The organism is Streptomyces sp. NPDC031379, assembly GCF_055569615.1.
Map to the genome: position 1 here is coordinate 55809 of NZ_JBVIIT010000007.1, position 112611 is coordinate 168419.

General features: G+C 71.8%; 103 protein-coding genes (2 of these 103 running past the window's edge). 33 read left to right on the forward strand and 70 right to left on the reverse strand.

Features of this window, described 5'->3' with window-relative positions; genetic code table 11:
* Window positions 1-1417: the 5' portion of a sensor histidine kinase gene (locus ACZ5CW_RS12075; RefSeq protein WP_468600201.1), read on the reverse strand. 125 nt of this gene lie to the left of the window's left edge; only the first 1417 of its 1542 coding nucleotides appear in the window; it begins with the start codon at window positions 1415-1417; its stop codon lies beyond the left edge, outside the window.
* On the reverse strand, window positions 1414-2154 hold the full coding sequence (locus ACZ5CW_RS12080) for a response regulator transcription factor (RefSeq protein ID WP_468600202.1): 741 nt from the start codon (window positions 2152-2154) through the stop codon (window positions 1414-1416). Before ACZ5CW_RS12080 ends, ACZ5CW_RS12075 begins: the two co-directional genes overlap by 4 nt.
* Window positions 2155-2423: 269 nt before the next feature.
* On the opposite strand from ACZ5CW_RS12080, the gene ACZ5CW_RS12085 reads away from it, so the two are divergent.
* The 8 genes from ACZ5CW_RS12085 to ACZ5CW_RS12120 all read left to right on the forward strand — a co-directional run bounded on the left by ACZ5CW_RS12085 (window position 2424) and on the right by ACZ5CW_RS12120 (window position 10429).
* Window positions 2424-3776 (forward strand): ferredoxin reductase family protein, encoded by a 1353-nt coding sequence (locus tag ACZ5CW_RS12085; protein ID WP_468600203.1) that lies wholly within the window; start codon window positions 2424-2426, stop codon window positions 3774-3776.
* Between the two features lie 8 nt (window positions 3777-3784).
* Entirely contained in the window at window positions 3785-4237 is a 453-nt protein-coding gene (locus tag ACZ5CW_RS12090) for an FMN-binding protein (protein WP_468600204.1), read from the forward strand.
* 59 nt (window positions 4238-4296) lie between these two features.
* Complete coding sequence (locus ACZ5CW_RS12095) at window positions 4297-5679, forward strand: ferredoxin reductase family protein (RefSeq protein ID WP_468600205.1); 1383 nt, start codon at window positions 4297-4299, stop codon at window positions 5677-5679.
* A 43-nt stretch (window positions 5680-5722) separates the two neighbouring features.
* Window positions 5723-6523, forward strand: coding sequence for an FMN-binding protein (locus ACZ5CW_RS12100; protein ID WP_468600206.1), 801 nt, complete (start codon window positions 5723-5725; stop codon window positions 6521-6523).
* 4 nt (window positions 6524-6527) lie between these two features.
* Window positions 6528-7319: an FAD:protein FMN transferase gene (locus tag ACZ5CW_RS12105; protein ID WP_468600600.1), complete on the forward strand. Its 792-nt coding sequence runs from the start codon at window positions 6528-6530 to the stop codon at window positions 7317-7319.
* Between the two features lie 120 nt (window positions 7320-7439).
* A complete protein-coding gene (locus ACZ5CW_RS12110; protein WP_468600207.1) occupies window positions 7440-7634 on the forward strand; it encodes a hypothetical protein in 195 nt (64 codons plus the stop codon).
* Window positions 7635-7709: 75 nt separating this feature from the next.
* A complete protein-coding gene (locus ACZ5CW_RS12115; protein WP_468600208.1) occupies window positions 7710-9524 on the forward strand; it encodes an ABC transporter ATP-binding protein in 1815 nt (604 codons plus the stop codon).
* Window positions 9521-10429 carry a serine/threonine-protein kinase gene (locus tag ACZ5CW_RS12120; protein WP_468600209.1) on the forward strand — a complete coding sequence of 303 codons (909 nt, stop codon included), beginning with the start codon at window positions 9521-9523 and terminating at the stop codon, window positions 10427-10429. The genes ACZ5CW_RS12115 and ACZ5CW_RS12120 overlap by 4 nt, the downstream gene beginning before the upstream one ends.
* A gap of 12 nt (window positions 10430-10441) precedes the next feature.
* On the opposite strand, the gene ACZ5CW_RS12125 is transcribed toward ACZ5CW_RS12120, so the two are convergent.
* The 11 genes from ACZ5CW_RS12125 to ACZ5CW_RS12175 form a co-directional block, all read right to left on the reverse strand.
* Window positions 10442-11215 (reverse strand): hypothetical protein, encoded by a 774-nt coding sequence (locus ACZ5CW_RS12125; RefSeq protein ID WP_468600210.1) that lies wholly within the window; start codon window positions 11213-11215, stop codon window positions 10442-10444.
* Window positions 11205-11792, reverse strand: a complete 588-nt coding sequence (locus tag ACZ5CW_RS12130) for an RNA polymerase sigma factor (protein ID WP_468600211.1) — start codon at window positions 11790-11792, stop codon at window positions 11205-11207. Before ACZ5CW_RS12130 ends, ACZ5CW_RS12125 begins: the two co-directional genes overlap by 11 nt.
* 108 nt (window positions 11793-11900) lie before the next feature.
* A complete protein-coding gene (locus tag ACZ5CW_RS12135; RefSeq protein ID WP_468600212.1) occupies window positions 11901-12446 on the reverse strand; it encodes an arginine repressor in 546 nt (181 codons plus the stop codon).
* Between the two features lie 7 nt (window positions 12447-12453).
* On the reverse strand, window positions 12454-13662 hold the full coding sequence (locus tag ACZ5CW_RS12140; RefSeq protein ID WP_468600213.1) for an acetylornithine transaminase: 1209 nt from the start codon (window positions 13660-13662) through the stop codon (window positions 12454-12456).
* Entirely contained in the window at window positions 13659-14564 is a 906-nt protein-coding gene (gene argB / locus ACZ5CW_RS12145; protein WP_468600214.1) for an acetylglutamate kinase, read from the reverse strand. Before argB ends, ACZ5CW_RS12140 begins: the two co-directional genes overlap by 4 nt.
* Window positions 14561-15712, reverse strand: coding sequence for a bifunctional glutamate N-acetyltransferase/amino-acid acetyltransferase ArgJ (gene argJ / locus ACZ5CW_RS12150; RefSeq protein WP_468600215.1), 1152 nt, complete (start codon window positions 15710-15712; stop codon window positions 14561-14563). The genes argB and argJ overlap by 4 nt, the downstream gene beginning before the upstream one ends.
* On the reverse strand, window positions 15709-16737 hold the full coding sequence (argC, locus tag ACZ5CW_RS12155; protein ID WP_468600216.1) for an N-acetyl-gamma-glutamyl-phosphate reductase: 1029 nt from the start codon (window positions 16735-16737) through the stop codon (window positions 15709-15711). Before argC ends, argJ begins: the two co-directional genes overlap by 4 nt.
* Before the next feature lie 133 nt (window positions 16738-16870).
* On the reverse strand, window positions 16871-17257 hold the full coding sequence (locus ACZ5CW_RS12160; protein WP_468600217.1) for a GtrA family protein: 387 nt from the start codon (window positions 17255-17257) through the stop codon (window positions 16871-16873).
* Window positions 17257-18207 (reverse strand): glycosyltransferase family 2 protein, encoded by a 951-nt coding sequence (locus ACZ5CW_RS12165; RefSeq protein ID WP_468600218.1) that lies wholly within the window; start codon window positions 18205-18207, stop codon window positions 17257-17259. The genes ACZ5CW_RS12160 and ACZ5CW_RS12165 overlap by 1 nt, the downstream gene beginning before the upstream one ends.
* Before the next feature lie 21 nt (window positions 18208-18228).
* Complete coding sequence (locus ACZ5CW_RS12170; RefSeq protein ID WP_468600219.1) at window positions 18229-20802, reverse strand: YfhO family protein; 2574 nt, start codon at window positions 20800-20802, stop codon at window positions 18229-18231.
* A gap of 171 nt (window positions 20803-20973) precedes the next feature.
* A complete protein-coding gene (locus ACZ5CW_RS12175; RefSeq protein WP_468600220.1) occupies window positions 20974-21576 on the reverse strand; it encodes an ABATE domain-containing protein in 603 nt (200 codons plus the stop codon).
* An 81-nt stretch (window positions 21577-21657) separates the two neighbouring features.
* Between ACZ5CW_RS12175 and ACZ5CW_RS12180 the strand changes: the two genes are divergently transcribed.
* Window positions 21658-22890, forward strand: coding sequence for a cysteine desulfurase (locus tag ACZ5CW_RS12180; RefSeq protein ID WP_468600221.1), 1233 nt, complete (start codon window positions 21658-21660; stop codon window positions 22888-22890).
* 138 nt (window positions 22891-23028) lie between these two features.
* Window positions 23029-23469 carry a carboxymuconolactone decarboxylase family protein gene (locus ACZ5CW_RS12185; protein ID WP_468600222.1) on the forward strand — a complete coding sequence of 147 codons (441 nt, stop codon included), beginning with the start codon at window positions 23029-23031 and terminating at the stop codon, window positions 23467-23469.
* Here the strand turns inward: ACZ5CW_RS12185 and ACZ5CW_RS12190 are convergent.
* On the reverse strand, window positions 23456-25942 hold the full coding sequence (locus ACZ5CW_RS12190; RefSeq protein ID WP_468600223.1) for an alpha-L-arabinofuranosidase C-terminal domain-containing protein: 2487 nt from the start codon (window positions 25940-25942) through the stop codon (window positions 23456-23458). The genes ACZ5CW_RS12185 and ACZ5CW_RS12190 overlap by 14 nt on opposite strands.
* 125 nt (window positions 25943-26067) lie before the next feature.
* On the opposite strand from ACZ5CW_RS12190, the gene ACZ5CW_RS12195 reads away from it, so the two are divergent.
* Entirely contained in the window at window positions 26068-26550 is a 483-nt protein-coding gene (locus ACZ5CW_RS12195) for a DUF6314 family protein (protein ID WP_468600224.1), read from the forward strand.
* 215 nt (window positions 26551-26765) lie between these two features.
* Here the strand turns inward: ACZ5CW_RS12195 and ACZ5CW_RS12200 are convergent, their stop codons facing one another.
* The 3 genes from ACZ5CW_RS12200 to ACZ5CW_RS12210 all read right to left on the reverse strand — a co-directional run bounded on the left by ACZ5CW_RS12200 (window position 26766) and on the right by ACZ5CW_RS12210 (window position 29365).
* Window positions 26766-27359, reverse strand: coding sequence for a histidine phosphatase family protein (locus ACZ5CW_RS12200; protein WP_468600225.1), 594 nt, complete (start codon window positions 27357-27359; stop codon window positions 26766-26768).
* Window positions 27360-27432: 73 nt separating this feature from the next.
* The gene (locus ACZ5CW_RS12205; protein WP_468600226.1) at window positions 27433-27870 is read right to left on the reverse strand and encodes a GNAT family N-acetyltransferase; all 438 of its coding nucleotides are present in this window, start codon (window positions 27868-27870) and stop codon (window positions 27433-27435) included.
* Between the two features lie 61 nt (window positions 27871-27931).
* Window positions 27932-29365 (reverse strand): aminotransferase-like domain-containing protein, encoded by a 1434-nt coding sequence (locus ACZ5CW_RS12210; protein WP_468600227.1) that lies wholly within the window; start codon window positions 29363-29365, stop codon window positions 27932-27934.
* Between ACZ5CW_RS12210 and ACZ5CW_RS12215 the strand changes: the two genes are divergently transcribed.
* Window positions 29364-30275 carry a DMT family transporter gene (locus ACZ5CW_RS12215; protein WP_468600228.1) on the forward strand — a complete coding sequence of 304 codons (912 nt, stop codon included), beginning with the start codon at window positions 29364-29366 and terminating at the stop codon, window positions 30273-30275. The genes ACZ5CW_RS12210 and ACZ5CW_RS12215 overlap by 2 nt on opposite strands.
* Before the next feature lie 19 nt (window positions 30276-30294).
* The gene (locus ACZ5CW_RS12220) at window positions 30295-30492 is read left to right on the forward strand and encodes a DUF1918 domain-containing protein (protein WP_468600229.1); all 198 of its coding nucleotides are present in this window, start codon (window positions 30295-30297) and stop codon (window positions 30490-30492) included.
* 1 nt (window position 30493) lies between these two features.
* Here ACZ5CW_RS12220 and ACZ5CW_RS12225 read toward each other — a convergent pair whose 3' ends face one another.
* Complete coding sequence (locus tag ACZ5CW_RS12225; RefSeq protein WP_468600231.1) at window positions 30494-31726, reverse strand: glycoside hydrolase family 10-like protein; 1233 nt, start codon at window positions 31724-31726, stop codon at window positions 30494-30496.
* A 179-nt stretch (window positions 31727-31905) separates the two neighbouring features.
* On the opposite strand from ACZ5CW_RS12225, the gene ACZ5CW_RS12230 reads away from it, so the two are divergent.
* Window positions 31906-32766, forward strand: a complete 861-nt coding sequence (locus tag ACZ5CW_RS12230; RefSeq protein ID WP_468600233.1) for a 3-hydroxybutyryl-CoA dehydrogenase — start codon at window positions 31906-31908, stop codon at window positions 32764-32766.
* A 194-nt stretch (window positions 32767-32960) separates the two neighbouring features.
* Complete coding sequence (locus tag ACZ5CW_RS12235) at window positions 32961-33221, forward strand: hypothetical protein (protein WP_468600235.1); 261 nt, start codon at window positions 32961-32963, stop codon at window positions 33219-33221.
* On the opposite strand, the gene ACZ5CW_RS12240 is transcribed toward ACZ5CW_RS12235, so the two are convergent.
* From ACZ5CW_RS12240 to infC, 10 genes are all read right to left on the reverse strand, one after another.
* Complete coding sequence (locus ACZ5CW_RS12240) at window positions 33218-33754, reverse strand: NUDIX hydrolase (RefSeq protein ID WP_468600237.1); 537 nt, start codon at window positions 33752-33754, stop codon at window positions 33218-33220. The two genes, ACZ5CW_RS12235 and ACZ5CW_RS12240, sit on opposite strands and share 4 nt — an antisense overlap.
* A gap of 65 nt (window positions 33755-33819) precedes the next feature.
* Window positions 33820-35160: a transcriptional regulator gene (locus ACZ5CW_RS12245; RefSeq protein WP_468600238.1), complete on the reverse strand. Its 1341-nt coding sequence runs from the start codon at window positions 35158-35160 to the stop codon at window positions 33820-33822.
* 215 nt (window positions 35161-35375) lie between these two features.
* Complete coding sequence (locus ACZ5CW_RS12250; protein WP_468600240.1) at window positions 35376-36473, reverse strand: PP2C family protein-serine/threonine phosphatase; 1098 nt, start codon at window positions 36471-36473, stop codon at window positions 35376-35378.
* A 249-nt stretch (window positions 36474-36722) separates the two neighbouring features.
* Complete coding sequence (pheT, locus tag ACZ5CW_RS12255; RefSeq protein WP_468600242.1) at window positions 36723-39236, reverse strand: phenylalanine--tRNA ligase subunit beta; 2514 nt, start codon at window positions 39234-39236, stop codon at window positions 36723-36725.
* Window positions 39236-40357 carry a phenylalanine--tRNA ligase subunit alpha gene (gene pheS, locus ACZ5CW_RS12260; RefSeq protein ID WP_468600244.1) on the reverse strand — a complete coding sequence of 374 codons (1122 nt, stop codon included), beginning with the start codon at window positions 40355-40357 and terminating at the stop codon, window positions 39236-39238. The genes pheT and pheS overlap by 1 nt, the downstream gene beginning before the upstream one ends.
* A gap of 128 nt (window positions 40358-40485) precedes the next feature.
* Window positions 40486-41622: a sensor histidine kinase gene (locus tag ACZ5CW_RS12265; RefSeq protein ID WP_468600246.1), complete on the reverse strand. Its 1137-nt coding sequence runs from the start codon at window positions 41620-41622 to the stop codon at window positions 40486-40488.
* Between the two features lie 50 nt (window positions 41623-41672).
* The gene (locus tag ACZ5CW_RS12270; RefSeq protein WP_468600248.1) at window positions 41673-42530 is read right to left on the reverse strand and encodes a TrmH family RNA methyltransferase; all 858 of its coding nucleotides are present in this window, start codon (window positions 42528-42530) and stop codon (window positions 41673-41675) included.
* Between the two features lie 179 nt (window positions 42531-42709).
* Complete coding sequence (gene rplT, locus ACZ5CW_RS12275) at window positions 42710-43093, reverse strand: 50S ribosomal protein L20 (RefSeq protein ID WP_006141703.1); 384 nt, start codon at window positions 43091-43093, stop codon at window positions 42710-42712.
* Window positions 43094-43199: 106 nt separating this feature from the next.
* Window positions 43200-43394 (reverse strand): 50S ribosomal protein L35, encoded by a 195-nt coding sequence (gene rpmI / locus ACZ5CW_RS12280; RefSeq protein ID WP_004933563.1) that lies wholly within the window; start codon window positions 43392-43394, stop codon window positions 43200-43202.
* Window positions 43395-43505: 111 nt separating this feature from the next.
* Entirely contained in the window at window positions 43506-44144 is a 639-nt protein-coding gene (gene infC, locus ACZ5CW_RS12285; protein ID WP_468600602.1) for a translation initiation factor IF-3, read from the reverse strand.
* A 382-nt stretch (window positions 44145-44526) separates the two neighbouring features.
* Here infC and ACZ5CW_RS12290 point away from each other — a divergent pair, with 382 nt between their 5' ends.
* Window positions 44527-44883 carry a DUF1844 domain-containing protein gene (locus ACZ5CW_RS12290; RefSeq protein ID WP_468600251.1) on the forward strand — a complete coding sequence of 119 codons (357 nt, stop codon included), beginning with the start codon at window positions 44527-44529 and terminating at the stop codon, window positions 44881-44883.
* Window positions 44884-44896: 13 nt separating this feature from the next.
* On the opposite strand, the gene ACZ5CW_RS12295 is transcribed toward ACZ5CW_RS12290, so the two are convergent.
* Window positions 44897-45628, reverse strand: a complete 732-nt coding sequence (locus ACZ5CW_RS12295; RefSeq protein WP_468600253.1) for an SseB family protein — start codon at window positions 45626-45628, stop codon at window positions 44897-44899.
* Between the two features lie 150 nt (window positions 45629-45778).
* Between ACZ5CW_RS12295 and ACZ5CW_RS12300 the strand changes: the two genes are divergently transcribed.
* Window positions 45779-46732 carry a serine hydrolase gene (locus ACZ5CW_RS12300; protein WP_468600255.1) on the forward strand — a complete coding sequence of 318 codons (954 nt, stop codon included), beginning with the start codon at window positions 45779-45781 and terminating at the stop codon, window positions 46730-46732.
* 11 nt (window positions 46733-46743) lie between these two features.
* On the opposite strand, the gene mycP is transcribed toward ACZ5CW_RS12300, so the two are convergent.
* Both mycP and ACZ5CW_RS12310 read right to left on the reverse strand, forming a co-directional pair.
* Window positions 46744-47904, reverse strand: a complete 1161-nt coding sequence (gene mycP / locus ACZ5CW_RS12305) for a type VII secretion-associated serine protease mycosin (RefSeq protein ID WP_468600257.1) — start codon at window positions 47902-47904, stop codon at window positions 46744-46746.
* Complete coding sequence (locus ACZ5CW_RS12310) at window positions 47901-48902, reverse strand: hypothetical protein (protein WP_468600258.1); 1002 nt, start codon at window positions 48900-48902, stop codon at window positions 47901-47903. Before ACZ5CW_RS12310 ends, mycP begins: the two co-directional genes overlap by 4 nt.
* A gap of 132 nt (window positions 48903-49034) precedes the next feature.
* Here ACZ5CW_RS12310 and ACZ5CW_RS12315 point away from each other — a divergent pair, with 132 nt between their 5' ends.
* The gene (locus ACZ5CW_RS12315) at window positions 49035-49229 is read left to right on the forward strand and encodes a hypothetical protein (protein WP_468600260.1); all 195 of its coding nucleotides are present in this window, start codon (window positions 49035-49037) and stop codon (window positions 49227-49229) included.
* Window positions 49230-50168: 939 nt separating this feature from the next.
* Entirely contained in the window at window positions 50169-51371 is a 1203-nt protein-coding gene (locus ACZ5CW_RS12320; RefSeq protein WP_468600262.1) for an amino acid deaminase/aldolase, read from the forward strand.
* An 8-nt stretch (window positions 51372-51379) separates the two neighbouring features.
* Here ACZ5CW_RS12320 and ACZ5CW_RS12325 read toward each other — a convergent pair whose 3' ends face one another.
* The 4 genes from ACZ5CW_RS12325 to ACZ5CW_RS12340 are packed head-to-tail and all read right to left on the reverse strand — an operon-like array spanning window position 51380 to window position 56248.
* Complete coding sequence (locus tag ACZ5CW_RS12325) at window positions 51380-52657, reverse strand: HAD family hydrolase (RefSeq protein WP_468600264.1); 1278 nt, start codon at window positions 52655-52657, stop codon at window positions 51380-51382.
* 26 nt (window positions 52658-52683) lie between these two features.
* Window positions 52684-53466, reverse strand: coding sequence for a 3-oxoacyl-ACP reductase (locus ACZ5CW_RS12330; protein WP_468600266.1), 783 nt, complete (start codon window positions 53464-53466; stop codon window positions 52684-52686).
* On the reverse strand, window positions 53463-54836 hold the full coding sequence (locus ACZ5CW_RS12335) for an aldehyde dehydrogenase family protein (RefSeq protein ID WP_468600268.1): 1374 nt from the start codon (window positions 54834-54836) through the stop codon (window positions 53463-53465). Before ACZ5CW_RS12335 ends, ACZ5CW_RS12330 begins: the two co-directional genes overlap by 4 nt.
* Before the next feature lie 47 nt (window positions 54837-54883).
* Window positions 54884-56248, reverse strand: a complete 1365-nt coding sequence (locus ACZ5CW_RS12340) for a glutamine synthetase family protein (RefSeq protein ID WP_468600270.1) — start codon at window positions 56246-56248, stop codon at window positions 54884-54886.
* A 95-nt stretch (window positions 56249-56343) separates the two neighbouring features.
* On the opposite strand from ACZ5CW_RS12340, the gene ACZ5CW_RS12345 reads away from it, so the two are divergent.
* Both ACZ5CW_RS12345 and ACZ5CW_RS12350 read left to right on the forward strand, forming a co-directional pair.
* On the forward strand, window positions 56344-57096 hold the full coding sequence (locus tag ACZ5CW_RS12345) for a FadR/GntR family transcriptional regulator (protein WP_468600272.1): 753 nt from the start codon (window positions 56344-56346) through the stop codon (window positions 57094-57096).
* 53 nt (window positions 57097-57149) lie between these two features.
* The gene (locus ACZ5CW_RS12350; RefSeq protein ID WP_468600274.1) at window positions 57150-57836 is read left to right on the forward strand and encodes a gamma-glutamyl-gamma-aminobutyrate hydrolase family protein; all 687 of its coding nucleotides are present in this window, start codon (window positions 57150-57152) and stop codon (window positions 57834-57836) included.
* Window positions 57837-58163: 327 nt separating this feature from the next.
* Here the strand turns inward: ACZ5CW_RS12350 and ACZ5CW_RS12355 are convergent, their stop codons facing one another.
* Window positions 58164-59087 (reverse strand): LysR family transcriptional regulator, encoded by a 924-nt coding sequence (locus tag ACZ5CW_RS12355; protein WP_468600276.1) that lies wholly within the window; start codon window positions 59085-59087, stop codon window positions 58164-58166.
* A 70-nt stretch (window positions 59088-59157) separates the two neighbouring features.
* Between ACZ5CW_RS12355 and ACZ5CW_RS12360 the strand changes: the two genes are divergently transcribed.
* Window positions 59158-60327: a TDT family transporter gene (locus tag ACZ5CW_RS12360; RefSeq protein ID WP_468600278.1), complete on the forward strand. Its 1170-nt coding sequence runs from the start codon at window positions 59158-59160 to the stop codon at window positions 60325-60327.
* Here the strand turns inward: ACZ5CW_RS12360 and ACZ5CW_RS12365 are convergent.
* The 4 genes from ACZ5CW_RS12365 to ACZ5CW_RS12380 all read right to left on the reverse strand — a co-directional run bounded on the left by ACZ5CW_RS12365 (window position 60239) and on the right by ACZ5CW_RS12380 (window position 64932).
* Window positions 60239-60958, reverse strand: a complete 720-nt coding sequence (locus tag ACZ5CW_RS12365; RefSeq protein ID WP_468600280.1) for a helical backbone metal receptor — start codon at window positions 60956-60958, stop codon at window positions 60239-60241. The genes ACZ5CW_RS12360 and ACZ5CW_RS12365 overlap by 89 nt on opposite strands.
* Window positions 60959-61093: 135 nt before the next feature.
* Window positions 61094-61666 (reverse strand): helix-turn-helix domain-containing protein, encoded by a 573-nt coding sequence (locus ACZ5CW_RS12370; protein ID WP_468600282.1) that lies wholly within the window; start codon window positions 61664-61666, stop codon window positions 61094-61096.
* 385 nt (window positions 61667-62051) lie between these two features.
* Entirely contained in the window at window positions 62052-63866 is a 1815-nt protein-coding gene (locus ACZ5CW_RS12375; protein WP_468600284.1) for an ABC transporter permease/substrate binding protein, read from the reverse strand.
* Complete coding sequence (locus ACZ5CW_RS12380) at window positions 63859-64932, reverse strand: quaternary amine ABC transporter ATP-binding protein (protein WP_468600286.1); 1074 nt, start codon at window positions 64930-64932, stop codon at window positions 63859-63861. Before ACZ5CW_RS12380 ends, ACZ5CW_RS12375 begins: the two co-directional genes overlap by 8 nt.
* Window positions 64933-65134: 202 nt before the next feature.
* On the opposite strand from ACZ5CW_RS12380, the gene ACZ5CW_RS12385 reads away from it, so the two are divergent.
* Together ACZ5CW_RS12385 and ACZ5CW_RS12390 are read left to right on the forward strand one after the other, a co-directional pair.
* Entirely contained in the window at window positions 65135-66055 is a 921-nt protein-coding gene (locus ACZ5CW_RS12385) for a 5'-3' exonuclease (RefSeq protein ID WP_468600288.1), read from the forward strand.
* A 112-nt stretch (window positions 66056-66167) separates the two neighbouring features.
* A complete protein-coding gene (locus ACZ5CW_RS12390) occupies window positions 66168-67013 on the forward strand; it encodes a siderophore-interacting protein (RefSeq protein WP_468600290.1) in 846 nt (281 codons plus the stop codon).
* 61 nt (window positions 67014-67074) lie between these two features.
* Here ACZ5CW_RS12390 and ACZ5CW_RS12395 read toward each other — a convergent pair whose 3' ends face one another.
* Window positions 67075-68013 (reverse strand): 5'-nucleotidase, encoded by a 939-nt coding sequence (locus ACZ5CW_RS12395; protein ID WP_468600292.1) that lies wholly within the window; start codon window positions 68011-68013, stop codon window positions 67075-67077.
* An 11-nt stretch (window positions 68014-68024) separates the two neighbouring features.
* The gene (locus ACZ5CW_RS12400) at window positions 68025-68606 is read right to left on the reverse strand and encodes a GNAT family N-acetyltransferase (protein WP_468600294.1); all 582 of its coding nucleotides are present in this window, start codon (window positions 68604-68606) and stop codon (window positions 68025-68027) included.
* Window positions 68607-68699: 93 nt separating this feature from the next.
* Here ACZ5CW_RS12400 and ACZ5CW_RS12405 point away from each other — a divergent pair, with 93 nt between their 5' ends.
* The gene (locus ACZ5CW_RS12405; RefSeq protein ID WP_468600296.1) at window positions 68700-69650 is read left to right on the forward strand and encodes an RluA family pseudouridine synthase; all 951 of its coding nucleotides are present in this window, start codon (window positions 68700-68702) and stop codon (window positions 69648-69650) included.
* A gap of 7 nt (window positions 69651-69657) precedes the next feature.
* Here the strand turns inward: ACZ5CW_RS12405 and ACZ5CW_RS12410 are convergent, their stop codons facing one another.
* The 16 genes from ACZ5CW_RS12410 to ACZ5CW_RS12485 form a co-directional block, all read right to left on the reverse strand.
* Entirely contained in the window at window positions 69658-71139 is a 1482-nt protein-coding gene (locus ACZ5CW_RS12410; protein WP_468600298.1) for a cytochrome P450, read from the reverse strand.
* A gap of 47 nt (window positions 71140-71186) precedes the next feature.
* Window positions 71187-71807 carry a GTP-binding protein gene (locus ACZ5CW_RS12415; protein ID WP_468600300.1) on the reverse strand — a complete coding sequence of 207 codons (621 nt, stop codon included), beginning with the start codon at window positions 71805-71807 and terminating at the stop codon, window positions 71187-71189.
* Window positions 71788-72204, reverse strand: a complete 417-nt coding sequence (locus tag ACZ5CW_RS12420) for a DUF742 domain-containing protein (protein ID WP_468600302.1) — start codon at window positions 72202-72204, stop codon at window positions 71788-71790. Before ACZ5CW_RS12420 ends, ACZ5CW_RS12415 begins: the two co-directional genes overlap by 20 nt.
* On the reverse strand, window positions 72201-72605 hold the full coding sequence (locus ACZ5CW_RS12425) for a roadblock/LC7 domain-containing protein (RefSeq protein WP_393740614.1): 405 nt from the start codon (window positions 72603-72605) through the stop codon (window positions 72201-72203). Before ACZ5CW_RS12425 ends, ACZ5CW_RS12420 begins: the two co-directional genes overlap by 4 nt.
* Window positions 72602-74272, reverse strand: a complete 1671-nt coding sequence (locus tag ACZ5CW_RS12430; RefSeq protein ID WP_468600305.1) for an ATP-binding protein — start codon at window positions 74270-74272, stop codon at window positions 72602-72604. The genes ACZ5CW_RS12425 and ACZ5CW_RS12430 overlap by 4 nt, the downstream gene beginning before the upstream one ends.
* A gap of 372 nt (window positions 74273-74644) precedes the next feature.
* Window positions 74645-77497 carry a DEAD/DEAH box helicase gene (locus ACZ5CW_RS12435; RefSeq protein ID WP_468600604.1) on the reverse strand — a complete coding sequence of 951 codons (2853 nt, stop codon included), beginning with the start codon at window positions 77495-77497 and terminating at the stop codon, window positions 74645-74647.
* Between the two features lie 84 nt (window positions 77498-77581).
* Window positions 77582-78532, reverse strand: coding sequence for a twin-arginine translocase subunit TatC (gene tatC / locus ACZ5CW_RS12440; protein WP_468600307.1), 951 nt, complete (start codon window positions 78530-78532; stop codon window positions 77582-77584).
* Window positions 78533-78579: 47 nt separating this feature from the next.
* Complete coding sequence (gene tatA / locus ACZ5CW_RS12445; RefSeq protein ID WP_468600309.1) at window positions 78580-78858, reverse strand: Sec-independent protein translocase subunit TatA; 279 nt, start codon at window positions 78856-78858, stop codon at window positions 78580-78582.
* Window positions 78859-79118: 260 nt separating this feature from the next.
* Window positions 79119-79313 (reverse strand): hypothetical protein, encoded by a 195-nt coding sequence (locus ACZ5CW_RS12450; RefSeq protein ID WP_225098277.1) that lies wholly within the window; start codon window positions 79311-79313, stop codon window positions 79119-79121.
* A 42-nt stretch (window positions 79314-79355) separates the two neighbouring features.
* Window positions 79356-79616 (reverse strand): hypothetical protein, encoded by a 261-nt coding sequence (locus tag ACZ5CW_RS12455; protein WP_468600606.1) that lies wholly within the window; start codon window positions 79614-79616, stop codon window positions 79356-79358.
* 90 nt (window positions 79617-79706) lie between these two features.
* Window positions 79707-80735 carry a helix-turn-helix transcriptional regulator gene (locus tag ACZ5CW_RS12460; RefSeq protein ID WP_468600311.1) on the reverse strand — a complete coding sequence of 343 codons (1029 nt, stop codon included), beginning with the start codon at window positions 80733-80735 and terminating at the stop codon, window positions 79707-79709.
* Between the two features lie 14 nt (window positions 80736-80749).
* Window positions 80750-81727, reverse strand: coding sequence for a helix-turn-helix transcriptional regulator (locus tag ACZ5CW_RS12465; protein WP_468600313.1), 978 nt, complete (start codon window positions 81725-81727; stop codon window positions 80750-80752).
* Window positions 81728-81863: 136 nt separating this feature from the next.
* Window positions 81864-82235 (reverse strand): FKBP-type peptidyl-prolyl cis-trans isomerase, encoded by a 372-nt coding sequence (locus ACZ5CW_RS12470; RefSeq protein ID WP_468600315.1) that lies wholly within the window; start codon window positions 82233-82235, stop codon window positions 81864-81866.
* 87 nt (window positions 82236-82322) lie between these two features.
* Window positions 82323-83321, reverse strand: coding sequence for an FKBP-type peptidyl-prolyl cis-trans isomerase (locus tag ACZ5CW_RS12475; protein ID WP_468600317.1), 999 nt, complete (start codon window positions 83319-83321; stop codon window positions 82323-82325).
* Window positions 83322-83464: 143 nt separating this feature from the next.
* Window positions 83465-84826, reverse strand: coding sequence for a Pup--protein ligase (gene pafA, locus ACZ5CW_RS12480; protein ID WP_393740629.1), 1362 nt, complete (start codon window positions 84824-84826; stop codon window positions 83465-83467).
* 9 nt (window positions 84827-84835) lie between these two features.
* On the reverse strand, window positions 84836-86095 hold the full coding sequence (locus ACZ5CW_RS12485; RefSeq protein ID WP_468600320.1) for an MFS transporter: 1260 nt from the start codon (window positions 86093-86095) through the stop codon (window positions 84836-84838).
* A gap of 157 nt (window positions 86096-86252) precedes the next feature.
* On the opposite strand from ACZ5CW_RS12485, the gene ACZ5CW_RS12490 reads away from it, so the two are divergent.
* Window positions 86253-87269 (forward strand): LacI family DNA-binding transcriptional regulator, encoded by a 1017-nt coding sequence (locus ACZ5CW_RS12490; RefSeq protein ID WP_468600322.1) that lies wholly within the window; start codon window positions 86253-86255, stop codon window positions 87267-87269.
* Window positions 87270-87333: 64 nt separating this feature from the next.
* Here the strand turns inward: ACZ5CW_RS12490 and prcA are convergent, their stop codons facing one another.
* The 5 genes from prcA to arc all read right to left on the reverse strand — a co-directional run bounded on the left by prcA (window position 87334) and on the right by arc (window position 93149).
* Complete coding sequence (gene prcA / locus ACZ5CW_RS12495) at window positions 87334-88071, reverse strand: proteasome subunit alpha (protein WP_468600324.1); 738 nt, start codon at window positions 88069-88071, stop codon at window positions 87334-87336.
* A gap of 59 nt (window positions 88072-88130) precedes the next feature.
* Window positions 88131-88976, reverse strand: a complete 846-nt coding sequence (prcB, locus tag ACZ5CW_RS12500) for a proteasome subunit beta (protein ID WP_468600608.1) — start codon at window positions 88974-88976, stop codon at window positions 88131-88133.
* Between the two features lie 270 nt (window positions 88977-89246).
* Entirely contained in the window at window positions 89247-89465 is a 219-nt protein-coding gene (locus ACZ5CW_RS12505; RefSeq protein WP_199893821.1) for a ubiquitin-like protein Pup, read from the reverse strand.
* A gap of 172 nt (window positions 89466-89637) precedes the next feature.
* On the reverse strand, window positions 89638-91149 hold the full coding sequence (gene dop / locus ACZ5CW_RS12510; protein WP_468600326.1) for a depupylase/deamidase Dop: 1512 nt from the start codon (window positions 91147-91149) through the stop codon (window positions 89638-89640).
* A gap of 233 nt (window positions 91150-91382) precedes the next feature.
* Window positions 91383-93149 carry a proteasome ATPase gene (gene arc, locus ACZ5CW_RS12515; RefSeq protein WP_468600327.1) on the reverse strand — a complete coding sequence of 589 codons (1767 nt, stop codon included), beginning with the start codon at window positions 93147-93149 and terminating at the stop codon, window positions 91383-91385.
* A gap of 521 nt (window positions 93150-93670) precedes the next feature.
* On the opposite strand from arc, the gene ACZ5CW_RS12520 reads away from it, so the two are divergent.
* The gene (locus tag ACZ5CW_RS12520) at window positions 93671-93973 is read left to right on the forward strand and encodes a ferredoxin (RefSeq protein WP_468600329.1); all 303 of its coding nucleotides are present in this window, start codon (window positions 93671-93673) and stop codon (window positions 93971-93973) included.
* 7 nt (window positions 93974-93980) lie between these two features.
* Here the strand turns inward: ACZ5CW_RS12520 and ACZ5CW_RS12525 are convergent, their stop codons facing one another.
* The 3 genes from ACZ5CW_RS12525 to ACZ5CW_RS12535 all read right to left on the reverse strand — a co-directional run bounded on the left by ACZ5CW_RS12525 (window position 93981) and on the right by ACZ5CW_RS12535 (window position 97265).
* Window positions 93981-94562, reverse strand: coding sequence for a hypothetical protein (locus ACZ5CW_RS12525; RefSeq protein ID WP_468600331.1), 582 nt, complete (start codon window positions 94560-94562; stop codon window positions 93981-93983).
* Between the two features lie 244 nt (window positions 94563-94806).
* Window positions 94807-95709, reverse strand: a complete 903-nt coding sequence (locus ACZ5CW_RS12530; RefSeq protein ID WP_351549202.1) for a tRNA (adenine-N1)-methyltransferase — start codon at window positions 95707-95709, stop codon at window positions 94807-94809.
* 38 nt (window positions 95710-95747) lie between these two features.
* On the reverse strand, window positions 95748-97265 hold the full coding sequence (locus ACZ5CW_RS12535) for a site-2 protease family protein (RefSeq protein WP_468600334.1): 1518 nt from the start codon (window positions 97263-97265) through the stop codon (window positions 95748-95750).
* 178 nt (window positions 97266-97443) lie between these two features.
* Here ACZ5CW_RS12535 and ACZ5CW_RS12540 point away from each other — a divergent pair, with 178 nt between their 5' ends.
* Window positions 97444-98601 (forward strand): RecB family exonuclease, encoded by a 1158-nt coding sequence (locus ACZ5CW_RS12540; protein WP_468600336.1) that lies wholly within the window; start codon window positions 97444-97446, stop codon window positions 98599-98601.
* 14 nt (window positions 98602-98615) lie between these two features.
* A complete protein-coding gene (locus ACZ5CW_RS12545) occupies window positions 98616-99287 on the forward strand; it encodes a response regulator (RefSeq protein WP_010045368.1) in 672 nt (223 codons plus the stop codon).
* 62 nt (window positions 99288-99349) lie between these two features.
* Here the strand turns inward: ACZ5CW_RS12545 and ACZ5CW_RS12550 are convergent, their stop codons facing one another.
* The 4 genes from ACZ5CW_RS12550 to metH all read right to left on the reverse strand — a co-directional run bounded on the left by ACZ5CW_RS12550 (window position 99350) and on the right by metH (window position 107494).
* On the reverse strand, window positions 99350-100930 hold the full coding sequence (locus ACZ5CW_RS12550) for an ABC transporter substrate-binding protein (RefSeq protein ID WP_468600338.1): 1581 nt from the start codon (window positions 100928-100930) through the stop codon (window positions 99350-99352).
* A gap of 99 nt (window positions 100931-101029) precedes the next feature.
* Window positions 101030-102634, reverse strand: coding sequence for an ABC transporter substrate-binding protein (locus ACZ5CW_RS12555; protein WP_468600340.1), 1605 nt, complete (start codon window positions 102632-102634; stop codon window positions 101030-101032).
* Between the two features lie 433 nt (window positions 102635-103067).
* Complete coding sequence (locus ACZ5CW_RS12560) at window positions 103068-103769, reverse strand: HAD family hydrolase (RefSeq protein WP_468600342.1); 702 nt, start codon at window positions 103767-103769, stop codon at window positions 103068-103070.
* Window positions 103770-103978: 209 nt separating this feature from the next.
* Entirely contained in the window at window positions 103979-107494 is a 3516-nt protein-coding gene (gene metH, locus ACZ5CW_RS12565; protein WP_468600344.1) for a methionine synthase, read from the reverse strand.
* 328 nt (window positions 107495-107822) lie between these two features.
* Between metH and ACZ5CW_RS12570 the strand changes: the two genes are divergently transcribed.
* The 4 genes from ACZ5CW_RS12570 to ACZ5CW_RS12585 all read left to right on the forward strand — a co-directional run.
* Window positions 107823-108587, forward strand: a complete 765-nt coding sequence (locus ACZ5CW_RS12570; protein WP_468600346.1) for an IclR family transcriptional regulator — start codon at window positions 107823-107825, stop codon at window positions 108585-108587.
* A gap of 345 nt (window positions 108588-108932) precedes the next feature.
* Window positions 108933-109727, forward strand: coding sequence for an MIP/aquaporin family protein (locus ACZ5CW_RS12575; RefSeq protein WP_468600348.1), 795 nt, complete (start codon window positions 108933-108935; stop codon window positions 109725-109727).
* A 68-nt stretch (window positions 109728-109795) separates the two neighbouring features.
* Entirely contained in the window at window positions 109796-111334 is a 1539-nt protein-coding gene (gene glpK / locus ACZ5CW_RS12580) for a glycerol kinase GlpK (RefSeq protein WP_468600350.1), read from the forward strand.
* 48 nt (window positions 111335-111382) lie between these two features.
* Window positions 111383-112611, forward strand: the 5' portion of a protein-coding gene (locus ACZ5CW_RS12585) for a glycerol-3-phosphate dehydrogenase/oxidase (protein WP_468600352.1). 388 nt of this gene lie beyond the right edge of the window; the window shows 1229 of its 1617 coding nt (coding positions 1-1229); the start codon lies at window positions 111383-111385; its stop codon lies off the right edge, out of view.

Sequence of the window (112611 nt, forward strand, 5' to 3'; positions counted from 1 at the left end):
CCGCCACGATCGACAGGCCCAGACCCGCCCCGCCGCCGGGGGCATCCGCCCGGCGGCGGTGTTCCGCCCGGGTGAAGCGTTCGAAGACGCCCGGTCGGATGTCCTCGGGGACGCCGGGACCGTCGTCGTGGACGGACAGGCACGCGCTGCCGTCCCGGTCCTCCAGAGTGACCGTCACCTCGGTGCCGGCGGGGGTGTGCACCCGCGCGTTGGCCAGCAGGTTGGCCAGCACCTGGTGGAGGCGGTGCGCGTCACCCGTCACCGTCACCGGGTCCTCGGGCAGGTCCAGCGTCCAGCGGTGCCCGGGGCCCGCGGCCCGGGCGTCGGTGACCGCGTCCAGGACCAGACGGGTGAGGTCGACGGGCCGGCGCTCCAGCGGGCGGCCCGCGTCGAGGCGGGCGAGGAGGAGCAGGTCGTCGACCATCTCGCCCATGCGGGCGGACTCGGCCGTGATGCGGCGCAGGGCGCGGGTCACCTCCGCTGGTACCGGGCCCGGGTGCAGAAGGGCCAGTTCGGCGTGGCCGCGGACCGAGGCGACGGGGGTGCGCAGTTCGTGACTGGCGTCGGCGGCGAAGCGGCGCAGCCGCTCCTCACTGGCGTGCCGTTGGGTGAACGCGTCCTCGACATGGCCGAGCATGCGGTTGAAGGCGGCGGCCATCTGTCCGACCTCGCTGTGCGGGTCGGTGTCCGGGGCGCGCGGCGGCAGCGCCACCTCGCCGCTGGCCAGCGGGAGTTCACCGACCCGGGTGGCGGTGGCGGCGACCCGGCTGAGCGGTCGCAGCGACCAGCGCACCCAGCAGGCCCCCGCCACGCCGGTCACCACGAGGGCCAGGCCGAAGACGGTCCCGGCCACCAGTTCCAGGCGGTGGACGGTGGCCTGCACCGGCTCCAGCGGAAGGCCCACGATCAGGACGTCCCCGTCCCGGCCGGAGGTCGCGACCACCCGGTAGTCGTCCAGGGCGGAGAGTTCGACGGTGTGGGCCCTGCCGTCGACCGGCACCGCGGCCAGCCGTCCGGTGTCCTGTGCGGTGAGGTCGACGTCGAGGTCGGCGGACGGATCGCCGCTGCGGATGAGGCCCTTGTGGGTGACGGTGCCGTGCAGCAGGCGGGCGCCGAAGGTGCCGGTGGCCATCCGGCGGGTGTCGCCGTGCTCGTCGCCCATCAGGGTCCCCCCGGTCGAGTCCTTCCGGGACCGGAGGAGGTCGTCCGGCATCCGGCCGTTGTGCTCCAGGCTCTCCGGGAACCGGGTGCCGACCTGGGCGAGCTGCTCGTCCAGGCGCTGGGTGAGGAAGCCGTTCAGTTCGACGACCGCGGCCAGTCCGACGGCCGCACAGCTCACCGCGAGCAGCACCACCAGTCCCACGGTGAGGCGGGCGCGCAGGGTGCGGGGTCTGGGCAGCCGGCGCGGTCGGTTCACCGGGCCACCGGCTTCAGTACGTAGCCGGCCCCGCGCACGGTGTGGATCATGGGGTCACGGCCCGCGTCGACCTTCTTGCGCAGGTAGGAGATGTACAGCTCCACCACATGGGCCCGGCCGCCGAAGTCGTAGGACCAGACGCGGTCGAGGATCTGGGCCTTGCTGAGCACGCGGCGCGGATTGCGCATGAGGAAGCGGAGGAGTTCGAACTCGGTCGGCGAGAGTTCGATCAGCTCGCCCGCCCGGGTCACCTCCCGGGCGTCCTCGTCCATGACCAGGTCGCCCACGATCAGCCGCGGCCCCTCCTCCGCCTGCCGGGCCATCCCGGCGCGGCGCAGCAGTCCCCGCAGTCGGGCCACGACCTCCTCCAGGCTGAAGGGCTTGGTGACGTAGTCGTCGCCGCCCGCGGTGATGCCCGCGATCCGGTCCTCGACCGCGTCCCGCGCCGTGAGGAAGAGCACGCACACGTCGGGCTTCACCTCGTGCAGCCGGCGCAGCACGGCGAAGCCGTCCGTGTCCGGGAGCATCACGTCCAGGACGACGGCGTCCGGCCGCAGCTCGCGCGCGCCGGTGACGGCGGAGGCGCCGTCACCGGCCGCCCGGACCTCCCAGCCCTCGTAGCGCAGGGCGCCGGTGAGCACCTCGGCGAGATCGGGGTCGTCGTCGACGACGAGGACGCGCAGCGGGGTGCCGTCGGGGCGGGTGAGGGCCGGGCGGCCCGAACGGGTGGTGTTCATCGCGTCTCCCAGCATCGCTCGTGCACGAGGCGCCCGGCCGCCCCGGGACCTGTGAGTTTCCTCTGAACGACCACCGGGGTTCCGAGACCGTCCGGGATGCATGAGATCTCTCCGAGAGTTTCCGAGGATCCGCCCGAGCGTTCTGAGAGCCGTCTGCGAAGAGCCCCCGAATCCGCCCCGGACAGGCCCGTCACGCCCGCCGCTCAGAGGTGGCTCAGAGCTTGGGCCCGCACAGTGGCCGGGCACGACGGACGAAGGGACGGCGACTGATGACCACCGTGGATGCGAGACGGGCGGCTCCGCCCCGGCCCGTGACGGCACGGCGCTCCCCCGCCGGCCCGGTCCTGGCCGTGCTGTGGGCGGGGGCGGCGGCCGTGGTCGCGCTCTGGTGGGCGGACACGGGTGCCGTGGTCGGTACGGCGGGGTGGCTGACGGGCGCCGGGCGGATCGCCGGGCTGCTGTGCGGGTACGCCTGCGCGGTGCTGGTCGGCCTGATGGCGCGGGTGCCGCTGCTGGAGACCCGGATCGGCTCGGACCGGGTGGCGCGCTGGCACGCGATGGCCGGCCGGTACACGGTCTGCCTGCTGGGCGCGCACATCGTGCTGGTCCTCGCCGGGTACGCCGCCCAGGACCGGGCCTCGCTGTGGCACGAGGCGGTCACCGTCGTCCTCGACTATCCGGAGATGCTCAAGGCCACCGCCGGCACGGTGATCCTCGTCGCGGTCGGCGTCACCTCGGCACGGGCCGTGCGCCGCCGGACCGCCTACGAGTTCTGGTACCACGTCCACCTGCTGACCTACGCGGCCGTCTTCCTCGCCTTCGGGCACCAGGTGGCGCTGGGCGAGGAGTTCGGCGGCAGGCCGGTCGCCTCCGCCGCCTGGTACGCGCTGTACCTGGGGGTGGCGGCCCTGGTGCTCTGGTACCGGGTGCTGGCTCCGGTCCGGCTCAACCGGCGGCACCGGCTGCGGGTGGAGTCGGTGCACCGGGAGGCACCGGGCGTGTACTCGGTCGTCGTACGCGGGCGGCATCTGCTCGAGCTGGGGGCGCGGCCGGGACAGTTCTTCCGCTGGCGGTTCCTCGGCGCGGGCCTCGGCCGGACGTCGACGCCGTACTCGCTGTCGGCACCGCCGCGCCCGGACCTGCTGCGGATCACCGTGAAGGCGCTCGGCGGCCACAGCGCGGCCGTCGCGCTGCTCAGGCCCGGCACCCGGGTCTGGGCGGAGGGCCCGTACGGCTCGCTCACCGCCGACCGGGCCACCGGCCCCCGCTCCCTGCTGATCGCGGCCGGGGTCGGCGTCACCCCGCTGCGGGCGCTGTTCGAGACGCTGCCCGGCGAGGTCACCCTGCTGTACCGGGCGCGCTCGGCCGAGGATCTGGCGCTGGGCGGCGAACTGGAGGCGATCGCCGGGTGGCGCGGCGGGCAGGTGCTGTACGCGCTGAACGGGCCGGGTGGCGAGCGTCCGGGCATCACCGCGGAGTCGCTGCGCGCGACCTTCCCGGGCCTGCCCGGCCACGACGTCTACCTCTGCGGCCCGCACGGCTTCGCCCAGGACGTGTACCGGGCGCTGCGGGCGGCCGGGGTCCCGGACCGCCGTATCCACCACGAGTCGTTCGAGCTGTGAGGCCTTGCGTGCACGCGTTGAACAAGAACCGTCCCTTCCGCCGCATCGTGCTGGCGAGCGCGGCCACCGTCTCCGGGATGGTGCTGCTGCTGTCGCTGAAGCCGCACACGAGTCCCGCCACGGTGGTGGCGGGCGCCCAGGCGCCTCGCGCGTCGAGCGGCTCGACGCCCGGTTCCGCCTCGGGGAGCAGGACGGTCACCGGGGACTCGGTCCAGACCCGCTGGGGGCCGGTCCGGGTGCGGGTCACGGTGCAGGACGGCAGGCTCACCGACGTGGCGGCCGTCGACTACCCGCAGGACAACCCCCGCGACCAGGAGATCAACAACTACGCGCTGCCCCAGCTCCGGCGCGAGGCGCTGGCGGCGCAGAGCGCGCGGATCGACACCGTGTCGGGAGCGACGTACACGAGCGACGGTTATCGCAGGTCACTCCAGTCCGCTCTGGACTCGGCAGGCCTCTGAACACTCGGCGGATGTGCGACGTATCTGTGGGCCAAGGGTCAAGTCCCCACGGAGGAACCGTGACCACCACGCTCGCAGGCGGACGTGCCGCCCGCCGCCAGACGATGCGCCGCATCCGCCCGCGCCGCTCCCCGGCCGTCCCGCTGCTGCTGGCGGTCTGGGCGGGCGCGGCGGCCGTGCTGTGGCTCTGGTGGCACACCACCCCGTCCATCGCCGACGACAACGGCAGGATCCTGAACGCGGGCCGGATCACCGGCCTGCTGGCCGGCTATCTGATGGCGCTGGTCGTGCTGCAGATGGCGCGCGTGCCGGCGCTGGAACGGCGGGTCGGCTCGGACCGGGTGGCCCGCTGGCACGCGATGAGCGGCCGGTACACGCTCTTCCTGATCGTCGCGCACGTCTTCCTCACCATGTGGGGGTACGCCCTCCAGGCGGGCAGGTCGCTCGGCGACATCGTCCAGCAGACCGTCGACTCCGTCGACCAGCTGCCCGACATGGGCAAGGCGGCCATCGGCACCGGTCTGTTCGTGCTCATCGGGCTGACGTCGGTCGGCGGGGTCCGCCGCCGACTGCCCTACGACACCTGGTACCACGTCCACCTGCTCACCTACGCGGCGGTGTTCCTGACGTTCTGGCACCAGATCACCACCGGCAACGACTTCGCGGTCGAGCCCACCGCCAAGACGTTCTGGTACGCGCTGTACGGCACGGTCACCGCGCTGGTGCTCTGGTACCGGATCCTCACCCCGATCCGGCTGAATCTCCGCCACCGGATGCGCGTGGAGGCGGTCGTCGAGGAGACTCCGGGCATCGTGTCGGTGCTCATCGGCGGGCGGAAGCTGCACCGGATGGGCGCCGAGGCGGGCCAGTTCTTCCGCTGGCGCTTCCTCGCCCCCGGGATGCGCTTCAGCTCGCACCCGTACTCGCTGTCGGCGGCGCCCCGGCCCGGCCTGCTGCGGATCACGGTGAAGTCGATCGGCGACCACAGTGCCCGGCTGCGCGAGCTGACGCCCGGCACGCGGGTGTGGGCCGAGGGCCCGTACGGCGCGCTGACCGCGCAGCGCCGCAGCCGGGGCAAGGTGCTGCTGGTCGCGGGCGGGGTCGGCATCACGCCGATGCGGGCGCTGTTCGAGACGCTGCCCGGGGCGGCCGGTGACATCACCCTGCTCTACCGGGCCAACACCACCCAGGACCTGGCGTTGTGGGACGAGCTGGCGGCGATCGCCGAGGAGCGGGGCGCCCGGCTGATGTACGCGGTCAACAGCCCGGAGGGCGAGCGGCCCGACATCTCCGTGGAGAACCTCCAGCGGAAGATCCCCGACATCGACCACCACGACGTCTTCATGTGCGGTCCGCCCGGGTTCGCGCAGTCGGTGTACGAGGCGCTGCGCGGCGCGGGGGTCCCCGCCCGTCGCATCCACCACGAGTCGTTCGAGATGTGAGCGTGCGCGGGAGCCACGGAGAGAGATCGGGAGCCAGGGAGCGATGAGGAAGAGCCACCCCATTCGGCGGGTCGTACTGGCCGGCGCCGCGACCGTGTCCGGCGTCGTGCTGATGCTGTCGCTGAAGCCGGCCTCGGACCCGGCCGCGCCCTCGGCCGCGGGCGCGGCCCAGCAGCAGCCGGCGGGCCAGGAGTCCCCGCAGGGCGGCGCACAGGACGCGACCGGCTCCGGCACGGTGACCGGTGACGCGGCCCGGACGGAGTACGGGGCCGTGCAGGTGCGGATCACGGTCAGCGACGGGAAGATCACCAAGGCGGAGGCGGTCCAGGCGCCCGAGGGGGGAACCAGCGACCAGAAGACCCAGCTCGCCGTCCCCAGGCTCAACCAGGAGGCCGTGGCCGCGCAGAGCGCGCAGATCGACGCGGTGTCCGGGGCGACGTACACCAGCACCGGGTACAAGAAGTCCCTGCAGTCGGCGCTGGACAAGATGAGGGCGGCGTCTGCCGGGAACCAGGGGTCCTCCGGTTCCTCGGGGTCTTCGGGGTCCGCCGGGGCTTCCGGCTCGGCGCAGGGCCGCACGGTCACCGGGAAGGTCGCACAGACCCAGTACGGCCCGGTCCAGGTGCGGATCACGGTCAGCGACGGGAAGATCACCAAGGCGGAGGCGGTCCAGGCGCCCAAGGGGGGAACCAGCGACCAGAAGACCCAGCTCGCCGTCCCCAGGCTCAACCAGGAGGCCGTGGCGGCCGGGACGGCGGACATCGACTCCGTCTCCGGTGCCACCTACACCAGCACCGGCTACCGGCAGTCGCTCCAGTCGGCGCTGGACCAGGCCGGTGGCTGAGGCGGTGGCCGATCCGGCCGAGGCTCCTGCCGCGGCGCGTCACGCGGAGGAGGTCATGGGGACCGTCTTCTCCTTCGACGTCCGCGGCGGGGAACCCGGTGCCGTACGGGCGGCGCTCGCCGAGGCCGTCGCCGGCCTGCACCGGGTGGACGCGCTGTTCAGCACGTACCGCGAGGACAGCGAGGTCTCGCGGCTGGCCCGGGGCGAACTGACCGTGGCGCGGTGCGCTCCCGAGGTGGCCGAGGTGCTGGAGCTGGCGGCCGAGGCGGAGCGGGTGAGCGACGGCTGGTTCAGCACCCGGTACCGCGGCTCCGTGGACCCCACCGGCATCGTCAAGGGCTGGGCGGCCGAGCGGGCGGCGCGGCTGCTGGCGGAGGTCGACGGGGTGCGCGGGGTCAGCGTGAACGGGGGCGGGGACGTCCAGATGCTCGGCGCGCCGGAACCGCAGCGGCCGTGGCGGGTCGGGGTGGCCGATCCGCTCCGGCCCGGCGGTCTCGCGGCGGTGATCTCGGCGGCCGGCGTGGCGGAGCTGTCCGTGGCGACGTCCGGCACGGCGGAGCGCGGGGCGCACATCGTGGACCCGCGTACGGGCAGGCCGGCGGTGACGGACCTGGTGGCGGTCACGGTGGTGGGCCCGCGGCTGACCTGGGTGGACTGCTGGGCCACGGCGGCCTTCGCGATGGGGTCACGGGCGGGTCTGGCGTGGCTGGAGGGCCTGCCGGACGTCGAGGGCCTGCTGATCACCGCGGGCGACGAGGTGCGGTGCACCGGGGGGCTGGCGGCACGCCTGGGCTGACCTGGGGGTGCGCGCCTCGTGTGCGGTATCGCCCGGTCTCGCTGCTTTTTTTGTCCGGAACGCCATCCGACTTCCGTCCTGGGACGTATCCCATGTGAGGCAAGTTTCAGGAGGAACGACATGGCCATCTTCAGCAGCCTGATGCCCGCCAGCCACCGGGACCGCGACAACGACACGTCGCGGAACTTCGGCTCGGGGCACGGGCACCGTCACGGCCACGGCTCCGGCCACGGCCACGGCCACGGCAACCGCCATGGCCACGGCTCCGGGCACGGCCACGGCAACGGCCACGGCCACGGCCACGGCGGCTACTGATCGCATCCGGAGGCGAAGCGGACCGGCGGCCGGAGGACCCGGTCCGCTCCGCCGATTCCCCTAGGAACGCATGCCATGGCGCATGTCCTGCGGCGTCTGCTCTCGGTGGGCGAGACCTCCGACGCCGTCGTCGCGGCCGCGCCCCCGGTGGCCCCGCGCGAGGTGTTCCGGCGGTTCTGGCCGTACACCCGCGGTGGCCGGCGCTGGCTCGTGCCCGTCGTCCTGTTCAGCCTGACGGGTCCCGTCGTCGACGCCGCGGAGCTGTGGCTCTTCAAGATCGTCGTGGACGAGGTCCTCGTCCCCCGGGATCTCGGGCCGTTCCTGTGGATCGCGCCCGCCTATCTGGGCCTCGTGCTCTGCTCCGGCATTCTCGGCTTCGCCGACGACGTGACGTCCACCTGGGTCGGCGAGCGCTTCCTGCTCGCTCTGCGCTCCGATGTGTTCCGGCACGTCCAGGGGCTGTCGCTCGGCTTCTTCGAGCGGCGGCGGCTCGGGGACGTGCTGTCCCGGGTCACGGGTGACGTCGACGCGGTGGAGACGTTTCTGCTCTCGGGCGTGGCGGACGCCCTGTACTACGTGATCCGCCTGGGAGTCTTCCTCGGCCTGCTGTTCTACCTGCGCTGGGATCTGACTCTGCTCGCCCTGGTCATCGTGCCCCTGTTCTGGGGGGCCGCCCGGCACTTCTCGCGGCTGATCAAGGACGCGTCGCGCGAGCGCAGGCGCCGCAGCGGCTCGCTCAGCGCGATCGCCGAGGAGTCGCTGGGCAATGTCGTCCTGGTGCAGGCGTACAACCGGCAGGGCTGGGAGGAGGGCCGGTTCGAGCGGGAGAACCTCGGCAGGTTCCGGGCGGCGATGGCCTCGGCCCGGATCCGCGCCGTGTACGGGCCCGTCGTCGAGATCATCGAGGTGGCCGGCGGCCTGGCGGTGATGGGCCTGGGCACCTGGAAGCTGGCCCAGGGACAGCTCACGCTCGGCGGGCTGCTGGTCTTCCTCGCGCTGATCGGCAAGCTGTACAGCCCGGTGCGCGGCCTGTCCCACCTCGGCACCACCTTCTACGCGGCCTCCGCCTCGGCGGAACGGATCATCGAGCTGCTGGACCAGCGTCCCCAGGTGGCCGAGGCCGCGGACGCCCGGCGGATCGGCCGCGCGCGGGGGGACCTGGAGTTCGACGGGGTGTGGTTCCGCTACCCGGGCGGCTCGTCCTGGGCGCTGTCGGACGTGACCTTCCACGTGGCGCCCGGGGAGACGCTGGCACTGGTCGGGGCCAGCGGGGCGGGCAAGTCGACAATCGCCAAGCTCCAGTTGCGCTTCTACGACCCCGACCGGGGCGCGGTCCGCCTCGACGGGACCGATCTGCGCCGGCTCGCCCTGTCCGACGTGCGGGAGAGCGTCGCGGTGGTGCTGCAGGAGACCCTCGTCTTCCACGGCACCGTGCGGGACAACATCGCCTACGGGCGGCCGGGGGCCACGGACGCGGACATCGTCGCGGCGGCACGCGCGGCGGACGCGCACGAGTTCATCGAGCGGCTCCCGGAGGGCTACGACACACTGGTCGGCCAGCGCGGCCGGACGCTCTCCGGCGGCCAGTGCCAGCGCCTGGCGATCGCGCGCGCGATGATCCGGGACGCGCCGGTGCTGCTGCTCGACGAGCCGACCGCGGGGCTCGACGTCCGCTCGGGCCGGCGGATCATGGACCCGCTGCGCCGGCTCATGGCCGGGCGCACGACCGTCGTCATCTCCCACAACCTGCTGACCGTACGCGACGCCACGCGTATCGTGGTGCTCGACCACGGCCGGGTCGTCGAGCACGGTGCCCATGACGACCTGCTCGGGCACGACGGCACGTACGCCCGGCTGCATCGGCTGAACGCGGGAGCGATGCTGTCATGAGCGTCACCGCCGTACGGAACACCCCGTCCTGGACCCCGGGCACCGAACCGGTCCCCGGCTACGAGATCCTCGCGGTTCTCACCCGCACCGGCTGGCTCGACGTCTACGACGCCTGGAGCGAGGAACGGGACTGCCGGTGTGTGATCAAGGTGGTGAGGTCCGACCGGCGGGGAGAGCCGCGGCTGGGCGAGCGGCTGCTGCGGGAGGGCCGCTGGCTGCGGGACTTCACCCACCCCCACCTGGTCCGCGGCTACGACGTCCTCGACGCGCCCGAGCCGCTGGTCGTCCTGGAGACGCTGACCGGTGAGACGCTGTCCCATCTGCTGCACCGGCTGCGGCACCGGCCGTCCGCGGCCGATGTGGCGCTCCTCGGGGTGCAGCTGTGTTCCGCCGTCCACTACCTGCACGGCCGAGGTCTGCTGCACCTGGACCTCAAGCCGTCGAACGTGGTGGTGGACCGCGGTCATGCGAAGGTGCTGGACCTGAGCGTCGCCCGGCCTCCGGGGCCCGCTCCGGCGGGAGTGGGCACCTGCTGCTATCTCGCCCCGGAGCAGGCCCGCGGCGGGACGCTGACGGCCGCCGCCGACGTGTGGGGCATCGGCATCACGTTGTTCGAAGCCGCTTGCGGTGACATGCCGTTCGACTGCGCCACGGCCGGCGCCACCGCCGAGCAGCCCTACATCGGGGACGAGCCGTGCTACGGCACCGGCGCCGGCGGCCCGGACGACTGGTATCCGCAGCTGGAGCGGAGCGCGCCGGCGATCGCGTCCCGGCGGCGGTTGCCGCCCCCGCTCGCCGCCGCCGTCGACGGCTGCCTGCGGGCCGATCCGTCGGCCCGGCCCACCGTCGCCGCGCTGGCCGCCGCCCTCGAGGCGACACTGCCCGGTTCGCGCCGCGCCGTATGAGGGCGCGGCGGTTCACGCCTCCGGGGTCACGACCTGCCCCTTCTGGAGGTCGGCGGTGGCGAGGACGCTGCCGTCCGGGGACGCCAGGCGGGCGCCGGAGTACCGGGTGAGGTCGACGGGGACCGCCACGCCCCAGTTGCCGTGCCCGTCGCGCACGGGGAAGTCACCGACGCTGACGGTCGTGCCGTCGGCGCGTTCGAGGAGGCAGGTGACCGTGCCGGTGTACGGGGTGCCGGGGCCGGTGAGGGCGACGGACACGAAGATCCAGCCGGGGCTGCCGGGGTGGGCGTAGACCTCGCCGACGGGCTCCCCGCCGCGTCCGGCCGGGGTCAGGTCGCCGACCAGCACGGGCTCGGACTCGACGGCGGCCGGCGGTGCGGCGGTGACCTCCTCCACGGCGGTCCCGATCGCCCAGCCGGCGAAACCGACGGTGGCCGCGAGCGCGGCGCCGACCGCCGCGATCCGCAGCCGGGCCCGGCGGGCGTGCCTGCGCAGGCCCTGCGGGGCACTGCCGGTGGCGCGTGCGCGCCGGCGCCCCTCGGGCGTCGGTGCCTGCCGGGCCAGCCTGCGGGCCACCCGGGTCTCGAAGCCGAGCGGCGGCTCGCTGTCCGGGAGCAGGCCGATCAGCCGGTCTCCGACCAGGGTCAGTTGCCGGACGTACTCCCGGCAGTCCGCGCACCGGTCCAGATGGGCGACCGCCTCGGCCCGCTCGCGGCCGGGCAGCACGCCCAGCGCCAGCTCGGCGCCGATCTCCCGCAGTTTCACGCAGTTCGCGTCACTGGACATGGTCTCCTCGTTTCGGAGACGCGAGTGTGGTGCGCAGTTTCGCCATGGCCGCCCTGATCCGAGTCTTGGCGGTGCCCAGCGGAATCCGCTCCATGTCCGCGACCTGCTGGGCCGTCATACCGTAGATGCCGGCCATCACCAGAGCCCGGGCCTGTTCCCGCGGCAGCCGTGCCAAGGCGGCCCGGAGCTGGGTGGAGGCCTCGTCGGCCAGCGCCCACTGCTCGGGTGTCTCGGTGACGACGCCGAGGAGCGCCTCGAGGTCCTCGGAGTTCATCGGCTCCGTCCGCCGCGCACGGACGGCGTCGATGGCGAGGTTGTGCGCGATGGTGGTCAGCCAGGTCATGACCGAGCCGCGGCGCGAGTCGTAGATCTGCGCATGCCGCCACGCGCGCTCGAACGTCTGCTGGGCGACGTCCTCGGCGAGCTGCTGGTCCCCGGTGACGGCCATCGCGACACCGAAGACCCGGTGCTGGAACCTCCGTACGAAAATCATGGCGAGTTCCGGATCTCCGGTGGCCAGCCCGGACAGCAGAGCCTCGTCCGGGAGGCGGCCGACGGGGAACCGGAAACCCGACACACCTCTGTATACGTTCGACGGCCGCCAGGGGATTGCCCACCCGCCTGCCCGCTCGCCGCGGAAGATCACACACCCATTCTCCGTCGGCGGGCCGGGCCCCGCACGCGGTCAGTGCCCGTTCTGCGCCAGCCGCAGCAGGTGGTCCGCCAGGGCCTGTCCGCCGGTCGGGTTCCGGCTGATCAGCAGCAGTGTGTCGTCACCGGCGATGGTGCCGACGATGTCGTGCAGCTCGGCCTGGTCGATGGCCGAGGCGAGGAACTGGGCGGCACCGGGCGGCGTACGCAGGACCACCAGGTTCGCCGAGGCCTCCGCGGAGATCAGCAGCTCCTGGGACAGGCGCCGCATCCGCTCCTCCTTCGCCGACCCGCCCAGCGGGGCGCGCGGGGTTCGGAAGCCGCCCTCGCTCGGGACCGCGTAGATCAGGTCGCCGTCGGTGTTGCGGATCTTCACCGCGTTCAGCTCGTCGAGGTCCCGGGAGAGCGTCGCCTGGGTGACGCTCAGCCCGTCGTCGGCGAGCAGCTTGGCCAGCTGGCTCTGCGACCGCACCGGCTGCCGGTTGAGGATGTCCACGATCCGGCGGTGCCGTGCGGTGCGGGTCTGCGGCACGGCCGGCCCGGCGCCCGCCGCCTGCTCATGGTCCTGCGCCTGGCTCATCGTCGTCTCATTCTCCGGATCGTCCGTCCCCGTTGGCCGCGTCGAGGATGCCGGGCAGCGCCTGGAGCAGCGCGCCCGTATCGTCGTCGTGGAGGTTCAGCGGCGGCATGAGCCGTACGACGTCGGCGGCGGGCGCGTTCACCAGGAACCCGGCCTCCTGGGCCGCCTGCTGCACCTGCGGCGCGCGGGGCCCGGTGAGCACGATACCCAGGAGCAGTCCCGCGCCCCGGACATGGTCGATCAGCGGGTGGTCCAGGGCCTCGATTCCGTCGCGCAGCGTGGCGCTCTGCCGCTTGACGTTGTCCAGCAGCCCTTCGCCGGCGATGGTGTCCAGTACGGCGAGTCCGGCGGCGCAGGCGACCGGGTTGCCGCCGAAGGTGGTGCCGTGGTGGCCGGGCTGGAGCAGTTCGGCGGCCCGGCCGAAGGCCACGGTGGCGCCGAGCGGCAGTCCGCCGCCGAGCTGCTTGGCGAGGGTGACGACGTCGGGCAGCACGCCCTCGTGGGCCTGGTACTCGAACCAGTTCCCGGTGCGGCCGATGCCGGTCTGCACCTCGTCGAGGACCAGCAGGGCGCCGGTGGCGGCGGTGATCGCGCGGGCCGCCTTGAGGTAGCCGGCCGGGGGTACGACGACCCCGTTCTCGCCCTGGACGGGCTCGATGATCACCAGGGCGGTCTCCTCGGTGACCGCTGCGGCCAGCGCCTGCGCGTCGCCGTAGGGCACGTGGGTGACGTCGCCCGGCAGCGGCTGGAACGGGCCCTGCTTGGCGGGCTGGCCGGTGAGCGCGAGGGCGCCCATGGTGCGCCCGTGGAAGCCGCCCTGGGTGGCGACCATGTGCGTCCGCCCGGTCAGCCGGCCGATCTTGAAGGCGGCCTCGTTGGCCTCGGCACCGGAGTTGCAGAAGAAGACCCGGCCCTCGCGGCCGAACAGCTGCAGGAGCCGTTCGGCGAGGGCCACGGTGGGCTCGGCCATGAAGAAGTTGGAGATGTGGCCGAGGGAACCGATCTGACGGCTGACGGCCTCGACGATCGCCGGGTGGGCGTGGCCGAGGGCGTTGGTGGCGATACCGCCGACGAAGTCGAGGTACTCCCGGCCGTCGGCGTCCCACACCTTGGTGCCGGCCCCGCGGACGAGGGGCAGGCGCGGGGTGCCGTAGTTGTTCATGAGCGCGCCCTGCCACCGCGTGGTCAGCTCCGCGTTGGTCGCGGTTCCCGTCATGACTGCTCCCCCTCGGCTTCGTCGGGCACGACCATGGTGCCGATGCCCTCGTCGGTGAAGATCTCCAGCAGGATCGAGTGCTGGACCCGGCCGTCGATGACGCGGGCGGTGTGCACGCCGTTGCGCACGGCGTGCAGGCAGCCCTGCATCTTCGGCACCATGCCGGAACTCAGGTCCGGCAGCAGCTTCTCCAGCTGGGACGCGGTGAGGCGGCTGATCACCTCGTCGGAGTGGGGCCAGTCCTCGTAGAGGCCCTCGACGTCGGTGAGGACCATGAGGGTTTCGGCGCCCAGTGCCGCAGCGAGTGCCGCAGCCGCCGTATCAGCATTGACGTTGTAGACATGTCCGTCGTCCTGACTGCGGGCGATCGAGGAGACGACCGGGATGCGGCCGTCGGCGAGCAGGGCCTCGATCGCGCCCGTGTCGATCGCGGTGATCTCGCCGACCCGCCCGATGTCGACCGGCTCGCCGTCGATCTCGGGCTGGTGCTTGGTGGCGGTGATGGTGTGGGCGTCCTCGCCGGTCAGGCCGACGGCGAGCGGGCCGTGCTGGTTGAGCAGGCCGACCAGTTCGCGCTGCACCTGCCCGGCGAGCACCATCCGGACGACGTCCATGGCGTCCTCGGTGGTGACGCGCAGGCCCGCCTTGAACTCGCTGACGATGCCGTGTTTGTCGAGGGCGGCGCTGATCTGCGGGCCGCCCCCGTGCACCACGACCGGCTTGAGACCGGCGTGCCGCAGGAAGACGACGTCCTGGGCGAAGGCGGCCTTCAGGTCCTCGTTCACCATGGCGTTGCCGCCGAACTTGATGACGACGATCTTTCCGTGGTGCCGGGTCAGCCAGGGCAGCGCCTCGACGAGGATCTGGGCCTTGGGCAGCGCGGTGTGCTTGCGAGTGCTCATGAGGAGTAGGCGCTGTTCTCGTGGACGTAGTCGGCGGTCAGGTCGTTGGTCCAGATCGTGGCGGTCTCGCTGCCGGCGGCGAGGTCGGCGACGATGTGCACCTCGCGGTAGCGCATGTCGACCAGCTCGCGGTCCTCGCCCACGGCGCCGTTCTTGCAGACCCAGACGCCGTTGATCGCGACGTTGAGCTGGTCCGGCTCGAAGACGGCCCGCGTGGTGCCGATCGCGGACAGGACACGGCCCCAGTTGGGGTCCTCGCCGTGGATCGCGCACTTGAGGAGGTTGTTGCGGGCGATGGAGCGGCCCACCTCGACGGCGTCCTCCTCGGTGGCGGCGTTGATCACCTCGACCTGGATGTCCTTGCTGGCGCCCTCGGCGTCACCGATGAGCTGCCGGCCGAGGTCGTCGCAGACCTGCCGTACGGCCTCGGCGAACGCGGCGTACTCCGGGGTGACGCCGGAGGCGCCGGAGGCGAGCAGCAGGACGGTGTCGTTGGTGGACATGCAGCCGTCGGAGTCGACCCGGTCGAAGGTGACCTCGGTGGCGGCGCGCAGGGCCCGGTCCAGCACGTCGTCGCCGAGGTCGGCGTCGGTGGTGAGGACGACCAGCATGGTGGCGAGGCCCGGCGCGAGCATGCCGGCGCCCTTGGCCATGCCGCCGACGGTCCAGCCGTCCCTGCTGACGACGGACGTCTTGTGGACGGTGTCGGTGGTCTTGATGGCGATGGCGGCCTTCTCGCCGCCGTGCTCGCTCAGGGCGGCGGCCGCGGTGTCCACTCCGGCGAGGAGCTTGTCCATGGGCAGCAGCACGCCGATGAGGCCGGTGGAGCAGACGGCCACCTCGATGGCGCCGCGGCCGAGGACCTCGGCGACCTTCTCGGCGGTGGCGTGGGTGTCCTGGAAGCCCTTGGGGCCCGTGCAGGCGTTGGCACCGCCGGAGTTCAGGACGACGGCCGAGACCTGGCCGCTGCTGAGGACCTGCTCGGACCAGAGCACCGGCGCGGCCTTCACACGGTTGGAGGTGAAGACGCCCGCGGCGGCACGGCGGGGCCCGTTGTTGACCACGAGGGCCAGGTCGGGGTTGCCGTTCTCCTTGATCCCGGCGGCGATGCCCGCCGCCGTGAATCCCTTGGCTGCCGTGACGCTCACGGTGCGACTCCGATCGTGGAAAGTCCCGTGGTCTCCGGGAGACCCAGGGCGAGGTTCATGCTCTGGACGGCACCACCGGCGGTGCCCTTGGTCAGGTTGTCGATGGCGCTGATCGCGATGATGCGGCCCGCGGCCGCGTCGTACGCGACCTGCACCTGAACGGCGTTGGAACCGTAGACGGACGCCGTCGCGGGCCACTGGCCCTCGGGGAGCAGACGGACGAAGGGCTCGTCGGCGTAGGCCTTCTCGTAGGCGGCGCGGACGGAGTCCCCCGTGACCCCTTCGGCGGCCTTGGCGCTGCACGTGGCGAGGATGCCGCGGGGCATCGGCGCGAGGGTCGGCGTGAAGGAGACCGAGATCCGCCGGCCGGCCACCCCGCTGAGGTTCTGGATCATCTCGGGGGTGTGCCGGTGGCCGCCGCCGACGCCGTACGGCGACATCGAGCCCATGACCTCGCTGCCGAGCAGGTGCGGCTTGGGCCCCTTGCCGGCACCGGAGGTACCGGACGCGGCGACGATCACCGCCTCGGGCTCGGCGAGGTGGGCCGCGTAGGCCGGGAACAGGGCGAGGGAGACGGCGGTCGGGTAGCAACCGGGCACCGCGATGCGCTTGGACCCCTCCAGCGCGGCGCGGGCACCCGGAAGTTCGGGAAGGCCGTAGGGCCAGGTGCCGGCGTGCGGGGAGCCGTAGAACGTCTCCCAGTCGGCCGGGTCCTTCAGCCGGAAGTCGGCGCCCATGTCGACCACGAGGACGTCCGGGCCGAGCTGCTCGGCGACGGCGGCGGACTGCCCGTGCGGCAGCGCCAGGAAGACCACGTCGTGCCCGGCGAGGGCGTCGGCGGTGGTCTCGGCGAGCACGCGGTCGGCCAGCGGCAGCAGATGCGGCTGGAGCGCGCCGAGCCGCTGCCCGGCGTTGGTGTTGCCGGTCAGGGCACCGATCTCGACCTCGGGGTGCGCGAGGAGCAGCCGCAGGACCTCTCCGCCCGCGTACCCGCTCGCTCCGGCCACCGCCACACGTACTGCCATGTCCACCCTCCTCTAGATGGCATGACTATACGTATCGCTGCACGTTTATGCAATCGGTTATGCAGGCCGGACCTCAGGGGCCCGGCTCGTCAGCCCTGCCGGCGACCGGCCCCGGCGTCACCGACACGCCGGGTCACGCGGCCTCGGCGCCGGGCAGCATCACCCATCGGGACACGACGAAGGTCACCGGGATCGCCGCCGCGGAGGCCAGGAGAGGGGCGAAGCGGCTCCCGGCGTGCAGGAGGTCGACGATCACGTACACCCCGGCGGTCGTGATCAGGAAATTGGTGACGTTCGTCAGCGGGAACAGCAGGAATTTCCGCAGGGTGGGCCGCGTCCGGTAGGTGAAGCGCGCGTTCAGGAAAAAGGAGCCGATCATGCTGAGCAGAAATGCCAGGACGTGCGCCGCGAGATAAGGAAGCCGGGTGAGGAACAACAGGTAAAGACAGTAGTAGGTGGCAGTGTTCACGACGCCGACCACGGCGAAGGTGAGGATCTGCCTGGGCATCTGTCTCGACATCAGGGAATGAGGTCTTTCGTCCGCTCTACGTTGGTCGCCTTCACCAGGAAGTGCGGGCGGCCCTTCACCTCGTAGTAGATGCGGCCGGTGTACTCCCCGATGACTCCCAGCATGACCATCTGGACACCCGCGAGGGCGGTGACGGCGGTGATGATGGTCACATAGCCGGGGGTCTCGACCCCCTGGACGAGCGCGGCGCCCACGATCCAGGCCGTGTACAGCCCGGCGCACAGCAGCAGGCCCATGCCGAGCCACAGGGCGGCGCGCAGCGGGCGGTTGTTGAAGGAAAGCAGCCCGTCGAGGCCGTAGTTGAGCAGGCTGCGGAAGGACCAGGAGCTGCGCCCGGCCTCGCGCAACGCGTTCTCGTACTCGAACGTGGTGCTCGGGAAGCCCACCCAGGCGAACAGGCCCTTGGAGAAGCGGTTGTACTCGGTGAGGCCCAGGATCGCGTCCACCACCCGGCGCGACAGCAGACGGAAGTCGCCCACGCCGTCGATGAGTTCGACGTCGACGAGGCGGTTGATCAGCCGGTAGTACAGGCGGGCGGTGAGGGTCCGGGTGAGGCGGTCGCCGGTGCGGGAGCGCTTGGCGATGACCTGGTCGTGGCCCTGTTCCCGCAGTTCCACCATGCGCTTGATCAGCGCCGGCGGGTGCTGCAGGTCGGCGTCCATCACGATGACCGCGTCGCCCGAGGCGTGCCGGAGGCCGGCGAGCAGGGCCGCCTCCTTGCCGAAGTTGCGGCTGAAGGAGACGTAGCGCACCCGCGCGTCGAGGTCGGCGAGACGGGTCAGGACGGCGAGGGTGCGGTCGCGACTGCCGTCGTCCACGTACACGAACTCCATGTCGTGGCCGAGGGGCAGCAGTTCCTCGGCGACCTTCTGAACCTCTGCGTGGAAGCGTTCTAGGACGTCTTCCTCGTTGTAGCAGGGCGCGACGATCGATATCAGCATGGCGGATCCCTCAGGGCGCGGTCAGGGAGCGGTGGTCACGCGCTCGCGCGGTGATGTGGTCGTGGGCGGCGCCGGCACACGCCGGCGCCGGACGGCGAAGAGGGTCGTGAGCAGCACCAGGACCCCGAGCGAGGCGGCCCCGACGGTCGTGCCCAGCCGCAGGCCGGGTGGATGGAAGGTGCAGGTCAGGGTGGTCGAGCTGGCGTCGAGGGGGACGGCGACGAGGCCGTGGTACGCGCCCGCCGGCCGGGCGGGCCCGTCGCCCGTGGCGCACCGCCAGCCGGCGATGCGGGGCGCGGCGAGGACCGCGATGCCCTTGCTCCCCGCCGGCAGCCGGGCCCGTACGGTGCCGCCGGAGACGGTCACCCGGGTGGCGCCGGTGGCCTTCAGCCGTGCGGCCGCGCCGTGCAGCCGGCCGGTGTCCAGGCAGCCGACGGCACCGGCCGGGATGCGGCCGGGGCGCTCCGGGGTCAGTTCGATGCGCAGCCGCCCGGAGGCCGGGGCCGGGCCCAGCGGTTCCATGGCGGCGCGGTTGCGCGGCTCCTCGAACCGGAACCGGGCGGCTGCGGTGGTGGTGCCGGTCAGGCGCGCGGTGCCGGAGTAGCGGGGCGCCCACAGGTTCACCTGGGTCCCGGCCGGGCAGCGGGCCGTGATCACCGGTTTCGCCCTGGCGGCGCCGGTGCCGACCCGGCCCGCCGGGACCGGCTGCCCGCTGTCGTCGTGCACGGCGATGCGGGGCACGGTGTAGACGCGGCTGCCGAGCAGCAGTTCCTGGTTGCGGTACGGCGAGGGCCCGAAGGGCTCGGTGGCGGGCCTGGCCCGGACCGTCACCAGGGGCGGGACGTCCTGCCGGGTCACGGTCACCGGGCCGCCGTTTCGCGGCAGGTACGTCTGGTGCGGGTCCGGCGGGGAGTGCACCCGGGCGCCGACGGAGAGGACGACGTCGGTGACGGCGTTGTCGAGGCTCTGCACGCTGCGGCCGCGCGAGGTCCAGCCGCCGCCGAGGGCGGTGAGGGTGCGGCTGAGGACGTCCGAGGTGAGGCTGCTGTAGTACTGGGCGCCCTGGCCGCCCACCAGCATCGGGTCGTTGGCCACGGTCTGCTCGCGGCCGGGGTCGGTGCGGTAGCGGGGCCAGCCGTCCGCCTCGGCGACCGCCGCCGCCTGCCGCTCCTGCCGCTGCCCCCAGGGCGCGTAGTCGTCCAGGTGCCCCCTCCGCAGGGCGGTGGCGACGGCGGAGGTGGCGGCGGTCTCCCCGAGCTGGGCGCCGAGAAGGAGGACGACGGCCAGGCCTGCGAGGCCGGCGCGCTGCCCGGTGCGGCCGAGGAGGAGCAGTCCGCCCAGCGCCCCGGCGAGGGCGAGCGCCAGCACCGTCCAGGTGTACGGCCGCACCAGCTCGCTGCGGCTCGCGACGGCGGTGATCAGGGCGAGCAGCGCGGTCGCGGCGCCGAGGGCGCGCAGGTCGGGCGGGCCGTACGCGAGAGCGTGCCAGGCGGCGATGACGAGCAGCCCGCACAGCACGAAGGCCTGCCGGTAGGCGCTGCCCTGCGGGGTGGCGAAGGCGTGCCAGACGAGGTGGGTGGGCGCCCACTGCAACGACAGGGCCACCGCGAACACCAGTGCGCTCCAGCCCGCGCGCACCCGGAGCGGGACCGCCCGGTGGAAGGGCAGGGCGAGGGCGAGCAGCAGGGCGGTGATACCGACGTAGAGCGCCGGGGAGCCGAAGCCGTACGTCGCGGGCAGCAGCCGGGCCGCCAGGTCCTCGCTCGGCACCGGCGCGAACTGCCGTACGCGGCCCGGGTAGGCGTGCTTGGTGCCGAAGTAGATCACCGTCACGAGCGGCGCGGCGAGGCCCACGCCGAGGGTGACGGTGAGGGCGGCCCGGCCGGCCGTGGCGAGCGCCTGCCGGCGCGGCGGCCGGGCCAGCACCAGGCGCAGCAGCAGCACCAGACCGGCACCCAGCGTGGCCATGTAGGCGGTGTAGAAGTTGGCGGTCCAGGCGAGAGCGACGATCAGGGTGCCGAGCACGCGCCGGCGTCCGGCGAGCGCCCACTCCCCGACCAGGCACAGCAGCGGCAGGGCGATGAGGCCGTCGAGCCACATCGGGTTGTAGGAGGCGTCGGCGACGCTCCAGCCGCACAGGGCGTAGGAGGTACCCAGCAGGCCCGCCGCCCACCAGCGGCCGGGACGCAGGGAGAGCAGCAGCCAGGCCATGGCCGCCGCGGCCGACGCGGTCTTCAGGACGGTGACGCCGTAGACCGCGAGGTCGATCTCGTCCCTGGGGAAGACGGCGACGAGCAGGGCGAACGGGCTGCCGAGGTAGGTGCCGAGGTCGGGCAGGAAGCTGGATCCGTAGCCGGACTGCCAGTTGACGAGGAGGCCGCCGTCGGCCCGGCCGTGCAGCAGGTCCCACAGGTGGGCGTGGAAGGGCACGTACTGGTTGCCCAGGTCGTTGACGCTCCGGGTGCGGGGGCCGAAGGGATAACTGCGCGCGAGGGCGTCGGCGGCGCAGAACGCCGTGACCGTGAGGGCGGCCGCGAGCAGGGCGGCGGCACGCGCGGGTGTACGGGGCCCACCGGGCGAGGTCGAGCGTTCCATTGATCGGCAGGCCCCCAGCGAATTCACTCCATGGATTTCGCCGACTTAGACGGGGCGACTTTCCGGATGGTTGTGTGATCGCCGAAAAGTGAGACGCACTCTTCCGAATCCGGTAAACGCATTATGAATTTCACGGCTTTCCGGGAAATAGAAGTTTTCCGGAGGGTGATGTCAGGGTGAATTGGTCTTGCGGGCCGCGTAGGCGCGGGCCGCGCGCACCCGGTTGCCGCACTGGGTCGTGCACCAGCGGCGGGCGCCGTGGGAGCGCAGGAACCAGCGGGCGCAGCCCTGGGCGGCGCACTCGGCGAGCTGGCCGGCGTCGGCACCGGTGAGCAGGTCGGTGGCGTCCTCGGCGAGCAGGGAGAGGGCGGCGGCGGCCGGGTTGCCGGTGTCGGGCACGTCGGCCCGGCGGGGGCCCTCGGCGGTCCAGGCGAGCCGGGGTGTGGCGGGTGCGGCGGCGAGGGCGGCGTTGAGCGTGTCGAGGGCGTCGGCGGGCGGGGGTCCTTCGCCGGCCCAGGCCGCGAACAGGGCGCGCAGTGCCTCGCGGAGGGCACGGAGCCGGCTGGACTGCCTGCCGTTCAGGGCGACCCGGTCGGGCAGCAGCTCGTGCCGGACGAGCCAGAGATGCGCGGCCTCGGTGTCGTCCAGCAGGTCGACCTGGCCGTGACTGACGACGAACCGCGTGTTGACCAGCGCCAGCGAGACGTACCGGTCCTCGCCGGGGACGGGCGGCTGATGCAGGTAGACGGGGGCCTCGTGATCCACGGGCCTCATGGTAATCCTTGCGGTTCTCCGTGAGGAAGGCTTAGCGTGCCTCACGGAGAATCGAGTACGAAACCGTGAGAGGTGACCGTCGTGGCCTTCGATGTGGACGCACTGCGCAAGGACTTCCCGATCCTGGAGCGCACGATGGAGAGCGGCGCCCCGCTCGTCTACCTGGACTCCGGGGCGACCACCCAGAAGCCCCTTCAGGTCCTCGACGCGGAGCGGGACTTCTCCCTCACGCGCAACGCGGCCGTGCACCGCGGGGCCCACCAGCTCGCGGGCGAGGCGACGGAGGCGTACGAGCAGGCCCGGCACACGCTCGCCCGGTTCATCGGCGCCGCCGAGGACGAGGTGGTCTTCACCAAGAACACCACCGAGGGCATCAACCTGGTCGCCTACGCCCTGGGCAATGCCGGCCGGCTCGGCCCCGGAGACCGGATCGTGGTGACCGAGATGGAGCACCACGCCAATCTGGTGCCCTGGCAGCAGCTCGCCGCGCGGACGGGGGCGACGCTGGACTGGTTCGGCCTCACCGACGAGGGCCGCCTGGATCTGACGCGGACGGACGAACTCCTGGACGAGCGCACCAAGGTGCTCGCCCTCACCCACCAGTCCAACGTCCTCGGCACGATCAACCCGGTGCGCGCCCTCGCCGACCGCGCCCACGCCTTCGGTGCCCTGGTCGTCGTGGACGGCGCCCAGTCCGTCCCGCACCGCCCGGTCGACGTGCATGCCCTGGGCGCGGACTTCCTCGCCTTCTCGGGGCACAAGATGCTCGGCCCGAGCGGCGTCGGCGTGCTGTGGGGCCGCGCGGACCTGCTCGCCGGACTGCCGCCGTTCCTGACCGGCGGCTCGATGATCGAGGTCGTGGAGATGGACCGCACCACCTTCCTGCCGCCGCCGCAGCGCTTCGAGGCGGGCGTGCCGATGACCGCGCAGGCGGTGGGGCTCGCGGCGGCGGTGGAGTACCTGGAGCGGCTGGGCATGGCCGAGGTGGCGGCGTACGAGGACACGCTCACCGCCCGCGCGCTGGAGCTGCTGGCCGAGGTGCCCGCAGTCCGCGTCGTCGGCCCGCGCGACCTCGTCGACCGGGGCTCGGCCGTCTCCTTCACGGTCGACGGCATCCATCCGCACGACGTGGGCCAGGTGCTGGACGAGCGGGGCGTGGCCGTGCGCGTCGGCCACCACTGCGCCCGCCCGATCGCCAGGCGCTACGGCATCCCGGCGACGACCCGGGCGAGCTTCTACGTCTACAACACCCTGGACGAGGTCGAGGCGCTGGTGGACGGGGTCCGTGCGGCCCAGAAGTACTTCGGCAGGTGACCGGCGGGGCTCGTGCGGCCACTCGACAGGTGCGCTTGACCTCGAGCGCACTCCAACTCCTAGCGTTTCGGTCATCAGCGGAAAAGGACCACGACGAGCGGCTGCCCCACGAGCGGCAGCGGGAACGGACGGACCGGCATGAGCGAGAGCACCACCCGTGACGAGCGTTTCGCCCACGGCCTGGAGGTCCTGCGGAAGGTCGACGGCGAGGCCGGGCAGCGGGTCGTCGACTCGCTCGCCGACATCAGCCCGGAGCTGGGGCACCAGGTCGTCGCCTGGGCCTTCGGGGAGATCTACGACCGGCCCGGACTCGCCCCGCGCGACCGCCAGCTGGTCACCCTGGGCATGCTCACCGCGCTCGGCGGCTGCGAGGCCCAGCTGGACGTCCACGTGAACGCGGCCCTGAACGTGGGCCTCACGCCGGAGCAGATCACCGAGGCGCTGCTGCACTCCGCCGTCTACTGCGGCATGCCGAAGGCGCTCAACGCCACCTTCACCGCGAAGAAGGTCTTCGCCGAGCGCGGGCTGCTGCCGCTCGGACAGCAGCCCGCGCAGGAGACCCCGGCTACTTCTGCCTGATCCTCAGGAAGGTGACGGAGTTCGCCGGGAAGGTGTACGTGAACTTCCTGGCGACCGCGGTGAGGGTGGACGTCTCGGGGGCGACCGCCGTGGACGTCTCGGTGTTCACCGCGTCGGGCGCGGCGGCCAGGGTGGTCACCAGGGCCTTGGACGCGACCTCGGCACCGCCCAGGTCGATCGCCGTACGGGCGTCCGAGGACTGGGCGTTGACGACCTTGACGATCAGGTCACCGGTCTTCGCGTCCCGGGTGACGACCTGACGGAACGGCTCGGCCGGCTTGTCGTCGGTGAAGCCGCCCCACTCCTCGCCGTCGAGGTACAGGGTGATCTGGCGGCCGCGCACCTTGACGTCGACGTCATAGGCACGGCCGGTCTCGACGGACCCCGCCTTGGAGAACAGCGTGGACTTGCCGCCGTCCACGGCCTGCTCGACCGCGCTCTGCGTGTTGTTCCAGCCGCCCAGGTTCCACCAGTAGTAGTTCCCGGTGTCCTTGACGCCGAAGGCGACGAGGAAGCCCTCCTTGCCGGACTTCTTGGTGGCCCTCACATGCAGGTCGTAGTCGTGCCAGGACGGGTCGCCGGCCTGCACCATGGTGTTCTCGGCGGCCGTGTCCGTCTGCACGTACCGGCCGTCCTGGATGCTCCAGGCGCCGCCTCCCGTGTGCGTCCACTTCGAGGCGTCGCCGGAGAAGTCGTCCTCGAGCAGCGTCGTGCCGTCGGCGGCGGTGACCCGCACGTCGTCGTACGCCGCGCTGGTCGCCCAGGTCGACAGGCCGACGGCGCCGGTGACCGGGCCGCTGACGTCCGGCGTGGTGGTGGCCTTCGACGGGACCACCCGGTCGCCGACATTGGTCATGAACAGCTTCTGCACCTCGTAGTTGGCCGAGCCCCAGGAGGCGTGGTTGTCGAACCAGACCAGGTCCGGCCGCCACTGCACGGAGTCCTCGTCGGCGAACAGCGGGGCGTACGAGGCGAGCTTGACGACGTCCGCGTTGCGCTCCAGGCCCGTCATGTAAGCGGCCTCGGCGAGGCCGTTCTTCCAGGCGTTGCCCTGGGAGGCGTACTCGCCGAGGAAGACCTTGGGCCCGCCCCGGTCGTAGGAGTCGTAGCGGTCGTTGTTCTGCAGGAACCACTGCGGGCTGTTGTAGTAGTGCTCGTCGACCATGTCGACCTTCGCGTCACGGTTGAGCTTCCAGGCGGTGTCGAAGGTCGTACCGGAGTCGTCCGGGCCCGCGTTGGAGATCACCTGCATGGACGGGTACTTCGCCTGGACGGCCGCGCGGAACCGCGTGAACCGGGCGAAGAACGCGTCGGGCAGGTTCTCCTCGTTGCCGACCTCGAGATGGGTGAGGTGGAAGGGCCTCGGGTGCCCCATCTGGGCGCGCACCTTGCCCCAGGGGGAGGTGGCCGGGCCGTTGGCGAACTCGATGAGGTCGAGGGTGTCCTGGATGTGGCGCTCGAGCAGGGCGTCGTCGTCCACGGCCTTGTTCTGGCCGCAGCCGGTCACCAGGGCCGGCACGACGGGCAGCGGCATGGCGCCGATGTCCTCGGCGAAGCGGAAGTACTCGTAGTAGCCGAGGCCGTAGCTCTGATTGTAGCCCCAGAAGTTGGCGTTGGTCGCCCGCTGCTCGACCGGACCGATCGTGTCCTTCCACTGGTAGGAGCGCTTGCGCTGCCAGCCGGACGCCTCGCTGTAGTCCTGCATCGAGCCGGTGTTGACCAGGCAGCCGCCGGGGAAGCGGACGAAGCCCGGGTGCAGGGCGGCGACCTTCTCCGCGAGGTCCTTGCGCAGGCCGTTGGGCTCGTGCCGGTAGGTGTCGCGGGGGAACAGCGACACCATGTCGAGGGCCGAGGCGGCGCTGGAGGCGACGGCGAGACGGCCGGTGGCGCTGGTACGGGTCGCCGTGAAGCCGGCCCTGTACTGGGCCCAGCCGCTCTTCTTCACGGCGATCCGCCGGGCGGTCGCCAGGGCGCCGCCGGCGTCCTGGAGGGTCACGGTGAGTGTGGTGCCGGCCTCCGCGCGGGCCCACACGGAGAAGTCGTACTTCTTGCCGTCCTGCACCGCGATGCCGGTGTCGTAGCCCGAGTTGGTGACCGTCGAGCCCGCGCCCAGGGAGAGGTAGTCGCGGTTGCGGTCGTTCAGCCGGCCGGAGTCGTTCACGACCTGCGCGGTGCCGGAGACCGTCCAGGCGGTCAGCGGGGTGTAGGACCTGTTGTCGTCGGTGGAGTACTCGAAGGACCGGTTCTGCACGAGTTCGGCGTACAGGCCGCCGTCGGCGGCCCGGTTGATGTCCTCGAAGAAGACGCCGTACATCGTCCTGTCGATCTTCGGCCCCGCGGCCGAGGGGTCGACGGTGATCGCGTAGTCGGTGACGCCGACGGCGTGAGCGGGGGCCGGGACGAGGGAGGCGGCCAGCAGGAAAGCGCTTGCCGTGAGGCCGAGTCTCAGCCTGGTGCGGGTGGTGCGTGACATGGATACTCCGCGGCTCTCGAGTTCGTTCGAAATATCAAACAGTGGTCAGCACTTCGAACGGCAAGATAGGGAAGGGGTATGAGCACGTCAATGGGGCGGACACCGCCGGCCTTAAGCTCGACCTCATGGATGCGCCGCCGCCCCACCCCCGCCCCCGCGCATGTCTGCCCGTGGCCGACGTGCTGGCCCATCTGGCCGGGCGGTGGAGGGTGCGCCGGACCGTGCGGGACCTGGCGAGCGGGGACGAGGGGCACTTCGCGGGGGTCACCCTCTTCAGCGCGCTCGAGGACGGCGGGCTGCTCCACGAGGAGTCCGGCACCTTCACCTGGCAGGGTGTGGCGCGGCCCGCGACCCGGACACTGCGGTTCCTGCCGGGGCGGGCACCGGGGACGGCGGACGTCCGGTTCGCCGACGGACGCCCCTTCCACGAGCTGGACCTGACCTCGGGGCGGTACGTCGCCGACCACCCCTGCGCGGCCGACCTCTACCGGGGCGAGTTCACCGTCCGGGACGCCGATCACTGGCGCACGGTGTGGCGGGTCGGCGGCCCGGCGAAGGACCTGCTCCTCACCACCGACTACGAGCGGGAGCCGCCGGACAGGGCCTGACGGCGTCGCGGGAGAGCCGGCGAAGCGCCGCCGGGCGCGCGAGGGCGGAGATACCGCCCAGGCATGGGAGGGCCGGCCGGAGACACCGCCCATGCACGAGAGACCCCGCCGCAGACACCACCCAGGCACGCGAGAACCTGCCGGATACCGCCCAGGCACGCGAGACCCCGCCGGAGACACCGCCTGGGCACGCGAGGGCCGGCCGGAGATACCGTCTAGGCGCGCGAAGGTTGGGCGGAGATACCGTCGAGGCGGAGGTTCCAGCGGCCCGGCCGGCCGGTCACGGTGGTCGTGGACAGCGGGCGGACGTCGATGTTCCAGTAGCTCGCGGGCGGCGCCTTCAGCGCGTAGACCAGGGCCGCACGGATCACGGACGGCTCGGCGACCGCCACGATCCGGCCGGCGTCACCCACCGGCCGGGTGTCGAGCCAGCCGCCGACCCGGGAGACGAAGGCCAGCAGGGACTCGCCGCCGTGCGGCATGGCGCGCGGATCGGCGAGCCACGCGTCCACCGCCTCCGGCTCGCGGGCCATCGCCTCGCCGAGCGTCAGCCCACGCCACCGTCCCATGTCGCAGTCCCGCAGGGCGAGTTGCACCAGCGGGGCATACCCCAGGGCGTCGCCGGTGGCCCGGCTGCGCGGGGTCGGCGAGCAGTAGCGCAGCTCGGCCGCGGCCAGCGGCAGCAGCTCCCCGGCGGCGCGCTGCACTTCGTCCCAGCCGGCCAAGTCCAGCGGCCGGTCGTCCTCGAAGCGCTCCGCGAGCAGCGGGGAACTGCGCGCGGCGGCGACGAACGTCACCCTCAGTGGCATGCGGTGATGGTGAGCCGATGCGGTACGCAGGTCAAGAGCCGCCGCCCAGGAGTCACCCCGGGTACACGGATGCTCACTCGAAGACGTGCGCCATCCACTGCTCGGGACGCTCCAGCGGCCGGAAGCCCAGCTTCTCGTAGACCCCGTGCGCGTCCTCCGTGGCGAGCAGGATGCGGCGCAGGCCGTACCTCGCCAGGTGGTCGCGGACGTGGCCGACGAAGGCCGTGCCGATGCCGGCGCCGCGCACCGCGGGGTCGACGTACACATCGGCGAGCCAGGCGAACAACGCCCGGTCGGTGACCACGCGCGCGTATGCCACCTGCTCCCCCGAGGCCGTGGCGTACACCCCGAAGTTGAGCGAGGACGTCATCGCGCGCTCGTGCGTCTCGCGCGGCCGGTCCTTCGCCCAGTAGGTGTCGGTCGACAACCAGCCATGGACGCGGTCGAGGTCGACACGGCCGGGGTCGGCGGAGAACTCGTAGCCTTCGGGGAGGGCGGGTGCATCGCTCATCGCGTGATGATCGCAGGCGGGCGCCGCGGAGGCGATCGGATATCCCGGCCCGCCGCCCCGGCTACCGCACCTCGTCGCAGGCCGCCCGCAGCCGCCGTACCCCCTCCGCGATCTCCCCCGTACCGGCGACCGCCGCGAAGCTCAACCGGAGGTGGGCGGCCGGGGGTTCGGCGCTGAAGTAGGGGCGGCCCGGAGCGAGGGCGACGCCCGCGCGGAGGGCGGCGGCGGCCAGCGCGGCTTCCTCGGCACCGTCGGGGAGGCGCAGCCAGAGGTGGTAGCCGCCGGACGGGACGTGCGGCAGGGCCAGTTCGGGCAGGTGCCGGGCGAGCGCGCTCGTCATGGCGTCGCGGCGGGCCTTCAACTCGGTGGCGAGCGCCCGCAGATGGCGGGGCCAGGCCGGTGAGCCGACGAGTTCCAGGGCGGCCTCCTGCAGCGGCCGGGGGACGAAGAAGCTGTCCACGACCTGGATGGCGCGCAGGCGTTCCAGCACGGGGCCGTGCGCGGCCAGGGCGCTCACCCGGAAGCTGGGCGAGGTCGCCTTGGTGAGCGAGCCGACGTGGACGACCACGCCGTCCGGGTCGTCGGCGGCCAGCGGGCGGGGCAGCGGGCCCGCGTCGGCGTGCACCAGGCGCCGGACGAAGTCGTCCTCGATGACGAACGCGCCGGCCTCGCGGGCGATGCGCAGCACCTCGGCGCGCCGCCCGGGGGCCAGTACGGCACCGGTCGGGTTCTGGAACAGCGGCTGGCAGACGAACACCCGGGCGCCGCTGACCCGGAAGGCGTCGGCGAGCAGATCGGGGCGGACCCCGTCGGGGTCGACGGGCACCGGGACCGGGCGCAGGCCGGCCGCGCGGGCGAGAGCCAGCATGCCCGGGTAGGTCGGCGACTCGACGAGGACCGGTGCGCCGGGCTGGGCGAGCGCGCGCAGGGCGGTGGCCAGCGCGGCCTGGCCGCCCGCCGCGACCAGCACCTCGGCCGCGGTGACGGCTCCGCCGATCCCGCGCGCGAACCACTCCCGCAGCTCCGGCAGCCCTTCCAGCGGAGGTCTCCCCCAGGCGCCCGGCCGCCGTCCGGCCCGGGCGAGGGCCGCAGCCATGGCCCGCTCCGGCTGCAGCGAGGGATGCAGATAGCCGCCGTTGAACTCCAGCACTCCGGGCGGCGGTGCGGCCAGCGAGACCGTGACACCGGAGGCGTCCACGGTGCGCGGTACGAGGTCGGCGGTGCCGTCGGCGCTCAGTGCGACCTCCTGCCAGGAGGTGTCCCCCGCCGGGGTCTGCGTCGCACGCGGCCGGGCCCGGAAGGCGCCGGCGCCGGGACGGGTGACCACCAGCCCCTCGGCGGACAGCTGGGCAAGGGCCCGGGAGACGGTCACCGGGCTCACCCGGAACCGCTCCACCAGCGCCCTGCTCGACGGCAGCTTTCCACCTGGCGAGTAGCGGTCGAGTTCCCGACGGAGCTGTTCTGCCAGCTCACTGACACTGCTACGCTCGTACATGAGAACACAGAGTAGCGCTACTACCGCGAGCCCGATAGCGGTCACCGCCCCCCGGGATCACCGGAGACTCGGCACCGGCCTCGCCGCCCTCGGCGTCGCCTCCTTCTCCCTGACCTTTCCGGCGACCGCCTGGGGCCTGGAGGGCTTCGGCCCCTGGTCCCTGGTGGCCGTGCGCAGCGTCCTGGCGGCCGTGGTCGCGGGCGGCTGTCTGCTGGGCCTGCGGGTACGGCTGCCCGAGCGGCGCCATCTGCCCGGGCTGGCCGTCGTGGCCCTCGGCGTGGTGCTGGGCTTCCCGCTGCTGACCACGCTCGCGCTGCAGACCTCCACCACCGCGCACGCCGCCGTGGTGGTGGGGCTGCTGCCGCTGACCACCGCCGTGTTCTCGGCCCTGCGCACCGGCAGCCGGCCCTCCCGCCGGTTCTGGCTGGCGGCCGTGGCGGGTGCCGTGGCCGTGCTCGCCTTCACCATCGGCCAGAGCGGCGGCGCGCTCACGGCCGCCGACGGCTGTCTGTTCGCGGCGCTGCTGGTGTGCGCCGCCGGGTACACCGAGGGCGGCCGGCTGGCCCGGGTCATGCCGGGCTGGCAGGTCATCGGCTGGGCGCTGGTGCTGTGCCTGCCGCTCAGCGTGCCGGCCGCCGTGGCGGCGCTGGCGTACGAGCCCGTGCATCTCACCGGGCACGGCATCGCCGGTCTGCTGTGGGTGGCGCTGGGCTCGCAGTTCCTCGGTCTGGTCGTCTGGTACCGGGGCATGGCGGCCATCGGCGTCCCCCGCGCCAGCCAGTTGCAGTTGGCCCAGCCGCTGCTCACACTGGTGTGGTCGGCGCTGCTGCTGGGCGAGCACTTCACGGCGGCCGCTCCGCTGACCGCTGTCGCCGTGCTCGTGTGCATCGCCGTCACCCAGCGGTCGTGATCATGAGGAGGGCCTGCAGATGCGCGCAGCCAAGGGCGACCGTCTAGTCCAGCACGGCAGGGTGGTCGGCCAACACGACCAGGTCTCGGAAGTCGTCGAAGTGATGGGGCAGGAGGGCAATCCGCCCTACCGGGTCCGCTTCGAGGACGGGCACGAGGCGATCATGTCCCCCGGCCCCGACTGTCAGGTCAAGCACCGGGACGAGCAACAGCAGTAGATCAACGCGGTGGTTTCGCCGGTCGCGCGTAGTGATCGGCGACCACGCGCGCCATCGCCCCGACGGGGTCCGCCGCCACGTCCTTGGCGGCGAAGAACACATGCCCGCGCACCTGCGGGTACCGGGCGGCCAGGGTGAGGTGGCGGGACAGCTCGACCGGGTCCTGCCAGGCCGAGGGCTGCTCGGCGGCGCCCGCCTTGTACAGGGCCTCGCCGAGGTACAGGTGTGTCCGGGTGCCCCGGGCGACCTCCGCCCACCAGGCGACCAGGGTCGCGTAGTCGGCGGCGGCGAAGCCGATGTGCCAGTAGAGCTGCGGCACGATGTAGTCGATCCAGTGGTTCCGGACCCACTTGCGGGTGTCCGCGTGCAGGTCGTCGTACGTCTGGACGCCCGCCCGCGTGTCGGAGCCGCGGGAGTCGGCGGTGGCGTTGCGCCACACCCCGAAGGGGCTGATCCCGAACCGGGTGCCGGGCCGGACGCGCTTGATTCCGGCGGCCATCTCCCGCACCAGCCGGTCGATGTTGTCCCGCCGCCAGGCGGCCCGGCTGGTGAACGCGCCGCCGTACCGGTCGTAGGCGTCATCGTCGTCGAAGGTGTGCCCGGCGAGGGGGTAGGGGTAGAAGTAGTCGTCGAAGTGGACGGCGTCGACCGGGTACCGGGCCACCGCGTCCAGCATCGCCTGCTGGACGAAGGCACGGACCTCGGGCAGGCCGGGGTTGTAGTAGAGCCGCCCCCCGTAGGGAACCACCCAGTCGGGGTGCCTGCGGGCGGGGTGGGAGGCGGTCAGCCGGGCGGGATCGGCGTGGGTGGCGATCCGGTACGGGTTGAACCAGGCGTGCAACTGCAGACCCCGGGCGTGGGCCTCCCGCACCGCGGTGCCGAGCGGATCCCAGCCGGGGTGCTTGCCCTGGGTACCGGTGAGGTACTGGGACCAGGGCTCGTACGGCGACGGCCACAGGGCGTCCGCGGTGGGCCTGACCTGGAGGATCACCGTGTTGAGCCGGTCACGGACCGCCCTGTCGAGGTGGGCGGTCAGCTGCTTGTGCTGTTCGCTCGCGGTGAGACCGGGCCGCGAGGGCCAGTCCCGGTTGAGGACGGTCGCGAGCCACACGCCCCGCATCTCGGCGGACGCACGCGGCGCCCGCCCGGTGGCCGTCATGGTCCCCGCCGCCGCGTCGTGGGCCGGCGTGGCCAGTGTCGCAAGCGCCGCCAGCGCGAAGGTCCGGCGTGACATCCGCCGCATCCGCACACCCCCATACGCTCCGGATCCGCTCCATCACGGATCGCTTCGCGCCCAAGGATGCCGCGACCCCGGCGATCGATCATCGATACTTGGCGGTAACGTGCACGATCGGAGCAGGCGCCGAACCCGGAGGTCTGCCAGCGAGCCGGAAATCCAGCGAAGGGAACGATGTGACCGACATCGAGCGCGTCGGAGTCGTGGGCTGCGGCCAGATGGGTGCGGGCATCGCCGAGGTGTGCGCCCGCGCGGGACTGGACGTGAAGGTCGCCGAGACCACCGGCGAGGCCCTGGAGATCGGCCGGACCCGGCTGCTCAGCTCCTTGGCCAAGGCCGCGGAGCGCGGCAAGATCACGGAGGAGGAGCGGGACGCCACGCAGGCGCGCCTGAGCTTCACCACCGACCTCGGCGAGTTCGCCGACCGCGACCTCGTCATCGAGGCCGTCGTGGAGAACGAGCAGGTCAAGACGGAGATCTTCCAGGTGCTGGACCAGGTGGTGACGCGCGCGGACGCGATCCTGGCCTCCAACACCTCCTCGATCCCGCTGGTGAAGCTGGCCGTCGCCACCTCCCGCCCCGACCATGTCGTCGGCATCCACTTCTTCAACCCGGCGCCGGTGCAGAATCTCGTCGAGCTGATCCCGGCGCTCACCACCTCCGAGGGCACCCTCAGCCGCGCCCAGGCGTTCGCCGAGAAGGCGCTGGGCAAGCACGCCATCCGCGCCCAGGACCGCTCCGGGTTCGTCGTGAACGCGCTGCTCGTGCCCTACCTGCTGTCCGCGATCCGGATGTTCGAGTCGGGCATCGCGAGCCGCGAGGACATCGACAACGGCATGGAGATGGGCTGCGCCCACCCGATGGGCCCGCTCAAGCTGTCCGACCTGATCGGCCTGGACACCATCGTCTCCATCGCCAACTCGATGTACGCCGAGTACAAGGAGCCGCTGTACGCCGCTCCCCCGCTGCTCCAGCGCATGGTCGAGGCCGGCCGGCTCGGCCGGAAGACCGGCTCGGGCTTCTACACCTACGGCTGATTACGAAGAGCGACGCTGCGCGGGCCCGGCACCCAGGTGGGTGCCGGGCCCGTCTGTTTCACACACCGTGTGCGCCCCGGGCACGCATATGCCCGTCGCACACGCTCCCCACGCGCCCACCAGGCGAGTTGACTCATCATGCGCATGCAAGGGATGCGGAACCATCCATGCCGACTACCGAAGGGAGCGGACCCGTGACCGCCGATCCGGAGCATCCCGTGGTCCACGGAGAACTCGCAGAGTTACGGCGCCGCCTCGACGTGGCCTACGCCCGCGTCGAGGGAGGGCTGAACCTGCTCAGTCACCGCACCGAGGAGACCGCGAAGGAACTGGACGAGCTGAACACGCGCATGATCTCGTTCGAACACGCCCGCTGGCCGCTGCCCTCGCTCGCCGCGCTGACGGCGCTGGGCGCGCTCGTCGTGACGATCTGGCAGGCGCTGGCGGCCCACTAGCCCTCCGCGAGCCTGAGGTGGTGCAGCAGGAGTAACGCGGCCGCCATGTTGGCGGCCGGGACCTCCCCACGGGCGATCAGGTCGGGGACGAGTTTGAGGGGGACCCATTCCCGGCGGTCCGACTCGAAGTCGTCCACGGGGTGTCCGATGTACTCGCCCCGGTCGGACCAGTAGACGTGGTGCCGGGCGTCGGTGAGGCCGTTGGACGGCTCCACGCTCATGAGGTGGTGCAGGGGTCCCGGCCGCCAGCCGGTCTCCTCCTCCAGTTCCCTGGCGGCCGCGCTCGCGATGTCCTCGCCGTCCTCCACGACGCCCGCCGCCAGTTCCCATCCCCAGCTGTCGGTGATGAAGCGGTGGCGCCACAACAGGAGGACCTCGTTGGCCCCGTTGACGACCGTGGCCACGGCCACCGGCCGCAGCCGGATCAGGAAGTGGTCGAGATGCCGACCGTCCGGCAGCTCGACATCCGCGAGGTTGACGCTGAACCAGCGATTTGCATACACAGTTTGTTCGTTCTGTTTCGTCCACTGCACGGTTCTGCCACCTTCCGCCGAGTAAGTGGCAATATCGCAGCAGGGACTGTGTACCCACAGTGGGCCTACAGCGGTACGCGCAGTGCCCCGTCGATGAGTTCGGCGGCCTCGGCGGTGCCGGCCGAGCCGCAGCGCACCAGACAGTCGCGTACCGCGCGCAGTCTGTCGCGCAGCCGCTGGGACTCCATCCCGCGGGCCTGCTCGGCCATCTGCACGGCCGTGGCCACCGCCTTGTCGGCATTGCCCTGGCGCAGTTCGATGGTGCTGAGCATGGCGAGCCGGTGCACCCGCCCGCGGTCGTGCGCCGGGTTGTCCACGGCGGCGGCCGCGTGCTCCCGGGCGGCGGCCAGCTCGCCGAGACTGAGCAGCGCCTCGGCCACCTGGACGTTGACCAGACCGGGCTGGACATAGCCCGTCTCGTCGGGCTCGTAGCCGCGCCGGATGCGGTCGGCGGCCGTCTCCGCGCGCCGGATGCAGGACAGGGCGCTGCCCGAGTCGCCGAGGTGGGCGTACGCCTTGGCCTGCATCGCGTACAGGTCGGAGGCGAGCGCCGGGGTGATGTGCTTGCCGGCGGCGCGCAGCGCGGCCTCGGCGAAGGCGACGGCCTGCCGGTAATCCCGCATGAACAGCGACTGGTTCACCAGCAGGGCTATCACGTACGCCCCAAGTCCCCGGTCCCCGCTGGCCTTTGCCAGCCTGAGCGCCTGGTGGAAGTAGCGCTGGGCGAGGCCGTGGGCGTCGGAGTCGTACGCGCAGATACCCGCGATCGCCACCAACCCGCCCGTCGCCCGGTGCAGTTGGCGCCCGGTGGCGTCGGTGTAGCTGCCGCGCAGCAACGGCGCGGCCTCGGCGTTGAGGAAGCCGACGATCCGCGTCCGGGTCGCGATGCCCCCGGCCTTGCGGTACATCTGCTCGTAGTGCGTACGGGCGGCGCGCAGCATCTCGATGTCGGCGGCGGTGACCCGGTGCCGGCCGCCGCGGGAGACATCGACGTCCTCGGGCGGGTTCTCCCACTCCCACACCGGCATGACGGCGGGGGTGCCCGTGACGGCCTGAGCCCCGAGCACATGCGGCCGCTGCTGTTCGTCGGACCGCCACAGTGCGGTGGCCCGCTCCACGAACCCGCTGAGGGAACCGGCGTGCGGGGCACCCGGCTCACCGGGCACCCCGAGGCCGATGTCGTCCAGCGTCACCGGCCGGTGCAGGCGCTCCGCCAGCACCTCACAGATCAGGTCGGGCACCTGGCCGCGGGGCCGCTGGCCCTTCAGCCACCGCGCCACGGCGGTGTGTTCGTACCGGAGCGCGAGGCCCCGTCTCCGGCCCGCCTGGTTCACATGGGCGGCGAGACCGGCGTGCGAGATCCCCGCCTCGTCCAGGATGGCGTCGAGCAGAGTGTTGGGCTGCATGGAATGCCCCCCGAGTGGCCTGGTGCGGTCAGCGTAGTGCGTCCGCATTCACACGGGGTGTGAACGGAACGCGCGCATCCGCAGTGTGCGCGCGCTGTCGCGGAGCGTGTCGATTCGGTTGACTGAGGTGCCTCGCAAGAGGCCGGCCGGGCCGTCGGCTCCCCCTCGAAACAGCGGCGGCCCGGCCGGCGGCTCGGTGCGACGACCGGGGCCCCCTAGCGGTGCGTGGTCGGCCGTGGGTCCGTGGGGGCCCGTCGCGCCCGCGCGGCGGAGCCGCATGTGTCGCTGTCCCGCGTCCCCCGGCAGGACGGTCCGGGCCGTTCTCGATCGTTCCGCAGGACCAGGACCGCCACGTCGTCGGTGGGTCTGCCGGCCGTGTGGTGCAGGAGGGCCGTGAAGACCGTACGCAGAACCGTCTGGGCCGACACCGGGTGTTCGCGTACGGCTCCGCGCAGCGCTGTCGGCAGCGAGAAGAACCGGCCGCGGGCATCCCTCGCGTCCTCCGCACCGTCCGTGAAGAGGACCAGGGTCTCGCCGGGGAACAGGTGGCCGCAGGTGTGCGGCTCCAGCACGGCCGGGAGCGGGAAGGGGCCCAGGGGCGGGAGGGGATCCGCGCGGGTGAGCGGCTCCACCCGGGGGTCGCTGAGCAGGTAGGGCCACGGGTGGCCGCAGTTGAGGGCGCGCAGTGCACCGTCCCGGGCGATCTCCAGGACCAGCACGGTGACGAACTCCTCGCCGACCGGGTTCTCGGGATCCTGGGTGCCGTGCGACGGGTGTTCGGCACGGGCCCGCTCGCGCAGATGCCGGGCCAGGGTCCGCTCCAGTCTGCGCAGGACGCCCGCTAGTTCCGGCTCGTCGTGCGCCGCTTCACGGAAACTGCCGAGCACGGCGGCGACGGTACCGAGCGCGCCGAGGCCGTGGCCGCGTACGTCGCCCATCACCACCCGGACCCCGTGCTCGGTGGCGATCGCCTCGTACAGGTCGCCGCCGATGCTCGCGCCGCGATCGGCGGACAGCTGGGCCGCGGCGACGTTCAGGCCGTCGAGGCGAGGCGGCAGGGGGCGCAGCACGACGCTCTGGGCGACGCCGGCGACCCGGCGGGCCTGCCGGAGTTCACGCAGCAGGGCCCGCCGGACGTGGAATATCAGGCCGGTGCCGACCGCGAAGAAGACTGCGCTGGTGACGATGCGCGCGCCGAGCCCGTCCTGCTGGGCGAGCGGGCAGCCCAACTTGTAGGCGACGGCCACGGCCCCCCAGGCCGTGGGCAGGAGGACTCCCCGCGCCGTGGGCGCCCGTGCCTTGATGCGGATCATGCCTCTGGTCCCCCATGTGGACCCGGAAGAGCAGACGGACCGGCCCCGAAAGACCGGTCCGATTCTGCGACGGCATGACCCGGAAGGGCCGGATCGCCCGGGATTCCCACTCGAACGAGTGAGAACACCCCGGTCAACCCGCATTTATGCAGCTGACGGCCCGGGGAGGCGCCCCGAAAGGGGCGCGGGGAACTGCGCGGCCGGCCACGGAGAACCCGCGGCCGGCCGTCGGTGGAACCCCTGGGTCGGTCAGCCCCGCAGGACGGCGCCCGTGCGCTCGCCCGCGAGGGCGACAGCCGCGTCCCGGGCTGCGGACGCCTCGTCCACGGTCAGCGTGCGATCACCCGCACGGAACCGCAGCGCGTAGGCCAGCGACTTGCGGCCCTCGCCCAGCTGCTCGGCGTTCTCGTACACGTCGAACAGCCGGATGGACTCGAGCAGCTCGCCCGCACCCGCCCGCAGCGCCGCCTCGACCTCGGCCGCCGGGACCGGCTTGTCGACCACGAGGGCGACGTCCTGCGTGGCCACGGGGAACGTGGAGATGCGCGGCGCCTGCGGGGCGCCGTCGCCCACCGCCTCCAGGGCGTCCAGGTCCAGCTCCATCGCGCAGGTGCGCTCGGGCAGACCCAGGGCCTTGAGGACGCGCGGGTGCAGTTCTCCCGCATGGCCCACGACCTTCTCCGTGCCGTCGGCGACGACCACGAACTCGGCGCAGCGGCCGGGGTGCCACGGACCGTACCGGCCCTTGCGGACGATCAGGTCGGCACCGGCCTCCCTCGCGACGGCGCGCCCCGCCTCGACGGCGTCGGCCCAGTCGGCCGGGCGGCCCTTGCCCCACCAGCCGGCCTGCTCGTGGGCGCCCGCGAGGACGACGGCCACGTGCCGCGGCTGCTCGGGCAGGGCGGCGTTCAGCTCGGCGATCTCCTCGTCGGTGGGACGCCGGTCGACGGGCAGGTGCACGGCGGCACGCCGCTCCTCGCGCGGCAGGAAGACCAGGCCGGTCTCGAACAGCGCCAGGTCGTGCGAGCCGCGGCCGTCGTTGCGCCGCAGGGCGCCCAGCAGGCCCGGCAGCAGCGTCGTACGGAGCGCGGGCTCCTCGTCGTTGAGCGGGTTGACCAGCTTCACGACGCGGCGGGCCGGGTCGTCGGAGTCGAGGCCGAGCTGGTCGAAGACCTGCTCCCCGACGAACGGGTAGTTCGGCGCCTCGACGTAGCCGGCGCCGGCCAGTGCGCGGCCGACGCGGCGGTGCAGCCGCTGGCGGTGGGTCAGGCCACGGCCCGAGGGGAGCTTGGGCAGCGTGGAGGGCAGGTTCTCGTAGCCCTCCAGGCGGATGACCTCCTCCGCCAGGTCGTTCGCCTCGGCGAGGTCGGGCCGCCAGGACGGGACGGTGACGATCAGCTCGTCCTGCCCGTAGACGTCGCAGCCGATCTCCTGCAGACGGCGCACGACGGTCTCGCGGCCGTAGTCGACGCCCGCCACCTGGTCCGGGTGGTTCGCCGGGACGGTGATCGTCTGGGGGCCGGAGGGCGCGACGATCTCGGTGACGCCGGCCTCGGCCGTGCCGCCCGCGAGCAGCACCAGCAGGTCCACGGTGCGCTGTGCGGCGGCGGCCGCGGCCTGCGGGTCGACGCCCCGCTCGAACCGGCGGGACGCCTCGGAGGACAGCTTGTGGCGGCGGGCCGTACGGGCGATGGAGATCGCGTCGAAGTGGGCGGCCTCGATGACCACGTCGGAGGTGGCGTTCTCGAGGTCGTCGTGGTCGGCGATCTCCGTGTTGGCGCCGCCCATCACACCGGCGAGGCCGATCGGACCACGCTCGTCGGTGATGACCAGGTCCTCGGCGTGCAGCTTGCGCTCGACGCCGTCGAGGGTGACGAGCTTCTCGCCCTCCTCGGCCCGGCGCACGCCGATGGTGCCCTGGACCAGCCTCCGGTCGTAGGCGTGCAGGGGCTGGCCCAGCTCCATCATCACGTAGTTCGTGACGTCGACGGCGAGCGAGATCGGGCGCATGCCGACCTTCTGCAGCCGGCGCTGCAGCCAGATCGGGGAGCGTGCCTCGGGGCTCAGGCCGGTGACGGTGCGGGCCGTGAAGCGGTCGCAGCCGGCGGGGTCGGCGACCTGGACGGCGTAGCCGTAGGCGTTCGGGGCCGGCACGTCGAGCAGGGCCGGGTCGCGCAGCGGCAGGCCGTAGGCGATGGCGGTCTCGCGGGCCACGCCGCGGATGGACAGGCAGTCGCCGCGGTTGGCGGTGACGGCGATGTCCAGGACCTCGTCGACCAGCTCCAGCAGCTCGATGGCGTCCCGGCCGACCTCGGTCTCCGGCGGCAGCACGATGATGCCGTGGGTGCCGTCGTCGCCCATGCCCAGCTCGTCGGTGGAGCAGATCATGCCGTGGGACGTCTTGCCGTAGGTCTTGCGGGCGGCGATGGAGAATCCGCCGGGCAGCGTGGCACCCGGGAGGACCACGACGACCTTGTCGCCGACGGCGAAGTTGCGGGCGCCGCAGACGATCTCCTGGGGCTCGCCGGTGCCGTTGGCCTGGCCGACGTCGACGGTGCAGAAGCGGATCGGCTTCTTGAAGCCCTCCAGCTCCTCGATGGTCAGCACCTGGCCGACGACCAGCGGGCCCTTGAGGTCGGCACCGAGCTGCTCGACCGTCTCGACCTCGAGACCGGCCGCAATGAGCTTGGCCTGGACGTCGCGCCCGGTCTCCGTCGCCGGCAGGTCGACGTACTCCCGCAGCCAAGAAAGCGGGACCCGCATCAGATCTCCATCCCGAACGGCCGGGTGAACCGGACGTCACCCTCGACCATGTCTCGCATGTCTTCGACGTTGTGGCGGAACATCAGCATCCGCTCGATGCCGAACCCGAAGGCGAAGCCGCTGTACTTCTCCGGGTCGACGCCGCAGGCGGCCAGCACCTTCGGGTTGACCATGCCGCAGCCGCCCAGCTCGATCCAGCCCTCGCTGGAGCAGGTGCGGCAGGGCCGGTCGGGGTTGCCGACGGACTCGCCGCGGCAGACGTAGCACACCATGTCCATCTCGGCGGACGGCTCGGTGAACGGGAAGAAGTTCGGCCGCAGCCGGGTCTTCATGCCCTCGCCGAACAGCGACTGGACCATGTGATCCAGGGTGCCCTTGAGGTCGGCCATGGTCAGGCCCTCGTCCACGGCCAGCAGCTCGACCTGGTGGAAGACCGGGGTGTGCGTGGCGTCCAGCTCGTCGGTGCGGTACACGCGGCCGGGGCAGATCACGTAGACCGGCAGCTCGCGGCCGAGCAGGGAGCGGATCTGCACCGGTGAGGTGTGGGTGCGCAGCACCACGCCGGACTCGGTGCCGCCGTCAGGGCCCTGGACGAAGAAGGTGTCTGCCTCGCCGCGGGCCGGGTGGTCCGGGCCGATGTTGAGGGCGTCGAAGTTGAACCACTCCGCCTCGACCTGGGGGCCCTCGGCGACCTCGTAGCCCATGGCCACGAAGACGTCCTCGATGCGCTCCGAGAGCGTGGTCAGCGGGTGGCGGGCGCCGGCCGGGACGCGGTCGTACGGCAGCGTGACGTCGACGTCCTCCTCGACCAGTACGCGGGCGTCCCGCTCGGCCTCCAGCTCGCTCTGGCGGGCGGCCAGCGCCTTGTTCACGGCGCCGCGGGCCATGCCGACGCGCTTGCCGGCCTCGGCCTTGGCGTGCGGGGGCAGGGCGCCGATCTCGCGGTTGGCGAGGGCCAGCGGGGAGGCGGGGCCGGTGTGGGCGACCTTGGCCTCGTGGAGCGCGTCGAGGGAGTCCGCGGCGGCGAAGGCGGCGAGCGCCTCGTCCCGCATGCGCTCGATCTCTTCCGGTTTCAACGCCTCGACCTCGACAGGGTCGTACGACTTATTGGGTGCCGACATCTCTTCCCGTGCTTCCGATTGGCTGGCGGATGGTCCCCGTCACCGACTCGCGAGGGCCGCGTGAAGGACACAAAGGTGCCAAAGGCCGAGTCTAACGGGGTGGAGGTAGACGAATGGCCCGTGGGCCGCTAGGCGAGATACGCCGGTGCGGCCACGGGCAGGGTAAATCGGAACTCGGCGCCGCCGACGGCGGCCCGTCCGACCGTGATGGTGCCGCCGTGAGCTTCGACGATGCCCTTGACGATATACAGCCCCAGGCCCGTGCCGCCGCGCTTGCTGCCCCGCCAGAAGCGGGTGAAGACGCGGTTCATGGACTCCTCCGGGATGCCGGGCCCCTCGTCGCTCACCGTGACCGACGTGCCGGTTTCCTCGCCTTCACGCGGGGACGCCGAGGGCGTGACGTCAATGGTGACGGTTCCCTCTCCGTGGCGCACGGCATTTTCCAGCAGGTTGCTGAGCACCTGGTCGACCTTGTCGGGATCGGCCCACAGGGCGGGCAGCGGCTGTTCCATGCGGAGCAGGAAGCGGTCGGCCCGCTGGCCGGCGGCGACGTAGGCCTGGATGTGCCGGGAGACGGCGGCGCCGATGTCGACGGGCTGCCGGCGCACCTCCAGCCGCCCGCTGTCGATCCTCGAGATGTCCAGCAGCTCGGCGATGAGGCGGGTGACACGGTCGGCGTCGGCGTCGACGGTCTCGAGCATCAGCCGCTTCTGGTCGTCGGTGAAGCGTTCCCACTTGGCGAGGAGCGTGGCGGTGAAGCCCTTCACGGAGGTCAGCGGCGAGCGCAGCTCGTGGGCGACGGTGGCGATCAGCTCGGCGTGGCTGCGTTCGGTGCGGCGGCGGGCCTCGGTGTCCCGCAGGGAGACGATCACGCGCCGCACCGGCCCGAGGGGCTCGTCGCGCACGTACCGGGCGCAGACCAGCACCTCCCGGCCGCCGGGCAGCAGCAGGTTGCGCTCGGGCTGCCGGACCCGGATGGCGAGGCCGCCGTAGGGGTCGGTGAGCTGCCACCAGCGCCGCCCTTCCAGGTCCTCCAGGGGCAGCGCCTTCTCCAGGGGCAGGCCGAGGGCGTCGGCGGCCGGTACGGCGGTGATGCGGGCGGCGGCGGCGTTGAAGCGGACGACCCGGCCGTGCTCGTCGGCGACGACGAGGCCGTCGGGCAGCTCGTCGGGGTCGATCCCGGGGCCGGTCTCGGGGTGCCCGGGCGCGGGTGTGCTCCCCGCGTCCCGTCCCTCCGGCGCAGTGCTGGTGCCGGCCACACTCATCCCCGTACCCCACCTCTCAGACGGCGCAGGGCCCCGCGCTGGTCACCCTACTAGCTCTGGGTGACGGAACGGCACCCTCCGGAGGCGCGCTGCGCACGGGCCGACGCGTAGAGACATACGGCGGCGGCGGTGGCGAGGTTCAGGCTCTCGGCCCTGCCGTGGAGGGGGACGCGGACGACGGCGTCGGCGAGGGCGCGGGTCTCCTCCGGAAGCCCCCAGGCCTCGTTCCCGAACACCCAGGCGGTCGGCCCGCCCATGCTGCCCCCGTCCAGTTCCTCGTCGAGGTCGCGGTCGCCGGCGCCGTCGGCGGCGAGGACGCGCACCCCGGCGTCCTTCAGTCCCGCGACGGCCCGTTCGACGGGGACGCCCACGGCGACGGGCAGGTGGAAGTGCGAGCCGACGGAGGCTCGTACGGCCTTGGGGTTGTACAGGTCGACGGAGGCGTCGGTGAGGATCACGGCCTCGGCGCCGGCGGCGTCGGCGCAGCGCAGCACCGTGCCGGCGTTCCCCGGGTCACGCACATGGGCGAGGACGGCGACGAGCCGGGGCCGGGCGGCGAGGATGTCCTCGAACGGGGTGTCCAGGAACCGGCAGACCCCGACCAGGCCCTGCGGGGTGACGGTGGTGGAGATGTCGGCGATGACCTCTTCGGAGGCGAGGTGCACGCGGGCGCCCGCGCTCCGTGTCTCTCCGATGATGTCGGCGTACCGCTCCGCGGCCTCGACGGTGGCGAACAGTTCGACGAGCGTCGGCGTCCCGTCCGCTCCCCGGTGCCCGGCGGCCTCCCGTACGGCCTGCGGCCCCTCGGCGAGGAACAGCCGGTCCTTGCCCCGGAAGTTCCGCTTGGCGAGCCGCCGGGCAGCGCCCACACGGGCGGAACGGGGAGAGATCAGCTCGGGGGTGGGCATCCTCTGGTCACCTTCGGGAGAACTTCGATGTGAGCGCCCCTCGGGGGCGCGGGGAACTGCGCGACCAGCCCCCACCGGGCCGCAGCCGAACGACGGCCGGGGCACCGCAACGACAGGACCCGCAAGCCGTATCAGCCTGCGGGTCCTCCGGTGAACGTCGGCTCAGAGCCAGCGCGGCGTCACGCGGCCTTCGGCGCGTTGACGTCCGACGGCAGCGCCTTCTGCGCGACCTCGACGAGCGCCGCGAAGGCGTTCGCGTCGTTCACGGCCAGCTCGGCCAGGATCTTGCGGTCGACCTCGACGTTCGCGGCCTTCAGACCCTGGATGAAGCGGTTGTAGGTGATGCCGTTGGCGCGGGCAGCGGCGTTGATGCGCTGGATCCACAGCTGACGGAAGTCGCCCTTGCGCTTCTTGCGGTCGTTGTAGTTGTAGACCAGCGAGTGGGTGACCTGCTCCTTGGCCTTGCGGTACAGGCGCGAACGCTGACCGCGGTAGCCGGAGGCCTGCTCGAGGATCGCCCGGCGCTTCTTGTGGGCGTTGACTGCCCGCTTGACGCGTGCCACTTGTTAACTCCTTGTAGCGGGGTCGTGGGGGGTACTCACACGACCCGGAAACGACTGGGTCCCGGTCCTGGCGTACGGCGCTCGACGGATGGTGAGCGCCGGTACGTCACTTGCCGAGAAGCTTCTTGATCTTCGCGGCGTCGCCCGGGGCCATCTCGGCGTTGCCGGTGAGGCGACGCGTGACGCGGGACGACTTGTGCTCGAGCAGGTGGCGCTTGCCGGCGCGCTCACGGAGCACCTTGCCGGAGCCGGTGACCTTGAAGCGCTTGCTGGCACCGCTGTGCGACTTGTTCTTCGGCATAGCGCCGTTCTCTCCTCGTCGGTGGCGCTCCGGTGCCCGGTCGCGAAACCGGGCACGGCGGAGCGTCGCTCTTCTTTCGGTTACATCCTCGGGGACGGGTGTCCCCCGGGATCACGCCTCGGCGGGCTCCTCGGCGGGCGCCTCAGCCTCGGCAGGGTTCTGCGACTTGCCGGGGTTCGCCTTCGCCTCGGCCTTGCGGGCCTCCTGCGCCTGACGGGCCTCGGCCATCGCCTCGGTCTTCTTCTTGTGCGGACCGAGGACCATGATCATGTTTCGGCCGTCCTGCTTCGGGTTCGACTCGACGAAACCGAGGTCCTGGACGTCCTCCGCGAGACGCTGCAGCAGCCGGTAGCCCAGCTCGGGCCGGGACTGCTCGCGACCACGGAACATGATCGTGATCTTGACCTTGTCGCCCTGCTTGAGGAACCGGACGACGTGACCCTTCTTGGTGTCATAGTCGTGCGGGTCGATCTTCGGCCGGAGCTTCATCTCCTTGATGACCGTGTGCGCCTGGTTCTTGCGCGCCTCACGGGCCTTCATGGCCGACTCGTACTTGAACTTCCCGTAGTCCATGAGCTTGCACACGGGCGGACGGGCGTTCGCCGCGACCTCGACCAGGTCCAGGTCGTACTCCTGCGCAAGCTCCAGTGCCTTAGCGAGCGGGACGATGCCCACCTGCTCGCCACTGGGACCGACAAGTCGCACCTCGGGAACGCGAATCCGGTCGTTGATGCGGGGCTCGGCGCTGATGGATCCTCCTCGGTAGCACCACGCGACGGTCTGGCGGACAGCCGCGTAACGTCTCTGTTCGTTAGACCTAACCGCGCCGAAGCACAAAAAATGCCCCGGACGATCACAGGCGGGCGGGCTCCAATGACTACCGGAGCACCGCCGCGGTGACCGCGGGGCGCACTTTCGGGCGACTCCATCGTCCGTACGGAACGATGGTGGCCGCCTGACCGGAGACCCGCCGCCCCGGAGGACGGTCAGGTGGGAGATCGGAGCCTCCACTTGTGGGCCGGTTGCCCTGTTTCGCACATGGCATGTCCGGCCGGTCGTCCATCAGGTTAGCAGGATCGCTTGACAAGGGCTAATTGAAGGCCGCCGGGCCGGACCGCCTATCGTGTGGGACATGAGTGACACCCCTCCTGAGTCCCCCGACTTCGACGCGATGACCCGGGACATCGCCGAGGTCCCCGCCGTCGAGGTGATCGTGACGGTCGCCGTCAACCTGATGAGCGCCTCCGCCGTGAAGCTCGGGCTCAGCGAGGAGGGCGAGAAGTACAAGGACCTGGACGAGGCCCGCAAGCTGATCACCGCCCTCGCCGGTCTGCTGGACGCGAGCGCGACCGAGGTCAGCTCCTTCCACGCGGCGCCGCTGCGCGACGGTCTGAAGTCGCTGCAGCTGGCGTTCCGCGAGGCGTCGATCGTCCCGGACGAGCCGGGCCAGGGTCCGGGCGAGAAGTACACCGGCCCGATCTACGGCTAGAGCGTCCCGGAGATCATCCTCGTACGTACAAGGGCTCGCCCGGAGGCGTGGACCCGGCCGGCAGCAGTGCCAGGTCGAGGCCGCGCACCAGGCGGGCCCTCAGCGTTTCGTCGGCCGCGAGACGCTCGGCGACCGCGCGGGCGGCCTCGGCGGCCGGGGCGGCCGGGGCGAGGACGAGCGCGAGGGTGCCGTCCGCCTGCCCGGGCCCGAGGTGGGCGCGCAGCACTGCGGGCTCCGCGGCCACGGCCGCACGGACGGCCTCGACGACCGCCGGGTCCGCGAGCGGGTCGGTGCTGGTGCGGCCCTCGGCGAGGGCGAGCAGCGCCGGGCCGGTCAGTTCGAACGGCACGGGTCCGGCGAGATCCAGTACGACCGTGTCGGCCTTCTCGTGCGCGGCGGCCTCGAGCGCCTGGTGCAGCGGTACGGCGACCGGGCGGGCCTCGGGGTCCCAGCGGGCGAGGGAGTCGGTGGAGGTGAAGGCGGGCAGCGCGGTGCGCGGGCCGGCCTTCAGGGTGGGTACGGCCATGTCGCTGGTCTTCTCGCGGCGCAGCCCGTTCTCGTCCTCCTCGACCTCGCCGAGCACGGCGACGACGGGGACCAGCAGGCGGGCGCCCTTGAGCGCCTCCAGGACGGGCCCCAGGGCGCTGCGGTCCTCGGCCCAGGCGGCGAGCGCCGCGCTCAGCCGGGGGTCGGCGGAGCCGTCGTCGTCGGAGAAGCCGGGGTCGGGAATGTTCTTGTTCGCCACGGTCACCGACCCTATAGGGGGGCAGCCGCCGGGCTCGTGCGGGGCCGAAGACACCGGTGTCTCCGCTTTCACGGGAATCTCAGCGTTTCCTGATCCCTCTCTCACGTCCGCCCCACGGGACGCACAGTCCACGCCCGGAGCATCGCGGGCATGGAGTCCCCCAGAGCCCTCCGTCGCCGCCGTGCGCGGCCGTCCCGGCGCCGTCCGTTCCTCCACGCCGCGCTCGCCGTCGTCGCCGTGGGCGGGGTCACGGCCGGGGGCACGGTCTATGTGAAGGCACGGGCGCACGCCGGGTCGGCGGCCGTATCGTCGGCGGCGTCGCCGTCGGCCTCCTCCTCGGCCGCGGCGGGCGAGGAGGAGGCTTCGGTGGAGTCCGCGGCGGTGGACCGGCAGGCGTTGCTGTCGAAGGCGATGGCGGCGGTGAGCGTGCCGTCGGGCGCGCAGGTGTCGGCGGCGGTGCTGGAACTGGGCTCCGGTGAGAGCGCGGTGTACGGGGACGCGGCGTTCGACACGGCGAGCATCGTCAAGGTCGACATCCTGGCCGCGCTGCTGCTCCGGGCGCAGGACGCGGGACGGCGGCTGACGGCGGCCGAGAAGGCGTACGCCACGAAGATGATCGAGAACAGCGACAACGCGTCCGCGACGGCGCTGTGGCACGCGATCGGGCGGGCCGAGGGACTGGACGCCGCGAACCGGCGGTTCGGGCTGACGGAGACCTCCGGTGGCGCGGGTGAGCTGTGGGGGCTGACGCAGACCACGGCCGCGGACCAACTGGTGCTGCTGCGGCAGGTGTTCGGGGAGGACTCGAAGCTGAGTGCCGTGTCGCGGACGTATGTGCAGGGGCTGATGGAGGGCGTGGAGGCCGACCAGGGATGGGGGGTCTCGGCCGCCGCGGAGGGCGGTTCCTGGGCGCTGAAGAACGGTTGGCTGCCGCGGAGCACGACCGGGCTGTGGGTGGTGAACAGCATCGGGCGGGTGACGGTGGATGCCACCGCGTACTTGGTGGCGGTGCTGTCCAGGGGGACCGGGAGTCAGGCGCGGGGGATCACGTTGGTGGAGGCCGCCGCCGAGGCGGCGGTGGCGGGGTTCGCACCGGCGCCGTGACGGCTCCGGCCCTAACGGTGTCGCCGGCGGCCTCTCCAGAGGATCACTCCCGCCACCAGGAGCGCACCGCCCGCACTGCCCGCGAGCGGTCCTGCCCAGCGGGAGGTGCCGCTCGCGGCGGTGGGGGTGTTAGGGCCGGGGCCGAAGTACTCGTCGTCGTAGGACGCCGGGCGCAGGTCCTTGGGCTTGAGGCGGGCGGCTGACCGCAGGGCGGCCGCCGGGTCGATCATGCCGAAGCCCCGGGAGTCGTCGCGGCCGCCGACCGGCGGGTCCTCGGCGGTGTCCTCGAGGAGCTTCTTGACCTGGGCCGGGGTCAGGTCGGGGTGGGCGGCCTTGATCAGGGCCGCGGCGCCGGAGACGAAGGCGGAGGCCGCGCTGGTGCCCCAGCCCTCGTAGTACTTGTGGTCGGGATCGGCGATCACGACGTTGACCCCGGGTGCGCTGACCGCGGCGTACCAGCGGCGGGTGGAGAAGGAGGCGCGGGTGCCGTACTTGTCCACGGCCGTGGTGGCGATGACGCCCGGGTAGGCGGCCGGGTAGGAGACGTGATCGCCCTTGTCGCCGCCGTTGCCCGCCGAGGCCACGACGACCACGCCCTTCTTCAGGGCGTACTGCACGGCCTCGTCCTCGCTCGGCTCGGGGTGGGCGGAGTCGGAGTCGTCGCCGAGGGAGAGGTTGATGACGTCGGCGCCGTGGTCGGCGGCCCAGCGGATGCCGTCGGCGAGGGCGCTGCCGCGGGTGGTGCGGGCCTTGGCGCGGGCGGGGTCGCCGTCCTCCAGGATCACGCGGACCGGCAGGATCTTCGCCTCCGGCGCGACGCCCAGCACACCGTCGGTGTCACCGGGACCGTGGCCGTGACCGGCGATGATGCTCGCCATGGCGGTGCCGTGCCGGGCCCAGGTGCGGTCGCCCGGCCCGGCGCCGAAGCCGATCATGTCCTTGGCGGGCAGGACGTTGCCGGCGAGGTCGGGATGGCCGGCCTCGACGCCGGTGTCCAGGACGGCGACGGTGACGCCGCGCCCCTTGGTGGTCTGCCAGGCCTCGGTGAGGTGCAGCGCGGACAGCGCCCACTGCTGGGCGCGGATGCTGTCGGCGTGGGCGGCGGCTGACGGCAGCAGGACGAGGGAGCCGGCGAGCAGGAGGCTCACCGCCGCTCCGCGGGCTTGCTTCATGAGGGTGTCTCCGTGGCCGAGCCGACGGATCGGCGCAGGCGCCGTTCGACGCGGTCGGCGAGCCCCTGGGCCTCGTTGCCGAGGCCGGCCTGGGCCGGTGCCGAGGTGGCGCCGGAGCGGACGGCGTCCGCGGCGGGCTGGGGCGCGTCGACCGTGCGGCCGTCGGCCCAGCCGGAGACGGCGTAGGCGACGACGGGGGCGTCGGTGAGGACGGACACGGTCCAGGCGGCGCGCTGCTCGTCACCGAAGCCGGCCGCGGCGGTGCCCTTGGCCGCGTACGGCCGGGGCATCAGATCGCTGCGCCGGTCCAGCCGCTCGTCGCGGAAGCGTTTGGCGAGCGCGGACATGGTGGCGGGATCGGCCTTGGTGAACATCAGACCCACGGTGGTGACGTAGCTCTGGGTGGCGTCGGTGTAGGTGGCGCGCAGGAGCCGCTGGCAGCCGGCCGGGGCGAGGACCTTGCGCAGCAGCGGGTCGAAGGCCTGGGCGCAGCCGGTGTCGGGGGCCACGGCGATCCGGGTCCAGGTACGGTCGGCGCCTCCGGGGCCGGCGCCGGTGCCCTCGACGGTGGGCGGGAACAACCGGTCGACGGGCGTGCTGTGCCAGAGCGTCCCGGCCGCGGTGTACCCGCCCGCGGAGGCGTCGTCCGCGCCGTCGCCGGTGAGCCAGCTCCCGGTCGCGGCACCGCCGATGAGACCGAGGCCGAGCACGAGGCAGGCGGCGGCAGCGGCGGTGCGCGGCCGGACCCTGGGGCGGGTCCGCTCTCCGAACGCCTCGGGTTCCCCGAACGACACGAACGGCCGGGTGGCCGAGTCCGCACTCCAGGAGAGGGCCGGGTCCGGGGAACCGGCAGCGGCCGGTGGTGGCGGGCCGACGGGGCGGGCCGGGGCCTGCGGGCTCCAGGCGCCCGCCCCGGACGCGGGCTCCGGCCGCCCGCTGTCAGCGGCGGATCCACCGGCGCGTACCGCGGAACCGTCCCGGCCGCCCCCCTCACCCACGCCCGGCGCACCCCTGCCGGGCGGCGCGGGCACGACACCGCCACGACGGTCACCGGCGGGACCGGCGGACGCGGGCACGACGCCGGAGCGACGGTCACCGGGGGTTCCGACGGGCGCCGGTCCCACGCCGAGGTGCGGATCACCAGCCGCTCCGACGTGCGCGGCCGCCACGCCCGTACGCCCGCGACCGGCAGGCTGGGCGGGCACGGATCCCACGCCCGTACGACCGTCACCGGCAAGCCCGGTGGGCACGGATCCCACGCCCGTACGACCGTCACCGGCGGGACCGGTGGGCGTGGTACCGGCATGACGGTCCCCGGCAGGTGAGGGCGCGGGGCGGCCCGGCGCGGAGCCGAGGTGCCGGGGGTTCGGCGACGCGGAGGGCGAGGAGGGCCCGGAGGGGATCGGTCGGAGCCGGGCCGTCGTCTCCGCGGGCGATTCCGCCGGGGCTCCCGGTCGCCGGGGCTCCCTGATCGGACGGAGCCGGGCGGTGGTCTCGGCGGCCGCCTCCGCCGGGGCCGCGGGCCGACCGGGCTCCGTACCGGGGCGCCGGGCGGGACCGACCGGACCGCCGCCGGAGGTGCCGGTGCCCGCGCCGGGTGTCTCCCGGCCCGTGCTCGGCGGGGCGTCGGGGAAGCGGGCGGAGGCAGGCGGCGGGGGTGGGCTCACGGGGTCGGCGACCTCGGGCACGGCCAGGTGCCGGGGGGATGCCACGCCCGTCACGGAACCGCTGGACGGCCGGGGGCCCCGCGGGGTGAAGACGGACGGTTCGTCGTCGGGGTCGGCGTCCGGGGCCGGGCCGGCCGGGTGTGCGGTACCGGGGCGAGCGGACCGGGAGTCCGGGCGGCGCCCGCCCCTCGCGGATGCCGGTGCGCCCGGTGCCGGTCCGGGCCGGGACGGCTCGGAGCCGGTGGGCTGGCGGGGCGGCTCCGCGACGGGGGGCGGGGCCGAGGGGCGTGGTGGTACGGGGGCGTGGCGCGCTTCCGTGCTCATGCACCCCCCGTTTCCTCGTGCCCGGGCCGTCTTCGCGTACGCGGGCCGTCCTGCTGCTCGGCCGCGCCCGGTGCGGAAGCTCCCTCCCGGGCACGCATACCCGTACGGCCGGGCCGGCATCCCGGTTCAACCGGTGCGCCGGGCGCGTTCCGCCGTACGTGCGCGTCACTCTACGGGTTGTCGGCGGATGACAGAGAACCAGTCCACGGCGCCGGGGCATCTGCCCGGTACGTCCCCCTACCCTGCGGTAATCGTGTCTGGCACGCTTCCGTCATGACTGCGCTCGCCGCCGACAGAGCCCGTTACGACCGGGCCACCGCCCATCTCGACGCCCCGCTCGCGCTCGTGGACCTGGACGCCTTCGACGCCAACGCGGAAGATCTCGTACGGCGGGCCGGCGGCAAGCCGGTCCGGGTCGCCAGCAAGTCGGTCCGCTGCCGCGCCCTGCTGGAACGCGTCCTGGCCAGGGACGGCTTCCAGGGGATCATGTCGTTCACCCTGGCCGAGTCGCTGTGGCTCGCGCGTTCCGGGTTCGACGACATCCTGCTGGCCTATCCGTCGGCCGACCGCGCCGGCTTCGCGGAACTGGCCGGCGATCCCAAGCTCGCCGGTGCCGTCACCGTGATGGTGGACGACCCCGCCCAGCTCGATCTCATCGACGCCGCGTGCGGCGACGGGCGTGAAGTGGTGCGCGTCTGCCTGGAGTTGGACACCTCGCTGAAGCTGCTCGGCGGCCGGGTGCGGGTGGGGGCGCGACGCTCGCCGCTCCACTCCCCCGCCCAACTGGCGGAGCTGGCACGGTCGGTGGCCCGGCGGCCGGGTTTCCGGCTGGTGGGCGTCATGGCGTACGAGGGGCACATCGCCGGGGTCGGGGACGCGGTGGCCGGGCGGCCGCTGCGCTCGCGGGCGATCCGGCTGATGCAGGCCGCGGCCCGGCGGGAGCTGGCCGAGCGGCGGGCCGCCGTGGTGCGCGCGGTGCGCGCGGTCGTACCGGACCTGGAGTTCGTCAACGGCGGAGGCACCGGCAGTGTCCAGCACACCGCCGGCGAGGACGCGGTGACGGAGATAGCGGCCGGTTCGGGGCTGTACGTACCGCGTCTCTTCGACAACTACACGTCCTTCACGGGCCGGCCGGCCGCGCTCTTCGCCCAGCCTGTCGTACGGCGGCCCGGCGTCGGTGCCGTCACCGTGCTCGGCGGCGGCTACCCGGCCTCCGGCGCCGCCGGTTCCGACCGGCTGCCGGTGCCGTACCTGCCGGAGGGGCTCGCCTACGACCCGCAGGAGGGCCCCGGAGAGGTGCAGACCCCGCTGCTCGGCGCCCCCGCGGACGACCTGCTCATCGGCGACAAGGTGTGGTTCCGGCACGCCAAGGCGGGCGAGCTGTGCGAGCGGTTCGACGTGCTGCACCTGCTGGAGGGTGACACGGTGACGGCGACCGTGCCCACCTACCGCGGTGAGGGGCACACCTTCCTCTGAGCGGCCCGTCAGTAGGCCGTGTCCGCCTGGTCCGGCACCGTCGAGCCGTCCGCGCGGCGCAACGGTCCGGGGGTGCCGTCGGGGGCCGTGTAGGCCGTGGCCGAGCAGGGGTAGGGCTCGGGCCTGCGGGGCAGCGGCGCGAGGAACATGGGGCTGACCAGCCAGCGGCCGTCCGCGTCGTCGTAGGCCCGGCACATCAGCTCGGGCTTGTTGCGGTTGATCACGACGTGGGCGCCGGTGGCGTCCCCGACGAAGGTGACGTCGGTGTCGGGGGGGGGGGGGGGGGGGGGGGGGGGGGGGGGGGGGGGGGGGGGGCCCGGGGGGGGGGGGGGGGCCCCCCCCCCCCCCCACGGCTGCCGTTTCCAGGCCGGCGCGCCCCGGACTCCGTACACCTCCTGGTTGATCCAGCAGCGTTTGCCGTCGATGTACGGGATCACCGCGCCCCGGCTCGCGGGGACGCCGCCGCAGCCCTCGTTCCGCGCGGTGATGCGGCCCCGGTGGTCGAGGACCGAGCGGATGGCGATGGTGTGCGCCGCGTCGACGCCGACCGCCCGCGACCACACCTCGGTGACGGGTTCGGATCCGGCCGAGACGACATAGACCCGGAATCCGGCCCGGTGCAGGGTGTCGATCAGGTCCCGCTGCTGGTCGTAGTAGCGGACGTAGGCGGGCACGGTGTGGGTGCCGAGGGTGCGGGTGGCGCCGATCGGGGCGGCCAGGGCCTCCCGGCGGGCGGACCGGGCGTAGGAGGCGAGTTCGGCCGGGGTGCGGCCGGCGAAGAGCTGCGGGACCCAGGCGTACTGCGGGACCGTGCGCCGGTGGTTCCAGCGGCCGGCGAAGGCGGGGGCGCCACTCATGGTGGTGCCGTTCTCGCGGATCCGCACGATCTCGTCGGTGCAGCGGGGGCCGGCCGAGGTGCGCAGGGGCACGGGCGCGCCGGTGCCGCAGGCCGCCGTGAGGGCGCGGTCGGCGGCGTCCGTCAGCCAGGCGCTGGTGTCCTTCCAGCGGGCGGGGCGCAGGAGGCGGTCGTGGCGCAGGGCCCAGGAGAGCGTGGCGTCGGTGACGTCGTTCTTGGTGACGGTGTTGTCCCAGTCGAAGGCGGCGACGGCGCCCGCGCGTCCGGAGCAGGTGCCGTACGCGTCGATGACCCGCTGGAGACGCATGCGGTGGTCACCGGGCCATGCGCCGCGCAGCGTCGGGCAGCCGGGGTGGGCCGCGGTCGTTGCGGTGGGCGCGGCCGCCAGGACGGCGGCCGCTGCCAGGGTCCACGCGAGATGCTGTCGCACAGCACAGGGACCGTACACCTCGAGGGCTACAGGGGCGTGACGTACGCGCCGGAGATCCCGCCGTCCACGAGGAAGTCGGTGGCGTTGACGAAGGAGGAGTCGTCGCTGGCCAGGAAGGCGACGGCGGCGGCGATCTCCTCGGCCTCGGCGAACCTGCCGACCGGGATGTGGACGAGACGGCGGGCGGCCCGCTCCGGGTCCTTGGCGAACAGTTCCCGCAGCAGGGGGGTGTTGACCGGGCCGGGGCACAGGGCGTTCACCCGGATGCCCTCCCTCGCGAACTGCACGCCCAGTTCACGGGACATGGCGAGGACACCGCCCTTGGAGGCCGTGTACGAGATCTGGGAGGTGGCCGCGCCCATCCGGGCCACGAAGGAGGCGGTGTTGATGATGGAGCCCTTGCCCTGGCGGCGCATGTAGGGGAGGGCGGCCTTGCAGCACAGGTAGACGGAGGTGAGGTTGACCTCCTGGACTCGCTTCCAGGCCTCCAGGCCGGTCTCCAGGATGGAGTCGTCGTCGGGCGGGGAGATGCCGGCGTTGTTGAAGGCGATGTCGACGCTGCCGTAGGTGTCGTAGGCGGTCCGGAAGAGCGCCTCGACCTGCCCGGGGTCGGTGACGTCGACCTTGACGAACAGTCCGCCGACCTCGTCGGCGGCGGCCTTGCCCGCGGTCTCGTCGATGTCCGCGCAGACCACGTGGGCGCCTTCGGCGGCGAGCCGGCGGGCGGTGGCGAGGCCGATGCCGCTGCCGGCTCCGGTGACGACGGCGGTACGGCCGACCAGGCGGCGGCAAACGATGGTGTCGGTCACTGTGCGGGGCCCTCCGTACTGATGAAGACGTTCTTGGTTTCGGTGAAGGCGGTCAGGGCGTCGGGGCCGAGTTCGCGGCCCAGGCCGGACTGCTTGAAGCCGCCGAACGGCGTCCAGTAGCGGACGCTGGAGTGGGAGTTGACGGACAGGTTGCCGGCGCGGACGGCCTGGGAGACGCGCAGGGCGCGGCCGATGTCCCGGGTCCAGACGGAGCCGGAGAGGCCGTAGGGGGTGTCGTTGGCGAGGCGGATCGCGTCCTGTTCGTCGGTGAAGGGGAGGAGGACGGCGACGGGGCCGAAGATCTCCTCACGGGCCGCCTCGCTGTCGTGCCGTTCGCCGGTGAGGACGGTCGGCGGGAACCAGAAGCCGGGGCCGTCGGGGGCGCTGCCGCGCAGGGCGGGGGTGCCGTCGGGGACGTAGGACCGTACGCGGTCGAGCTGGTGCCGGGAGATCAGCGGGCCCATCTGGGTCTTCTCGTCGGCCGGGTCGCCGACGACGACGGCGGCCAGCGCGTCGGCGAGGAAGTCGCGGGCCTCCTCGTACACCGCCTCCTGGACGAGGACGCGGGTGCGGGCGCAGCAGTCCTGGCCGGCGTTGTCCAGGAAGGAGAAGGGGTCGAGGGCGGCCTTGAGGTCGGCGTCGGCGAAGACGACGTTGGGGCTCTTGCCGCCGAGTTCGAGGGTGACCGGCTTGACCAGGCGGGCGCAGCGCTCCATGATCTCGCGGCCGGTGGCGGTGGAGCCGGTGAACACGATCTTGGCCACGTCCGGGTGGTCCACCAGGGCACGTCCGGCGGTGTGGCCGTGGCCGGGCAGCACCTGGAAGAGGTGCTCGGGCAGGTCCGCCTCCAGGGCGAGTTCGGCCAGGCGGAGCGCGGTGAGCGGGGTGGTCTCGGCGGGCTTGAGGACGACCGCGTTGCCGGCCGCGAGGGCCGGGAAGGAGCCCCAGGCGGCGATCGGCATGGGGAAGTTCCAGGGGGCGATCACGCCGACCACGCCCAGGGGTTCGCGGAAGGTGACGTTCCAGCCGCCGGGGGCCGGGATCTGCTTGCCCAGGAGGCGTTCGGCGCCGCCGGCCGCGTACAGCAGCAGGTCCCGGGCGTTGCCGGCCTCCCAGCGGGCGTTGCCGACGGTGTGGCCGGCCTCGCGGACCTCCAGCCGGGCGAGTTCCTCGGTGTGGGCGTCGACGACGTCGGCGAAGCGGCGGAGCAGCCGGGCCCGGTCGGCCGGGGCGAGGGCGGCCCACGTGTGCTGGGCGCGTGCGGCCCGTACGACGGCGGCGTCCACGTCCTGCGCGGTGGCGGCGGGGACGGTGGCGACGACTTCCTCGGTGGCGGGGTTGAGGACCTTCAGCTCGTGCGGGTCGGACACGTGATGACCTTTCACAGGCGTCGAATCACAGGCGTGTGGCGGGCGGCTCACAGGCGCTCGAAGGAGCGGCGCAGCTCCCAGTCGGTGACCGCGGCGTCGAAGGCCTCCAGCTCGACGCGCGCCATGTTGCGGTAGTGGGCCACGACCTCGTCGCCGAAGGCGGCCTGGGCGATCGGGCTGTTCTCCCAGAGTTCGGCGGCCTCCCGCAGGGTGGTGGGGACGTGCTCGAAGTCGGCGGTGTAGGCGTTGCCGGGGCAGGGCTCGGGCAGTTCCAGCTTCCGCTCGATGCCGTACAGGCCGGCCGCGACGAGTCCGGCGACGGCGAGGTACGGGTTGACGTCGCCGCCGGGGAGGCGGTTCTCGAAGCGCAGGGAGCGGCCGTGGCCGACCACGCGGAGGGCGCAGGTGCGGTTGTCGTGGCCCCAGGCGACGGCGGTGGGGGCGAAGGAGCCGGGCTGGAACCGCTTGTAGGAGTTGATGTTGGGGGCGTAGAGGAGGGAGAAGTCGCGGAGGGCGGCCAGCTGTCCGGCGAGGAAGTGCCGCATGACCTCGGACATGCCGCCCTCCAGGTCACCCGCCATGGCGCTGGTGCCGTCGGCGCCGGCGAGCGAGAGGTGGATGTGGCAGGAGTTGCCCTCGCGCTCGTTGTACTTGGCCATGAAGGTGATCGAGACGCCTTCCTGGGCGGCGATCTCCTTGGCGCCGGTCTTGTACAGGGCGTGCTGGTCGCAGGTGCGCAGGGCCTCGTCGTAGCGGAAGGCGATCTCGTGCTGGCCGGGGTTGCACTCGCCCTTGGCGGACTCGACGGTGAGGCCGGCGCCGGCCATGTCGTTGCGCAGCCGGCGCAGCAGGGGCTCGATGCGGCCGGTGCCGAGGATGGAGTAGTCGATGTTGTACTGGTTGGCCGGGGTCAGGCCCCGGTAGTCCGCGTCCCAGGCCTGTTCGTAGCTGTCCTTGAAGACGATGAACTCCAGCTCGGTGCCGGCCTGGGCGGTGTAGCCGAGTTCGGCGAGCCTCTCCAGCTGGCGGCGCAGGATCTGGCGGGGGGCGGCGGCGACCGGGGAGCCGTCGGCCCAGGCGAGGTCGGCGACGAGCAGGGCGGTGCCGGGGTGCCAGGGGACGCGGCGCAGGGTCGCCAGGTCGGGGTGCATGGCGAAGTCGCCGTAGCCGCGGTCCCAGGAGGACATCGCGTAGCCGTCGACCGTGTTCATGTCGGTGTCGACGGCGAGGAGGTAGTTGCAGCCCTCGGTGCCGTGGTGCAGGACCTCGTCGAGGAAGAAGCGGGCGGCGAACCGCTTGCCCTGGAGACGCCCTTGCATGTCGGGGAAGGCCAGGACGACAGTGTCGATCTCGCCGCTCGCGACGAGGGCGTGCAGTTCCTCGACACTGAGCGGGGCTGTGCGGTCTGCCACGGGAGAGCCTCCTTCGGCGCCTTCGCGCTTCTTCGGCCGGGCCGGGAGCCATAAGGTATTGCTCAGGACCATTGCTTGGGAAGGGGGTACGGCGGATGTCGCGGGAGGCGGAGTGGCAGGGGGCGCACGCACAGGGGGGCGGCGACCGGCTCGCTCCGGTGCTGCGGCCGGTGCGCGCGGGCAACGGCTTCGAGGAGGCACTGGAGCAGATCCTGCAGGTCGTCCGGCTCGGCCTGGTGCCGGGCGGCGAACGGCTGCCGGCCGAACGGGAGCTGGCGGAGCGGCTCGGGATCAGCCGGGTGACCCTGCGCGAGGTACTGAAGGTGCTGCAGGACCAGGGGCTGGTGGAGGCGCGGCGCGGACGGTACGGCGGAACGTTCGTGCTGCCGCGTGCGGACGCGGGCGGCGAGGACGAGCTGCGGCGGCGGATCGCGGAGGTCGACATCGAGGACGTGCTGCGTTTCCGGGAGGTGCTGGAAGTGGGCGCGGCCGGGCTGTGCGCGGCGCACGGGCTGACGGACGAGCAGGCCGGCCGGTTGCGGGAGGCGCTGGACCGCACCCACGAGGCCCCGCTCGCCGAGTACCGGCGCCTGGACACGTTGCTGCATCTGACGCTCGCCGAGCTGTGCGGCTCGCCGTCGCTGACCGCGCAGTACGCAGCGGTGCGGGCCACGGTCAACGACCTCCTCGACTGCATTCCGCTGCTGGTGCGCAACCTCGAGCACTCCCAGCGGCAGCACACCGCGCTGGTGGAGGCGGTGCTGGACGGGGACGCGGACGGGGCGCGGGAGATGATGCGGGAGCACTGCGCGGGTACGGCGGCCCTGCTCCGGGGCTTCCTGGGGTAGCTCGGACTCTGTAAAGGTATGACGGTGAACCTTTGACTTCCGGGGAGGGCTGCATGAGCGTACGACCGCTGATCGGTGTGAGCACGTATCTGGAGGCCGGTGCGCGCTGGGGGGTGTGGGAGCTGGCGGCCGCGCTGCTGCCGGCCGCCTATCCCCGGCTGGTGCAGCGGGCCGGAGGGCTGGCGGCGATGCTGCCGCCGGACGCGCCGGAGCACGCGGCGGCCGCGGTCGCCCGGCTCGACGGGCTGGTGATCGCGGGCGGACCGGACGTCGACCCGGCGTGCTACGGCGCCGAGCGCTCTCCCCGTACGGGCCCGCCCGCGCCGGAGCGGGACGCCTGGGAACTGGCCCTGATCGACGCGGCCCTGGACGCGGGCGTGCCGTTGCTGGGGGTCTGCCGGGGCATGCAGCTGCTGAACGTGGCCCTCGGCGGGACCCTCGTCCAGCACCTGGACGGGCATGCGGAGGTGGTCGGCGTGTTCGGCGGGCACGCGGTGAAGCCGGTGCCGGGCACGCGGTACGCCGGGATCGTCCCGGAGGAGGTGACGGTGCCGACGTATCACCATCAGGCCGTGGAGCGGCTCGGCGCGGGTCTCCTGCCGTCGGCCTACGCGGCGGACGGGACCGTCGAGGCGCTCGAACTGCCGCCGGAGCGGGGCTGGGTGCTCGGGGTGCAGTGGCATCCGGAGATGGGGGAGGACGTTCGGGTGATGCAAGCGCTGGTCGCTGCCGCGGGCTGAGCGGGGGGCTGCGTAGGGGGGCGGGGCTCGGGGCGGGGGCGGGGCGGGTAGGTGGTCGGGTGCGGGTTCGTTGTGGCTGGTCGCGCCGTTCCCCGCGCCCCTGAGGGGACTGCCGCTCGGGCGTCGTGGAGTTGCCGGCGTCGAGGGTCTGGCGGTCGGGTGCGGGTTCGTTGTGGCTGGTCGCGCCGTTCCCCGCGCCCCTGAGGGGAATGCCGCTCGGGCGGTCGTGGAGTTGCCGGCGTGGGCGTCGTGGCTGGTCGCGCTGTTTTCCGCGCCCCTGAGGGGGACTGCCGCTCGGGCGGTCGTGGGGTTGCCCGCGGGCGCTGGTCAGGTTCGGGTCAGGGAGAGGAGTTCTCGGGCCGGGCCCGTCGGGCGGTGGCCCGTCGGCCACACCGCGCGCAGGTCGCGGCGCAGGGAGACGTCCGCCATCGGGATGCTGACCAGCCGCCGCATCGCCAGCTCCTCCCCCACCGCCAGTTCGCTCAGCACCGACGGGCCCGCGCCGCTGACCGCGGAGGCCTTGACCGCCGTGGTCGAGGAGAGTTCGATCAGGGGCCGGGCCAGACCGCCGAGGGCCGCGTCCAGGACCTGCCGGGTGCCGGAGCCGCGCTCACGGAGGATGAGCGGGGTCGCGGCCAGTTCCTCCGCGGTCAGGGGCCGCCGGCGGCGGGCCCACGGGTGCCCGGGGGCGGTGACCACGATCAGCCGGTCGTGGGCGATCACCGCGGAGTCCAGGCCGGCCGGCACCGACAGGCCCTCCACGAAGCCGAGATCCGCCTCCCCGGACAGCAGGAGTTCCGCGACCTTCGCCGAGTTGCCCGCGTGCAGCGAGACGGCCGTGTCGGGGCGCTCGGCGTGCAGCGCGAGGAGCCAGCCGGGCAGCAGGTACTCGGCGATGGTCATGCTCGCCGCGACCCGCAGGCGCGAGTCGCGCCGGTCCCGCAGGGCCCGCGCACCCGCGTCGAAGGCGGCCGCCGCCTCCACCACCCGGCGGGCCCAGTCCGTCACCAGGGCGCCCGCGTCGGTGAGCCGGGAGCCGCGCGGCGAGCGGTCGACCAGGGCCACGCCCAGCTGCCGTTCCATGGAGCGCAGCCGGCTGCTGGCGGCCGGCTGCGTGATGCCGACCTCCCGCGCGGCCGCGCCGAGGCTGCCCAGACGCGCCACCGCCAGCAGCAGCTCGAGTGCCGCCAGGTCCGGCACCCGGTGGGCCAGTGATTCCGTGCGCTCTCGCCGTTCCTCCGCCTCGCTCATAAGACCAGCTTATGCCCTCATAGGGAGGAACTCCCTGGTCAGGGGCGGGCATCGACGGGACGGTGGAGTCATGGTCACCGTAGCCCAGCCCCTGTCCGCCCCCACCGTTCCCCGCGCCGCCCGGGTCCGGCACCTCGGCCCCAACTGGTACGCCTCCGTCATGGGCACCGCCGTCGTCGGCTCGGCCGGCGCCGCGCTGCCCGGGCACGCGGACGGGCTGTCGCGCGGTGTTCTCGCCGGTTTCTGGGCACTGTCGGGGCTCGCGCTGGTGGCCCTGCTGGCAGCCCGGGCGCTGCACTGGACCCGCCATCGCGACCAGGCCCGCGCCCACCTCCTCGACCCGGCCATGGCCCCGTTCTACGGCTGTCTGGCGATGGCCCTGCTGGCGGTCGGCGGCGGTGCCGTGACGGCCGGGCGGCCCCTGATCGGCACGGGCCCGGCGGTCGCCCTGGACGCCGTGCTGTTCACCGCCGGTACGGCGGTCGGGCTCGCGGCCGCCGTCGCCGTCCCGTACCTGATGGCCGTACGGCATCGCGTCGAACTCTCCCAGGCCACCCCGGTATGGCTGCTGCCGCTGGTCGCGCCCATGGTGTCGGCCGCGCTCGGCCCGCTGCTCGTGCCGCATCTGCCGCCGGGTCAGCCCCGCGAGACCCTGCTGCTGACCTGCTTCGCACTGTTCGGGCTGAGCCTGTTCGCCACGCTGCTGATGCTGCCCCTGGTCTTCGGCCGGCTGATCACCTCCGGACCGCTGCCGCTCGCGCTCACCCCGACCCTCTTCCTGGTGCTGGGCCCGCTCGGGCAGTCCACCACCGCGGTCGCGCTGATCGCGGACGGCGCTCCCGGTGTCGTACCCGCCCCCTACGACCGCGGCCTCGCGGTGTTCGCCGTGCTGTACGGGGTGCCGGTCATGGGGTTCGCGCTGCTGTGGCTGGCGCTCGCGACCGCGCACGTGGTGCGGGCCCGGAGGCGGGGCATGGGGTTCGCGATGACGTGGTGGGCGTTCACCTTCCCGGTCGGCACCTGTGTCACCGGCGCCGCGGCCCTCGCCCGGCACACCGGACTGGCCCTGTACGACGTCCTGGCCGTCGGGCTGTACGCCGTGCTCGTCACGGCCTGGCTCGCGGCCGCCGCCGGCACCGTACGGGGCGTGCTCAGCGGCGAGCTGCCCGCAGGGCCCCGGCCAGCACCCGTGGCGCCTGCGTCAGTGACGGGCCGTACCAGGTCAGGTGCCGTCCGCTGACCAGCGCGCAGGGCAGGCCGGGGAAGGCTTCCGGGCCGTCGTCGGCGGTGAACCGGTAGGGCTCGTCGGGCAGGACCACCAGGTCCGGGGCGGCCGCGCGCAGCTCTTCCAGGGGGATGCGGGGATAGCGCTCGGGGTGGGCGGCGTAGCGGTGGTCGACGCCCAGGCGGGCCAGGACGTCACCGGCGAACGTGTCGCGGCCGAGGACCATCCAGGGGCGGCGCCAGATCGGTACGACCGCCGCCGTGCGCTCCTCCGGCTCCGGCAGCGCGGCCCAGGCCTCCTCCGCCGCGTCCAGCCAGCGCGGACGCCCCGGCGCGCCGCACGCGGTCAGTACCCGGTCCAGCTCCGTCAGGGCCTGCGGGACGCCACGGACCTCGGTGACCAGCACCTCCAGGCCCGCCGCGCGCAGGGCCTCCAGGTCGGGGGCGCGGTTCTCCTCCTCGTTGGCGATCACCAGGTCGGGGGCCAGGGCGAGGATGCGGTCGACGGCCGGGTTCTTGGTCCCGCCGATCCGGGTGACGGGCAGGTCCGCCGGATGACTGCACCAGTCGGTGACGCCGACGAGGGCTCCGGGCAGCGTCAGGGCGACCGCCTCGGTGAGGGAGGGGACCAGGGAGACGACTCGCACTACGCGGCCCCGGCGTGGTCAGCGCCCCGAAGGGACGCGGAGCCGTGGCGACCTGCGGCTCCGCCACGGGACGCGACCGGCCACGACGGACCGGTGGACGAGCGGCGCTCCACCACGCACCCTCCTGCGGAACTCTCAGCGGGAGCGGTCCTGGACCGCCTCGATGTGCTCGGCGACCGCGACCACGATGATCCGGGTGTCCGGGACCGTGGCCCGCCAGCGGTGGCGGACCCCGCCGGTCAGGTACAGGGTGTCGCCGCGGCCCAGGCGGTAGGCGCGGCCCTCGGCCTCGATCTCCACGGCACCGTCGGCGACGTACATCAGCTCGTCGTTGCGGTGCTGGAACTCGCGGCCGGCGTCGTGGTCGCCGGTGAACTCGGAGGCGTGCAGCTGATGGTGGCCGCGCACCAGGGAGCGGGTCCGGGGGCCGAAGTCGCCCTCGGCGACGGGCTCGGCGCGGACGACGTCCACGCTGGCGGCCGGGTCGGCGGCGGCGAGGAGTTCGACGGCCGTGGTGCGCAGGGCGTCGGCCAGCTTCTCCAGCGAGCCGCGGCTGGGGCGGGCCCGGTCGTTCTCGACCTGGCTGAGGAAGGGCACGGACAGGCCGGTGCGCTCCGCCACGACCGCGAGGGTCAGTTCCAGCGCACGGCGGCGTCGCCGGACGGCCGCGCCCACCCGCACGGGCTGCTGCTCTTTGTGGTCGCCCATCGCTCCGGCTCCCTCCCTCGCTCGTCGTGCCGCTGTCCGGGTGCCCGTTTCCGGGACACACCTCTTCCGATGGCTTCTCTGCACCCTACGCATGTTCGGCAAACCGTTTCACGCGGCCGTCACATCCCTGACATGCCCACGGGCCCGCACCCTCACGGTTCGCGCCAGCCCGTGGGGGTGCGGACCCCTGGGGGCCTCGCTCCCCCTTGAGGATGAATATGCCGCCCAACTGGGCCGGGAGCCCCGCCGCAGGCCATAGGTCGTCACGCGCAGTGATTGGCCGGATTGCTCCCGTAGGCGGAAAGCCGCGAGGGGCGGGCAGCACCGTACAGCCGTCGTCGTACGGTGCCGCCCGCCCCTCCGGTGGCGGTCCGGGCCGGTCAGGTCACCCGGCCGCCTGGCTCTCGGCCCCCTCCTGGACGACCGGGGCCCACTTGTCGACCAGGCCGGGGTGCTGCTTCAGCCAGGTACGGACGGCGTCCTGCTCCCTGCCCTTGCCGGCCTTCTGGATCTGCGCCTCCAGGCTCGTGAGCTGCTGCTCGGTCATGGAGAAGTCCTTCAGCCAGCGGCCGACCTGCGGGTTGTCGGCGGTGAATCCCTTGCGGGCGAGGGTGTGCACGCCGTCGCCCTCGCCCCAGGCCCCCTCGGGGTCCTGCAGCTTCTTCAGGTCGTAGTCGCTGTACGCCCAGTGCGGCGACCACAGGGTGACGACGACCGGCTGCTTCCTGGCGTAGGCGCGCTTCAGCTCGGCGAGCATGGCCGGGGTCGAGCCGTCGACCACGTCGTACGTGCCCTCGAGGCCGTACTGCTTCAGCACCTTGTCCTTCAGCAGGCCCATCATGCCCGCGCTGGGCTCGATGCCGATGATCTTCCCGCCGAACTCGGAGGCGTGGTCCTCGAGGTCCGCCAGGGAGTTCACGTCCTTGACATAGGACGGGACGGACAGCTCCAGGGACGTGGGGCCGTACCACTTGCCGAGGTCGTCGAGCTGCTTGCCGTACTTCGCCCAGTACTCGGCGTGCGTGGTGGGCAGCCAGGAGTCGGTCTGGAAGTCGAGCTGCCCGGTGGCGAGACCGGTGTACAGGGGACCGGCGGCGTACTGGGTGGTGGTCACCTTGAAGCCGCGCTGCTGGAGGATCTCCTTCCACAGGAAGGTGGAGGCGATGCCCTCGTCCCAGGGGATGTAGCCGAGCCTGATCTCCTTGCCCTTGCCGACGTCCGTGCCGGAGGCCTCGGAGGTGCCCGCGGACGAGCCGAAGATGCCGAGTCCGCCCGCGACGAGGGCGAGGACGACCACGCCGACCACGGCGACGGCCGGGCGCGGGCGGTACGACCACGCGCGCGCGGGGGCCTTGGCGGCGGCCCTGCGCCCCAGCGGGGAGAGCTGGGTGCCGAGGGCGCCGGTGACGCGGTCCAGGTAGATGGCGAGGACGACGATGCCGACGCCCGCCTCGAAGCCGTAGCCGATGTCCAGCTGGCCGATGGCCTCGTTGACGGCGCCGCCGAGGCCGCCGGTACCGACCATGCCGGCGATGACGACCATGGACAGGCCCAGCATGATCACCTGGTTGACGCCGGCCATGATGGTCGGCAGGGCGAGCGGCAGCTGGACCCGCCAGAGGATGTCGCGCGGGGTGGTGCCGAACGCCTCGGCGGCCTCGACCAGCTCGGCGTCGACCTGGCGGATGCCCAGCTCGGTCATGCGGACGCCGGGGGCGAGCGCGAAGATCAGGGTGGCGACCACGCCGGCGGCGGTGCCCAGTCCGAAGAAGAGCATGGCCGGGATCAGCAGGACCATCGACGGCATGGTCTGGAGCAGGTCCAGAACGGGCCGTACGGCGGCGCTGACGGCCTTGGAACGGGCGGCCCAGATGCCCAGCGGGATCGAGATCACCAGCGCGATCACGGTCGCCACGAGGACCAGGGCGAGGGTGGACATGGCCCGGTCCCACAGGTCGAGCGAGTCGACCAGCGCGAATCCGGCGAAGGCGAGGACGCCCGCGAGCAGGCCGCGCAGCCACCAGGCGACGACGGCGAGGATGCCCGCCATCAGCAGCGGCTCGGGGGCGGCCAGCACGGCGTCGATGCCGTCGTACATGCCCTCCATGACCGCCTTGACGGCGTCGAAGAGCCAGGAGAGGTGGTCGACCAGCCAGTTCACGCCGGAGTCGACCCAGTCGCCGAGGTGGATCCTAGGCACGGCCGATCACCTTCCCGCCGTTGTCGCAGCCGGCGGGTTCGCCCTGTTCGTCGCCGAGGAATCCGACCAGGCGCTGCCGGGGCACGACGCCGACGAGGGCGCGGCCGGCGTCGAGGACGGCGACCGGGTGGGTGAGCCGGGCGCTGATCGCGCACAGCTCGGTGAACGGGGTCTCGGGGGTCGCGGTCTCGCACCCGCAGTCGGCCTCGTCGCCGCGCAGCCCGGTGTCCATCACGGCGGCGGCGGTCAGCACCCGGGAGCGGTCGACGTCCTGGATGAAGGAGGCCACGTACTCGTTCGCGGGGCGCAGCAGGATGTCCTCGGCGGTGCCGGTCTGGACGATTCGGCCGTCGCGCATGACGGCGATGCGGTCGCCGAGCCGCATCGCCTCGTTGAGGTCGTGGGTGATGAAGACGATGGTCTTCCTCAGGGTCTTCTGCAGCTCCAGGAGCTGGTCCTGCATGTCCCGGCGGATCAGCGGGTCCAGCGCGCTGAAGGACTCGTCCATCAGCAGCAGGTCGGCATCGGTGGCGAGGGCGCGGGCGAGGCCGACGCGCTGCTGCATGCCGCCGGACAGCTCGTCGGGCCAGGACGTCTCCCAGCCGGCCAGGCCGCACAGGGCGAGCGCCTCGTCGGCGCGGCGTTCGCGCTCGGCGCGGGGCACGCCCTGCACTTCCAGGCCGTAGGCGGCGTTGTCGCGCACGCTGCGGTGCGGGAAGAGCGCGAAGTGCTGGAAGACCATGCTGATCTTCCTCGAGCGCAGCTCGCGCAGCTCGCGGTCGGTGAGCGCGGTCAGGTCCTCGCCGTCGAAGCGCACCCTGCCCGAAGTGGGCTCCAGCAGGCCGTTGAGCATGCGCAGGAGGGTGGACTTGCCGGAGCCCGAGAGCCCCATGACGACGAAGATCTCGCCCTCCTCGACCCGGAAGGACGCGTCGATCACGGCGGCGGTGGTGCCGTCGGCGCGCAGCTCCTCCCGGTCGGCGCCCTTGCGCACGTGTTCCACTGCTTCGTCCGGTCGTCTGCCGAACACCTTGAACAGGTGCTCCGCCTCAAGCCTCGGTTGCACGCGTACCTCTCGTCTCGGGGACAGGGACAGGAGACGAAGAGTCGCCGACAGTTGAAAAGAGCAACCAGCCTCGCTCCGAGGCGGCGCCTCCCCAGGTCGGGCGGGGGCAAACCCGTAAGTGGCTGGGCTCACGGCGATGCGCATCACGCAACGCGTTCCGGGCGGGAAGGGCGCTGTCGGTGCCGTACGGCATGATGCGAGCGTGACCGGACGACTCATGCTCCTCGACACCGCCTCGCTGTACTTCCGCGCCTACTTCGGCGTGCCGGACTCCGTGAAGGCACCGGACGGCACGCCGGTGAACGCCGTGCGCGGGCTGCTGGACTTCATCGACCGGCTGGTCAAGGACCACCGGCCGGGGAAGCTGGTGGCCTGTATGGACGCCGACTGGCGGCCGCAGTGGCGGGTGGATCTCATCCCCACCTACAAGGCGCACCGGGTCGCCGAGGAGCACGAGGGCGCTCCGGACGAGGAGGAGGTGCCGGACACGCTCTCCCCGCAGGTGCCGGTGATCGAGGACGTCCTGGACGCGATCGGGATCGCGCGCGTCGGGGTCGCGGGGTACGAGGCCGACGACGTGATCGGCACGTTCACCGCGCGCGCCGACGGCCCGGTGGACATCGTCACCGGCGACCGCGACCTGTACCAGCTGGTCGACGACGAGCGCGGGATCCGCGTGCTGTACCCGCTCAAGGGTGTCGGCACGCTGCAGCTGACCGACGAGGCGGTGCTGCGCGAGAAGTATGGGGTGGACGGGCGCGGGTACGCGGATCTCGCGCTGCTGCGCGGCGACCCGAGCGACGGCCTGCCGGGCGTGGCCGGCATCGGCGAGAAGACCGCCGCCAAGCTGCTCGCCGAGTTCGGCGACCTGGCCGGGATCATGGCGGCGGTCGACGACCCGCGGGCGAAGCTCACGCCGTCGCAGCGCAGGCGGCTCACCGAGGCCCGGCCGTACCTTGCGGTCGCGCCGAAGGTGGTGCGGGTGGCCGACGACGTGCCGCTGCCGGACGCCGACACCGCCCTGCCGCGCGCCCCGCGCGACCCGGCGGCACTGGAGGACCTGGCGAAGCGGTGGGGGCTCGGGGGCTCGCTGCAGCGGCTGCTCGGCACGCTCTCGGAGTGACGCGGCGGGAATGTTCCGGCAAAGGACTCTCATCGAGCCCTCAGGAATGAGGCGTTCACTCGGAGCGAGGTGCTAACTTAGGTAAACCTAACCAACTTCGCAGGAGGCCGTGATGGCAGAGCGCCCGGGACGAAAGCCGCGCAAGCCCCATACTGCCCAGGTGGTGCGGACCGAGCGGCTCACCCCGCACATGCAGCGCGTGGTGCTCGGCGGCGAGGAACTCGCCGGATTCGCGGCGGACACCTGCACCGACCACTATGTGAAGCTGCTGTTCGGCCCCCCGGGCGTGACCTACCCGGAGCCCTTCGACCTGGAGCGCATCCGGGCGGAGTTCCCGCGCGAGCAGTGGCCGGTGACCCGGACCTACACCGTGCGCGCCTGGGACCCCGAGCACCGCGAGATGACCCTGGACTTCGTGATCCACGGCGACGAGGGTCTGGCCGGACCGTGGGCCGTGCGCGCACAGCCCGGGGACACGGTCCGCTTCATGGGCCCCGGTGGCGCCTACGCGCCGGACGCGGACGCCGACTGGCATCTGCTCGCCGGTGACGAGAGCGCGCTGCCCGCCATCGCCCGCGCCCTGGAGACGCTGCCCGCCGGCGCCCGCGCGTACGCCTTCGTCGAGGTGTCGGGCCCCGAGGAGGAGCAGAAGATCGACTCCGGGGTGGAGGTCGTCTGGCTGCACCGCGGGGACCGTCCGGTCGGCGAGGCCCTGCTGGAGGCCGTGGCGGCGCTTCGGTTCCCGGAGGGCCGGCTGCAGGCGTTCGTGCACGGCGAGGCGAGTTTCGTGAAGGAGCTGCGCCGGCTGCTCCGGGTCGAGCTGCAGATCCCTCGCGAGGACCTGTCCATCTCCGGCTACTGGCGCCTCGGCCACAACGAGGACGGCTGGCAGGCCTCCAAGCGGGAGTGGAACGCCCGTATCGAGGCGGAGCAGGAGGGCGGCGCGGCGGCCGCCTGAGGACGTCGGAGCGGCGGCACCCGGCACGGGTCGCCGCCGCTCTCCGCTGTCCGCACCGCGCTCAGGGCGCCGTCTCGTTGATCTTGCCGAACGGGATGTGCACGCTGGGCGTGGTCCGGGACGTGCTCTCCAGGTGGGCCACCTGGTCGTCGAAGAAGATGTGCGGGTTCAGCACCTTCATGACCGCGCCCTTGTCCACACCGCCGAGGAAGAAGGCGTCGTTGACCCGCACCCCCCACTCCTTGAGGCTGCGCACCGCACGCTCGTGCGCGGGCGCGTTGCGCGCGGTCACGATGGAGACGTGGACGCGGATCTCGTAGCCGGGATCGCTCTTGCGCCGCTCCTCCTCGCGCCGTTGTATCCGGTTCACGCCGGCGAGGAAGTCGCGCAGCGGCCCCGGGTCGTGCGGGGTCGCCGCGTTCCGGGCCTCGTGCGCGCGGAACTCCTCCAGGCCTCCCGACTGGTACACCCGCTCCGCGGCATCGCCGGCGAGCACCCCGTCGAAGTCGAAGGCGATCCGCAGATCCCGGTCCGTGGGGTCGTCCGGGTACGCCGAACCGAGGACGTGCCCGGCCGGCAGCCCGGCGGCCACGGCCTCGCGCACGTCACGCCCGTCGGCGGACAGGAACAGGGACATGTTCAGCGCCGTCATGAACGGATACGGCGAGCGTCCCTGCCGGAAGATGGCCCGGCTGATCGGCAGCCCGTGGGCCTGGATCGACCGCATGACCCGCAGGCCGGTGTCGGGGTCGTTGCGGGAGAGGATGATGACCTCGACGAGGGGGTCCGCGGGATCGCTCAGGTCGTTCAGCGACAGCAGCCGCCGCAGGAAGGGGAAGGCGACCCCCGGCCGGAGCGTGTTCTCGAGGTTCTCCTCCTGGTAGGCCCGGTAGGCCTCCTCGCCCTGCTCCCGGAAGACCGCGTCCGACTCCCGCAGATCGAACAGGGCGCTGGACGCGACACCGATGACAAGCCGGTCGGCGAGTTCGAAGGCAGGCATGTGCGTTCCCGTCAGTCGCCGCGCACGCGCGCGTGGAAGTGCATGTCGTGCCAGCCGTCCGGGTGCAGGAGGGCGCTGCGCTTGGTGCCCTCCAGCGTGAAGCCCGCCTTGGCGGCCACACGGCAGGAGGCTTCGTTGGCGGTCGCGTGGAAGAGTTCGAGGCGGTGGAAGCCGACCTCCTCGAAGGCCCACTCGGTCAGGGTGGTGGTGGCCCGGACCGCGACGCCCCGGCCGCGCGCGCTCGCCACCGTCCAGTACGCCACCTCGGCGACGCCGTCACCGAGCAGAATCTGGCGCAGGGCGACCCGGCCCAGCAGCTCGTCCGTCTCCCGGTCCACGACGGCCCACTGGACCTGGCTCTCGCCCTCCCAGGCCTGCTGCCACTGCGCGATCCAGCCGGCGGCCTCCGCCACGGAGTCGCAGGACCTGACGTGCCACTGATGGATCAGCCGGTCCTGGAAGGCGGCGTGCACGGCGGGCGCGTCCTCGGCCCGCCAGGGGCGCAGCAGCAGGTCGTCGCCGGCGGGGAGGGCGGGTTGGGGGGTACGGGCGAGGGTCCCGGGGGGCAGCACCGGGCTGGTGAGAAACGGCATGATCCATATCCTGCCGAAAGCGCGACCGGCGACCGACCGCTTTTCGGTTCCGCGCGCTCGTTGCCCCCGGCGGCCCTCGTACCCTTGACCCCGATGAGACGCCGTACCCCGCCCCCGCCCGCCCCGCTCCCCCAGCACGAAGGGGTGGATCCCGTGCGGGTGCGGCTGCCCGCGGGCGGGGCGTGGGCCACCGTGCGGGAGCACCTGGTGGAGCGGCTGACCGGGGCGGGCCCCGGGGTGGTCGCGGGGATGTTCGAGGCCGGACTGATCGTCGGTGCCGACGGCCGGCCGGTGGCTCCGGACGCGCCGTACGAGCCCGGGATGTTCGTGTGGTTCCACCGCGAGCTGCCCGCCGAGGTGCCGGTGCCCTTCCCGGTGGAGGTGGTGTACCGGGACGCGCACATCGTCGTGGCCGACAAGCCGCACTTCCTGGCCACCACCCCGCGCGGCTCGCACGTCGCCGAGACCGCGCTGGCCCGGCTGCGGCGCGAGCTGGGCCTTCCGACCCTGACGGCCGCGCACCGCCTGGACCGGCTGACGGCGGGGCTGGTGCTGTTCACGGTGCGGCCCGAGGAGCGCGGCGCGTACCAGACGCTGTTCCAGGGCCGGCGCGTACGCAAGGAGTACGAGGCGATCGCGCCGTACGACCCCACGCTCGCCCTCCCCCGGACCCTGCGCAGCAGGATCGTGAAGGAGCGCGGGGTGCAGGCCGCGCGGGAGGTCGAGGGCGAGCCGAACGCCGAGACGTACGTGGAAGCCGCCGGGCACCGGGACCGGCTGGGCCGGTACCGGCTCGTCCCGGCGACCGGGCAGACCCATCAGCTGCGGGTGCATCTGAACGCGCTCGGGGTGCCCATCCTCGGCGATCCGCTGTATCCGGAGGTGACCGGCCCGGTGCCGGCCGACGACTTCCGGCGCCCGCTGCAACTCCTCGCGCGGAGGCTGGAGTTCACCGACCCGGTCACCGGGACGGAGCACGCGTTCGTCAGCGGGCGCGCGCTGACGGCCTGGTCGTCGTACGAGACCTGGGCCGGCGAGCGTTAGCCTCCGGTCACTCGCCACGCCACCAGCGCAGCAGCCGCTGCCAGACGCCCCTGGGCCGGGCCGGTTCCGGGCTCGCGAGGAAGGGCTCGGGGGCGGGACGCGGGGCCGGCTGCGGTTCGGCGGCCCGAGCGGGGTCGCTGCTCAGGCTGCCGACCTGCCAGGGGGCGCGCTGCGGCGGCAGGGGCATGGACCGGGGCGGGAGGTCCACGTCCTGCTGCGGCTTGGGCTCGAAGCGCACCGGCAGGGCCACCAGGTGCCGGGAGGCGATGGACGCCCGCCAGCGCAGCTCCTCCTCGGCGCAGTCGAGCTGGATGTCCGGCAGCCGGGTCAGCAGGGCGTCGACGCCGACGTCGGCGATGGCGCGGCCGATGTCCTGGCCCGGGCACTCGTGCGGACCGCCGCCGAAGGCCAGGTGGGAGCGGTTGCCCTGCATGCCGGCCGACAGGTCCGGGCGGATGCGCGGGTCGAGGTTGCCCGGCGCGGGCGCGAACAGCAGCCCGTCGCCCTTGCGGATGCGCCGGCCGCCCAGCTCGGCGTCCTGCTTGGCGTAGTAGCCGAGGACGGTGCTGAACGGCGGCTCGTCCCACAGGGACTGCTCGATCGCCTCCGGCACGGTCATCTGGCCGCCGTTGAGCTGGGCGCGGAAGCCCGGCTCGGTGAGGACCATGCGCAGCGCGTTGGCGAGGAGGTTGGCGGTGGCCTCGTAGGCCGCGAAGAGGACGAGGCGCAGGTGTTCGCGGACCTCGTCGTCGGTGAGTCCGGCCGGATGGGTGATGAGGTGACTGGTGAAGTCGTCCTCGGGCCGGGCGCGGCGCCGGGTGGTGAGCCGGCTCAGCGCGTCCATGACGTACGTGTGGCTCTGGATGGCGGTCTCGGTGCCCTTGAGGGCGTCGCGGGCGGCCTGCACCATCCGGTCGTCGTACTCCTCGGGCATGCCGAGGACCTCGCACATGACGGCCATCGGCAGGTGCTCGGCGAACTGGGAGACCAGGTCGGCCCGGCCCCGCTCGCAGAAGCTGTTGACCAGGCCCTGGGTGGAGCGGCCGATGTGGCGGCGGACGCTGCGGTGGTCGATGGTGGACATGGCCGCGGTGACCGCGGCGCGCAGCCGCTGGTGCTCGTCGCCCTCGGCGTGGGAGCAGATGGGCTGCCAGGCGATGTGCGGCATGAGCGGGTGGTCGGGCTTGACCGTGCCCTCCAGCAGCGGGGTCCAGATCCGGCTGTCGCGGGAGTACTGCGAGGGGCTGCGCACCAGTTGCAGGTTCTCGGCGTGTCCGAGCACCACCCACATCGGCAGGTCGTCGTGGAGCAGTACCGGGGCCACCGGTCCGTACTGCTCGCGCAGGCGCTCGTAGAGGTCGCCGAGGTCCGCCGCGTCGGGGCCGTAGAGCCGGTGCAGTCCGCCGGGGCCGAGGCCGTGTGCCGGGCAGCCCGGCGGCGGGCCGGCGGTGGGGTCCGTGCCGGTGAGGGACGAGGATTCAGGCGTCACAGTGATCGCTCCGGAAGCGGATGGTGTGGGGGTCGGTCGGCTGCGGGTCAGGTGAGGGCGCCGGACAGGGCGAGGGAGTGCAGGAAGTTCATGAGGGTCATCAGTACGTCCTTGCTGGAGGCCCGGCGGCGCACGTCGCAGTCGATGATCGGGATCTCCGGGGCCAGGTCCAGCGCGGTGCGCAGTTCCTCGACGGGGTAACGGGGCGCGTCGGGGAAGGTGTTGACCGCGACGACGAAGGGCACGCCGCGCTCCTCCAGCCGGCCCATGACGTCGAAGCTGACCTCCAGGCGCCGGGTGTCGACCAGGACGACCGCGCCGAGGGCGCCTTCGAACAGGCCGTTCCACAGGAACCAGAAGCGCTCCTGGCCGGGCGTGCCGAACAGGTAGAGCACCAGCTTGTCGGTGATGCTGATACGGCCGAAGTCCATGGCCACGGTGGTGGCCGTCTTGGATTCGGAGCCGTAGTTGTCGTCGACGCCGATGCCGGCCTGGGTCATGGTCTCCTCGGTGGTCAGCGGTCTGATCTCGCTGACGGAACCGACCATGGTGGTCTTGCCGACGCCGAACCCGCCCACGATCACGATCTTCACCGCGGCCTGGGCCGTGTGCGGCAGATGGTCCTCGGTGCGTGGGCCGGGGAGGGTCTCAGAGCCGTTGAAGTCCATGCATCACCGCTTCGAGGAGTGAACGGTCGGGGAGCGCCTGGCGGACGATCGAGGCGCGCGCCTGCACCAGTTCGGCCGCGATCAGCTCGGTGATCAGTACGGTCATCGCGCTGAACGGCAGTTGGAGATAGGCCGACAGCTCGGCCACGGACAGAGGGGCGGTACAGAGCCGGAGCACCGCGGCCTGCTCCGGTGAGGCGGCCGGCGGCGGGGCGGAACGCGCCACGATCAACGTCACGAGGTCGAGTTCGGCACGGCCGCCGTCGGCGGATCCGGCGATGGTGTACAGCCGTTCGGGATTCCTGGGCGGCGCCTCGCCGTCCGCCGGTCCGGGGGGCGGCGGGGGCGGGGGCGGCAGGTGGGGCGGCTGGCGCCGTTTGCGTCGCGGAGGAGTCATACGGTCTGCCCGTTCCGCCGGGGCGGACTGGTGAGGTGGGCGCCGATCCGGACGACGAGGTCGCGCATCATGCCGCTCATCCGGCCCGGCTCGCAGGTGACGTCGGCGAGCACGGCCAGGTAGGCGTTGGCGCCGGCGTTCATGAGGTAGAAGTAGCCGCCCTCGATCTCGATCACGACGACCTTCATCTCGCCGGCGCCGGGGATCTCCTGGATGATGGCGCCGGCCAGGCTCTGCACGCCGGCGCAGGCGGCGGCCACCCGGTCGGCGGCGTCGGGGTCGCCGCCGTAGCGGGCGATGCGCAGTCCGTCGGCGGAGAGGACCACGATCATCTCGATGCCCGGCACGCCGTCGTTCAGCTGCTTGAGCATCCAGTCCAGGTTCGCTCGCTGCTGGATCACTTGAGGTCCCCCTCGTCGTCGGCCTCGGTGGCGCCCTCGGCGGGGTCGGCCGAATCGTTGAGCAGATGCAGGTACTTGGTCGGGTGGAGCGTGAAGTCGGTCAGTTCCGCCGCGGTGGCGCCCTCGGGCATGCCCTCTCGCAGGCCGTCCCAGAACGCTTCCATCCACATGCCCGGCGGCCGGTCCATGAGCTTCTTGCGCTCGGGGTCGATCTCGGGCTCGGGCTCCGGTTCGGACCTGGTCTGGGACCAGATGGTCGGGTTGCCCTCGCGTTCGGCGCGCTCGATGGCGGCCTGTTCGGCGTACCGCTGGCTGAGCGGGGTCTTCACCCGGCTGCGGCGCTGCGGCAGACCGCCCGCGGTCCACTCGGTGACCACGGGGACGTCGTCCTCCATGGAGATCCCGGCGGGGATCTTGGGGCTGGTGGGGCGGCGCTTCTTGGGCGGGCGCTTGGGGCCCTCGACGGCACCGAGTTCGGGCTGCGGTACGCCGGTGGCGCCGATGCCGTGCGCGGCGCCGACGCCGGGCTCGGTGGTGGTCATGACGCGCGGGATGATGAGGATCGCGCGGACGCCGCCGTAGGCGGAGGCGCGCAGCGAGACCTCCATGTCGAACTGCTTGCAGAGCCGGCCGACGACGGCGAGGCCGAGGCGCGGGTTCTCGCCGAGGTTCTCCGCGTCGTCGCCGTTCTTGGCGTCCTCGATCATCTGCTCGATGCGGGCGCGGGACTCCTCGGTGAGGCTGACGCCGGCGTCCTCGATCTCGACGGCGATGCCCGTCTGTACCTCGGCGGCGGTGACGTGCACCTTGGTCGAGGGCGGCGAGTAGCGGGTGGCGTTGTCGAGGAGTTCGGCGGCGGCGTGGATGACCGGCTCGACGGCGGTGCCCTTGATGTTGATGGTGATGATCGAACTGAGTTCGATGCGGCGGTACTCCAGGATGCGCGACATGGCGCCGCGCAGCACGCTGTAGAGGGAGACCGGCAGGGGCCACTGACGGCCGGGGCGGCCGCCGCCGAGGACGGAGATGGTGTCGGCGAGCCGGCCGATCAGCGAGGTGCCGTGGTCGAGCCGGAGGAGGTCGTCGAAGACCTCGGGGTTGCGGCCGTGGTCCTCCTCCATCTCCCGGAGTTCCTTGGCCTGTTGGTGGACGATGGCCTGGACGCGGCGGGCGATGCTCACGTAGGAGCGTTCGGTGGCGTCGCGCATCGAGATCTCGTGGTCGGCGCCGCGCAGCGCGATGCGGAACATCTCGCGGTACTGCTCGGGCAGGCCGCGCAGCTCGGGATCCACGTCGTAGACGTTGACCAGCACGTCCCGGAGCGGCTCTCCGGCGCGCAGCCGGAGCAGACCGGTGGGCAGGATGTCGGTGGCGAAACGGCCGATCAGCTCGTCGTGGGCGACGAGCCGGTGTTCCAGATACGCGGTGTGACGGGCGTGTTCGGCCTGCGCCTCGCGGATCCTGCGGCCGCGGCGGGCGGCTTCCGCGCCCGTGACGAGTACCAGCAGCACGGCCAGCGCCCCGCAGAGGCCGACGGCGAGCCGCGCCGACGCCGGTACCAGGGCCACGGCGGCTCCGCTCGCGGCGGCCATCAATATGGCCGGCGGCAGCAGCACACGCGCATAGGGACGTTCGCGGCGACCGGGAGGCTTCTGAACACTCACCATGGATGCCTTCTGAGACGAGTCGGCTGGGTGTCGGAGGAGCTTTCGGGGGGAAGATTCATGGAACTGCGGGGATCTTCTGGATGTTTGGGAACAGGCGCACGAATACACCTCAACTCGGTGCGCCGCGGGCGAGCTTAGTCCGACCGGATCATCGCCGTGTCATATTCGGCAAGCACCTGAAACCGCCCACACAACAGGAGTACGCTCGACTCCATTTACACGCACTGCTTTCATTCGAACACGTTCGGTTACGGTGCACGGGCGTGCGAGAGCCACTCACCGTGATGAGTGAAAAGGGTGCCTCGGACGCCGGGACGGAACAACACGGCCGGCGGTGCCCCGTGAGGCACCGCCGGCCGGACGAACGCGGGATCAGCCCACCGACGAGTAGGCGACCACACCCCGCAGCAACTGATCGACCGCCTTGCGCGCGGTCTTCGCCACGGACGATCCCTCGCCCGGCGCCGCCGCCGAGATCTGCCCGAGCACGTCGATCACCTGCTTGCACCACCGCACGAAGTCGCCCGCGGGCATCTCCGCCTCCCGCAGCACCTCGTCGAGCCCCTTCCCGGAGGCCCACATGTACGCGGCCCAGGCGAAGCCGAGATCCGGCTCGCGCTGCCCGACCCCCTCGGTCTGGCTGATCCGGAAGTCCTCCTCCAGAGCGTCGAGCCGGCCCCAGATCCGGACCATCTCGCCGAGCGCGGCCTTCGCCTTGCCCGAGGGCAGCTTGGGCGCCATGGCGTCGTCACCGACCCGTGCCTCGTACACCAACGCCGAGACGCACGCGGCCAGTTCGGCGGGGGCGAGCCCCTCCCAGACGCCCTCGCGCAGGCATTCGCTGGCCAGCAGGTCGAGTTCGCCGTACAGCCGCGCGAGCCGCTTGCCGTGCTCGGTGACCTCGTCGCCCCGCAGGTAGTCCATCTCGGTCAGCAGCGCCACGATCCGGTCGAAGGTGCGCGCGATGGTGTTCGTGCGGCCCTCGATGCGCCGCTCCAGCTGCGAGGTGTCGCGCATCAGCCGGTGGTAGCGCTCGGCCCAACGCGCGTGATCCTCACGGTCGTCGCAACCGTGGCAGGGATGGGCTCTGATGGCGGTCCGCAGCTGGGCGATCTCGCGGTCGTCGGCTGCCTGCGACCGCTTCTTGCGGGCCCGCTCCGGCGGGATGTGCCCGGCCTTGGTACGCAACGCGGAGGCGAGGTCCCGGCGCGACTGCGGAGAGCGCGGATTGAAGGACTTCGGGATCCGCATCCGGTCCAGCGGCTCCACCGGCACTGGGAAGTCCATCGACGCCAGTCGCTTGACCTGCCGTTCGGCGGTCAGCACCAGCGGGCGCGGACCGTCGTGCTGGTCGAAGCCGCGGTGGCCGTTGGAGCGGCCGGCGGGCAGCCCCGGGTCGAGCACCAGGGCCAGGCCGGCGTACTTGCCCGTCGGCACGTGGATGACATCGCCCGGCTTGAGCTTCTCCAGGGCCACGGCCGCCTCGGCCCGCCGCTGGTTCGCGCCCTGCCGGGCCAGCTCGGTCTCGCGGTCCTTCAGCTCGCGGCGCAGCCGCGCGTACTCCTCGAAGTCGCCGAGGTGGCAGGTCATGGAGGCCTTGTAGCCCTCCAGGCCCTCCTCGTTGCGCTGCACCTGGCGGGAGATCCCGACGACCGACTTGTCGGCCTGGAACTGTGCGAAGGAGGTCTCCAGCAGCTCGCGCGAGCGGTGCCGGCCGAACTGCTCGACCAGGTTGACCGCCATGTTGTACGACGGCTTGAAGCTGGAGCGCAGCGGGTACGTGCGGGTACCCGCGAGTCCGGCCAGGTGCTCCGGGCTCATCCCGCGCTGCCACAGCACGACGGCGTGGCCCTCGACGTCGATGCCCCGCCGGCCCGCGCGGCCGGTCAGCTGCGTGTACTCGCCGGGGGTGATATCGGCGTGCTGCTCGCCGTTCCACTTGACGAGCTTCTCCAGCACCACCGAGCGGGCGGGCATGTTGATGCCGAGCGCGAGGGTCTCGGTGGCGAACACGGCCTTGACCAGACCGCGCACGAACAGCTCCTCGACGACCTCCTTGAAGGTCGGCAGCATGCCCGCGTGGTGGGCGGCGATGCCGCGCTCCAGGCCCTCCAGCCACTCGTAGTAGCCGAGGACGTGCAGGTCCTCCGGCGGGATGGAGGCGGTGCGCTCCTCGACCAGGGAGCGCACCTTTTCGCGCGCCTCCTCGTCGTTGAGCCTGAGGCCCGCGTACAGGCACTGCTGGACCGCGGCCTCGCAGGCGGCACGGCTGAAGATGAAGGTGATGGCGGGCAGCAGGCCCTCGGAGTCGAGGCGCTCGATGACCTCGGGCCGGCCCGGCGTCCACACGCGCGAACGCTGTCTGCGCTCCCGCTCCCGGTCGGCCTCGCGCATCGAACGGCCGCGCCGGCGGTCCTGGTACGACGGGCGGGTGGCCTCCATGCGGGCGAGGCGGGCGAGGTCGGGGTTGACGGCCTTCTTGTGGCCCTCGCCCTCCTCGAACAGGTCGTACATCCGGCGCCCTGCGAGCACGTGCTGGAACAGCGGCACGGGCCGGTGCTCGGAGACGATCACCTCGGTGTCGCCGCGGACGGTGTCCAGCCAGTCACCGAACTCCTCGGCGTTGGACACGGTCGCCGACAGCGACACCAGGGTCACCGACTCGGGCAGGTGGATGATCACTTCCTCCCAGACGGCACCGCGGAAGCGGTCGGAGAGGTAGTGCACCTCGTCCATGACCACGTAGCCGAGGCCGAGGAGGGTCTGGGAGCCGGCGTACAGCATGTTCCGCAGCACCTCGGTGGTCATCACGACCACCGGGGCGTCGGAGTTGACGCTGTTGTCGCCGGTGAGCAGGCCGACCTTGCCGGTGCCGTAGCGGCGGCACAGGTCGGCGTACTTCTGGTTCGACAGCGCCTTGATGGGTGTCGTGTAGAAGCACTTCTTGCCCTGCTGCAGGGCGAGGTGGACGGCGAACTCGCCCACGATCGTCTTGCCCGAGCCGGTGGGGGCGGCCACCAGCACGCCCTTCCCGGCCTCGAGTGCCTGGCAGGCCTCGATCTGGAAGGGGTCGAGGCCGAAGTCGTACATCTCGCGGAAGGACGCGAGCGCGGTGGCCTGCTCGGCTGCCCGCCTGCGGGCTGCCGCGTACCGCTCGGCCGGTGAGAGATCCTCTGTCATCGTGCTTTCGAGCGTACCGGGCGCCACTGACAACAGGACGATCATTATCCCGAACATGGGTTGATCGACAGCACACGAATGCCCCCGTCCCCAGGGGACGAGGGCATCGCACAGCGGCTCGGTGGACGATCAGGTCACGTCGTCGTAGCCGTTGACCCGGTCCGTGCTCGCCTGCTCGGGCAGCACGCGGTTGGCCGAGACGGGCTCGACGTCGCCGATGTCCTCGGGCGTGAGGTCCAGCTCGGAGGCCTCGTCGTCGGCGGGACCCGCGGCGTCGCGGCGGCGCCTGCGCCGGTCGTTCAGCAGCGAGAAGGTGACCGCGCCGAAGTACAGCACCCAGATCGGTCCGGCGAGCGCCAGCATCGAGAGCGGGTCGGTGCTCGGCGTGGCGACGGCCGCGAAGACCGTGATGCCGAGGATCATCGCCCGCCACCAGCCGAGCATGCGGCTGCCGGTCAGCACCCCGGTGAGGTTGAGCATGATCAGCAGCAGCGGCAGCTCGAAGGAGAGACCGAAGACGATCACCATGCGGGTGACCAGCTGGAGCAGGTCGTCGAGCGGCAGGAAGTTCCTGATGGCCCCGTTCGGCGTGAAGTCGATCAGCACCTTCGCGGTGGTGGGCAGCACCTTGTACGCGAAGAAGGCACCGCCGAAGAACAGCGGGGCGCCGGTGAAGACGAAGGCGTAGGCGTACTTCTTCTCGTGCCGGTGCAGACCCGGCGCGACGAAGGCCCACAGCTGGTAGAGCCAGATCGGCGAGGCCAGCACGACGCCCGCCATCAGGGAGACCTGGAGAGCGAGGTTGAACGGGGCGAGGAGACCGTTGATCGTGATCTCGGCGCACTGGTGCTTGCCGCTGGTCTTCGCCAGCTCCTCGAACGTCTCAGGGCAACCGATCGAGTCGAGGATGGGCCTCGTCAGGAAGTTGATGATGTCGTTGTAGAAGAAGGCGGCGACCACCGTCACGACGACGATGGCCAGCATGGCCTTCGCGAGCCGGTTGCGAAGCTCACGAAGATGATCCGCAAGGGGCATCCGCCCCTCGGGATCCTTCTCCTTGTTGCGGGCAGACTTGACCAACCCACGTCCTCATCTCGTGCGGCAGGCCGGGGGTTTCCGGCCCTGCGTCAGCGCTGGGTGGTGTCCGTCGGCTCGTTGACCGGCCGCGAGCTGCTCACGTCGCCGGGAGCCGCCTGGATGGTGCGCTGCGCCGGGGGCTGCTCGTTGGAGGCGGGCGCCTGGGCGGAGGAGTTGCTGTCTTCCTTCATCGCCTTGGCCTCGCTCTTGAGGATGCGCGCGGACTTGCCGAGCGAGCGGGCCATGTCCGGAAGCTTCTTCGCGCCGAACAGCAGGATGATGACGACGAGGATGAGAATGATCTCGGGGGCTCCGAGCCTTCCGAACATAAGATTTTACCTTCTCACCGAGGCGGCTGGGGTGGGGTGCTGTCCGACCAGTCGGACATGCGTCCGATGGTCGTGCTGTCAGCGATCGTAACGCTCAGGGGTAAACGAGAGGCAATCCCCGTGCGTACTCCCGGTCCGCGGTACGGGCCTCGTTCTCCGCACCGCGACCAGCAGCGTACCTGTCCCGATGGGCAGCATGACAGGGCGAAGTGACGCAAAGCGCTTGTACCGCAGGACTCACAGGTCCCCCTCGGCGCAGCTCACAGGGCGTCCACGGCCCGGGCCGTGCTCACGGCCGCCCGCTCCAGATCCTCCGCCGCCCTGTTGATACGGCGCGCGGAATCCGCGACCTGCTGCCCGAGGCGCCGCGCCTCCAGGAAGACCCGGACGGCGAGCACCCCCAGGACGGCGAGACCCAGGAAACCCACGGCTACCGCGAACATCGGCCAGAACATGACGCCGAGCCTAGACCGTCCCGCGGTGCGGAGCGCAGCCGCCTACACCGTGGAGTGCAGGCGCAGGGTCCGGACCCCGCCGCCGGTGAGCAGCTCGACGATGCGCTCACCGGCCGGCTTGCGGACCGAGACACCGCACTCGGGACAGGTGAAGGAGTAGAAGGTCGTCCGGCTGCTGGCGCCGATGGCCAGGCGCAGGGCGCTCGCGGCGAGTTCGAAGCGGCCCCGGCAGTCCGGGCAGCCGGCCCGGAACATCACGGGGACCACTCTCCTCATCCCGGCGAAGGCGGCCGCCACCGTCATCTCACCCGCACCGGACACCGGAGAGTCGCTCAAAGCCCTCGCTCCTCGTTCTCTAGTCGTTCGCCTGCGGGGCGCCGCGGCCCCTGCGGCTCACTCCTGCCTCTCGCCCTGGCCGTCGGCATCCCGCACCGCCTCCGGCGGGGTGTCGTACGCCGCCAGCGCCTCACGGGCCGCCCGGCGGGCGCTGTCGGCCAGGTCGGGCGGGGAGACGATTCGGCCGTCGCGGCCGAGCCGCAGCGCCAGCCGGCGCAGGGAGGCCGGATCGGGGGTGCGCAGAGTGATACGCAGCCCGCCGTCGGGAAGCTCATCGGCGCTGTCGTGCGGGTAGTACTCGGCGACCCAGCGGCCGCCGGGGCCGACCTCGACGACGACCTCCGGGTCCTCGGCGGCCGGCTGCACCAACGCCTCCGACAGGTCCCGCAGCTCGATCTCCGGGGGCGCGGAGGGCTCGTCGAGGATCCTGATCTCGGCGACCCGGTCGAGCCGGAAGGTGCGCCGGGCCTCGGACCGGCGGCACCAGGCCTCGACATAGGTGTGCCCGACGCTGACCAGCCGGATCGGGTCGATCTCGCGCTCGGTGACCTCGTCGCGGGCCGGGGAGTAGTAGCGGATCCACAGCCGGCGGCGCTCGGAGATGGCCCGGTCGACGTCGGCGAAGACCCCGCCCTCCGACTCGAAGGTCACCGACAGGCGGGAGCTGGCGCCGGCGGCTTCACCGGCCGCGGCCTCCACCTTGGCGGTGGCCCGCAGCAGGGCCTGGCGGTCGCCCTCCCGAAGCCCCGGCAGGGTGGAGACCGCGCGGGCGGCCACCAGCAGTGCCGTGGCCTCGTCGGCGGCGAGCCGTAGCGGCTCGGCCGCCTCCTCGCCGAGCGCGGCCGGGTTGTGCCACCAGATGCGCTCGCCGTCGGTGTCGATGTCCAGCAGGTCGCCGCCGCGGAAGCTGGTGCCGCACATGGGCAGCAGATCGAGATCGGCGACCAGCTCGTCCTCGGTGATGCCGAAGGCGCGCGCGACGTCCGCGATCCGGGCGCCGGGGCGCTCCCGGAGATAGGTCACCAGGGAGAGCATCCGCCGAGTCTGGTCGATGGCGTTCACGGGCCTGGCCGGTTTGCCTGCCACAGTCCTGCTCCCCCTCAGCCCTTGGCCACGGCACGCAGCCGGTCCACCACGTCGGCCCGCAGCTCGGCCGGCTCCACGACCACCACGTCCGGCCCGAACTCCACCAGCCAGGCGTCCAGGCCGTGCCCGTACGGAATCTCCAACTCGTCCCAGCCGTCGCCGAGTTCCCGGACCTCGGTGGCCTTCGCCCGAAGGGGGTAACCGGCGCCGGAACGCAGCCGGATCAGCGCCGAGCGGTCGGCTATCTCGCCCGCCCAGCCCGCGACGGTCTCGCGCACGGTGACGACGTCCGGCACGGGCGCGGTGAAGCCCGTCCCCCGGGAGCGGACCCTGCCGGTGATCCGGGAGAGCCGGAAGACACGCTCGGCGCCCCGGTCGCGGTCGAAGCCGGCCAGATACCAGTGGCCGCGCCAGCACTCCAGCGCCCACGGCTCGACGTGCCGGGGCCCGGGGTGGGCGGCGGACGCCTTGCGGTAGTCGAAGACGACCGGGCGGCGGTCGCGGCAGGCCAGCATCAGCGGCTCGAAGGCGGCCTCGTGCACCGGGATGCGCGGCTCCAGGGCGCCGTGCGCCTCGTACGGGTCGACGTCCTCGGGGAGGCCCGCGGCGCGCAGCTTCTGCAGGGCGCCGCTGGCCGCCCCGGCCAGCCGGGCCTGCTGCCAGACCTTGGCGGCCAGGCCCAGGGCGGCGGCCTCCTCGGCGTCCAGGGTGATGGGCGGCAGCCGGTTGCTGTCGCGGCGGGCGAGGTAGCCGACCTCGCCGTCGAGGTTCTCGACGGTCTCGATGACCAGGCCCAGCTCGCGCAGATCGTCCTTGTCCCGCTCGAACATGCGGTTGAAGGAGTCCTCGGATCCGGCCGCGCCCCTGTCCGGCCTGACCGCCTCGACGTAGGCCTCAATGGAATCGCGCAGCTCGCGCTTGCTGAGCGGGCGCCGGGTGCCGAGCAGGCACAGCGCCAGGTTCATCAGCCGCTCGGCCTTGGCAATGGCCATCGACGCCCTTCGCCTCCCCTATGGTGCTTACCAGCGATGACCGTACCGCCCCGCGGTGCGGTGACAAAAGCCGAGGGCCCATGCCCGAACAGGCATGGGCCCCAGGTGATCGGATCCGGTCGGACCCGCCGGTGGATCAGACCCCGAGCAGGTCCACCACGAAGATCAGGGTCTCGCCGGGCTTGATCGCCGGGGTCGGGCTCTGGTCGCCGTAGGCGAGGTGGGCGGGGATGGTCAGCTCGCGGCGGCCGCCGACCTTCATGCCCTGCACGCCCTGGTCCCAGCCCTGGATGACACGGCCCGCGCCCAGCGGGAAGCGGAACGGGGTGCCCCGGTTCCAGCTGGCATCGAACTCCTCGCCGGTGCTGAAGGCGACGCCCACGTAGTGGACGGTGACGGTCTGGCCCGCCTGCGCGACCGGCCCGTCGCCCTCCCAGATGTCCTTGATCTCGAGGTCCGCCGGGGGCTCGCCGCCCGGGAAGTCGATCTCGGGCTTCTCGATGCTCACGTCAAAAGCTCCTGCTTGTGTACGACACGAAACGCCGACAGTCTTTCATCCCGGGGGCTCCCCCGCCCGCCACGGGCGCACCGCGCGCTACATCGCGGCGAGGATGTCCACCGTGAACACCAGGGTGGAGCCCTTCTCGATCACCCCGCCGCTCGGCGGCTTGTCGCCGTAGGCCAGCTCCGGCGGTACGACGACCAGGACCCGGCTGCCGATCTTCTTGCCGGTCAGGCCCTGCGCCAGCCCCTTGACCGCCTGCTGCATCTGCTCGATCGAGAACTGGCTGAGCCGGCCCGAGCCATAGGTCTGCTGAAACGTCTTGCCACTGTCCCAGACCAGGCCCTGGAACTGGCAGAGGACCGTCTGGTCGGCCTTCACCGCGGCGCCGTCGCCCTCCAGCACATAGGTCGCCGCGAGCTTCTTCGGCGGGTCCGACTTGGGGATGGTGACCTTGGGCACCTTGCCGTCGGTGTTGGTGGCCACCTTCGGCAGCGCGGCGTCGTTCTGCGCGACCGGCTTGCCCTTGGCGGAGCTCTTGGAGTTGAAGGACTCGATCAGGTCGATGACGAACACCAGGGTGTCCGTGCCCTTGATGCCCGCCTGCGGCTGGCCCGACTTGCCGTAGCCGTACGTCGGCGGCACGGCGATCTCGATCCGGCTGCCGGTCCGCTTGCCCGCCAGGGCATAACGCCAGCCGTCGATGATGGTGCCCTGGGCGAGCTGCATGAGCAGCGGGCGCCCCCGGTCGTAGGAGTTGTCGAAGACCTTGCCCGTGCTCCAGATCTGGCCCAGGTAGTTCGCCTGGATGAACTCGTTCTCCGCGACCTTGGGGCCGCTGCCCGCGATCACCGTCTTCACCGCGAGGTTCTTCGACGGCTCCCCCGGCCCCTTGGCGACGGTCGGCTTCTCGCCGAACTTCACTCCCGCCGTGATCGCCGGCAGCGGTCCGTCCACCATCTTCGGCGGGGGCGCGCTGGAGGGCGACGCCGAGGCGCCGGCCTTGCTGGAGTCGGACTTGTCGTCACCGCATCCGGCGAGTGTGACCAGTCCTGCGGGGAGAGCGGCGAGGAGGAGTGAGCGTCGGCGCACGGAAGAGCCTCGTAATCGGTCGATCTTGCGGATTGGCGTGCGCGCAACTCTACGACGGGAGAAGGGCGCCGTACGGGAAACGTACGGCGCCCGTGTTGCGTTCCGGCATTTCGGTGCGGAAACGCTTGACTCACATACCTTCGTCACATTCCGGCGATGAGCTTCTCCACCCGGTCGTCCACCGAACGGAACGGGTCCTTGCACAACACGGTGCGCTGTGCCTGGTCGTTGAGCTTCAGGTGCACCCAGTCGACGGTGAAGTCCCTGCGCTGTTCCTGTGCCCGCCGGATGAAGTCGCCGCGCAGCCGGGCCCGCGTGGTCTGCGGTGGTACCGACTTGCCCTCGAAGATCTTCAAGTCGTTGCAGATCCGGGCGGCTTGCCCCTTCTTCTCCAGCAGGTAGTACAGGCCACGACGGCGGTGGATGTCGTGGTAGGCGAGGTCTATCTGGGCGACCCGCGGGTGCGACATCGTCATGTTGTGCTTGGCCCGGTACCGCTCGATGAGCTTGTACTTCATGACCCAGTCGATCTCGGTGGCGATCCGGTCCAGTTCCTCGGTCTCGATCGCGTCGAGGGTGCGGCCCCACAGCTCCAGGACCTGCGCGACCGTACCGGTGCGGATGCCCCGGCGGTCGCAGAAGTCCACGGCCTTGTCGAAGTACTCGCGCTGCACCTCCAGCGCGGAGGCCTCCCGGCCGCTGGCCAGGCGCACCTTGCGCCGGCCGGTGATGTCGTGGCTGACCTCGCGGATCGCCCGGATGGGGTTCTCCAGGGTGAGGTCGCGCATCACGGTGCCCGCCTCGATCATGCGCAGCACCAGGTCGGTGGCGCCGACCTTGAGCAGCATGGTCGTCTCGGACATGTTCGAGTCGCCGACGATGACGTGCAGCCGGCGGTAGCGCTCGGCGTCCGCGTGCGGTTCGTCGCGGGTGTTGATGATGGGCCGGGAGCGGGTCGTCGCCGAGGAGACGCCCTCCCAGATGTGCTCCGCGCGCTGGCTGACGCAGTACACCGCGCCGCGCGGGGTCTGCAGCACCTTGCCCGCGCCGCACAGCAGCTGCCTGGTCACCAGGAAGGGAATGAGGATGTCCGCGAGGCGGGAGAACTCCCCGTGCCGCGCCACCAGATAGTTCTCGTGGCAGCCGTAGGAGTTGCCCGCCGAGTCGGTGTTGTTCTTGAAGAGGTAGACGTCGCCCGCGATCCCCTCCTCGTGCAGGCGTCGTTCCGCGTCCACCAGGAGTCCTTCGAGAATGCGCTCGCCGGCCTTGTCGTGGGTGACCAGTTCGGTCACGTTGTCACATTCGGGTGTCGCGTATTCCGGATGTGAGCCCACGTCGAGATAGAGCCGGGCGCCGTTTCGCAGAAAGACATTGCTGCTGCGGCCCCATGACACGACACGGCGGAAGAGGTACCGCGCCACCTCGTCAGGAGACAGGCGGCGCTGTCCCCTGAACGTGCACGTGACGCCGTACTCGTTCTCCAGCCCGAAAATGCGGCGGTCCATGAGTGAACATTACGCCCGATCCCCTGAGCTGAAACGGGGTTCGGCAGCACGATTTGGATCATTTTCCGATGAAGCCGCAACGACCGCGCCTCGCGCGGGAGCTGCGAGGACCCCTCCGGTGGCGAGCAGGACCAGCAGGGACACGGCCCCCGCCGCGCCCGGCAGCGCGAAGCCCCACAGCGTGCCACCGGCCTGGACCACCGGCCCGGCCAGGCCCGTTCCGACCGAGGCGCCCACGGTGAACGTCGTCACAAGCCAGGAGAAAGCCTCGGTGACGGTGCCGGCCGGCGCGTGCCGGTCGACGATGATGAACGCACAAGCGATGCAGGGCGCCAGGAAGACCCCGGAGACCACGCTGAGCAGCACCATGGCGACCGGGCCCGGCATCAGCATCAGCGGCAGGTAACAGACCGCCAGAAGCGCCACCAGCCCCCGCAGTCGCCGCTCGGGCGCACCGGCCCACCGGCGGGCGCCGTACACCGTGCCGCCGGCCAGCGCCCCGAGGCCCAGCCCGGCCATCAGCCAGCCGTAGACCGCGTCACCGCCGTGGCCGTCAGCGTACGACACCGAGGCGACCGTGATGGAGCCCAGCGCGATGCCGACGAACAGGAAGGCGGCGAGCAGCGCCAGCAGGCCGGGCGAGCGCAGGGCTCCCAACCAGTGTGCCTCGCGCGGCTCCGAGCGCCACGCGCGCGAGGGCGGCGAGAGGACCACGCAGAGCGCGCCCAGCACGCCCAGCAGGTTCAGCACGAGCAGGGCGGCACGCTCGTCCCACACGGACACGCACAGGGTGACCAGCAGCGGCCCGACGGTGAACATGATCTCCTGCGCGACCGCGTCCATGGCGTACGCGGTGTGCACCTGCTCCTCGCGGCGCAGCACGGACGGCCACAGGGCCCGCAGACCGCCCTCGAGGGGCGGGGTGAACAGGCCGGACGCCGCGACGGCCGCGTAGGCGAGCGGGAGCGGGTCGGTGCCGCAGAGCGCGAAGACCGTCATGGAGAGCGCCGCGAGGACCGCGGCGGGCAGTTGCACACGCGGCTGGCCGTACAGGTCCACGAGCCGGCCGAGCACCGGCTGGCCGACGGCGTTGGCCACGCCGTAGACGGCGGCGAGGGCGCCGGCGAGACTGTAGGTGCCGCCCTCGGCGCGCACGAACAGCACCAGGGCGATCGCGGCGGTGGCGTTGGGCAGCCGTCCCACCAGGGTGCCGGTGAGCAGCCGCAGCGCGTGCCGCGCCCGCAGGATCTCCAGGTATCCCGTGGCCATGTCCTGCCTTCCAGTGGCTCGCCCGGGACGCTCGGCGACCCGAAGTGTTACGTATAACGTCCCCTCCCATACGTACCATGTGCGCTGTTCACACGTCCAGACGAGGCGAACGACCGGAAGAGCCGGAAGAACACTCGAGAAGAGGAGCACGACCGCGGTGGTACGCAGCAGCACGCGCCCGACCAGCCGGGACGTCGCCCAGGCGGCCGGGGTCTCCCAGGCCGCCGTCTCGCTCGTCCTGGGCGACAAATGGCGCGGCCGGGTCTCGGAGGCCACCGCCGAGCGCGTCCGGGAAGCCGCCCGCGACCTGGGCTACCGCCCCAACCTCGCCGCCCGCAACCTCCGCCTCGGCCGCACCCGCACCGTCCTGCTCGTCGTGCCGGCCCTGACCACGGAGTTCTTCGCCGGCGTCTACACCGGCGCCGCCCGTGTCGCCGCCGAGCACGGCTTCGGCGTGGTGCTCTACCCCTCGCCCGAGGGCATCGGCCCCGCCCGCGACCCCTTCGCCTCCGCACAGGCCGCCCTGGACGGCGTCATCGCCTCCTCCATGGCGGCCGACGCCCTCACCGCGATCCGCGGCGACCAGCTGCCCCTGGTCATGCTCGACAGCGACCCCGAGGGCAGCCTGGGCGCCGCCACCGTGAACCTGGACATCGCCGACGGCGTCCGCCAGGTCGCCGAGCACCTGCTGGGTCTCGGCCACCGCCGCGTCCTGCACCTCGCCGCCGACGTGCCCTCCTGGACCTTCGAGATGCGCGCGCGGGAGCTGACCGCGCGGCTGGCCGCGGTCCAGGGCACCGAGGTCCGTACGGCCGCCGCCCCCATATCGATCGAGGGCGCCCTGGCCGCCACCGAGACCGCCTTCACCGCTCCCGGCCCCCGTCCGACGGCGGTGGTGTGCGACGACGACAAGCTCGCCGCCGGCGCCTACAAGGCCCTGCGCCGCCTCGGCCTGCGCGTGCCGGAGGACGTCTCCGTCACCGGTCTGGACGACCTCGCCCTGGCCACCGCGCTCGATCCGGAGCTGACGACCGTCCGGCTGGACGCCGAGCTGTTCGGCGAGCGCGGCATGCACGCTCTGCTCGCGGTCCTGGAGGGCCGGGAGCCCGACCGTGAGGACATCCCCGTCGACCTGGTCGTCCGGGGCTCCACGGCGCCGCCACGGGCGGCCTGAACGCCGTGTGCCCCGGCCGGAGGAAGCGGCCGGGGCACACGGACACGGGAAGCGGGGCGACGGATTACTCCTCCTCGGAACTCTCCGCCTCGGTGGCCGCGCCGTTCGCCTCCAGCAGGCGGGCCAGCTGACGGCCGACGACACGCTTGAACTTGCGCTTCTGCGGGCGCGTGCGGTCCAGCACCGCGACCTCGAGGCGCTCGGCGGGGATCTCCCGCTCACTGCCGTTGGTGTCCCGGGACAGCGCCTGCACGGCCAGCTTGAGCGCCTCCGCGAGGCTCATGCCGTCCTGGTGGCGCTGGTCCAGGAAGCCGCTGATCTGCTCGGCGTTGCCGCCCACCGCGACCGAACCGTGCTCGTCCACGATGGAGCCGTCGTGCGGCAGCCGGTAGATCTGGTCGCCCTCAGGGGTCTCCCCCACCTCGGCCACCACCAGCTCCACCTCGTAGGGCTTCTCGGCCGCGGAGGAGAAGATCGTGCCCAGCGTCTGGGCGTAGACGTTCGCCAGGCCCCGGGCGGTCACGTCGTCCCGGTCGTAGGTGTAACCCCGCAGGTCGGCGTAGCGGACACCGCCGATGCGCAGGTTCTCGTACTCGTTGTACTTGCCGGCGGCCGCGAAGCCGATCCGGTCGTAGATCTCGCTGAACTTGTGCAGCGCACGGGACGGGTTCTCACCGACGAACACGATGCCGTCGGCATACTGCAGCACGACCAGGCTGCGGCCCCGGGCGATGCCCTTGCGGGCGTACTCCGCCCGGTCGGCCATGGCCTGCTGAGGTGAGACATAGAACGGCGTCGACACCGGTTATCCGTCCCTTTCTGTCATGGTCACTGGATCACCTTCGAAAGAACCGCGCGCCCTCAGAGCAGGGCGGCCTTCGGGCCGTCCGGCTCCTCCAGACGCCGCTGGAGCACCGCGCGGGAAAGCCCGGAGGATTCGTCCTCCGAGAGCCGGCGGAAGCCGTCCTCGGTGATCACGGTGATGATCGGGTAGATCCGGCGGGCGACATCGGGACCACCGGTCGCCGAGTCGTCGTCTGCCGCGTCGTAGAGGGCCTGGACCACCAGCGTGGTGGCCTGCTCCTCGGACAGGTCGTCACGGAACAGCTTCTTCATGGCGCCGCGCGCGAAGATCGAGCCGGAACCCGTAGCCGCGAAGTTGTGCTCCTCGGAACGGCCGCCCGTGACGTCGTAGGAGAAGATGCGGCCCTTCTCCCGGTCCACGTCGTACCCCGCGAAGAGCGGGACGACGGCCAGACCCTGCATGGCCATGCCGAGGTTGGAACGGATCATCGTCGACAGCCGGTTCGCCTTGCCCTCCAGGGACAGCTGAGCGCCCTCGACCTTCTCGAAGTGCTCCAGCTCCAGCTGGAAGAGCTTGACCATCTCCACGGCGAGACCGGCGGTGCCGGCGATGCCGACGGCCGAGTACTCGTCCGCCGGGAAGACCTTCTCGATGTCCCGCTGGGCGATGATGTTGCCCATGGTCGCCCGGCGGTCACCGGCGAGCACCACGCCCCCGGGGAACGTGACGGCGACGATCGTCGTCCCGTGCGGCGCCTCGATCACGCCCTGAGTGGGCGGCAGCTGCCGGTTGCCGGGCAGCAGCTCGGGCTGCTGCTCGGAGAGGAAGTCCATGAAGGACGAGGATCCTGGCGTCAGGAAGGCCGCTGGCAGACGCCCGGTGCCACGAGTATTGGCTTCCACAAGTTTCCTTCCACATAGGCGGCAGTCCGGCGGGCAAGCCCGGGACCACTCTCCCCACTTGCCGATGGCCGAATTGCAGTTGAAGCACGGTATGCCACGGACCTTACCCGGCTCGTGGCGGTGATCCACATGCCCGGCCCGAGCCTTTCCCGGCCACGAAGACTGCCCGCGGCCCGGACTCCTCCGGCCGCGAGCAGTGCTCCCTCGACCGCTCGTTGGCCACTCACCACTTCCCCACCCTCGAACCTGGGATTCGAAGGTAAATGCGGTCTACTGCCCACCCTTTTGCACGAAGGAACGCACGAAGTCCTCCGCGTTCTCCTCCAGGACGTCATCGATCTCGTCCAGGACGGAGTCCACGTCGTCGCTCAGCTTCTCGTGCCGCTCCTTGAGGTCCTCCGAAGCCTGCGCTTCCTGCGCCTGCTCCTCGACCTCCTCGGTGGAACGCGTCGCCTTCTGCTGACCGCCGCCGGTGTCCTTGGTTGCCATAACCCTCACCCCGCTCAGTTCGCCTGCCGATCGGTGATGATCAGACCCTACAAGCCGGGTCCGACATCGGCCCCGCAGTTTCCACAACGTGCGGGGGCCACCTCGATGATTCCCGGGCGGGGGGATTTCCACCCTGCCCGCCCGGGGCGCTACGGGTACCCGCTGATCACGCTCAGCCGCCCGACAGGACCCTGACCAGGTCTTCCGCGGTGCGGCAGCGGTCCAGCAGCTCCTTGACGTGATTTCGCGTTCCGCGTAGTGGTTCCAGGGTTGGGACGCGCTGCAGCGAATCCCGGCCGGGCAGATCGAAGATCACCGAGTCCCAGGAGGCGGCGGCGACGTCGTCCGCGTACTGCTCCAGGCAGCGGCCGCGGAAGTACGCGCGCGTGTCCTCCGGCGGCTTCGTACGGGCCCTGTCGACCTCGGCCTCGTCCAGCAGCCGCTTCATGCGTCCGCGGGCCACCAGGCGGTTGTAGAGGCCCTTCTCGGCCCGTACGTCGGCGTACTGGAGGTCGACCAGGTGCAGCCGGGCGGCGTCCCAGTCGAGGCCGTCGCGGCGCCGGTAGCCCTCCATGACCTCGCGCTTGGCGACCCAGTCCAGCTCGCCGGCCAGGCTCATGGGGTCGTTCTCCAGCCGGGTGAGGGTGTCCTCCCAGCGGCCGAGGACGTCCTTGGTCTGGTCGTCGGCGTCGGCGCCGTACCGCTCCTCGACGTACTTGCGGGCCAGCTCGAAGTACTCCATCTGCAGCTGGACCGCGGTCAGGGTGCGGCCGCTGCGGAGGGTGACCAGGCGCTTCAGCGAGGGATCGTGGGAGACCTGGTGCAGGGTGCGTACCGGCTGGTCGACCGCCAGGTCCACCGCGATGAACCCGTCCTCGATCATGGAGAGGACCAGGGCGGTCGTGCCCAGCTTGAGGTAGGTGGAGATCTCGGAGAGGTTGGCGTCGCCGATGATGACGTGCAGGCGGCGGTACTTCTCCGCGTCCGCGTGCGGCTCGTCGCGGGTGTTGATGATCGGGCGCTTGAGCGTGGTCTCCAGGCCCACCTCGACCTCGAAGTAGTCCGCTCGCTGACTCAGCTGGAAGCCGTGTTCGTGGCCGTCCTGGCCGATGCCGACGCGGCCGGCGCCCGCGAAGACCTGGCGGGAGACGAAGAAGGGCGTGAGGTGGCGCACGATGTCCGAGAAGGGGGTCTCCCGCTTCATCAGGTAGTTCTCGTGCGTGCCGTAGCTGGCGCCCTTGTTGTCGGTGTTGTTCTTGTACAGGTGGATCGGCTGGGCGCCGGGGAGCTGTGCGGCCCGTTCGGCCGCCTCGGCCATGATCCGCTCGCCGGCCTTGTCCCAGAGGACGGCGTCGCGGGGATTGGTGACCTCGGGGGCGCTGTATTCGGGATGGGCATGGTCGACATAGAGGCGTGCACCGTTGGTGAGGATCACATTGGCCAGGCCGATGTCCTCGTCGGTGAGCTGGCTGGCGTCGGCGGCCTCCCGGGCGAGGTCGAAGCCTCGCGCGTCCCGCAGCGGATTCTCCTCCTCGAAGTCCCAGCGGGCCCGTCGGGCCCGGTGCATCGCCGCCGCGTAGGCGTTGACGATCTGGGACGAGGTGAGCATGGCATTGGCGTTCGGGTGGCCGGGGACGGAGATCCCGTACTCCGTCTCGATGCCCATTACTCGCCGTACGGTCATGCGGCCCTCCTTGCCCGGCGGCACCCTCGGTCGTGGGCGCCGCTCAAGTACCGCTGGCGCTCCGGTGCGTGTGCGGTGCCCGTCCCCGCACTGCGCGACTCGGCGGTAGGAACGAGCCTAGAACGCCTTTGCGCTGGTGGGGAGATCATTTGCGTCATTGGCTGCTCCGGTCGTGGCCTGAAAAACGCAACGGCTGCGGGTACCCGGTGAGGGCACCCGCAGCCGCCCTGCCGTTACAGGTACTGACCGGTGTTCGCCACCGTGTCGATGGAGCGTCCGGTGTCCGCGCCCTGCTTTCCGGTGATGAGGGTACGGATGTACACGATCCGCTCGCCCTTCTTTCCGGAGATGCGGGCCCAGTCGTCGGGGTTGGTGGTGTTGGGCAGGTCCTCGTTCTCCTTGAACTCGTCCACGCAGGCCTGGAGGAGGTGGGAGACGCGGAGGCCCTTCTGGGTCTTCTCCAGGAAATCCTTGATCGCCATCTTCTTGGCACGGCCCACGATGTTCTCGATCATGGCGCCGGAGTTGAAGTCCTTGAAATAGAGGACTTCCTTGTCACCGTTTGCATAGGTGACTTCCAGGAAGCGGTTCTCCTCGGATTCGGCGTACATGTGCTCCACGGCCGTCTGGATCATGCTCTGGACGGTGGTGGCCTTGTCGCCGCCGTGCTCGCCGAGGTCGTCCGAGTGCAGCGGGAGACGCTCGGTGAGGTACTTGCCGAAGATGTCCTTGGCCGCCTCGGCGTCGGGACGCTCGATCTTGATCTTCACGTCGAGCCGGCCGGGGCGCAGGATGGCGGGGTCGATCATGTCCTCACGGTTCGAGGCGCCGATGACGACCACGTTCTGCAGGCCCTCCACACCGTCGATCTCGGCGAGCAGCTGCGGGACGATGGTGTTCTCCACGTCCGAGCTGACACCGGAGCCACGGGTGCGGAAGAGGGACTCCATCTCGTCGAAGAAGACGATCACGGGGGTGCCCTCGCTGGCCTTCTCACGGGCCCGCTGGAAGACGAGGCGGATCTGCCGCTCGGTCTCGCCGACGTACTTGTTGAGCAGCTCCGGACCCTTGATGTTCAGGAAGAAGCTCTTGCCGGCGGCCTGACCGGTGACCTCGGCGACCTTCTTGGCCAGAGAGTTGGCGACGGCCTTGGCGATGAGCGTCTTGCCGCAGCCGGGCGGGCCGTAGAGCAGGACGCCCTTGGGCGGGCGCAGCTCGTGCTCCTTGAACAGGTCCGGGTAGAGGTACGGCAGCTCGACCGCGTCCCGGATGGCCTCGATCTGGTTGCCGAGGCCGCCGATCTGCTCGTAGCCGATGTCGGGGACCTCTTCGAGGACGAGTTCCTCGACCTCGCTCTTGGGCACGACCTCGTAGACGTAGCCGGAGCGGGGTTCGAGCAGGAGGGCGTCGCCGGCGCGGATGGTGACGTCCAGCAGCGGCTCGGCGAGCCGCACCACCCGTTCCTCGTCGGTGTGCCCCAGCACGAGGGCGCGCTCGCCGTCCTCGAGGATCTCCTTGAGGGTGACGATGTCGCCGACGCGCTCGAACTCCATGGCCTCGACCACGTTGAGCGCTTCGTTGAGCATGACTTCCTGGCCGCGGCGCAGCTCCTCCAGCTCGACGCTGGGGCTCACGTTCACCCGGAGCTTGCGGCCGCCGGTGAAGATGTCGGCGGTGCCGTCCTCGTTCGCCTGCAGGAAGACTCCGAAGCCGGCCGGTGGCTGGGCGAGCCGGTCGACCTCTTCCTTGAGGGCCACGATCTGGTCGCGGGCCTCGCGGAGAGTGTTGGCCAGTCGTTCGTTCTGGGCGGACACGCCGGCCAGGTTGGTCTGCAGCTCGACGATCCGCTCTTCGAGAATCCTCGTGTGTCGCGGAGAGTCGGCGAGCTTTCGTCGCAGGACGGCGATCTCCTGCTCAAGGTAGGCGATCTGCCCGGCCGGGTCGTCGGACCCGCGTCCCGGGCGGATGCCGCGGTTCATGTCGTCGTCGTGGGCTGCCACGGTCCTCACCTCCTCCAAGGGGAGCTGGACGCTTCCAGACCCTACCTGGGTGGGTGTCGATTGAAACCCCTAGATCACAAAGACTGTCAAGGTGTGTCGTCGGTCACCCGGTGCGCTCTCCCTCGCACGGAGGGAATACCCACTCAACGTGATGTGGAAGCAGCTTGTTCCACGCACGATGCGGTCAAAACCCTTCACTACTGGCCGGAGTTGTCCGGTCCGAGCCAGATCGACCCGTAGGCGGGCAGCACGCGGCGCGCTCGTACGATCATCACGCAGAGCGACGGTTCGAGCGGGTGGTGTCACCGCCGGTCCGGCCTGAAGTGGCCGGGCCCGGGGCCGGGGTGCCCCTCTCCTGGTCGGGCGCTCGTACCCGAGGGTGCCGGGGCGGAAACCCGGAAGCGGGGGAACACGGCCGGAAACCGCGCGGAGGTAGGGTCGGGTGTGTTCAACAGCCGCTGGAGCGGACCCGGCTGGCCCTCGCGGGGTCGGGACCGCCCGGCGAACCGACGGCAGGAGAGATGACCGTGCAGCAGGAGGCCCCGGGCGGCGATGCGCTGGAGGTCTGGATCGACCAGGACCTGTGTACCGGCGACGGGATCTGTGCCCAGTACGCCCCTGAGGTGTTCGAGCTGGACATCGACGGGCTGGCCTATGTGAAGGGCGCCGACGACGAGCTGCTCCAGGACCCCGGGGCGACGACGCCGGTGCCCCTGCCGTTGCTCACGGACGTGGTGGACTCGGCGAAGGAGTGCCCCGGCGAGTGCATCCACGTGCGCCGGGTTCTGGACAAGGTCGAGGTGTACGGGCCCGGCGCGGCGTGAACCCGGTTCAGACGCTGTGGGCCCCGGCCGGCGTGGAGCGGACGAAGGCCTTGCCGTTCCACTGCCACTTGGCCGGGGTCTTCATGTCGGGGCAGCAACTGGGCACGGCGTCCGAGGAGTAGCCGAGCAGGGTCGCGGCGACCGCACGCGCGCGCAGGGCGAAGTCGGTGACGGTGATCCGGTCCTTGGGATCCACGAGGGTGGCGACCACACGGGGCTTGCCGCCGTCCGCGGAGCGGGTGAGGACGTAGACCCCGTCCGGCGGGGTGCCCATGGGGGCGTCGCAGTGCACGACCGCGACGGTTTCCGGTCTGCCGTCGCCGTCCAGGTCACCGGTGGCCTTCCGCACGACCACCGCCTTGACGGGGCCGCACTCCAGCGGGAAGTCCACGCCGGTCGTACTGGGCGGAGCGACGGCCGCGGGGGCGGACTTGGTCCGCGGGCCGCCGGCGGACTGGGCGGCCGTGGCCGATCCGGGCTGCACGACGGAGGAGAGGGCCACGACGCCGGCGACGGCGGCGGCCGTGGCGACCCAGTGGATGGGCCGCGTCTGGGCGTGGGCCAGCTCCGGAACGGCGGAATGCTGCACTAGGAGTGTCTCCTGTGAGGGCTGTGCCGGTGGGGTGGCCAGCATGGTGCCACACGTCACAGTGCGGGGGAACGGCGGGGTCCGGGATTTTCGCAGGCGGCACGCCCGCGCGCGGGGGCGTGCCGGGCACCGCGGTCGCGTCGGTCCAGGTGTCCCGACAACGGACGGGCGCCGTGGCCGAGTTCCCGTCGTTCGGTCGGGAACTCGGCCACGGCGCCCTTGCGTTGTACGCGTGCGTGGCCGGTCAGCGGCCGGCGCCGCCGTCGGCGTTGGGTCCGGCGTAGTCCTCGCCGTAGGCGCCCTTGGCCGGGCGGCGGCGGCGCATGGGCGGCTCGACGCCGTCCGCGAGGCGGCGGGCGGTGAGCAGGAAGCCGGTGTGGCCGATCATCCGGTGATCGGGGCGGACGGCCAGGCCCTCGATGTGCCAGTTGCGGATCATGGTCTCCCAGGCGGTCGGCTCGTTGAAGCAGCCGATCTCCCGGATGGACTCCACGGTCCGGGCGAGCTGGGTGGTGGTGGCCACGTAGCAGCACAGGATGCCGCCCGGGACGAGAGCCTTGGAGACGGCCTCCAGGCACTCCCAGGGGGCGAGCATGTCGAGGATGACGCGGTCGACGTCGGTGTCGGACAGGTTGTCCTGGAGGTCGCCGACGGTGAGCTGCCAGGCGGGGTGCGGGCCGCCGAAGTAGCGCTCCACGTTCTGCTGGGCGATCTCGGCGAAGTCCTCGCGGCGCTCGTAGGAGTGCAGCATGCCCTGGTCGCCGATGGCCCGCAGCAGGAAGCTGCTGAGCGAGCCGGAGCCGACGCCGGCCTCCACGACGCGTGCGCCGGGGAAGATGTCGGCGAAGGCCAGGATCTGCCCCGCGTCCTTGGGGTAGACGACGGCTGCCCCGCGGGGCATGGACAGGACGTAGTCGGGGAGCAGGGGGCGCAGCGCGAGGTAGGCCACGTTGCCGGTGGTGCGGACAACGCTGCCCTCGGGAGCACCGATCAGTTCGTCGTGCGGGAAGGAACCCTTGTGGGTGTGGAAGTTCTTCCCGGCTTCGAGCGTGAACGTGTAGTGGCGGCCCTTGGGGTCGGTCAGCTGTACCTGGTCCCCGACCTTGAAGGGCCCGCGCCTGCGGGCGGCACCGGTCGGTTCGGACATGTGAACAGACTACCGGCCTTTGCCGGGGCCGCCGACCACTACGGGGTGGGCCTGGCCATGGCCTTGACGAAGGCCCGCTCGACGTCCGCGGCGGACAGGACGCCGTAGATCTCGCCGGTCTCCTCGACGACCAGGTACTCGGTGGCCGGGGCGGCGCGCAGGGCGTCCAGCAGTTCCTCGCCCGCCAGCTCGGCGGAGACGCGCATGCCGTCGGTCAGCTCCTGGGCCAGGCCGCTGACGGCGACCCAGGGCCGGCGGTGTTCGGGTACGCCGACGATGGCGGCCTCGCGGACGAGGGAGAGGGGGTGGCCGTCGGCGTCGACGACGACCAGGGCACGGGCTCCGGCGGCGTTGGCGCGGCGCAGGGCCTCGGAGAGCGGGGTGTCGGTCTCGACGGGGACGGCGCGCCGGGTGAGGGTGCGGGCGCGCAGCTCGGGGAGGTGTTCGCGCAGCCGGGCCATGCGCAGGCTGTTGCCGGCGCCGGTCCAGATGATCGCGGCGAGGATGGCGGCGAGCAGGGCGTCGGTGACGGTGTCCATGCCGCCGGTGTCCTCGCCGCCGCCCCCGAGGGCGCCGGACTGGTTGAGCAGCGGCAGGCCGATCAGGACGCAGACGGCGAGCGCGCGGCCGACCCAGGCGGCGGCGACGGTGCCGGTCATCGGCTTGCCGCTGATCTTCCAGACGACGGCGCGGAGCATGCGGCCGCCGTCGAGGGGCAGGCCCGGCAGAAGGTTGAAGATCGCCACGATGAGGTTGGAGACCATCAGGCCGGCCAGCAGCACGCCGGGGACGGTGCCGGGCTCCACGGGCTTCATGGCGAGGTAGAACACCGCGGCGAGGACGAGCGAGAGCAGCGGTCCGACGAAGGCCAGGACGAACTCCCGGCCCGGGGTCTCGGCCTCCTTCTCGATCTCGGAGACACCGCCGAAGAACTGCAGCTGGATACGGCGGACCGGGAGCTTGAAGCGGATCGCGGCGACCGTGTGGGCCAGCTCGTGGACCAGGACGGAGGCGTAGAAGGCGACCGCGAAGAAGAGGGACACCAGGTAGCGGGCGGCGCCCAGCTCGGGCAGCACGCGGTCGAGCTGGCCGCCGAAGACCCAGGTGATCAGGGCGGCGACGAGGAACCAGCTCGGCGCCACGTACACCGGTACGCCGAAGGGGCGGCCCATGAGGATGCCGCCGCCGGGCTCCTTGGGCCGCGGCTGGGGCGGCTCGCCCTTGGCGATCCCGGAGTGGGCGAGGGAACGGTGTTCGGAGGCGTCGGGGTGGGGGGCGGTGCCGGCGGCGCGCCCCCTATCGGTGGGTCCGGTGGGGCCGGTGGGTCCGGTGGGTCCGGGCTCCGGACGTGGAGCGGCTTCCCGGGCGTCCTTGTCGCCGTCCGGGGCCCGGTCCGCGCGAGGCCGGTCCTGCGGGGCCGCCGGCTCCTCAGGGCGCTCGGGCTCCGGCCCGGGGTGGTCGGTGGATCCGGTCGCCGGGGCCGTAGGACCTGCGGGGTGCTCGGCCGGCTCGTCGTTGCCGGACCGCGGCTGCCCGCTCCCGCCGCTCACGTCCACGGTGTCCCCTCGTTCGAAGCGTCTTCCGCGCCTGCCGGGCGGAAGGGTCTCTGCTCGATGGTATGCGGCCGTGGCGGCACGTTTCGCCCCGGCACCCCTTGTGTTTGCCCCGCGGTCGCAGGGCCGACGCGGGCGGCGACCGGGTCACTGTCGGTGGGGGGCCGTAAGGTCTGTGGGCATGGACAGCAGCATCGAGGAGGCGGGATCCCCGCCGAGCGGCACGGAGGCTCTGCCGGGCGCGGCCGAGCGGACGGCCCCGGCCGGCCCGTCGCAGCCGACGACCGTGCCGGCCCCGGCGTCCGTGCCGAGCCCCCCGACGGCTGCGGAGACGGAACGGGGGTCGGCCGCCGGGACGACGGCGGACGCGGCGGGACCCTCTGCCGAGGGGCCCTCGGACGGGACGGCCGGCACCGCCACCGACCCTGTCGGGACGGCCGGCACCGCCACGGACACGGTCCCGGACGGGACGGCCGGCGTCCGGGTCGCCGTTCCGCCCACCTCGCTGTCTCCCTCCCGGGCCGGCGACTTCATGCAGTGTCCGTTGCTGTACCGGTTCCGGGTGATCGACCGGCTGCCGGAGAAGCCCAGCGCGGCCGCGACCCGCGGGACGCTGGTGCACGCCGTGCTGGAGCGGCTGTTCGACGCGCCGGCCGGGGAGCGGACCGCGCCGCGGGCCAAGGCGCTGATCCCCGGCCAGTGGGACCGGCTGCGGGAGAGCCGGCCGGAGGTGACCGAGCTGTTCGCCGACGATCCGGAGGGCGAGCGGCTGGCCCGCTGGCTCGAGGAGGCCGAGCGGCTCGTGGAGCGCTGGTTCACGCTGGAGGACCCCACGCGGCTGGAGCCGGCCGAGCGGGAGCTGTTCGTCGAGGCCGAGCTGGAGTCGGGGCTGCGGCTGCGCGGGATCATCGACCGGGTGGACGTGGCGCCGACCGGCGAGGTGCGGATCGTCGACTACAAGACGGGGAAGGCACCGCGGCCCGAGTACGCCGAGGGCGCCCTGTTCCAGATGAAGTTCTACGCGCTCGTCGTGTGGCGGCTGAAGCGGGTGGTTCCGCGCCGGCTCCAGCTGGTCTATCTCGGCAGTGGGGACGTGCTGACGTACGACCCGGTGCCCGCCGATCTGGAGCGGGTGGAACGGAAGTTGCACGCGCTGTGGGAGGCCATCCGGCAGGCCACCGAGACGGGCGTCTGGCGGCCCCGGCCGACCAAGCTGTGCGGCTGGTGCGATCACCAGGCGCACTGCCCCGAGTTCGGCGGCACTCCCCCGCCCTATCCGCTGCCCCTGAGGGCGCCCGAATCCGGTGCCGGGCCACAGGGCAGAATGGGGCCGGACTAGCGAAGGAGTGTCACGTGGCCATCCGCGTCCTACTGGTCGACGACCAGCCGCTGCTGCGTACCGGGTTCCGCATGATTCTCGAGGCCGAGCAGGACCTCGCGGTCGTCGGCGAGGCAGGCGACGGCCTGCAGGCTCTCGACCAGGTACGGGCCCTGCAGCCGGACGTCGTGCTGATGGACATCCGGATGCCTCGGATGGACGGGGTCGAAGCCACCCGGCAGATCACCGGTCCCGGCCGGGACGGTCCGGCCAAGGTGCTCGTGCTGACCACGTTCGACCTGGACGAGTACGTGGTGGAGGCGCTGCGGGCCGGTGCCAGCGGCTTCCTGCTGAAGGACGCGCCCGCCAACGAGCTGGTGCAGGCGATCCGGGTCGTCGCGGCCGGTGAGGCCATGCTCGCGCCGAGCATCACCCGCCGCCTGCTGGACAAGTACGCCACGCATCTGCCCTCCGGCGAGGAGCCGGTGCCGGACACCCTGCACACCCTCACCGACCGCGAGGTGGAGGTGCTGAAGCTGGTGGCGCGCGGGCTGTCCAACGCCGAGATCGCGGCCGACCTGTTCGTCAGCGAGACGACGGTGAAGACCCACGTGGGGCACGTGCTCACCAAGCTGGGTCTGCGGGACCGCGTGCAGGCCGCCGTGTACGCGTACGAGAGCGGCCTGGTGCGCCCCGGCGCCCAGTAGACCGTGCGACGGCGAAGGGCGCCCCTCCCGCGTGGCGAGGGGCGCCCTTGTCGTGACGTGTGTCAGCTCTTGCTGAGTTCCCAGAACCGGAACACCGTCGAGGCGTCCAGGCAGTACTCCAGGCCGTAGACGCCGTCGCGGACCACCGCGTACTGCTTGGCCTGCCAGACCGGCAGGACGGGCAGTTCGGCGGCGACGATGTCCTGCAGCTTGCCGAACTCCTTGTCGGTGGCGCCACGGTCGCTCTGCGCGGCCGTGCCGGGGATGAGGGAGCCGGTGATGGTGCTGTTGCTGTAGTTGTTGCTCAGCACGTTGCCCTTGCCGAAGAAGGGTGCCGTGAAGTTGTCGGCGTCCGGGTAGTCGGGCACCCAGCCCTTGACGTAGACGCCGTACCGGCCCTTGGCGATGTCCTTCTCGTACTGGTCGAAGGCGACCGACTGCACGTCCGCCTCGAACAGCCCGCTGGCGTTGAGCTGGCCGGCGATGGCCTTCAGCTCCTGGTCGGTGGCGGGGCCGTAGCGGGACGGCGTGGACCACAGGGTGAGCTTGACCTTGCCGGTGATGCCGTCGGCGTGCAGCGCGGCGGCGGCCTTGTCACGGGCGGGGCGGGCACCGTAGGTGTCGAAGAACGCGGTGTTGTGGCCCGCGATGCCCGCCGGGATGATCGAGTACAGCGGGGTGGCGGTGCCCTGGTAGACGTCCTTGATCAGGGCGTCGCGGTCGATGAGGTAGGCCATGGCCTTGCGGACGCCGAGCTTGCCCGCGACCGGGTCCTTCATGTTGAAGACCAGGTGCTGGACCTCGGCGCTGCTGCCCTCGATGACGTCGACGCCCTTGCTGTCGTCCTGCTGGTCGAGGTCGGCGATGTCCGTGGCGGTCAGGCCTCGGTAGGCGATGTCGATGTCGCCGTCGAGGAGGGACTGCTTCAGGGCCGTGCGGTCGCCGTGGAAGAACTTGAGGGTGACGCCGGAGTTGCTGACCTTGGCGGTCCCCTTGTAGTTGCCGTTGACCGAGAAGACCGCCTGGTCCTTGTCGAAGGAGTCCAGCTTGTAGGGGCCGGAGCCGACGGCCTGGTGGTCGGTGCGCAGACCGTCGGCGTCGTACTGGCGGTGGTTCACGATGGAGCCGGCGCCGGAGGCGATCTTGCTGGGGAAGGTGGCGTCGGGGACCTTCAGACGGAAGACGACCGTCTTGGCGTCCGGCGTCTCGACCGTGCCGAGCATCGGGAAGATGATCGCGGGACCGGCGGGGTCGTCGATCTTCATCATGCGGTCGAAGGAGAACTTCACGTCCTCGGAGGTGAGGGCGTCACCGTTGCTGAACTTCAGGCCGTCCTTCAGCTCGCACTTGTAGACCGTGGCCCGGGTGTCGGTGAAGGTGCACTGCCTGGCCAGTTCGGGCTCGGGTTCGGTCGCTCCCTTCGGGAAGCTGAGCAGTGACTGGAAGACGTTGTTGAACAACAGCCAGGAGCCGGGGTCATAGCCGGATGCCGGGTCCGTGGCGAGGACGTCGTCGGACATCCCCATCACCATGGAGGAGCCGGTACCCCCGGAATCACCGGTCTCCGAGCCGCAGCCGGTCAACAGGCCGGAGGCCAGCCCCGCCACGATGGGCAGGACCGGCCACTGGTTGCGCATGTTCACTTGAAATGTGCCTTGTCGTCGGTTCGTCGTCCCGGAGCAGCCGTCCCTGGCCCCCGGGTCCCGGGCAGCCGTCACCGGCCCCCGGGTTGAGGAGAGCCGTCAGCCGCTAGCACCGCGGCCGAGCTCCCACAGCTGGAGCGTCGAGGAGGAGTTCAGGGCATAGGCGACACCCGTGATGTCGTCGCGCGCGGCGACGTACTGCTTGCCCTGCCACAGCGGCAGCAGGGGGACGTCCTCGGCGACGGTGTCCTGGATCTCCGTCAGGCTGTTGGCGGCGCCGAGCCGGTCGGCCTCGCGGCGGGACTGCGGGATCAGGTCGCGCTGGATCGTGGTGTTGTTGTACGGCGAGCCGAGGAAGTTGTCCTTGTCGAGGAAGGGCGCGATGAAGTTGTCGGCGTCCGGGAAGTCGGGGAACCAGCCCATCCCGTAGACGTCGTACTCGCCCTTCTGCTCGGCCGGGCGGAAGGCGTCCCAGCGGTGGCCCTGGATGGAGACGTCGAACAGGCCGCTGCCGTTGAGCTGCTTCTGCAGGATCTGGAACTCCTGCTTGGTGGCCGAGCCGTAGTGGTCGGTCGTGTAGTGCAGGGTCAGCTTCACCGGGGTGGTGATGCCGGCCTCGCTGAGCAGGCCCTTGGCCTTGTCGACGCTGGGGTTGCCGTACTTGTTGAAGAACGAGTTGGAGTGGCCGGTGACGGTCGCCGGGACCAGCGAGTACAGCGGCTCCGCCTGGGTGCCGTAGACCTTGGAGACCAGTTCGCCGCGGTTGATGACCTGGGCCATGGCCTGGCGCACGGCCTTGGCCTTCACGGAGGACGCCTTGGTGTTGAAGGCGAGGTAGCGGATCTCCAGGCCCGGCATGTCGACGAGGTCGACGTTGTTGTCGGAGCCGCCGTCCAGCTTCTGGATCTGCGCGGGCGTCATGGTGCGGGTCATGACGTCGATGTCACCCTTGTCGATCGCGGCGCCCATGGCGTCCGCGTCCTGGAAGGCGCGCAGTTGGACCTTGTCGTTGTTCACCGTCACACTGCCCTTGTACGAGGCGTTCTTGGTGAAGGTGGCGTTGACGAGCACGTCGTCCTGGACGTCGGCCTTGAAGGTGTAGGGGCCGGAGCCGTCCATCTCGAAGCCGTCGCGCAGCTTGTCCTTCTGGTAGTCCTTCGGGTTGACGATGCCCGCGACCGGGGTGGACAGCTTGTACGGGAAGGTGGCGTCGGCCGTCTTGAGGTGGAAGATCACCTCGCGCTCGCCCTGCGTCTCGACGGTGTCGATGGTGTTCAGCAGGGCTGCGGGACCGCCGGGGGCGTTGATGCGCAGCGAACGCTCGATGGAGTACTTCACGTCCTCGGCGGTGACCGGGTCGCCGCTCGCGAACGTCAGGCCCTCGCGCAGCTTGCAGGCGTAGCGCTCGTTGCCGCTGTCGGTGAAGGTGCAGCTCTCGGCGGCGTCCGGGACGGGGTCGCCCTCGCCCTTGGGCTGGGTCATCAGGGTCTGCACCGTCTGGCGCATGATGTTCCAGAGGCCGACGTCGTAGGCGTAGGCCGGGTCGAGGGGTGCCGGGGCGTCCGTGGTGGCGGTGAACCGGTCCGTGGTGCCGACGACGATGGCGTCGCCGCCCTTGCTCCCGCTGTCGGATCCGCCGCACGCGGCGAGAACCGGGGTGAGCAGACCGACCACCGCCGGCAGCACCAAAGTCTTGCGGTTCATGCGGGAGTTTCTCCAGAGCTGTTCGGGTCCGTGTATCCGGCATGCATGGGTGGTGCGGCGGATCACGGGGGGTTGCGGCGATGTTCTCGCGATGAGATTAGTCCGCGCCCGCAGGAGGGTTCACAGCCGCGTGACTTGACCCCCCATCACGCAGCGGAATCAGGTGCGGACACACCGAAAACCCGACAGCGGCAGGATTAGTGCAGCTTTCCATCAATCGGGACACATGGACCCGGCGAGCACGGCCCGGAAGGGTCGGTCAGCACAGCTGGGCAACGTTGTCGAGGCCCGTCGGCGTGGGGAACGTCACACTCCAACTGTGTGGCGAGTCAGTGGAATTCCGGCCGGATGACCGGATCGGAATTCCCCTCGGGTGTACTTCCCCGGAAATGTGTCCACCACACCCAATGACGTTTGCACGCTGGGTGAACGGCTAGCGCATTTCCGTCATCAGGTCGCGGAGAAATGCCAGGTCGACCTCTTCCAGGGAGGTGACCACGGTGCGTCCCTCGGACGGGGTGATGGGGGCGATGGAGGGCACGGCGACCACCCGGCAGCCCGCGGCCTCGGCCGCGGCCACCCCGGTCGCGGTGTCCTCGACGACGGCACATCTGGCCGGATCCGCACCCAGCTTGGCCGCGGCGAGCAGATACGGGTCCGGGAAGGGCTTGGTGCGCGAGACCTCGTCGCCGGCGACGGACAGGTCGAAGTGGTGCGGGCCCAGCACGGTCAGCACGCGGTCGATGATGCGCCGGTGGGAGGCGGAGACCAGGGCGGTGGGGATGGCGTGCTCGCGGAGTTCGGCGAGCAGCCGGGAGGCGCCGGGCATCAGCGGCAGCGCGTGACCGATGCGGTCCTCGAAGCCGTCGTTGAGCAGCACGGAGAGTTCGGCGAGCGTGATGTCGGCGCCGGTGGCCTCGATGAGGAAGCCGGCGCTGCGGGTCATCGGGCCGCCGACCACGACGTGCCGCCAGGAATCGTCCAGGGCGTGACCGAGGCGGGCGAAGATCTCCACCTCGACGTCCCACCAGAAGCCCTCGGTGTCCACCAGGGTGCCGTCCATGTCGAGAAGCACCGCCTGCAGGGCGGAGCCTTCGGCCGTACGGGTTCCGAGCGCGGGGACCGTACTGGTCATCCGGGCGCACCTCCTTGAGGGACGACCAGGCCGGTTCCCGCACGGGGAACCGGCCTGCAGTGGACCGACTAGTGTACGACTCCGGCGCCCGAAGCGCCTCGTTTATCGCTCGGGCGCGGGGGTACGCCTGAAACACCCCCGGCACAGGCCAGGAGGCGCTTCGGCGCGCCCGTGGGGCGCGCCGAAGCGGTGATCGGCGGTGATCCGGATCACCGGGCGTTGAAGTACTTCGCCTCCGGGTGGTGGATCACGATGGCGTCCGTGGACTGCTCGGGGTGCAGCTGGAACTCCTCGGACAGATGGACGCCGATCCGCTCGGGCTTGAGCAGTTCGGCGATCTTGGCGCGGTCCTCCAGGTCGGGGCAGGCGCCGTAGCCGAGGGAGAAGCGGGCGCCCCGGTACTTGAGGGCGAACATGTCCTCGACGTCCGCCGGGTCCTCGCCGGCGAAGCCGAGTTCGGCGCGGACGCGGGCGTGCCAGTACTCGGCGAGCGCCTCGGCCAACTGGACGGACAGGCCGTGCAGTTCGAGGTAGTCGCGGTAAGCGTTGGCCTCGAAGAGCTTGGCGGTCTCCTCGCCGATGCGCGAGCCGACGGTGACGACCTGGAAGCCGACCACGTCCGTCTCCCCCGACTCCTCCGGACGGAAGAAGTCGGCCAGGCACAGGCGGCGGCCGCGGCGCTGGCGCGGGAAGGTGAAGCGGGTGCGCTCGTTGCCCTGCTCGTCCAGGATGATCAGGTCGTCGTCCTTGGACACACAGGGGAAGTAGCCGTAGACGACGGCCGCTTCGAGCAGGTTCTCGGTCTGGAGACGGTCGAGCAGACCGCGCAGCCGGGGACGGCCCTCGGTCTCGACCAGCTCCTCGTAGGTCGGTCCCTCACCGGTGCGGGCCTGCTTGAGCCCCCACTGGCCCTTGAACAGCGCGCCCTCGTCCAGCCAGCTCGCGTACTCCTTGAGCTGGATGCCCTTGACGACGCGGGTGTCCCAGAAGGGCGGGGCCGGTACCGGGTTGTCGGTGGCGACGTCGGAGCGGACGTGGCCCTCCTGCGGGCGCTCCTCGACCTCGACGGCCGCGGCCGCCCGGACCCGGCGCTGCTTCAGCTCGGGCAGCTTGGCGCCCGGCACGCCGCGCTTGACGCCGATGAGGGCGTCCATCAGGCGCAGGCCCTCGAAGGCGTCGCGGGCGTAGCGGACCTCGCCCTCGTAGATCTCGTGCAGGTCCTGTTCGACGTAGGCCCGGGTCAGGGCGGCGCCGCCGAGGATGACCGGGAAGCGGGTGGCGAGTCCGCGCTGGTTCAGCTCCTCCAGGTTCTCCTTCATGATCACCGTGGACTTCACCAGCAGCCCGGACATGCCGATGACGTCGGCCCGGTGCTCCTCGGCCGCCTCCAGGATCGCGGAGACGGGCTGCTTGATGCCGAGGTTGACGACGTTGTAGCCGTTGTTGGACAGGATGATGTCGACCAGGTTCTTGCCGATGTCGTGCACGTCGCCGCGCACGGTGGCCAGCACGATCGTGCCCTTGCCCTCGGCGTCCGACTTCTCCATGTGCGGCTCGAGGTAGGCCACGGCGTTCTTCATGACCTCGGCGGACTGCAGGACGAACGGCAGCTGCATCTGGCCGGAGCCGAACAGCTCGCCGACGACCTTCATACCGTCCAGCAGGGTGTCGTTGACGATGTCGAGGGCGGGCCGGTCCTGGAGGGCCTCGTCCAGGTCGGCCTCCAGGCCGTTGCGCTCGCCGTCGATGATCCGGCGCTTGAGGCGCTCCTCCAGCGGCAGCGCGGCCAGCTCCTCGGCCTTGCCGGCCTTGAGGGACTTCGCCGTGGCGCCCTCGAAGAGCTGCATCAGCTTCTGCAGGGGGTCGTAGCCCTCGGTGCGGCGGTCGTGGATCAGGTCGAGGGCCGTCCGGACCTCTTCCTCGCTGAACCGGGCGATCGGCAGGATCTTGGAGGCGTGCACGATCGCCGAGTCCAGGCCCGCCTTGACGCACTCGTCCAGGAAGACGGAGTTCAGCAGGATGCGGGCGGCCGGGTTCAGGCCGAAGGAGATGTTCGACAGGCCGAGGGTGGTCTGCACGGCCGGGTGCCGCTTCTTCAGCTCGCGGATCGCCTCGATGGTGGCGATGCCGTCCTTGCGGGACTCCTCCTGACCGGTGCAGATGGTGAAGGTCAGGGTGTCGATGAGGATGTCGTCCTCGCGGATGCCCCAGTTCCCGGTCAGGTCGTCGATGAGCCGTTCGGCGATCTCGACCTTCTTCTCCGGGGTGCGGGCCTGGCCCTCCTCGTCGATCGTGAGCGCGATCAGGGCGGCGCCGTGCTCACCCGCCAGCTTCGTGACCTGCGCGAACCGGGATTCGGGGCCGTCGCCGTCCTCGTAGTTCACCGAGTTGATCACCGCGCGGCCGCCGAGCTTCTCCAGACCGGCCCGGATGACGTCGACCTCGGTGGAGTCCAGGACGATCGGCAGGGTGGAGGCGGTGGCGAAACGGCCGGCCAGTTCCTCCATGTCCGCCACGCCGTCGCGGCCGACATAGTCCACGCACAGGTCGAGCATGTGCGCGCCCTCGCGGATCTGCTCCCGCGCCATCTCCACACAGTCGTCCCAGCGGGCCTCCAGCATGGCCTCGCGGAACTTCTTGGAGCCGTTGGCGTTGGTGCGCTCGCCGATGGCCAGGTAGGAGGTGTCCTGCCGGAAGGGGACCGACTGGTAGAGGGAGGCCGCGCCGGGCTCGGGGCGCGGGTCGCGCTCGGTCGGGGCGAGGCCCCGGACGCGTTCCACGACCTGGCGCAGGTGTTCCGGGGTGGTGCCGCAGCAGCCGCCGACGAGCGAGATGCCGTACTCGCGGACGAAGGTCTCCTGGGCGTCGGCCAGCTCGGGTGCGCCCAGCGGGTAGTGGGCGCCGTCCTTGCCGAGCACCGGCAGGCCCGCGTTGGGCATGCAGGACAGCGGGATGCGGGCGTTGCGCGCGAGGTAGCGCAGGTGCTCGCTCATCTCGGCCGGGCCGGTGGCGCAGTTCAGGCCGATCATGTCGATGCCGAGCGGCTCGAGCGCGGTGAGGGCGGCGCCGATCTCCGAGCCCAGCAGCATGGTGCCGGTGGTCTCGACGGTCACCGACACGATCACCGGCAGGTCCAGGCCCAGGGCCTCGAGGCCGCGGCGGGCGCCGAGGACGGCGGCCTTGGTCTGCAGCAGGTCCTGGGTGGTCTCCACGAGCAGCGCGTCGGCGCCGCCGGCGACCAGGCCCTCGGCGTTGCGCTGGTAGGCGTCGCGCAGGGTGGTGTAGGGGGCGTGGCCGAGGGTGGGCAGCTTGGTGCCGGGGCCCATGGAGCCGAGGACCCAGCGGGCGCGGCCGTCCTGGGCGGTGAACTCGTCGGCGACCTCGCGGGCCACCCGCGCGCCGGCCTCGGACAGCTCGTACACGCGCTCGGGGATGTCGTACTCGCCGAGCGCGGAGTGGTTGGCCCCGAAGGTGTTGGTCTCGACGCAGTCGACGCCCACGGAGTAGTACGCCTCGTGGACGGAGCGGACGATGTCGGGGCGGGTGAGGTTGAGGATCTCGTTGCAGCCCTCGAGCTGCTGGAAGTCGTCGAGCGTCGGCTCCTGGGCCTGGAGCATGGTGCCCATGGCGCCGTCGGCGACCACCACTCGGGTGGCGAGTGCCTCTCGGAGCGCGGACACGCGGGTCCGGGTGTCGGCGGACGGGGACGTTGGCGACGAGGCCATAAAGGGGCTCCCTGGAGTGCGACGGCTGTCGGCTATGCGGTGTCCCCGGCAGGCGAGGATGCCGCACGGCGTCAGAGTAGCCGGGAGTCGGCTTGGATGGGCAGCGGCGTCCACGAGGCGGACTCGGGTGGCCCTCGCGGCTCGCTCGGGTCGCGTCGGATGTAACTGGTGTCGTCCGACCATTAGCGAGAGGTCGACATGGACCGGTAGTGTTCGACATTGCCGAACGGCGGTTAAGAGACGTACGACGGTGTACGACTGCTCGACACCGAAGGATCACGTCGACCGACGTTCGTCGGGAGTCGAAGGGGACGGAGGCAGGACGGGGATGGCACGGAACATCCAGTCGCTCGAACGGGCGGCCGCGATGCTGCGGTTGCTGGCGGGCGGCGAACGGCGGCTCGGCCTGTCGGACATCGCCTCCTCGCTGGGCCTCGCCAAAGGCACGGCCCACGGCATCCTGCGCACCCTCCAGCAGGAGGGGTTCGTGGAGCAGGACGACATCTCCGGGCGTTACCAGCTGGGGGCGGAACTGCTGCGCCTCGGCACCACCTACCTGGACGTGCACGAGCTGCGGGCCCGGGCCCTGGTGTGGACCGACGACCTGGCCCGCTCCAGCGGGGAGAGCGTGTACCTGGGCGTCCTGCACCAGCAGGGCGTGCTGATCGTGCATCACGTCTTCCGGCCGGACGACAGCCGGCAGGTACTGGAGATCGGCGCCATGCAGCCGCTGCACTCCACCGCGCTCGGCAAGGTGCTCTCCGCGTACGACCCGGTGGCGCACAGCGAGGCGATGGAGGCCGACCGCAAGCCCTTCACGGACCGCACGGTGTGCGATCCGGGCGACTTCGAGCACCTCCTCGACATCACGCGCGCGCGTGGTTACGCGGCCGACGTGGAGGAGACCTGGGAAGGGGTGGCGTCGATCGCCGCGCCCATCCACGACCGGCGCCGGATGCCCGTCGGCGCGGTCGGCATCACGGGCGCGGTGGAGCGGTTGTGCCCGGAGGGCGAGTTGCGCCCCGAACTGATCGCCGCGGTGCGCGACTGCGCCCGCGCCGTCTCCAGGGACCTGGGCGCGGGCCGCTTCTGAGCGCCGCGCGCTGCCGCGGACATGACCGGGACGCCGGGCGGCGTCCCGGTTCTCGCCATACCCTGAAATGGACATATAGGGCGAGAAGGTACGTCAGCGCATGAAGAGCGATAACCGGCAGCGATCAATAACGATCCTGTTTTCGATAACAGAACTCTTGACGCACGCGTAACGCCGAAGCAAGACTCCCGTCCATCGGTCGGCATTGTCGAACACCTACCGGCAATACGCGCTAGAGTGTGACAACGCCAGAGGCCAGCTCATCGCTCTCACCCCCGAGGGCGCCAGACCCCCGGAGGGACCCGGGGTTCGGCTACCCCTGGACGAAGGACAAAGGAGTCGCGGGTGTCCAGCTCCGACATCTTCATCGGCGAGACCATCGGTACCGCCATACTCATCCTGCTCGGCGGCGGCGTCTGCGCCGCTGTGACCCTGAAGGCCTCAAAGGCCCGTAACGCCGGTTGGCTCGCCATCACCTTCGGGTGGGGCTTCGCCGTCCTGACGGCCGTGTACATCTCCGGACCGCTGTCCGGAGCCCACCTCAACCCGGCTGTCACCGTCGCCCTGGCGATCAAGGACAACGCCTGGAACAACGTTCCGACCTACCTCGCCGGCCAGCTGCTCGGCGCGATGATCGGCGCGGCTCTGGTGTGGATCACCTACTACGGCCAGTTCCACGCGCACCTGACCGACAAGGAGATCGTCGGCGGCCCGGGTGCGCAGGCCACCGAGGCCAAGGCCGTCGAGGCCCAGGAGACGGGGGCCGGCCCGGTCCTCGGTGTCTTCTCCACCGGTCCGGAGATCCGGAACGTGGTGCAGAACCTGGCCACGGAGATCATCGGCACCGTGGTGCTGATCCTCGCGGTCCTCACGCAGGGCCTGAACGACCAGGGCAACGGCCTCGGCATCCTCGGCGGTCTGATCACCGCGCTCGTGGTGGTGTCGATCGGTCTCTCGCTGGGCGGCCCGACGGGCTACGCCATCAACCCGGCCCGTGACCTCGGCCCGCGCATCGTGCACGCCCTGCTGCCCCTGCCCAACAAGGGCGGTTCGGACTGGAGCTACGCCTGGATCCCGGTGGTCGGTCCGCTGATCGGCGGCGCGATCGCCGCAGGCATCTACAACGTCGCATTCGCCTAGACAAGCACCGCACTTCGCGCACGCGCCGTACGTACAGCCCCCTCACACGGATCTTTCAGGAGCACACAGTGACCGACGCTCACACCGCAGGCCCGTTCATCGCGGCCATCGACCAGGGCACGACTTCGTCGCGCTGCATCGTCTTCGACCGGGACGGCCGGATCGTCTCCGTCGACCAGAAGGAGCACGAGCAGATCTTCCCGAAGCCGGGCTGGGTCGAGCACAACGCCAACGAGATCTGGACCAACGTCCAGGAAGTCGTCGCCGGGGCCATCGAGAAGGCCGGCATCACCCGTGACGACATCAAGGCCATCGGCATCACCAACCAGCGCGAGACCACCGTGCTGTGGGACAAGAACACCGGTGAGCCCGTCTACAACGCCCTTGTCTGGCAGGACACCCGCACCGACAGCCTCTGCAAGGAGCTGGGCCGCAACGTCGGCCAGGACCGCTTCCGCCGTGAGACCGGCCTCCCGCTGGCCTCCTACTTCTCCGGGCCCAAGGCCCGCTGGCTGCTCGACAACGTCGACGGTCTCCAGGAGCGCGCCGAGGCCGGCGACATCCTCTTCGGCACCATGGACACCTGGGTCATCTGGAACCTGACCGGCGGTGTCAACGGCGGCAAGCACGTCACCGACGTCACCAACGCCTCCCGTACCCTCCTCATGAACCTGCACACGATGCAGTGGGACGACAAGATCGCCGAGTCCATCGGCGTGCCGATGCAGATCCTGCCCGAGATCCGCTCCTCCGCCGAGGTCTACGGCGAGGTCACCGGCGGCAAGCTCGGCGACCTCCTCGGCGGCATCCCGGTCGCCTCCGCGCTCGGCGACCAGCAGGCGGCCCTGTTCGGCCAGACCTGTTTCGCCGAGGGCGAGACCAAGTCCACCTACGGCACCGGCACCTTCATGGTGATGAACACCGGTGACAAGATCATCAACTCCTACGCCGGTCTGCTGACCACGGTCGGTTACAAGATCGGCGACCAGCCGACGGTCTACGCCCTCGAGGGCTCGATCGCCGTCACGGGCTCCCTGGTGCAGTGGATGCGCGACCAGATGGGCCTGATCTCCACCGCCGCCGAGATCGAGACGCTCGCGCTCTCGGTCGAGGACAACGGCGGAGCCTACTTCGTACCGGCCTTCTCCGGTCTGTTCGCCCCGCACTGGCGCTCCGACGCCCGCGGTGTGATCGCCGGTCTGACCCGGTACGTGACCAAGGCGCACCTCGCGCGCGCCGTCCTTGAGGCCACCGCCTGGCAGACGCGGGAGATCGCCGACGCCATGGTCAAGGACTCCGGCGACGAGCTGGTGACCCTCAAGGTCGACGGCGGCATGACCGCCAACAACCTGCTGATGCAGACGCTCTCCGACGTCCTGGACGCGCCCGTGGTGCGCCCGATGGTCGCGGAGACCACCTGCCTCGGCGCCGCCTACGCCGCCGGCCTCGCCGTCGGCTTCTGGTCCAGCACCGACGAACTGCGCGCCAACTGGCGCCGGGCCGCCGAATGGACCCCCCGCATGGACGCGGAGACCCGCGACCGTGAGTACAAGAACTGGCTCAAGGCCGTCGACCGGACCATGGGCTGGATCGAGGACGAGAGCTGAGCGGCTCAAGACGGCTCAGACATCTCTGACGAGGAGTAAGTACCCGAAATGACCAGTCAGTCCACCCTGCAGACCGTGCCTGCCCTGGGAATGCACCCGGCCTCCGGCTCCAACCCGAGCCGAGCCGAGACCAGGGAGCAGCTCGCCAAGGCGTCGTACGACCTTCTTGTGATCGGCGGCGGCATCCTGGGCATCTCCACCGCCTGGCACGCCGCGCAGTCCGGCCTCAGGGTGGCGCTGGTCGACGCCGGCGACTTCGCCGGCGCCACCTCCTCCGCCTCCTCCAAGCTGCTCCACGGCGGTCTGCGCTACCTGCAGACCGGCGCGGTGAAGCTGGTGGCGGAGAACCACTTCGAGCGCCGTGCGGTCTCCCGCCAGGTGGCCCCCCACCTGGCGAACCCGCTCACCTTCTACCTCCCCGTGTACAAGGGGGGGCCGCACGGCGCGGCGAAGCTCGGCGCGGGCGTCTTCGCCTACTCCGCGCTCTCCGCCTTCGGTGACGGCGTGGGCCACCTGCTCTCCCCCGCCAAGGCGGCGCAGGACGTGCCCGAGCTGCGCACCGAGAACCTCAAGGCCGTGGCCGTGTACGGCGACGACCAGATGAACGACGCCCGCATGGCGCTGATGACGGTCCGCGCGGCCGTCGAGGCGGGCGCGGTCGTCCTCAACCACGCCGAGGTCACCGGCCTGCGCTTCACCAACGGCCGGGTCACCGGCGCCGACCTCAAGGACCGGACCTCCGGTGACGAGTTCGGCGTCAACGCCCGCCTGGTGCTGAACGCGACCGGCCCCTGGGTCGACCACCTGCGCCGGATGGAGGACCCGAACGCGGCCCCGTCCATCCGCCTGTCCAAGGGTGCGCACCTGGTCCTCAAGCGCACCTCCCCGTGGAAGGCCGCGCTGGCCACCCCGATCGACAAGTACCGCATCACCTTCGCCCTCCCCTGGGAGGACATGCTGCTGCTCGGCACCACCGACGAGGAGTTCGAGGGCGACCCGGCGGACGTGTCCGTCACCGAGAAGGACATAGCCCAGATCCTGGACGAGGCCGCGTTCTCCGTCCGGGACCAGCAGCTCAAGCGCGATCTGATCACCTACGCCTTCGCCGGTCTGCGCGTGCTGCCGGGCGGCCCCGGCGACACCGCCAAGGCCAAGCGCGAGACCGTGGTCACCGAGGGCAAGAGCGGCATGCTGTCCGTCGCGGGCGGCAAGTGGACCACCTTCCGGCACATCGGCCGCACGGTGATGCAGAAGCTGGAGGAGCTGCCGGGCCACCC

Bases quoted from the DNA above. Each gene is read 5' to 3' on its own strand.
- ACZ5CW_RS12080 (WP_468600202.1), bottom strand. From the start codon at position 2,154: ATGAACACCACCCGTTCGGGCCGCCCGGCCCTCACCCGCCCCGACGGC.
- ACZ5CW_RS12085 (WP_468600203.1), top strand. From the start codon at position 2,424: ATGACCACCGTGGATGCGAGACGGGCGGCTCCGCCCCGGCCCGTGACG.
- ACZ5CW_RS12100 (WP_468600206.1), top strand. From the start codon at position 5,723: ATGAGGAAGAGCCACCCCATTCGGCGGGTCGTACTGGCCGGCGCCGCG.
- ACZ5CW_RS12110 (WP_468600207.1), top strand. From the start codon at position 7,440: ATGGCCATCTTCAGCAGCCTGATGCCCGCCAGCCACCGGGACCGCGAC.
- ACZ5CW_RS12115 (WP_468600208.1), top strand. From the start codon at position 7,710: ATGGCGCATGTCCTGCGGCGTCTGCTCTCGGTGGGCGAGACCTCCGAC.
- ACZ5CW_RS12120 (WP_468600209.1), top strand. From the start codon at position 9,521: ATGAGCGTCACCGCCGTACGGAACACCCCGTCCTGGACCCCGGGCACC.
- ACZ5CW_RS12125 (WP_468600210.1), bottom strand. From the start codon at position 11,215: ATGTCCAGTGACGCGAACTGCGTGAAACTGCGGGAGATCGGCGCCGAG.
- ACZ5CW_RS12135 (WP_468600212.1), bottom strand. From the start codon at position 12,446: ATGAGCCAGGCGCAGGACCATGAGCAGGCGGCGGGCGCCGGGCCGGCC.
- ACZ5CW_RS12140 (WP_468600213.1), bottom strand. From the start codon at position 13,662: ATGACGGGAACCGCGACCAACGCGGAGCTGACCACGCGGTGGCAGGGC.
- argB (WP_468600214.1), bottom strand. From the start codon at position 14,564: ATGAGCACTCGCAAGCACACCGCGCTGCCCAAGGCCCAGATCCTCGTC.
- argC (WP_468600216.1), bottom strand. From the start codon at position 16,737: ATGGCAGTACGTGTGGCGGTGGCCGGAGCGAGCGGGTACGCGGGCGGA.
- ACZ5CW_RS12160 (WP_468600217.1), bottom strand. From the start codon at position 17,257: ATGTCGAGACAGATGCCCAGGCAGATCCTCACCTTCGCCGTGGTCGGC.
- ACZ5CW_RS12165 (WP_468600218.1), bottom strand. From the start codon at position 18,207: ATGCTGATATCGATCGTCGCGCCCTGCTACAACGAGGAAGACGTCCTA.
- ACZ5CW_RS12170 (WP_468600219.1), bottom strand. From the start codon at position 20,802: ATGGAACGCTCGACCTCGCCCGGTGGGCCCCGTACACCCGCGCGTGCC.
- ACZ5CW_RS12175 (WP_468600220.1), bottom strand. From the start codon at position 21,576: ATGAGGCCCGTGGATCACGAGGCCCCCGTCTACCTGCATCAGCCGCCC.
- ACZ5CW_RS12185 (WP_468600222.1), top strand. From the start codon at position 23,029: ATGAGCGAGAGCACCACCCGTGACGAGCGTTTCGCCCACGGCCTGGAG.
- ACZ5CW_RS12190 (WP_468600223.1), bottom strand. From the start codon at position 25,942: ATGTCACGCACCACCCGCACCAGGCTGAGACTCGGCCTCACGGCAAGC.
- ACZ5CW_RS12195 (WP_468600224.1), top strand. From the start codon at position 26,068: ATGGATGCGCCGCCGCCCCACCCCCGCCCCCGCGCATGTCTGCCCGTG.
- ACZ5CW_RS12200 (WP_468600225.1), bottom strand. From the start codon at position 27,359: ATGCCACTGAGGGTGACGTTCGTCGCCGCCGCGCGCAGTTCCCCGCTG.
- ACZ5CW_RS12205 (WP_468600226.1), bottom strand. From the start codon at position 27,870: ATGAGCGATGCACCCGCCCTCCCCGAAGGCTACGAGTTCTCCGCCGAC.
- ACZ5CW_RS12215 (WP_468600228.1), top strand. From the start codon at position 29,364: ATGAGAACACAGAGTAGCGCTACTACCGCGAGCCCGATAGCGGTCACC.
- ACZ5CW_RS12210 (WP_468600227.1), bottom strand. From the start codon at position 29,365: ATGTACGAGCGTAGCAGTGTCAGTGAGCTGGCAGAACAGCTCCGTCGG.
- ACZ5CW_RS12220 (WP_468600229.1), top strand. From the start codon at position 30,295: ATGCGCGCAGCCAAGGGCGACCGTCTAGTCCAGCACGGCAGGGTGGTC.
- ACZ5CW_RS12225 (WP_468600231.1), bottom strand. From the start codon at position 31,726: ATGTCACGCCGGACCTTCGCGCTGGCGGCGCTTGCGACACTGGCCACG.
- ACZ5CW_RS12245 (WP_468600238.1), bottom strand. From the start codon at position 35,160: ATGCAGCCCAACACTCTGCTCGACGCCATCCTGGACGAGGCGGGGATC.
- ACZ5CW_RS12250 (WP_468600240.1), bottom strand. From the start codon at position 36,473: ATGATCCGCATCAAGGCACGGGCGCCCACGGCGCGGGGAGTCCTCCTG.
- pheT (WP_468600242.1), bottom strand. From the start codon at position 39,236: ATGCGGGTCCCGCTTTCTTGGCTGCGGGAGTACGTCGACCTGCCGGCG.
- pheS (WP_468600244.1), bottom strand. From the start codon at position 40,357: ATGTCGGCACCCAATAAGTCGTACGACCCTGTCGAGGTCGAGGCGTTG.
- ACZ5CW_RS12265 (WP_468600246.1), bottom strand. From the start codon at position 41,622: ATGAGTGTGGCCGGCACCAGCACTGCGCCGGAGGGACGGGACGCGGGG.
- ACZ5CW_RS12270 (WP_468600248.1), bottom strand. From the start codon at position 42,530: ATGCCCACCCCCGAGCTGATCTCTCCCCGTTCCGCCCGTGTGGGCGCT.
- rpmI (WP_004933563.1), bottom strand. From the start codon at position 43,394: ATGCCGAAGAACAAGTCGCACAGCGGTGCCAGCAAGCGCTTCAAGGTC.
- ACZ5CW_RS12290 (WP_468600251.1), top strand. From the start codon at position 44,527: ATGAGTGACACCCCTCCTGAGTCCCCCGACTTCGACGCGATGACCCGG.
- ACZ5CW_RS12300 (WP_468600255.1), top strand. From the start codon at position 45,779: ATGGAGTCCCCCAGAGCCCTCCGTCGCCGCCGTGCGCGGCCGTCCCGG.
- mycP (WP_468600257.1), bottom strand. From the start codon at position 47,904: ATGAAGCAAGCCCGCGGAGCGGCGGTGAGCCTCCTGCTCGCCGGCTCC.
- ACZ5CW_RS12320 (WP_468600262.1), top strand. From the start codon at position 50,169: ATGACTGCGCTCGCCGCCGACAGAGCCCGTTACGACCGGGCCACCGCC.
- ACZ5CW_RS12345 (WP_468600272.1), top strand. From the start codon at position 56,344: ATGTCGCGGGAGGCGGAGTGGCAGGGGGCGCACGCACAGGGGGGCGGC.
- ACZ5CW_RS12350 (WP_468600274.1), top strand. From the start codon at position 57,150: ATGAGCGTACGACCGCTGATCGGTGTGAGCACGTATCTGGAGGCCGGT.
- ACZ5CW_RS12355 (WP_468600276.1), bottom strand. From the start codon at position 59,087: ATGAGCGAGGCGGAGGAACGGCGAGAGCGCACGGAATCACTGGCCCAC.
- ACZ5CW_RS12360 (WP_468600278.1), top strand. From the start codon at position 59,158: ATGGTCACCGTAGCCCAGCCCCTGTCCGCCCCCACCGTTCCCCGCGCC.
- ACZ5CW_RS12370 (WP_468600282.1), bottom strand. From the start codon at position 61,666: ATGGGCGACCACAAAGAGCAGCAGCCCGTGCGGGTGGGCGCGGCCGTC.
- ACZ5CW_RS12390 (WP_468600290.1), top strand. From the start codon at position 66,168: ATGGCAGAGCGCCCGGGACGAAAGCCGCGCAAGCCCCATACTGCCCAG.
- ACZ5CW_RS12395 (WP_468600292.1), bottom strand. From the start codon at position 68,013: ATGCCTGCCTTCGAACTCGCCGACCGGCTTGTCATCGGTGTCGCGTCC.
- ACZ5CW_RS12400 (WP_468600294.1), bottom strand. From the start codon at position 68,606: ATGCCGTTTCTCACCAGCCCGGTGCTGCCCCCCGGGACCCTCGCCCGT.
- ACZ5CW_RS12405 (WP_468600296.1), top strand. From the start codon at position 68,700: ATGAGACGCCGTACCCCGCCCCCGCCCGCCCCGCTCCCCCAGCACGAA.
- ACZ5CW_RS12415 (WP_468600300.1), bottom strand. From the start codon at position 71,807: ATGGACTTCAACGGCTCTGAGACCCTCCCCGGCCCACGCACCGAGGAC.
- ACZ5CW_RS12420 (WP_468600302.1), bottom strand. From the start codon at position 72,204: ATGACTCCTCCGCGACGCAAACGGCGCCAGCCGCCCCACCTGCCGCCC.
- ACZ5CW_RS12430 (WP_468600305.1), bottom strand. From the start codon at position 74,272: ATGGTGAGTGTTCAGAAGCCTCCCGGTCGCCGCGAACGTCCCTATGCG.
- ACZ5CW_RS12435 (WP_468600604.1), bottom strand. From the start codon at position 77,497: ATGATCGTCCTGTTGTCAGTGGCGCCCGGTACGCTCGAAAGCACGATG.
- tatA (WP_468600309.1), bottom strand. From the start codon at position 78,858: ATGTTCGGAAGGCTCGGAGCCCCCGAGATCATTCTCATCCTCGTCGTC.
- ACZ5CW_RS12450 (WP_225098277.1), bottom strand. From the start codon at position 79,313: ATGTTCTGGCCGATGTTCGCGGTAGCCGTGGGTTTCCTGGGTCTCGCC.
- ACZ5CW_RS12455 (WP_468600606.1), bottom strand. From the start codon at position 79,616: ATGACGGTGGCGGCCGCCTTCGCCGGGATGAGGAGAGTGGTCCCCGTG.
- ACZ5CW_RS12465 (WP_468600313.1), bottom strand. From the start codon at position 81,727: ATGGCCATTGCCAAGGCCGAGCGGCTGATGAACCTGGCGCTGTGCCTG.
- pafA (WP_393740629.1), bottom strand. From the start codon at position 84,826: ATGGACCGCCGCATTTTCGGGCTGGAGAACGAGTACGGCGTCACGTGC.
- ACZ5CW_RS12485 (WP_468600320.1), bottom strand. From the start codon at position 86,095: ATGGCCACGGGATACCTGGAGATCCTGCGGGCGCGGCACGCGCTGCGG.
- ACZ5CW_RS12505 (WP_199893821.1), bottom strand. From the start codon at position 89,465: ATGGCAACCAAGGACACCGGCGGCGGTCAGCAGAAGGCGACGCGTTCC.
- dop (WP_468600326.1), bottom strand. From the start codon at position 91,149: ATGACCGTACGGCGAGTAATGGGCATCGAGACGGAGTACGGGATCTCC.
- ACZ5CW_RS12520 (WP_468600329.1), top strand. From the start codon at position 93,671: ATGACCGTGCAGCAGGAGGCCCCGGGCGGCGATGCGCTGGAGGTCTGG.
- ACZ5CW_RS12530 (WP_351549202.1), bottom strand. From the start codon at position 95,709: ATGTCCGAACCGACCGGTGCCGCCCGCAGGCGCGGGCCCTTCAAGGTC.
- ACZ5CW_RS12540 (WP_468600336.1), top strand. From the start codon at position 97,444: ATGGACAGCAGCATCGAGGAGGCGGGATCCCCGCCGAGCGGCACGGAG.
- ACZ5CW_RS12555 (WP_468600340.1), bottom strand. From the start codon at position 102,634: ATGAACCGCAAGACTTTGGTGCTGCCGGCGGTGGTCGGTCTGCTCACC.
- ACZ5CW_RS12560 (WP_468600342.1), bottom strand. From the start codon at position 103,769: ATGACCAGTACGGTCCCCGCGCTCGGAACCCGTACGGCCGAAGGCTCC.
- metH (WP_468600344.1), bottom strand. From the start codon at position 107,494: ATGGCCTCGTCGCCAACGTCCCCGTCCGCCGACACCCGGACCCGCGTG.
- ACZ5CW_RS12570 (WP_468600346.1), top strand. From the start codon at position 107,823: ATGGCACGGAACATCCAGTCGCTCGAACGGGCGGCCGCGATGCTGCGG.